Source organism: Marinilabilia salmonicolor JCM 21150, from assembly GCF_000259075.1.
Lineage (GTDB): Bacteria > Bacteroidota > Bacteroidia > Bacteroidales > Marinilabiliaceae > Marinilabilia > Marinilabilia salmonicolor.
This window is the reverse complement of record NZ_AJKI01000012.1, coordinates 1-115,343: the sequence shown is the minus strand read 5'-3', so window position 1 is coordinate 115,343 and position 115,343 is coordinate 1. Positions and strand designations below refer to the sequence as shown.

Below are 115,343 nucleotides of genomic sequence, written 5' to 3'. Positions count from 1 at the left end.
TGCTGAAATCCAGATCTTCGCCAAAGCGCATCCCGGAGAAACCACGGATTGAATGAAATATTTTGGTTCGTACGCCTAAATTGAAACTTCGGGGATAAAATTTATCCATTTTCTCCCGGCCGCCCCGGATGCCACCGGTGGTAAGGAAACTATTCATGGCATGTCCGATGGCTTTCTGTGTGGCATTAAAGTCTTCGTGTGCCCGGTCAGGTCCACCGAAACAGTCAAAGTGTGCTTCGTTCAGGGCTGATGACACTATTTCAATGTATTTTTCGGGTAACAGGCAGTCTGAGTCCAGGAAAATTACCCAATCGCTGTTGGCCTCCTTTGCTCCGGTGTTGCGTGCCGGTCCCGGGCCGGTATTTTCCTGCCACAGGTAACGCACCGGCAGTTGTTGTGACCAGTGTTCTACAATGTCCTGGGAATTGTGGGTGGAGCCGTCTTCCACGATGATGATTTCAAAATCTTTGCTGTGCTGGTGGGTAAATGACTCCAGCAATTCATCTATTTCCTGAGGGCGGTTATATACTGGGACAACGAATGATATCAATGACATGGGGGAATGTTTTTTTCAAATATATGTATTTTGGGGGAAACCTCATAGAAGGCGTTCAAATTGATATAATCTATGTTTTTTATGTATGGAATTTATAATGAGCCTAGCCCCCGGGTTTAGCCGGGGGATTAATGAAACGGCACACAGGTCAGAAGAGCCGGCTTTTGGGGAAATGTAGAAATCATTGGTGTTTATCAGAAGCCGGTTTGAAGCCGGCTGACAAGAAGGTGTTGTGGTATTCTGGAATCCGCGGCCTAAAGACCGGGGCTAATCTCATCCTCAGCCAGCACGCTCCCAAACAAAAAAAACGACCTCATATCTGAAGTCGTTTCTATGATTAAAATTTTGCACACCAAATCATTACCGCTGAAAAGGGTTGTCTTCGAAACTGCTTTTTTCGAAGGACTCATCAGTGGAGTCGGAAGTGGAGGTTGGGTTTTCAGAAGAGTTCCAAATATCATCATCAGGAATAGGAGGTCCATCTGAATTAACTTGCAAAACAATCATTTTGTCTAACTCCACTTCAACGAGTTCGGGACGAATATATTTTTTTTTATTAAACGGGTTTTTCATTCTAAACAAACAACAAGTTGTTTAGAAAACAGTTTTGAACTCAAGTTTTTCTTTTTCTGATTCCACAATCAGGATAACCATACCTTTTCTTGAGACTGCAATCCTGTTTTCTGATTCGGGATTTAATCTGCCACTATCAATGAGTTTTCCATTGGTGTCCAACAATCTGTATGAGGGATTGTTTAATTGGCCAATATACGCAATTATTCCAGAATTGTTTGTGTAGAAGCTGGCTTTTTTTGAATTGTTATTATCATTGGTATCGTTGATAGAAGTTACAATCTCCTTGGTTCCAGAGAAATGTATGACAAATCTGGAGGAGTTGGTGCCAGTTTCAGTGACTTCAAATTGATAGGAGCTTTCAGTATTAAGAGTTATAAAATCATTGATTTCCTTGTCTTCTAAAATTACCTGTGAATTGGGTGGTAAGGTCAGGTCTTTGATGTTGAAAGTTACAATTCCTGTTTTGGCAACTTTAAAAATCAATGGAACGGATATTTCGGTCTGTGAGGGCTGTAGTCCGTTGATTGCCAGATTGGTTGTGATGTTGCTTTCGTTGGTGAAAGAGGTAAATATCTGACAATAATCTATATTCGATGTCAGTTTCTTTTCTGTATCATATGGATCACTTAATGAGTTGCTTGCATTTTCTGCAAATACAATGGCGGTCTCATCCTTTTTTCCATTGAATACAGCTTCCATTTTGAAAGTGGGGTACAACAATCCGGAAGATGCTGATTTCAGATAAGAATAGCTGTTGGCTTGTAAAGAACTAATTGTGAAGGTAAGATTAGCTGTACTTACTCCCGGTGATACCCTAACCCAAAATGCCTGATGCGAGGGAATGCCTGACTGTCCGTTAGGAATTCCAATACCTACATTAGACTCAGCATTGTAAGTGTTGTATTTTTCTTCAAGATTGTCCCAAATCCAAAAAGAATTTGTTATTTCTGTTTTTTCAAACTGCAATTGATTGAAGTCAATCGTTGCAGAGAAAGGATTGCTAATCAGATTCCAGCCTAAACCTCCGGTATTGTTCCTTTGAACGGAAACCTGCTTGTTTGTAGTGACAGGAATTCCACTAAATATAAGTGAGTTGTCACTCCGGCATAAATAACCAATACCGGGAATTAATTCTGTGTCATCTTCTGCTCTTACGAATGTGTTGTTGTCATTGTTGTACGTAAATAGGCGATTGGTGATTTGTGCAGAATTCTTGGTTGCACCGCTAACAGAAGTGCCAATATAGTAATTCCTGTCATTGGCTTCAATGTGTTGATGGAACCGAACATTTTGCGGATCTACATTTAGAGTACCATCGGCAGGAATGAACGAAGCGTTGGATTCCAAACTGGATTGAAGGACAAAAAGGCCGTTAATGTTAAGAGTTCCTCCATTGAGGGTTAAAGAAGCCCCCGGTTCCACATAAAGATTGTTCACAGTGGCGGTTGTTCCTGTCTCAATAACAGGATAGTTTGCTAATCCAGCCGGTATATTAATGCTGTTTCCGGATGTATAACTGCCTTCCCAGTTTTCGGGGGTCTCCCAGTCACTATCAGCACCATTGCCTGTCCATTTATTTGCCAGCTCGGTGGTAAAGGAGAAACTGCCGGTTTTGGTTGACTGCTCATTACCGATAATGTCCTCAAATTTTTGAAGGAATGAAACTGTATAAGTGGTGTTTCCCTCAAGTATTTTAGAGGGGGTTAAGGTGATGGTTTTGTCATTGTTGGAAAATACTGCATTAAAAGGTACGATTTCGAAAGTGCTTTCGATTCTGAAATAAGTGGATGCATTATCTGAAGTTATTTCAGTTCCGTCGGTGCTGTATAATTTTTCATTGAAAGGTAACGTTATGGATGTTTCCAAAAGAACTCCGGTTGCATTATCCGCCGGAGTATAGTTGTTGGATAATGATGGTGCTTTCAGGTCGATTTCAATTTTAACTACGTCTTCTGCAAATTTAGTTCCGTTGTATGCCAGAATGTGGATGTAGTAACTTACTCCTGAATTTAAATCAGAGATGTCGATATTTTTGGTAAAAGTATTGTTTGCTGTGAGTGTCGCAGAACCACTCACGTCCATCAGATTTCCATTTTCATCTTTACCCTCTGTAATGAAGGTGTTGGAGGGCGAGGTTAAAGATTCGGTAACAACATAATAGCAGGTGCCATCCTGATCAGTACCTCCGGTAAGATCCACCGAGGTAGGGGATTCGTTAATTAGTGATGGTTGTACGGTCCAGTTTGGTGGACCGGCTTCGGTGGTAAAATTCCATGCGTCAGGATTGGAAATTCCTGAAAAGCCCTGGATAGCTCCATCGGGTATTATTACGTAGTAAGTGGAATTTATTTCAAAATCAAAATGGTTGATGGTTAGCGTATTTGAATTTGGAGGGATGTGAAGTTTTGGATTGTAACTAATGCCTCCAAATATAGGGAAACTTTCAAACTGACTTCCATCAGAATTTTTAATTTCAATATTGTAAAAAGTGGTAGTTCCAAAACTTATGTTTTCATCAAATGTCAAAGTCAATGTCTCATTAATAGGAACACTGTTTTCTCCTGGTGCGGGATTGAACCCCCCTTCAATTATGCTTGGAGTTTGAGCCGATAAAGAAAGAATAAACAGAGACATTCCCCCAATCAATCCAATTTTAAGTAGAAGTGTTTTCATAATCGTCAATTTAACCCTGTGTGTAACCATGTTCAAAAAGCCTTGTTCATTGTGGTAACATCAAAAAATGCAAACTTCTGCGTTGCTTCAAAATTTTTAAATCCTCATATACTTTAGTAAACACCGGTTTTAAAATTTCTTGTGCCTTGAATTTTTTTATTTTCAGATACCCGGGTATTCGTGTGTTTTAAAAGTAACGCGTAAATTTAACTGTTTGTACGCTATTGACATAGCAAAGGGTACGTGAATGAGGGGTTTAGTTGATGAAGGGAGGGAAAGCGATGATTAATTATCAATTATCAATGATCAATTGGAGGCCTCCCCTAACCCCTCCCAAGGAGGGGGATTGATTCTTTGAGTTGGGAGATTTTATTGTGATTGTCAGGCAGGGTTAACTTGAAAATCTTTACGAACGAAACGGGGATGGGAATGACTGCTGTAAAAGAATATAATATCCGCAGATGACGCAGAGAATCACAGAGGTTGCTTCGCAACTTTTTAGGATCCGCAGATGGTACTGATGGACGCAGATGAGTTTTATGATGAAACGAGCATGATATTTTTTAAGCATAAATATCACAAAAGAATATGTCTAAAAAATATTTAGCGAGAGCGAAGCGGTTCCATTCGTTCTCAAATTTTTAATTAGTTTTTTATCACGCAATTACAAAACAAATCCGCCCGAACGGGGGAATCACAGGGGTTGCTAAGCAACGTTTAAGAATACACAGATGGCACAGATTAGTTTTAATCCGTTTTCTCAAATTCAGGAGGTTATTGTTAATCTTGCCAGATAATCGAAATGCTCCCCTTCGGCGATGCGTTCAAACCGGAATCCGTTTTTTTCTGCATGGTATTGCAGCAGCTGGTCGTCGATGAAAAGCCAGGGGAAGCGTCGTCCTTTGCGCCCTTTGTAACTCATGCGGTATTCCACTTCACCGTAGTAGCTGTCGTTGAGATTGATGAGGATGCTGCCGTCGTCCTCCAGAAAGAGGTAGCGCAAATCGGAGCTGTCAACTAATATCTGGCCTCCGGGTTTCAGCAGTTTTCGTGCGACAGAGAAAAATTCTTTTAAACGATGGGTGGTGCCTGCGATTCCGATGCCGTTCATAAGCATCAGAAGTGTATCGTAGCGGACTCCTTCTGTCAGGTTGAAGAAGTCTTCCGACAGGATGTTCTTTACGCCCCGTTGCTGCATTACTTCACAGGCGCCCGGACTAATTTCGAGGGCTGTGACTTCCATGTTCTGTTCCTGTAGCCATAGCGCATGTGATCCGGCACCTGCTCCGATGTCCAGCACTTTACCCTTGCACAGAGTCAGGGCTTCCTGTTCCAACGAGGGCATTTCTTTATAGGGGCGGAAGAGATAGTGAACCGGAATGATGTCGGTCTCAGCGATGTTGCTCCAGACTTCAATGCTGAGATTTTTGTCGGGTTTTTGTAGGTAATCCCGGCAGGCTGTGCCAATGATGTCGAGCGCTTTTGGTTTGATGGAATCTTTTTTCAATGTGGGTGTTTTTTGCAAAGATAGAAAAAAAAGGGGGGCCTCCCCTAACCCCTCCAGGGAGAGGGATGGAAAGCCTCCCCTAACCCCTCCCAAGGAGGGGGATGGAATTTTTCAGGGGGAAGAATTCGTTTGAAAAGTTGTGGGGACCAGGTGATTTGTCCTTTTACCTGAAAAGAAATTCGCCCGGCGGGAGTTTTGTGTTGAGTGTTTTGGGTTTGTTTCTGAGTGATTCAGGTTTGAAAAAGTGTTACCCCTGCCGGGGATTAAATTATTTTTTGTGTTGTATATGTTCTACCAGATTGTTGCCTTACTCCTGGGGCTTTTCCTAGTGAAATATTTGGGATCTTGGGTTGCCATGGATCAGCCCCGGCGGGGCGGCAGTATGGTAGCATTGGCATTAAATTATATGGAAAAGCCCCGGCAGGGGTGACACCCTGTTATGATGATTGGCGGTCTTTGGATAGAATTCTCGTCAGGAGACGAGAGATGAAAAACCCCTCGTTCGGAAACGAGGGGTAGGGGGATATTCTTAACCTCAATTTTTTTCTCTTTCATCCTACGAAGCTTCAGCGGAGTAGGAAACCAATCTCTTTACTCTACAGCCACTTTATGCTGTTCCTTCCCATTTTCTGACAGGATGGTAACCACATAAATACCGCTGACGGGCGTATCGATGTAATGAGTGGAACCCGGATTTAGTTTGCCGGTTTCCAGGGTGCGTCCGCTCAGGTCGTTGAGATGATACCTTAGGTTTTGAACATTGGGTGTTTCCACTACGATTTGTGACTGATGCGTGTAAACGATACAATTGTCGGATTGTTTTTTCTCCGGAGTTTGTATGGCTGTGGCCACTGACTTTCTGACCATTTTCAGGGTAAATCGTGAAGAGTTGGTCCCTGAGGTGTTCACATCAAAAGTGTATGGGGAGTATTCACTCAGTGCCCAGTCTTTATTCTCCACATGATCGGTCAAAATTAACTGGTCGAGGTCGTGAATGGACTGTTCGGAAACTTCTATTTGGAAACTCCCTGCCTGGTTAGCATAAAATCCCAAAGGAATGGATTTTTCTTTCCAGTCGCTGTCAGGAATGGCATTGATTGCAATATTGGTTCCATCAACCGGGACAAACAACTCTATGGTGGCAGAGGCTCTGGACAAATATTTTTCCGAATCCAGATGATCCAGACCGTCAATGGCATCGGGGTGCATTACAATGGCAGTTTCATCTCTGACTTCTCCGTTGCTTCCTGCTAGTTTTAATGAAGCAGGCGTAAAACCGGCCGATTTCAGATAGGAGTTCTCGTTGTTTTGCACATCAGCCACTTCAAAGGTGACGGACGATTCCAGGTGACGCATTTCAGCAGGTACTTTGACGAAGAACGCATGATTGGAAGGAATCACCGATGAGGTCAGATTGACACCCGTTTCCAATTCCTGGTTATATACGCCGTAAAGATTCTGAGTATTGTCCCAAAGCCAGAAACCGTTTGCCACATTGTTTTGGGTGACGTTGTTCCAGTCAATGGATGCCGTAAATGGATTGCCTACCAGATTCCAGCCTTTACCTGCAGAGGACCATTGCACAGGAATGGTAATATCGGAAAGATTGATGCCTCCGGAGAAGGTGATTGTTCCCACTTCGCTTCTCAGAAGGTATCCATGACCGGGTTGAAGCGTTTCTGTCTCTCCCAGTTCTAAAAAGCTTCCGTCACCATTGCTCCATTCAAAGAGTTTATTGGTAACCCCCATGTCAGCCTTTGTTGCTCCATTGGTAGGGGATGATACATTATAGTTTCTATTATTGGCCGAAATGGCTTGTTCAATTTTTACACTGTCAGGCGTCACTGTGAGACTGCCTCCGGTATAAATATAGGAGGCATTAACCTGATCGGACGATTGCAGTCTGAACTCACCACTTACCGAAAGAATGCCTGATGAGTGTGTGAGAGATGCCCCCGGTTCAATGTTCAGGTTGTAGATGGTAATGTCGCCTGAAATTTCCGGATAGGATGTCACGGAATTTGGAATATGAACACTGCCATCGGTATAGCCTCCCTGAGGCTGGCCTTCCCAGTTATCCGGGTCTGTCCAAACAGTGGCATCTGTTCCTGCTCCTGTCCAGGTGTAAAGCTGGTCTGTGGTAAAGGTGGTAACTGTAGAAACTGTTTGTCCGTTGCCAATCTCGTCATATACCTGATTGACAGTTATGGTGTATCCGGTTCGGGGTTGTAAATCAGCCGAAGGAGTAACCGTTATTTCTCTTCCTGATGGGGCGATGCTGACCGAATGGTTGACAGAGGCGCCACCATCAGTAACGGTCAACCCAATCAGCCCGGTCAGGTTGGTGTTAGCATATTCGGTTCCTGAGTTGTCGAAGATTTTCTCATTGAAGGAAATTTTTATTTTTCCATCCTGTGGAAAATAATCGGTTCCATCGGCCGGAAAAATCGTAGTGACCGGTGCCACCTTGTCAATCAGTAGGGTGGTTGGTTTAGAATAGAGGTCTTTGTTGGTGTGTTTTGCCACCAGGTGCATGTAGTAATAGGAACCTGAAGGCAGATTCGATTCAGAGATGTCAATTCCGGTATGTGTAAAAATGGTATTGGCTGTTAGTGGGCCATCCCCGGCGACCATAGCATCAACTACTGCTGACAACTTGCCGGCAACGATTTGTTCCACTGTCGGCGCTGCCTCACTGTCAGAAATCACAAAATAGTAACGTGAATCGATATTGGTTTGCAAATCCAGATCAATGCTATTGGTAGTGATGTCGCTGAAAACCGGATATCCGGTTATCCAGGATGGTGGTTCCGGAAGGGTCGTGAATACCCAGTCGGTATTGTCAGAAATGCCATCAAAAGCAAAACCTGTATCGGCTGATTTTACAAAACCTGCATCCATGGTGACATAGAGGGTCTCTTCGTGTGGCATATTCAGATTGTAAAAGGTCAATGTGTTACCATTGATGGTGAGTTTGTTTTCTGATGTGGCACTTACAATTACGGCATCACCACCTCCATCCTGATAATGAATGACCATATTCCCTGTACCTCTGGCAATGGATTGGTCAAAAGTCAGAATCAGTTGTGCATCTACCGGTATGTCGAAGCTGTTGTTGGCCGGATCATAGGTGGATATGGCCGGCCCTGCAGGTGAGGTAAAGGTCCAGGTGGTGGTTTCTTCTAATCCGGGAAATGCCACTCCACTGGCTGTTGACCTTACAAACCCTGCATCCATGAGGACGTAAAAGCTTTCGGATGGAGGGAATTCCTGGTGAGAGATGGTAAGCACATCGTCTGTGATGCTGATGTTTTCAGTATCTTCAAAAGTGATGGACTGAAAAGTAGTATTATCGGTTTCGTATTTAATGCGGATTGCCCCTGATGTTCCCAATTCAATGTTTTCAGAAAAGGTAATGGTCAGGTTGCCGGTGGCTGATGTTAGCTCATTACCGCTGACGGGGTCAAAAGAGTTGGCCGTAGGGGGGGCTGCTGTGGTAAAGCGCCACTGGTTATTGTCAGCTATTCCACCAAAAGTCACATCAGTACCTTCAGACACAATTACTCCGGGTTCAATTTTTACAAAATAGGTTGTTTCTGCAGTTAGCAAGTCATGGTTTATGCTCAACGTGTTGTTTGAGAAAACCAGATCGGGATCATCGAAAGAGAAAGCCTTAAAGGCAACTCCGTTTTCGCTGCCATCGTCTCTGCGGATGTTTAGATAACCTGTGTTTCCGCGCTTAATGTTCTCGGAGAATGTGAGCGTTAATGGTTGGTTTACCGGAGCCGAAGTCTCCCCGTTTAATGGGTCATAACTTGATATGGTTGGTGCTCCGGCAGTGGTGAAACTCCAGCTTTCGTCACTGATGCCTTCCCAGGGAGTCCCTGTGGCATCCGATACCACCATGCTGTTTTCTACTTGAATGTGATAGGTGGTTTCAGGCGATAGAATTGAGTGACTGATGGTTAGGATATCATTGACAAAAGTAAGTTGTTCACTGTCAAAAGCGATGGTCTCCACTACTGTTTCGTCACTTTCACGAATGGTCAGGGAGCCTGATGTTCCCCGGACAATATTCTCATTGAAATCGATACTGAAAGGTGCTGTGATGGATATTCCGGTTGCGGCGGCAGCAGGAGTCAGAATCTCTGCAACCGGACCTCCGTTAGTGGTAAAAGTCCAGTATGATGTGCCGGAGATGGCATCTGCCTCCATTGCAGTATTGGCCGACTTTACCAGGCCTTTATCCGTAAGAATGTAGTAATCGGTATTGCCGGACAGAGGTGAGTGCGTTACGGTCAGAATTTTATCTGTGATGGAGAAATTAGCGCTGTTGTTGGTGGTGTTGATGGTTTCAATCAATTCGTTGGCCGTATTGTAGATGTACAGGTTTTTATTGTCTCCCGTTGTGATGTCTTCATTATATGTGAGTGTCAAAGCCTGATTTCCCGGCACCTTAGTAACCCCGTTGGGGGCAACTTCCTGCAGAACCGGAGCAGCGACAGTCATGAAATCCCATTCCTGGTTGAGTCCGTCAACCTTGGTGGAAGCGATTTTGTTATCATCCGCAGTAACAAGACCTTCGTCCACCACCACATAAATGGATGAATATGCCGGAAAAAGATTGTGATCGATGGTTAGCGTGTAGGTATTGGAATCGTACGTAAAAAATGCAGGGTTATCTGTTGTGTTGATGGTTTGAAAATGCTGTTGACCGTCAGAATAGATGGTCACATTTTTATCGGAGGCCAAAGTAACAGGCTTATCATACCTGAGAGTCAATGGCTCATCGGCATGGACGATTGCTTCCGGGGTATTGGCCGGACCATATTCGGCAACTATAGGCGCTGTGGCGGTGGTAAAAGCCCACGAAGATGTTCCGTCTATGGCAGCAGAACCCACTCCTGATGTATTTGAAACAACAAGCCCTTCATCTGCGTCAATGTAAAATCCCTGATCTCCGTTAAAGGCATTGTGGTTAATCTCCACGGTTTTGTTATCGGTGGTGTTGACAGATATTAAGGTACCATCGTTGGTATTGATGGTCTGAAATACAGTGCCGTCTGACTTTTTGATGGTGAGGTTTTTGTTAGCCGCTAAGGTTACCTCCTCGTTGTAGGTAACAGACAACTGCTGAAGTCCTGTGACGCCTGTGGCATTGTGGACGGGCGAAACCGTTGAAACAGCTGGGCGGGATACGGTGGTGAAACGCCATTGGGTATTCGTATCGTCGATACCGGAGAAAGAATTTCCTGCTGCATCTTCAAGAGCACCAGCATCGATTATTACAGAATATTGGGTCTCAGGTTCAAGAGTTGAAGAGGGTGTGAGAGTTATTGAGTTATTGTTAAGTTCAATGCTACCTGAGAAACTACCTGCTCTGCCATTAGCGATAAAAATATCAAGCAACCTATTTGAAGGATTGTTTGTTTCTTCAATTATAATGTACTTGGAAGTACTGGATGAATTGTATTGGATTGGCTCATTAAACGTCAACTCCAGCACCACGTCCAGGGATACACCCGTTGCATCCTCAGTAGGGTAGTAGGAGCTAACTTCAGGAGGAATTTCATCCTGTGCCTGAGCATGAAACGAATTGGCAAAAAATACCAATAAACCGATGAGTAAAGGGTAAATCTTCTTCATATTGTACTGCTTTGTGGAACAACACGGTTGGGAGCCGATGGTTGTTACCTGGTTACCTGGGTGTTATTCTGTGACGAAACAATTAAAAACTTTGACGAATGTACGAAAAATATTGATAAAAGGTTACGGGGGCCCCCTAAATCCCCCCAAGGGGGACTTGAGATACCATTAGACAGGGAAATCCGCAGATGGCGCAGATGGACGCAGATGAGAAACGGGCATGGAGCACAGTGCATGGGGCTTATGGAAAGATAAATTCGGATATTTCTATTTGTGGGGATATGGCTGTTTAAAAGCCCATATGGTTTTCCTATACATGGATTTTTATAATGAGTTTAGCCCCCGGGTTTAGCCGGGGGATTAATGATATCCCATATACATTGGATTAGCCGGCTTCGAGCCGGCTTTTCCCAAAATATGCCAGGTTTTTATTGTTGTTAGAAGCCGGCTGATATGGAATGTCCGGGGTGTAAGGGATCACCTGCCTAAAGACAGGTGCTAATCTTATGGGATGGGGCCTCCTAAATATGGCCCCTAAATCCCCCCAGTGGGGACTTTGAGATACTATGAGACAGGTAATCTGTTTTTTATAGGGAATAAGAGGTATTGAAAAGTAATGTTCGAAAATATCTGAAGCCATGGACCAGCCCCGGCGGGGCGACAGTATGGTAGAAAGAATGTTTATGATAAAAGTGGCTTACTCCCTCTCCTTGGGGGAGGGCCGGGGAAGGGCCTTTTTTTCTCGTCAGGAGACGAGGGATGGTGAACCCCTCGTGCGGAAACGAGGGGTAGGGGGAATCCGCAGGTGGATTAATGGGCTTTGAAGGGTAAACGTTCAAATTCTTTGTAGGAGATTATATTTGCAGAATGTATAGATTGGAGAATAAGAAGATCGTTATCTCCGGTAATCAGATAGTGTGCATTTGCATCTATGGCAAGAGAAAGAAGGTAGTTGTCTTTTGGGTCTCTACAAATATCCACATTTGATTTTACATCAATAACTTTAGCACAATCATCCAGTAATTCAAAAAACTCATTTATTTGGTACTGCGTAAATATCTTGCGGATTTTGGGCTTTTTGAAAACTTCTGATAGTTCAGAAATCTGTTCTTTACAGGTAATTATTTGTATTGTGCCGGAAGAGATGATCTTATGTAAGCCTTTTAAGTGCTTCCCAATCAAGAATGAAATCCATACATTGGTGTCAATAATTACTCTACTTGCCTTGTTTGCCTTCTTCATATCTTTGTTGCCTGACGTCTTCTACTTCCTTTGTTATTTCATCAAAAGAAATTTCATCGGATTGTGTCGATTTAAGAAGCTTTTCAAATCGCTTTGGAAACAAGGAGTGTTTCAATTCTTCATATATCGCCAATTTATCTTTTTCATCCATTTTACGAATGGATTTAAGAAATTGACTTCTGTTGAGCTGTATATTAATAGTTTGCATAATTGTCTTATTGTGTTTAATTCAAAAATACAAAAATGCAATGATTTTATCAATAGGAAGATCATTTTTGGAGGCCTTTGTTGCCTGTAACTAAGTGGATGGGGTGACAGAAAACCGGAACATGAGTGGGCCCCTAAATCCCCCCAGGAGGAGTGGCCCCTTAAATCCCCCCAAGGGGGACTTTGAGACACCATGAGGCTGTCAGTCTGTTTCTTATGGGAATAAGAGGTATTGAAAAGTAATGTTCGAAAATATCTGAAGCCATGGACCAGCCCCGGCGGGGCGGCAGTATGGTAGAAAGAATGTTTATGAAGAAAGTGGCTTACTCCCTCTCCTTGGGGGAGGGTTGGGGAGGGGCCCCTTCACTTCCGACAATATGCTTTCAAATAACTGCTCCACTGATTCATCTGCCGGTTGCGAGGAGGTATCGATGCGCATGAAGGGATCTTCCGGGACTTCAAAGGGGGAGCTGATTCCTGTGAAATTAGGAATCTTGCCGTTTCTGGCTTTGGCGTAGAGGCCTTTTACGTCTCGTTCCTCGCAAATATCCAGGGGGGTGCTGACATGTATTTCGATGAAATCTTCCTCTCCGATGATGCTGCGGGCCATATCGCGAATGTCGTTGGTGGGACTGATAAAAGCACACAGGGTGATGACACCGCTGTTGAGGTATAACTTGCACACTTCGGCAATGCGACGGATGTTCTCTTTGCGGTCGGCCTCAGTAAAGGAGAGGTTGTTGTTGATGCCCGAACGGATATTGTCACCATCGAGTACCTGGCAGAAATAGCCGTTGGCAAAGAACTTCTTCTCCAGACCGCTGGAAAGGGTGGTCTTTCCCGAGCCTGACAAGCCGGTGAACCATATGACTTTGGATCGCTGATTGAGAAATTCTTCTTTCTTGCTGCGGTCGTAGATTTTGTCGAAGGTGGTATGGATGTTGGTGGTCATTGGTTTTAGTGCTTAGTTGTTTTAAATTTTACAAGGATTCTTCGCAGGCTCAGAATGATACTAGCTGTTAGCTCGTAGTTGTTAGCTCTTAGGGGTTGGTTTCTGGAGGGTGCGTCGCTACTGGTTAACACTTCTGACTGATTTATTAGAGATTCTTCGCAGGCTCAGAATGACACTTAGCCTTAGTCTCACTTCGTCGGAGTGGATTTGTAATCCACTCCGTTTACCTTCCTTGGATTTGTAATCCAAATAAAGCGGATTCTTTGTTATCAAAGCGGCAGAGCCGAGCGGCAAATACGCAACTTATAACCGTGTGGATTACAAATTCACCCGGACAGAGGATTCTTCGCAAGCTATCAATGATAGATTTTTGTAAAAGCCAAAAAAATCAGCAAGTTGATAGTGGGTCCCCATTCGGTGACCCGGTCTCATTTGTTCAGCTTTTCCCCGGGTTATCGCCCCGGGGGTATTGACTATCGTCGATCTTCGATTCAAGTTTACCCCCTCTTGGGAATAGCCACATCTGTCATACCCAAATTGAGCGGTTCTCACTCAATCGATTAAGAAAATGTAAGGTTTTCACCAAAAAGATGGTGAAAAACCAACATTTTCTAAGTCGGGGTTAACGCTAAGTAATGCGCTACTTCGTTACCCTCGTACCGCTCAACTTAGGTAATATATGCATTATTCCCCAAACTTTTTAGGGTAACCACTTTGCTTGATACTTAACCTCAGCCTCAACCTAATCCTTTAGTTCCTCTGGGAGTATTTATGGGGCCTTTCCCCTCATTTCACCACAAAAAACGGATTGAGCAGGTTTTCCTTATTATAGATCAGTTCTTCATCTGCATCTACCTGCATCACTTTTTTCCCCGCAGCTTTCACCACCGCATGTCCGGCTCCGGTGTCCCATTCCATGGTAGGGCCAAAGCGGGGATACACATCAGCTTCGCCCAGGGCTACCAGGCATAGTTTTAGGGAACTGCCAATGCTGACAGTTTTTACGGGGCGATCGGATGATTGTTCCAGTTGTGCAATGTAATTTTTGGTCTCTTCATTGAGGTGCGACTTGCTGGCTACTACATTCAGGGTTTCCCGTTGCTGAGCAATAGGAAGTTTCTCAGTTCGGGGAGAGATGGTTTCCGGTGTTTCTGCCGGAGAGATGTGTTGAGCCAGAAAAGCACCATTTTCCAGATCACCAAAATATATTTGCTGCAAAACAGGGGCGTAAACCACTCCGAGTACCGGGGTCCCGTTCTCAATCAGTGCAACGTTGACGGTAAACTCTCCATTGCGCTTGATGAACTCTTTGGTGCCGTCGAGGGGATCGACCAGCCAGAAACGCGACCATCCTTTGCGTTCTTCATAAGGAATTTGAGCACCTTCTTCACTGAGAATGGGAATGCCTGTCTCTTCCAGATGTTTTTTGATGATGTTGTGTGCCCGCACATCTGCGATGGTCAGTGGGGAATTATCCTCTTTGGTCTGCACCTGGAAATCGTGGTTGTCATACACGTCCATGATTTCGGCAGCACCTGCCAATGCGGCTTCTATAGCGGTTTTTGTGAGTTGTAGCATAATATTTGTTGGTTTACTATGCGAAGATAATGAATTTTGGGGAGAAGGGGGGATGGAGCCCCCTAAATCCCCCCAAGGGGGACTTTGAGACTTGGAAATCCGTAGATGGCGCAGATGACCGCAGATGAGAAACGGCCATGGAGCACAGTGCATGAGGCTTATGGAAAGATAAATTCGGATATTTCTATTTGTGGGGATATGACTGTTTAAAAGCCCATGTGGTTTTCCGATGCATGGATTTTTATAATGAGTCTAGCCCCCGGGTTTAGCCGGGGGGGGTATTGATATGCCATACATGGTGGATGAGCCGGCTTCGAGCCGGCTTTTCCCAAAATATACCAGGTTTTTATTGTTGTTAGAAGCCGGCTTGAATCCGGCTGATATAGGATGTCCGGGGTGTAAGGGATCACCTGCCTAAAGACAGGTGCTAATCTCATGGGATGGGGCCTCCTTTTTAATAATAAGAGATTCTGACAAGAAATATCAAAAGTTTTCCGAAGCCATGGACCAGCCCCGGCGGGGCAACAGTATGGTAGAATGAATATGTGTGATAGAAGCGGCTTACTCCCTCTCCTTGGGGGAGGGATGGGGAGGGGCCTTTCATTGTTTTCTCGTCAGGAGAGGAGGGCTGTTGAACCTCTGGTGCGGAAACGAGTGGTACGGTGGTTGCATGGATTAATCCGTATAGGTCCCGGATTTAGCCGGGGCATTTAAATTCCCTCTCTTCACGCAACCTATCAGTATTATTGTCATCTGACGGATGACCATTTCATTTAACTGTAATGAGACGCAATGGTCCTGTTTTTTGCAAGTGCAGGAGCTGCAATTACTCTTGCAGTAGCGGAGTTTAATTAATAAAATAGAAGCAAATGAAGAACTTATTTATTTTAATGCTGGCAACTATTTCTCTGACGGCATTCAGTCAACCGGGAAACAAAAATTTTATCGATCAAAACTACATTGAAGTCACTGGTAAAGCTGAGATGGAAATCGTTCCCGACGAGATTTATCTGAAGATTCTGCTAAACGAAAAAGAGCTGAAAGGCAACCAGACCGTTGATGAGGTGGAGCAGAAAATGATAAGTAAACTTGAAGCCACCGGAATTGATGTTTCCAGAGCACTCTCTGTAAAGGATATGGTGAGCAATTTCAGACAGTACTGGATTCTTGGTGCCGATATCAATGCACAAAAAGAATACCAGTTGGTGGTGACAGCTGCAAAAACCGTGGGACGGGTATTTCAGACACTGCATTCGTTGGGAATTTCTAATATATCCATAGAGCGTGTGGATCATTCCCAACTGGAAAAGTTTAAAACAGAAGTAAAGATAAATGCCATAAAAGCTGCAAAAGAGAAAGCCGCTTCACTGACCCAGGCCATTGGTCAGTCAGCAGGGCAGGCACTTTATATTCAGGAATTAAATTCGCATATTTACGGGGCGTATAAGAGTGGTGAAAGCATGATGGCCAATATGGTTGTCAAAGCCCGGGGGGGCAATGAAAGCGCAGCTCCGCAAATAGAATTTGAGAAAATAAAACTGGAGTATTCAATTTTGGTGCGTTTTGAATTGCAGTGAATTGAATCTTTATGATGTTCTGTTATTTTTGTTTGACCGATATGAGAAAACAAGTTTTGTTACTGATGTGTACGGTTCTCAGTTTGGGGATAGCATGTAGCTTTCCAAAAAAGCAGAACAGGGGTACAGTTGATAGGTTAATGGGCTATAATCAATCTTTTGTGGGGGATGCCAGTGCTGTAGGAAATATATTGACTTTGTTGGATGTGGAGCGGGAGAAGCTTGCTTTGTCAACCGACAGCAGGCCATACATTATTCATGTATTTTGCATGGCGCAGAAGGATTCGATAAAGCAGAGTACGTTGAAAGAGATTTATATGGGGAGGTCAGCTGTTCTTTTTTCGCTGGTGAAAAATGTGGATGAAATAAAATTTTCTTTCCCTGTCGGCAAGGAATATGTCTTTACCCGTGATGAATTGGATCATCTTTATGGCGTGACTTTCGGTTTATCAGTCGATGACCGTGGTAAATGGATAAAGAAGGTGTTAGCAGGAATACCAATAGTTTAATATCAATAGCATATGATGGTTCACCAGGCAGTTATTTTTGATATGGATGGTGTTTTGATTGACACAGAGGAGCTTTGGGCACAGGCCGAAACTGAAGTTTTTTCATCGTTGGGGGTGGAGTTGACTGCCGAAGGTCTGGAGCGTACCAGAGCTATGACCACGGCAGATGTGACTGCATTCTGGTATTCCAGGTTTCCCTGGAAACACGAACCTCCTGAAGTTGCAGAACAGAAAGTGGTCTCCAGGGTTATTGAGCTAATCAGATGCACGGACTGCACCATTGATGGCGTTCTCCCTTTCATTGAACAGCTGAAATCCCGGAATTTCAAGATCGGACTGGCTACCAATTCGCCTGCGAGGGTGATTCCCTCGGTGCTTCAAAAAACAGGACTGGAGGATATGTTCGATGTTGTCTGTTCAGCCGAACATGAGGAAAAAGGGAAGCCCCATCCCGCCATATATCTGCAGGCTGCCCGAAGGCTGAAGACGCCTCCATCCGGGTGTGTGGTCGTTGAAGATTCATTGTACGGAATGCAGGCAGCCAAAAGCGCTGGCATGCGTGTTGTCGCATTCCTTCCTGATGCCGGGGAGCAGAATTGTGAGCTTGCCGACCATGTTATTACTACTTTCGAAAATGCGGATTCTTTACTTTTTTAAATTATGTGGCGTTCAAGCATTAGTCCGGACGAAGATGTGAGTCCGTGGATATTTTTTAGTAAGTTCAAAGAGAAAGCCTTTAATTTAAAAGAAACTTATCACAGAGAGAAGGTCGAAATCAGGGCCTCTGTGCGCCTTCCGGAGAATTTTGTTTTAAAGACCAACCTGGCCTATTTGCAGGAGATCATGTTACACCTTATCAGTAATGGGCTCAAATATACCGAAGCAGGTGTTGTAGAGTTTGGCTGTTACTTGGATTCTTCTGAAAGGCCGGTTTTTTTGTCAGAGACACAGGGGCCGGAATCTCATCGAAAAACCAGAAAATTGTTTTTGATGCCTTTGAGAAGGTAGAAACAGAAGGCGCCGTGAACCGGGCCTTGGCATCGGACTGACCCTTGTGGCTAAAACTGTTCAGGCTGCCGGAGGTCATATTTGGCTGGAATCGGAGCCGGGTAATGGGAGTTGCTTTTGCTTTTTCCTGGGAAATAATCAGCAGGTCTAAAGACAGAAGAACCCGGCAGAGGTGACATCTTTTTAATGATCAATTATCGGAGCCTGAGTGGCTTGTATGTTTATTTATAATAATAGGGAACCCGATCCCGAAGGTAACGTATGTTTATGGATGGATGAGAATTTGGTTCCTGTTGGCCCCTTTCAGGGACCTTGTGTGGTGGGTTTCTTTACCCCGGACTACATCCGGGGTTACTCAAATTTGCCCCTTTCAGGGACCGGGGTGACACCAAGTAGAATGTCATTCTGAGGAGGTACGACGAAGAATCTGTTTCTTAAAAAAAATAGGTTTAACTTATATATTATTCCATTTGTTGTGTTGTTTAGAGATTCTTCGCAAGCTCAGAATGACAAGTCACGCTCTTAGCCTCAACCTCTTTTTTCTTCTGCCTTCTGCCTTCTCTCTTCTGCCTTTTTCACACAGAGCATCACGGAGTGGTTGAGTTACTAGTTTGGCTCCTACTACTGGCTACTGACTAAATCCTGAGATTCTTCGCAGGCTCAGAATGACAAATGCTCTTAATATGAATTTTTATAATGAGATTAGCCCCCGGGTTTAGCCGGGGGATTATTGATGTACCATACATGGTGGATGAGCCGGCTTTTCAAAAAACATTCAAGGTGTTGGTTGTTGGTCAGAAGCCGGCTTGAAGCCGGCTGGCATGGAATATCCGGGATATAATGTATCACCTGCCTAAAGACAGGTGCTAATCTCATGGGATTCTTTTGCGCAGTGGTGTTACCATTCAAAACCGGAAACGTTACAGGGGGCCGCAGATGGACACAGGTGCTTGATACTACTGGCTACTGGCTACGCACTACTGACTAAATTCTGAGAGGTTCTTCGCAGGCTTAGCATGACAACATTCCCGGACTGGAATGGCTCCGGAGGCCACTCAGCCTCCTATATATATTCACTGATTCTTTCCCGCAAATATTTAGCAAGAGAAACAGGGGAGTAGAAACCTTCTCCACGCACCATTTTTACCAGGAATATGTTTGATATCAGGTTGATGGTGTTATTTCGGTCGCGTTGGTTGGGAATGAGGATGGTTTTGTTTTTGATGAGTTTGCTAAAAAGCTCCAGAAATTTCTCCTGACTGTCGAACCATTGTATTTTGGGGGTACTGTCGGTAACATCGATGGACTCTTTAATGGCATTTTTGATTTTTCTTTTGAGGTGGTCGTAAATGCAATAGGTATTGGTGTTCAGTTCGGAATTGGTGTAGTGTGGTTTTCCCAGTTTTCCATAAGCATATAAAGATGAATTTATTCTCTCCAGTTCCGGTAGTGGATTTTTGCTCTTTAGACATTCTGCAATAATTCTGCAAATGAAATTTTCGGTATTGTAAATGTTTAATATACCTGTATTTATGATCCTGTAAAATATGTTGAAAGAATTAAGAATTGACGAACTGTTTTGTAAATACAATTTTGCTTTTTTCAAATTTGAAAGCATGAGTTTTTCGTCGGAAAGATTGTGAGGTGGGAAAAGACCAAAATTGATTTCAAGCGTTTTAAGCATTTGGGTCAATCCCTGATCCTTATATTTTTCTGAGAATGAGGGCAGGGTAGAGATCATTGATTTCAGTGGATTCTGATGAGTTCGGATATCCCGGTGTATCAACTCTTCCAGGTGAGGGCATTGCGTTTTTATCTTTTGCAACGATTCCATATCAATCTTAGCATGTGTAAGATGGGATGGGGGCAGAATATTGTGGGGGAGTAAAGGGGACCATACTGTGGCAGCATTGTTTAGAAAATGCGATATTTTCAGATAGAAAGCCACGTCCATGTAGTAAGACTTTAATGACTTTTGAGGAACCTGATTTATTTGCCAGTCAAATTTGTCGTACTGACGTTTCATGTAAATGAAACTGTTAAAGGATTTTCTCAGTAGTTCTACTGTTTCTGTTTTTTGAGGATTGGTGTTTATCATCCTGATATGATTCACGATGGAATCAAAAATGGGAGAGAATTCTTTTTCCGGGTCATCAAGGTTACTTGGATCCACATTTTGCCATTGGGTTCTAACATGGTCGAGCACCATGAAATAACTCCGGGTTAAGGGAGTTTCGGTCATTTTAATTAGATTTTTAGGTTAATTGGTTTAAAGGATATCAAAATTAATATCCGTTTATTTTGGAAATGAAACTAAAAATATACTAAAATATATTAAAAAATCAAGTTCTTATGATTGGTGGTAAGGTTCAATTCATAAAGGCTGAAATGTTTAATATTTAGATAATGAGTGTGTTAATAAATTTAGATAAAACCGGAGAAGTGATGGATGAGGATGATATTTTCCAGGTTTTCTGCGTGTTTCAATGGAAACAGGATTGGGAAACCGGAATTTTGTATAATAAATTTTAATTTTCTGTTGGTATCCATCTTAGGTTTCATCCGGGAATGTAAGGTTAGGACCGGAACCAATAGCTCCGGTCCTGTTTATGATCTTAGAATCACGGAATTTCCACTGTCCCCAGATAATTACTGTTACTTACCTGGGTGCGTTCTCCGGTTCCGGCAAATGCCAGGTAGCAATGGAATATACTTCCTGAAGTACCCTGGGGTACTGTCAGGCTGGCCGCTGCATTACTACGGCTGACAGCCCCTATGGCCATTAGAGGTGCTGCGGTATCACTGACTGCCACCACCAGTGCATCGTCTTCTGCATGGGCGTCTCCTTCACCTGAATTGTCGTGCCAGGAGAAATTGATGGAGCTGTCTTCCAGGTTGGTCGAAGCATCGCGGGCTCCTGTGAGATTGCCTTTGGCAATTTTCAGACGCTCATAATTGATGGCAAAAGCCGGAGCTTCGCCTTCCATGGCATTGATCAGCAGGTCGGAAAGAGCTGCATTGATAGGTGTTTGCTTTTGTTGCTGGGTTCGGAAACCTATTCTCAGGACAGGCCCCAGCGGTTGTAGAAAGGCTGTTGCCTGCCTGAACTTCTCCCGTTGGTTCAGTTGCCTGTTTGTAGGCGGTTTACTGCTCGGATCGGGCAAGGAACGCATATATTTGATGCCTTTCCATTTACTTCCGATTACGGTTCCTACTTTTCCGTAGAAATTACCCAATATTCCTTTTTTGGTTGTTCCCATGATTTTTGTTTTTTGTGTCTGACCGGTTAGTTATGAGCATCCGGGCCCGATTCATCAGCATCAGGATCCATGGTGACGCGTCTTTGCTTGTGTGGCCCTGGAATTCCGCAGTACCCCTCATGGTGATTTTACCAGAGGGGAGCCGCACGGCGGTGCGGCTCTGTGTGCTGTTTTATTACTGATCAGACTGATTAAAAAATTGATTTAATTTGGGCCTGCTGAATAAGTCTGCAGCCCTGATTCTTATTTCTTTATTTTTGTTCTTTTTGGCATTGCCCCAAAAAGAACGAAAAAGGTCTAGTCGGTTTAAACCTATCTGCCCGCGTCAGGGTTAATTTCCGGCTGGCCCGCAAGGCCTTGAAGTCGCCCATTAACCCTTCCCGCCAGCCGCCGGCCCGGAAAACGGACAGGCCACCGCGCCTTTTGAACAGTGAATCTCTTTTTTTATAAAAGAGTTTTTTTATTCAGCAGAGTGTTTTAAAATTTTATTCATTTGTTCAGCAGGCTACGGTTATATCCGCCTATTCTTTTTTGTCGGATTTTTTGCGGAACAGTTTTGCGACCTGGTTGGTAAGGATACCGCCCAGCAAACTGATCAGGGTCTTGGTGAGGAGCATGACCAGCGTGCTGATCTCGTCTCCTCCGTCAGGGATAGGATCTACCATTTGCATGGTTCCGGCAGTTCCCAATGCGCCGGTGATGAAATTGAATGTTTTATTCATCATTATTCTGTTTTCTCAGGAACCTGGTTCCCGATTCTTTTTTTAATGATGCGGATCTTTAATTGTCCCGGCAGCTACCCCGAAACGGTTGTCCGCTTTCAATCGATTGATGGGTGCAAGATAGAGCGACCTTTTTTTATATAAAATGAAAAGAACGTTCTTGTAATGAGTTGTAATTAGGAGGAAATGGCCCCCTAAATCCCCCCAAGGGGGACTTTGAGATACTATGAGACAGGGAAGTCCGCTGATGGCGCAGATGGACGCAGATGAGAAATGGGCATGGAGGTGTTAGCTCATAGCTAGTACCTTTTAGCTGTTAGGGCAGGCAGCGGTTTGGATATTACCAGGTATTTTTCAATTAATCTCGGGGTAAGAATTGTTTGATTTCTGCCCCCGTTCGGGCGGATTTGCAATCCGACCGTTTTGACCACCTGGGATTTGCAATCCTCTTTTGCTATTCAATTCATAGGTGGAGATAATTATTGTTCGAATCCTGCTTTTTATGATGGATCAGACCCGGCGGGGCGGCAGTATGGTAAAAATGAATGTTTGTGATAGAAAAGATGAAGCCCCGTCAGGGGTGACACTTTTTAATGACCAATGACCAATGACCAATGACCAATGAGCAATGAGCAATGAGCAATGACCAATGAGCAATGACCAATGATCAATGACCAATGATCAATGATCAATGATCAATTATCTGGTGCTATTGCCAAAACCACTGAGGATATAGAGGAGGTTTTTAATTGTTTTCTCGTGCGGAAAATGAGGGGTATGGAGGATCGGAGCCTGAAGGGCTCGCATGTTTATAGTTTGGTCACCAGAGAAACCGACGCTGAAGGAGTCGTACGTTTATGGATGCGGATTTGTTGGCCCCTTTCAGGGACCTTATGTGCCGGGTTCCTTTTTTCCCCGGACTGCATCCGGGGTTACTCAAATTTGCCCCTTTCAGGGACTGGCTGTTACCATGGAAAATGTCTTTCATTGTTTTCTCGTCAGGAGACGAGGGATGGTAAACCCCTCGTTCGGAAACGAGGGGTAGAGGGGTTATCAGTTTTTTTTATGAGAATAGCACCTTGTTTTAGGGGGCTAACTTTTCATGAGTTTTTGAATGCCGGAATATACGGGCTGAAAGCCCAACTAAATATAGCCCGGTGGCAACGTCCCGGGGAAAAAACAGGTTTGGTTTTTACGCCCTGTAAGGGCAGGTAAAGAATGGGTGAAAAAATGTTCTGGCAGTTAGATCCACAAATTCCAGGTCATCATTTCAATACTAAAAATATTGGCACTGCAGTGGTGAACCTTTTTTTGATGTGCTTAACTCCGTAATCTGTTTATTGACAGTTTGTTATGTTGCTTTTGGAAAGTCTGTCTCTGCATGATTTTAATATTTTGTTAAATAGTAATTGCATTAAATGGTTGAATGACAGCGAGTTGGCTGGATGGCGTTTGACCCTTCTCCGAGGCTTGTTCGGGGCTTCTTCGGCCTTTGTTCGGCTTTTCTGCGACTCTTATAAGGTCGAAGAAGAGTCGCAGAACAGTCGAAGGAGAGTCGAAGCAGGTACGACGGAGGGTCGGAGGAGGGTCGAAGGAGAGAGAGGGCCTCCCCTAGCCCCTCCCAGAGAGGGGGATTAAAGCCTCCCCTAACCCCTCCCCGAGAGGGGGATGGATTCTTTTAGGGGGAAGATTTTTTTGTGATAGCCGGTTGTTGTGAGGGGGTGGCCCCCTAAATCCCGCCAGGGGGGACTTTGAGATACTATGAGACAGGTAATCTGTTTTTTATAGGGAATAAGAGGTGTTGAAAAGTAATGTTCGAAAATATCTGAAGCCATGGACCAGCCCCGGTGGGGCGAAAGTATGGTAGAAAGAATGTTTGTGATAGAAGTGGCTTGCTCCCTCCCCTTGGGTGGAGGGTTGGGGAGGGGCCTTTAATTGTTTTCTCGGCAGGAGACGAGGGATGGTAAACCCCTCGTGCGGAAACGAGGGGTAGGGGATTCATCTTGTTAAGACTCCACTACTGGCCACTGACTACTCACTACCGACTAACTCCTGAGAGATTCTTCGCAGGATCAGTATGTAAAACCGGACAAAAAAGGGATAAACTGCGGAAGTGACCGTTCTTCCGTGCTTATCCCTCATCAGCTCACCTTTTAATGGCTGTTTTGCTTACGGCTTAAAACCGCTCAAATGTTTATTCCAGTTGAAAAACGGCTGCTTCCATGGCCGGAACCGGAATGCGGTTCAGGTTTTTGATGGCATTGTCTGTCATTACATTCAGTGCTGAGGACGCTGCCTGTGTCCTTTCGGAAAAATCATCAGCATTGAGGAATATTTCCCGGTTATTGGAGTTGAACACCACCATGACAGTTTGATTGTCGGTGTAACGGAAATAGACATACACATTGTTGGTTGGGAAGTATTGCATCATTTTTCCTTTTTTCAGGGCATCGGAATTTTTGCGGTAACGGGCCAGGCGTTTTACGAAATTGTAAATTTCATTTTCCTGTTTGTTACGGCCTTTCCGGGTGAACTTGTTTTCTTTGTCACCGGGCCATCCTCCGGGGAAGTCGCTTCGTACCAGTCCGTCAGGGTTACAGAACCCGGTCATTCCTATTTCGGTGCCATAATATATCTGGGGAATTCGGTTGGTGGTAAGCAGCAGGGTGAGCGCGTTTTTGAGCTTTTGCACATCTTCTCCCAGAACGGTGGAGATTCGGCTCAGGTCATGATTGTCCAGAAAAGCCAGGTTGCAGGAGGGAGACTGATAGATGAAATCTCCCGCCAGGGTTGCATATACAGGGTTCATGGCCACATTGGGTGTGAGTTTGTTTCTCCATTGATCGGGTGACTGATTCAGCATTTTTATGATGGCTTCCCGCAACCGGAAGTCGGTGATTCCGTCGATGTGGGTGTCCAGTCCCCGGTTGACGGTGTTTCCTCCGCTGAACCAGGCCTGTTTTGTCATGCCGTTGACCCATGTTTCGGCAAGGATGGTTACTTCCGGAAACTCTTCTTTTACCCGGGAGGCCCAATGTACAAGATATTGGGGGTTGTTGTAAAAATAGGTGTCGAAACGTATCCCGTCAATACCAGCAAAGGCGAGCCACCAGATAGTGTTTTGAGTCAGGTATTTCTGAACAAACTCATTGTCGTTGTTCAGATCGGGCATGGAGTGGTGAATCCAGCCTTTCAGTGTGGTCTGCCGATCTTTTTGCGCGGCATAAGGATCCATTACCGGTTCGCAATTGTAGGTGCTTTTCGGGTATTTTACGGGATCGTTGAGCCAGTCATCCATCGGAAGATCTTTGAGCATCCAGTGTTCACTCCCGATGTGATTGAGCACCACATCCTTAATGACTTTGATTCCTTTTTGATGACAGAGGCTCACATACTGCTCATAGAGCCGGTTGGATCCCAGACGGGGATCGATCTGATAATGATCGGTAACGGAATAGCCGTGATACGAAGTTACAGGTTGATCATTTTCCACTTCCGGGGTACACCAAATGGTGGTGACCCCCAGCTCCTCAATGTAATCGAGATGATCGATGATGCCCTGAAGGTCGCCTCCATGCCGGTAATACATGGAATCCCGGCTAAGAACCATCTCCTGCATTGAGGGGATGAGGTCGTTTTCCGGATCTCCGTTGGCAAAACGGTCCGGCATGATGAGGTAAACCAGGTCTTCAGAATTTATTCCCCGGTTTCTTCCCTGCTTCCGGGGTTTGGGGTACAAGCGATAGTTAAAAGTATAGTCTCCGAAGTTGATGGGCAGCGTTCCTGCCGGTGTGCCGGGCCGGATGGTAATATCCAGGAAGAGGTAATTGGCATTATCCATGCGGTGCACTTGCTGTAAGGTGACTCCGGGGTAATCAACGGAAACGGAGCTGGCTGAAATGTTTTTTCCATACACCATCAGCTGAAGGTGGGGATTGGACATCCCGGTCCACCAGTATGGAGGATCTATGCGTTGAACGCTGCTGTTCTCGCTGTGGGCACAGGAAAGAGTCAGGAACATGAGTATAAGAGAAGTGATTGTTTTGTATTTCATGATGTTTTTTATTACTGAATGATCGGTATAAATGAACAGAGCACAAGCAAGTATGACTGTGAAATGAGTGGTGAGCCGTGCAACCGGAGGCAGGCATTATGATAAGGCAGCATTAAACCAGGTTGGCCTTCTCTTTTTACTTAACCTTCCCGTTTTTCGAGCTCAACCACTCATCGTTATATATGCTGTGACTCCTGATTCATCAGTTTAGTAGCCTTTGTTTTGGGTCAGGCCGGGATTGTTGGCCAGCGTAGTTTCGGCAATAGGAAACAGCTCGAAATGGTTGTGGCTTCCGGGCATGAAGTCGTGTGCAGTACCAAATTTGCCCAACCGGATCAGATCCTGGCGGCGCCATCCTTCCCAGCATAATTCACGTGCCCGCTCATCCAGAAGCTCCCCAGGGGTCAGCGTTCCCGAAAAGGGAGGCAGCCCGGCTCTCTGGCGCACCCTGTTCAGGTCTGACACCGCCTGTAACTCATCATTCAGGCGTAGTGCACATTCAGCCCTCATCAGCAATACATCGGCAAAACGAAAAACGGGGAAGTCATTGCCACCGCTGTTGCCGTTGTAGGGGGCCCGCTCGAAGGAAAATTTGAGATTGCGTGCCCCTTCGTAAGTTCCGGCATTTTCGAGGCTTGCGATGGAAGGTTGGTACACCAGATCTCCTCCGTTGCCGTTTTTCACGACCTGACCGTTTACCTCTACCGGTTCGCCGTAGATCCACTGATTTTTTCGGATGTCTCCATTGGCATATTTCCGGAGGAAATTTTCATGCACACAAGCCCCGTTCCAGGAGCTGATGCCATAAGCCTGACCATGTTCGTAGGCCAGTGTCCGGAATTCATAAATCATCTTGGGAGCCAGTACGGGATCAATGGGGATGGCCAGTATCACTTCGTCGGTAGGGCATTCATCCCCGAACAGAGCGAAGTAATCGTTATGGAGGTCATACCCCAGTTCTTCCACTTTGTTGCAGGCTTCCAGAGCATCGGCCCATCGATTAGTGCCGGTGTAAACCTCTGCATTCAAATAAAGTTTGGCCAGCAGGGAATATCCGGCCGCCTGGTTAAACCTGCCATAGAGGCTTTCTTTGGCATCGCCCAGCAGGGGAACATTTTCGCGGAGTTCTTTTTCGACAAAAGCAAAAACTTCGCTGCGTGTGCTTTGCGATGTTTCCGAAAGGGGAGTGGCGCGATCGGTGATTACCGGAACATTTCCCCAGCCATCGAGCAGCAGGAAATAGAAGAAGCTGCGCAGCACCCGGGCTTCTGCAATGTATTGTTCGCCGGACTGGCTGGCATTGAACACCTCGAGTGCCGTGTTACAATCGATAATGGCCTGGTAGAGCCACTCCCAGGTACCTCCCAGAAAGTTGTGTGAGGGTGTCCAGTTGTGGCGGTAGAGCTGCATCCAAACACCGCCATCCTGCCAGGAAGCGCCACGGGCGGGAATCATCAGTTCGTCGGTGGTGACTTCATTGAGGTCGTACCACCCCTTTTCGCCTGCATATCCCTGGTGGTTGGCTTCGCTGCGCAGCTGGGCATAAATTCGGGCCAGGGCATTGGTGATCTGCTCGTCGGTGGTGTAGAAGCGGTCGGCCTCTATCTGGTCGTAAACCTTTTCGTCCAGATTGCTACATGCCGGCAGCAGAAGGAATAACAGGCTGAAATATATCAGGAATTTATTCATGACTTTTATTTTTAATGGTTTTACAGTTGTGATTATAATTCTTGAACAGACACTTCTATTTAATGGTGAGGTTTACCCCAAAGGCAAAGCTTCGGGCCCTGGGGTAGAGATTGAAATCGTCGATGCCAAAACCGGAAGCCCCGTCGGACTGTATCTCCGGGTCGGTACCTTTATAGCCGGTGATAACAAAAAGATTGTTGGCTGTAAAGGAGAGCCGGAGGCGGGATATGGCCTCGTTTCTGACGGGGATATTGTATCCCAGGGTGAGGTTCGAGAGCCGGAAAAACGATCCGTCCTGTATCCAGAAATCGGAGAAGTCGGACATCACCTTAAAACCGTTATCCACTGCTTCGGGCGCCATGTTGAGAATGCCGATTTCTCCCAGCCTGTTGAGGCGGCTCCAGGTGCCGTTGTAGATTTCGTTGCCCTGTGATCCGGTGAATACCAGCATGGCATCGAAGTTTTTGTGGCGGAATGAGGTGTTGATGCCATAGGTAAAATCAGGTTGTGGATTTCCGGCATTGTACCTGTCGGGGGAGCGGTTGTCGATGGTAACGCTTCCGTCGTTGTTGAGGTCGGCAAGGATTTCATTGCCCTGATCGTCGATTCCTGCATGTTTGTAAACATAGAAGACACCTACCGGGTCGCCCACCTTTAGAAAAGAGACTGCCCTTCCATCGGCATATCCATAAGGCACCAGATCGGTGGAAAGTTCATTGCCGTTGAGGGTGCCATTGAGTGATTTTATTTTGTTCTCATTCGTGGAGAAGTTGATGCCCACCGACCATGAGGTGTTTTCGGTTTTTACGGGCAGGTATTCCAGTGAGCATTCGAAACCTTTGTTGGTCATCTCTCCAATGTTGGCCCAAAGCGTATTGGTATAGAAAGGGGGCACGGGAACGGCATATTCGTACAACATGTTGTCGGTATGACCATTGTAATAGTCGAAGGAGCCCATGAGCCGGTTTTTTAGCAGGTGAAAATCCAGACCGATGTTGACCATTTTTTTTACTTCCCATTTGAGATTTTCATTTTCGTTCTGGGAGGTACCGTAGAGGGTAACGGGCCGGCCGTTGAAAAGGGTGGAGCCCTGCGATGCCAGCAATCTCAGCGACTGGTAAGGAACCAGTCCGCCCTGGTTACCTGTTTCGCCATACCCCAGCCGCAGCTTCAGATCGTCGATGGTAGAGGAGTTGCTCAGAAATGGTTCCTGGGAGATGCGCCAGGCCACCGAAGCTGAAGGGAAGGTGCCCCATTTGTTGCTTTTTCCAAGCTTGGAAGAGCCGTCGTGACGAATATTCATGGTAAGCAGGTATTTGTCGCGATAGGCATAATTCAGGCGGGCCAGGTACGATATAAGGGTGCTTTCGTCCTTAAAGGAGGAGATGTCACCACTTTGTACGTCCCCGATGTTGCCATTTCCAAGGTTGTTGAAGTCATTGATGTCGGAGATGAAATCGCGGCCGATGGCTTTAAACCCTTCGTTGGCGGACTGCTGCCACTCATACACCCCGGTAAATGCAATGCGATGATTTTTCAGGGTTTTCCGGTAGTTGAGCGTCAGATCGAGCAGTCCCTCGTGGAGCGCAGTCTGGCTTTTTTGGGCATACCCATGGTAGGTATAACCATTGGTGCCAAAGAGATCGCCCGGCTGATAATAGCCATAGGTATTGTTGTGCTTACGTTTGGAAGCAAACACCCCCAGTTTCAAATCCTCCCAAAGGTTGTATTCCGATTTGATGCTTCCGAAATAACTGTCCATATTGCCCTGGTTGCGGGTCTCCTTCAGCAGTGCCACCGGATTGACATATCCCCAGATGCTGGAGTCGTAAAAAAAGCTGCCGTCGCTGTTGACCACCGGTTCTACCGGCCTGCGCTGATAAGCAGCCACCAGTGCCGTGTTGATGTCATCGTAATCGTCGGTAGCTACAAAGTCAGCTTTGGTGGTATTGACGTTGAGGTGAAGCGTGGTTTGCAGGCGGTCATTGAGGTTTTTCTGTTGAACCTTAAGAGATCCTGTAAGTCTGTCGGAGCCTGACTCCAGAAGAATACCTTCCTGGCTGATGTAGCTGAGAGAAGCTCTGTAGCTGAGCTGTTCGGTTCCTCCCGAAATGGCTATGTTGTTATTCATGATATGACCATTGCGTGTAATCTCATCGAACCAGTTGGTGTCGGCACCGTAATCAGAGGCGCTGATCCCGCTTTGATCCACATAGTGACGCCATTGAGCAGCATTCATCAAATCAGGCTTTCCTGCTACTGTCTCCAGTGAGCTTATGCTGTTGACTTCCAGCTGCATTTTGCCTGCTTTGCCACTTCTTGTGGTGACGATCACCACTCCTGCTGCTCCACGTGATCCGTAGATGGCCGATGAGGAGGCATCTTTGAGAACATCGAAGGAGGCAATATCGGAGGGAGACAATGTTTGCAACAGTTCCGGGCCACCCTGCACGCCATCCACTACCACCAGAGGGTCATTGCCTCCTGCCAGTGAATTGATGCCCCGTATGCGTATGGTGGGCGCCTGATTGGGATCTGATCCTGCCTGCGAGATGTTGACCCCTGTCATGCGGCCCTGAAGTTGCTGCAGGGGATTGGTGACAGGCCCGGGATTGAAATTGTCGCTCATCATACGGTTGACCGACCCGGTAACATCTTCTTTTTTGAGACTTCCGTACCCGACAGCCACCACCTCTTCCAGGCCAATAACGGCAGGCTGAAGGGTGACATCAATGCGGGAGCGGCCTGCCACAGCTATCTCCTGTGTTTGCATGCCAATGAAGGAGAATACCAGCAGGGCATCGTCGGGTACTTCGTGGAGGGTATAAATGCCGTTCATATCGGTAATGGTGCCCGATGTGGTTCCTTTGAGTGAGATGGTGACTCCGGGCATGGGATCACCCTGGGGATCGGTGACCCGGCCGGTGAGATTTTTCTCCTGAGCCATGAGGAAGTTGACAATGCCTGTGAGTATGAACAGGCAAAGAAGCATGGTTCCCCTGTGACGGATGTTCACCAGGAACCGGATTTTTTCTTTGGAATTTCTCATAAAACTTAAATTTTTGGTTGTTTGCATTGTTGTTTTTATGTTGTGTGTGAAAGGAAAATATCCGAAAGCAAGTCCGAAGACCTGCCCTCCGGATATTCCGGGTTTATGAAAAAACAGCTTCTGAATTTTTATTAAAATGCTTGTTTTTAGTGTGTTGAATGCATTTGGTTGCATTCACAAGAGCGCATAGCATACCCATTTCAGTAGCCGATGGGCTAACTGAAGAGGCCCCCTAAAATCCTCCCAGGGGGGGGCTGAAAAAGAGGGGACTTCGTGTTTTGAGTTCCGTGTTACTGGTTTATATGTTACACAGAGTTTCACGGAGGAGACACGGAGATCACAGAGGTGCACAGAACTGACGAGTTTTGTGTTTCTGGTTCCGTATTTCGTGTGACACAGAGGTGCACTGGCCTATGAGCCAAAAGCTAACAGCTAATCCCTTCCTGCTCCCTCCCTTTTGCCTTACGGAGCTTGACTTACAGGATACACGCTGCCTGTTCCGGCACTGTGGTGGTGTGGAAAAAAATGCATACTTTTGAAGAATTAATTAAACTTTTGATTAATAAGCCTGCTGCATGTCGCCAAACAGTTGTAGCGGGCTTTTTTTGTTTGCAATGGTAGTGTTAAGGTGTCATAAGCATGCTGCCTGTTAAGGTTTAACTGTAATACTGTTGCATAAAAGTACGCCCTTTGAGGGAGGTAGATCCGTAGTTGAGTGACCTGAAAAAGGATGCGCCGGAACAAAAAAAGAGGGCGCGGAACTCAACTTATCCGACTTGAGGCACTGGTATACCTAGTACACAGATAAGTGAGCCCACGCCCGGGTCGTGAGCCTTTCTACTTATCATCTCGTGTACTTTAAAAATTACCAGTTTTCAAGTCGAGATTCTAAGCGAATGCTTCTAATATTTTTATCTATCGAAGTATCGCAAAATTACATTACATGTTCAAACGATGAAACAAATATAGAAATAAATGTTGAATTGTTATAATATCTTATAACAAAATTTGAAAAAATATTTCCCCCCTTTGTATATAAATTCCTATTAAATGGATAAACAAAAGGAGCGAATATTACGGAAATTCGGGAAGCATGTTAAGGAATTAAGAATGCAAGCCGGTTTGAGTCAGGATGAAGTAGTGTTGAATAGTAACAACTTAATTAAAGCTACTATTAGTGACATTGAAAATGGGAAAAGGAATCTCTCTTTTACAACCCTGATTGATTTGGCGAAAGGACTTGGGATAACTCCTAAAGAATTGTTGGATTTAAATTTCTTAACAAAAGATGAGTAGTTATTTTATTAGAAACTGTTTTAATCTGTTCCTCTCTGCGTTGTTTTGTGATTTAGATTCTTCACTGGATGGAATTACTAAATATTCTTCCTGAAGTTTCATTGTGTGGTAAATGCATTGCCATGTGATGAATGATCCCAGAAAATTTGGGTAAGGAAGAATTTTTCTCTGCCACAGGCAGACTACTTTGCATTGTTTTTATTTAACAATTTCTTTAATGTATTGATTATCTTATTTTAGTTCTTCACGATGTTAAAAGCTTGGTGGCTAATTTTGTCAACGAAGAACTAACTGTAAGGGATTCCTGGCAGGCTCAAAAAGAGAATTTTACTCGTCCTATTCCCTAATTGCTACTTGCTTCTTGCCTACCAACTATCCACTAAATTACTACCTTTGCTCAACTATGCATAAGGAAAAGAAAAGAATACTGATTTTTATCGATTGGTTTTTACCGGGATATAAGGCTGGAGGCCCCGTGCGTTCCATGGCCAATATGATTGAGCAGTTTAGTGAGGAGTATCACTTTCTGGTGGTGACCAGGAATACGGATTATATGGAGACAAAGCCCTATGAACTAACAGCAGACCAGTGGGTGGAGGGACCATTTGATTCTGAAGTGTATTACTTTTCCAAGGAGGGTCTTTCTTTTAAAAATATGAAGCGACTGATTGCAGAGACCAATTTCGATGTGGCTTATGTGAATGGTATCTATTCCTGGAGGTTTTCTATTCTTCCGCTGTTTTTTCTTAAACGAAACAAAATAATTGTTGGGGTGAGAGGTATGCTGGCCCGTAGCGCTATAAATGTGAAAAGCACCAAAAAGAAGGTATTTCTCAATCTGGCCAAGGTATTTGGCTTGTACAAAAGCGTGGTTTTTCATGCTACCAACGAGCAGGAAAAGAGGGATACACGAGCTGTCTTTGGAGAGGTGCCTGTTGCTGTGGCTCCTAATCTGCCCCGCAAGGTATTACCGGCTCCAAAGGAGATAAGCAAGGAGAAAGGAACTTTACGCCTGGTATCCATGGCCCGCATTGCCCCTGAAAAGAATACATTGTTTGCGTTGGAGGCATTAAAGAAATATACCGGAGGCGGTGAGATTGTGTATGACCTTTACGGACAGATTTACAATGAAACTTATTGGCGCGATTGCAAAGCGGTTATTGATACCCTTCCGGCCAATATTCATGTTGAATACCACGGTTTGGTTGAGAGTGATAAGGTTGCAGAAGTCATTGGAGATTATCATTTTTTGTTTCTTCCCTCGAGAGGCGAGAATTTTGGGCATGTGATTCTGGAAAGTTTTACGGCCTGCCGGCCGGTGCTGATTAGTGATCAAACACCATGGCGAGAGTTGGAGAAAGAAAATTGTGGTTATGACCTTCCGTTGGAAGAATCGCTGTTTGCAGATAAAATTGGGAAGATGGCAGAACTGGACGAGGATGAATGGAGGAAGAGGTGTAATGCTGCAGGGGAAAAGGCGCAGGTGTTTTGTAATGATGAGCGCAATCTGGAGGCGTATGTTAGATTGTTGGGAGAGTAGAAAAATAAGCGAATAGAGTTGTCATTCTGAGCTTGCGAAGAATCTGTAACTTGATGAAGAAACATGAAATTGAACAACCCCCGGAATGAATTCCGGGTGAACAAGATTTGTCGTTCCTACGGAACTTTAGCTAGATTTGGAGCTCACTAATTCATCAACTCACCAGCTCAATACAATAAAAATATGTGTGGAATAAACGGAATAATTTCAGGAAATATAGAAGATAAAGGCACCAGGGTTAAAGCCATGAACGACCGGCTTTCGCATCGGGGGCCTGATGATGAGGGTGTCTGGCAGGATGGAGAGGTTGCTTTGGGACATCGGCGTTTATCAATTATTGACCTGTCGGATGCGGGTCACCAGCCGATGTTATCGGCATGTGGCCGTTATGTGATGGTTTTTAACGGGGAGGTCTATAATTTCAGGGAGTTGAGAAATCAGTTTGATTACCCCTATAAATCACATACTGATAGTGAAGTTATTCTGGCAGCATGGTTAAAAATGGGGCCTAAGTGCATTGAGTTGTTCAATGGAATGTTTGCGATTGCTGTATGGGACAAAAAAGAGGAGACCTTGTCGCTGGTAAGAGATCGCCTGGGGATAAAACCGCTTTACTGGAGTTTGAATGACAATGGTTTGTTTTTCTCATCGGAGGTGAGAGCTCTTTTGGCCTCCGGTAATGTTTCAAAAGAGCTGGACGACAATTCGGTGGTGGATTTTTTAAGATACCAGACGGTTCAGACACCCAACACCATTTTGAAAGAGGTTCAGATGCTACTGCCGGGAACCATTCTTAATTATAGTATTAAAAGTAATGAAGTTTCTCTTGATACTTATTGGAATCTAGCCGACAAGATGCAACAGCATAAACCGGGAAGCTATGATGAGGTAAAGAAACAGGTTCGTAACCTGTTTTTTGAATCGGTAGAAAGACGCCTGGTCGCTGATGTGCCTTTCGGCGCTTTTCTTTCAGGAGGCATTGATTCAAGTGCTATTGTGGGGGCCATGGCTAAAGTTTCCAGTAACCGGATTGATACTTTTAATATTTCCTTCGCCGAGGATGAGTTCTCGGAAGCGCCGTACGCCAGGTACATAGCTGAAATGCACAAAGCCAACCATCATGAGATTCACCTCAAACCTGATGATTTCCTTCATCTATTGCCGGATGCTTTATCGGCCATGGATCACCCCAGTGGCGACGGGCCTAATACCTGGGTGGTTTCTAAAATGACTAAAGAGGCCGGAATTACCATGGCACTCTCGGGACTTGGCGGTGATGAGGTGTTTGGAGGATATGCCATTTTTAACCGGATGGCGGCGTTGGAACAGCGAAAATGGCTGTGGCAGTTGCCCTTATTCTTACGAAAGATGGCCGGGAAGAGTCTTGCTTCTTTAAAGCCGGGAGTGGCTTCTTCAAAAATGAAACAGCTACTGGAGATGGCAGAGTACAATTTTGAGGAAGCTTTTGCCACTTCTCGCCAGGCACTTATGGATCCTCAGCTGGAGGGCATGCTTAACCGGGATAAACTGCCTGCGCACAATCCGGTGGAGTGGTTGAAAAAGCAAAATCTGAATGGAAAAGCGGGGGTGCTTTCGCTGGTTTCGGTGGCTGAGTTAAGCACCTACATGCAGAATGTTTTGCTCCGCGACAGTGATCAGATGAGTATGGCTCATGCCCTGGAGGTACGGGTGCCGTTTCTGGATCATAAACTGGTGGAGTATGTGTTGTCGCTTCCTGATAACATAAAGAGACCGGTTACACCCAAAAAGTTACTTGTGGATAGTATGCCGGATTTATTGCCTGACTACATCGTTAACCGCCCTAAAATGGGTTTTGTTTTTCCGTGGCGCGACTGGCTGAAAGGGGAGATGCACAGCTATGCCGATGAGCGCATCCGCTCAATTGCTCAGCGCGAAATGTTTAATGAAAAAGGAGTGCTGGATATCTGGAACAGATTCCTGAAAGGGGATGCGGGGGTGACTTTTTCACGGGTGTGGCCGCTGGTTGTGTTGGAGGAATATATTAGGTTGATAGGTTGATAGGTCAATAGGTTGATAGGTTGACAGGTTGTTAGGTCAATAGGTTTAAGGGTTTTTGCGGTTAAGTTGTTGTTTTTTTGTGTTTGTGTTAATTTTTCTACTAACCTGCCGACCTATTTGACCTACCGACCGATTAGAGGAATTTTCTTTTTTGAGAGATTAATGCGGAGATCATTTTAGAGATTTCCATTCCAATTGTTTCCAGTTCATCCAAGGTTTCTTTTGGTATGATATTTTTATGGTAAAATAGATTTAGAACAGTAATTGATTCATAAAGTGACCCTCTGGAAATATATAGATAATTAATATTTTCTTTGATACTTACACGGCCATCGCCTTCTGCGATATTTTGCGGTACAGATGCAGCTGCTGCTTCCAGTTGTTCAATAAGTCGGTAATGTCCTTTAATTGTTTCGGTGATATCAAGACATTTTTCAGCGAAAGTCATGGCTTTCTGCCAAACCAATAATTTCTTAAAACTAAAATTTTCCATGGATTAAAAGTTAAGTTTATTATTTTGCCTGCTAACCTACGGGCTTATTTGCCTACCGATCTGTTGACCTGTTGACCTACCGACCTATTAGCCTAACAACCTGTCTGGCCCACATCTCCGGATCATACCCAACTCCCAGCCTGTGGCTTTGCCCGGCCATTTCCCGTAGCTCTTCGTCACTGAGGCTCATGATTCGTTTCAGGGCTTTTTTAAGGCTTTCTTTGTCTTCATTATCAAAAAGAAAACCGTTCTTACCTTCTTCCAGAAAGCGGGTGGTGCCGCCTATGGCATTGGAGCAGACCATGGGGAAACCGGCTGCTGCCATTTCATGAACCACCACACCCCAGGGTTCAAAGCGACTGGGAAGGACAAATACTCCGGTTTCTTTTAATTTTTTCTTGAGTTCATCGGGTTGCAGGAAGCCCAGATGTTTGATTTTAGGATGGTCAGGACGCTGATCGAACAATTCTCCGGTGCCGGCACACCAGAGCTCCCACTCGTTGGAAGATTCTTTCTGAAGCTCTATAAAAGCCGGGAAGAGGAGGTCTAATCCTTTTTGTTGCACATATCGCCCTACATAAACCAGTTTTCGTGGGTATGAGTTTGACTCTGTTCTGTCGGTTGCTGATGAGGAAAAGAGTTTTACATCAGCAGCGTAGAAGCCTACTTCAATATTATCTTCTTTAAAACCCAGCTTGAGTGCATATTCCTTTTGGGGGGCTCCCGGTACCCATGCATGTGAATAGGAGCGGTGCAAAATCCATGGTGCAGCCAGTCGCATCAACTGCTGTCGTAAAGTGCCGTTCCACTGATTGTCCATACTCATTACGGTAGGTATGTCGTCTTTGAAATGACGGCAAACGCCCAGGTAATCTTTGTCCACCCATCCGCTGGAGATTATTACATCTGGCTGGATGCTTTTGGCAAGATCGATCAGTTCTTGCTTGTTGTAATCATTGCGTTCATAAATCGTCACACCTTCAGGAAAATCAAACAGAAAGGGAGCTTCTTTATTCACAGGCCAGCGCACGATGTGCACTGAATGCCCTTTTTGGGTAAGTTCTTTAACGCCTGCCAGGAAGTAGGAAGCGAGTTCTGTGTATAGGAAGAGTATGTTCATTGTTTTAGGCAAATAGGTCAGTAGGTTGTTAGGTCAATAGGTGATTAGTCCAGTAGGTGATTAGGCAAATAGGTGATTAGGTTGGTAGGGGTGTAGAAGGAGTAATTTAGTTATTCATCAGTATTTTCTAAACTTTACTGAACTTCTTATTCTCCAGACGTGGAAGAAAAAAACCTTTTATACAGTTGGGATTTCTAATACAAATTTGAATGTGATCTTTTTCCTTGAAACCGGCATTTGGATATAGTTCATTGCCTTCCCAGAATACTCCTTTAACTGAATCATAAGGAGGGTCATTGGCTTCTTTGCGAAGTTGGTGTATGGTTTCAAAGACGGCACAATCTAATTCACGAAGAAGGAGATCACCGGAATTTCCCATTGATTTGTTGGTAGGAAGTTTTCTGCCTGTCTTTTCCCAAATTGATTTAAAGACTTCATAGCCTGATTTTAAAATACCGAGCATCCCATAATCAAGCATATCAAAACAAAGGCCTAAATCAATAACTGCTCCAATGACTGCTGGTGTTTCTACTTTGGAATTGGCTTTACCCGGATTGGTTTTTAACCATGTGGCAAATTCGAAAGCGCGCTGCGGACTATTTTCCCAAAAATAAACACCATGACCTAACCAGTCATAATTATTTTCACTGTTTCTAAGATTTTTTTTGCCTGAAGCAACTGCCTTGGCAAGAGAAGAATCGCACCCATGGAATCCCAAAATCAGTCCCGAGCGTGTTGAGTACATAAGCTTTTGTAGGGTTTCTTAAGGTTGCCTTTTTTTGTGGTCACACCTATCTGATTCAGAAATGAGTCTGATTTTTCTTTGCTTGATGCAATCTTCTTCCCAAATTTTAGGAGTTTGTCGTTGTATTTTTTAATTTCTGTATCGCACATTGAAATAACAGATCAATTGTTGTTATGTAATATGTTAACGTGAAAAATCCGTGAGAGGTTCAAATTTAATGATTTTTATTGAAATCCCAGTTCGTCATGGATTTTTGTTGGTTTAAATTTGTGGTTTCTGTTAAAGATATATTGATTTTTTCTAATTGGCAAGCTTGTGGCTTTTGATTGTTGGGATGTTTTTTCAGTTTTCTCTAATCCCCTATTGACCTACTGACCTAATCTCCTACTCGCCTACTGACCTAACGACCTACTCGCCTATTTGACCTACTGACCTAATCCCCTACTCGCCTAATCTAATCCCGGGGATTGAAATCCCAGACAACAAAATCGGTTGTGCCTATGGCACTTGTATGGAATATTCTTTGCAAACTCAGAATGATAAGACTATTTATCTAATTCCCTACTAACCTACTGGCCTAATTTCCTAATCCCCTACTAACCTACTAACCTACTGACCTACTAACCTACTGACCTACTAACCTACTGGCCTACTTGCCTATTGACCTAATCACCCATTTCCCCTGCCGGCCTGTAAAAGGCCGGATTCCCCATCATACTCAATATAATCACCAGTACAATAGTAAACGGATTTAGTGAGGCTACCAGCCATGATTCTACACTAATGGAAAGCAGTAACCCAAAAAACACCGCCCACACAAGAGGGGAGAAGCGGGAGGCACGTATGAAGTTGGTCAACCAGCCGATAGAAAACAGGATCAGACCAACCAGACCGGTGTCCAGCCACATGGTGAGCCAGCTGTTGTGCACGTTACCCTGGTGACCATGTTTTTCGAAAAAGTCGGCATATTGGGAAAAAACCAATTCGTTGTAGGAGAAACCTTTGCTGAACCAGTAGTTTTTCTGAATGTTTTCCATAGCTACCTGGCGTGCAAAAACCCGGCCTGATCCGGATTCCAGGGTTTCGAGCCGGAAATAGTTTTCTAAACCCAGGGAAAGCACGATGTCTTCGAAGTTGGCTATAACATATTGGTAAGAAAGAAACACCAGTGACATTATGATGAAGCCTATGATGGGATCGCGCTTTAACAGGAACCAGGCGGCCAAAAACAGTGCTGTGGAAAACAGGCCTCCACGGGAACCGCCCATTATAAGAGAAACGAAAACCAGTGCATAAACAAATATAATCTGATTGCGCGTAAACAGATACCTTTGAAAATGGATGATAATGGTAAAAAGGGCGGTAAACATAAACCCATAGATTCCCAGTCCGTTGGGGTTGCCCAATAATCCGGAGAATCTTTCTTCTCCAAAAATGACAAATCCGGGGGAGATAAATCGCAAGGCCAGACCGGTGGCCAGTACAATGACTCCTACCATAATCAGATGATAGAGAAATCGCTCTTTTTCCCAGGTGAGCAGAAGGTTCACAGTGGGTGGGATTACGGTCAGGAGCAATACATAAGAAACGGTTTTCTGAAACCCTTGAAAGGCTACCGGACTGCCGATTAAGGCAATGAATGCCACCGCAAAAAAGGGAATGAAAGGTTTTACAAAGCGCAGTGCATCTTCTTCTTTTGGCATTACCAGAAAAAGATATCCCATGACCAGCATCATGGCGGTTTTCAGATTCACAGCAAAGCTGAAGACGGGCTGCCGGCTGTCGCTTAAGGTCAATACCAGCCATAACCCTAACAATATCCACAATATGGCTCCTTTTTTGTTAAGAATGAGCATGTGAACGGGCACCACTACATACACCAAAGGGCCCGCAAAGGCCCCGACCAGCACCCAGAACAGGAGGGTGAGGTAGTTGTTTTTTTCGTATAGGAGTTCGTTGAGCATAGTAAATAGACAATTAGGTCATTAGGTCATTAGGCTAGTAGGGGATTAGGCTAGTAGAGATGTCATTCTGAGCTTGCGAAGAATCTCTGATAATACCAGGTTAGGGGGTTAGGCAATAGGGGTTTAGGATGAAAAAACTACTTATGAGAAATAAATTGGAAAACTCGTCCTTGTGTGGTTTTAAAGCACTTGCCTGCGCGCTACCCCCTGGCCCCCATGATAAAAAATAACTTTTATATGGTAAACCTTTAAGGGGAACTCCACCGCACGGGTTCTGTTATATTGAGGGTCTCTTGTGTTCATGAGCATTGCGGCCCGGGGTGCTCCCTTTCAGGGGAGTAAGAGGGGTAGTGGGTGGGTGTTTGATATAATTGATTGCTTGAAAAGGTTTTTGTATTCTTCCTTACGCACTACCCCCTGGCCCCCTTTAAGGGGAACTCCACCGCACGGGTTCTGTCAAATTGAAGGTTTCTTGTGTTCAAGAGCATTGCGGGCCGGGGTACTCCCTTTTAGGGGAGTTAGAGGGGTCTGTGGTGGGTGTTTGATATAATTGATTGCTTGAAAAGGTTTTTATATTCTACCCTGCGCGCTACCCCCTGACCCCCTTTAAGGGGAAACCCACCGCACAGGTTCTGTCATATTGAAGGTCTCGTGCATTCAAACATATTGCGGGCCGAGGTACTCCCTTTCAGGGGAGTTAGAGGGGTAGTGGTGGGACGATAAAATTGATAGCTTGTAATTTCTTTTTGTATTCTTCCTTGCGCGCTACCCCCTGCCCCCCCTTTAAGGGGAAACCCACCGCACAGGTTCTATGATATTGTAACAGATTCTTCGCAAGCTCACACTGAAAATCAACTCGCCTAATCTCCTAATTCCCTACTTGCCTAAAGACTTATTTTCCTAATTTCCTGAATTGTTCGTTCTGCCACCTGTTCCCACAAAAACTTCCCTTTTATTCTATCTACTGACATTTTCTTCATTGCCAGTAGTTTATCTTCATCCATGTTGAGTACGGTTATCATGGCCTCTTTTAATTGTTTTTTGTTTCCCGGCTCTTTTAAAATGCCATTGTCACTGTCAACCTGCTCACTAACCGCCCCTACATCAGATGCGATAATTGCACACCCGCTTGCCATTGCTTCCAAAATTACTGTGGGCATGCCTTCACTCCAGGAGGGGCAGACGAGTACGTCGGCATCACGGAGGATTTGCTGTATTTTTTTTTCGTTTCGGATGGCACCGTGGTAAATTAGGTTAGTAGGCGAATAGGCAAGTAGGCGATTAGATGTTTTGGTTGCGGGTTGGTTTCCCCCTTCAGGGGGCCAGGGGGTAAGGGAAGGAGAGGTTAGGGGGTTAGGCAAGTAGGAGTTTAGGTTACTAGGTGAATAGGGGACTAGGTTATTAGGTCGATAGGTCAATAGGTCAATAGGTTGGTTGGATGGTGTTTGGTGGGGGGGCTGTTTACCCCCTTCATGGGGCCAGGGAGGAGGCGTAGGAGATTTTAGTCGTTTGGCTTCCGGGATGGGCCCAATAAAATGAAATTCGAATGGTTGTTTTTCTTTTATTAATTGCTGAAGAACTGAATGAAGCTCTTCGATGCCTTTACGTCTCTCGTATCGCCCAATGAAAGCAAATTTTCTGATTTTGCTTTTTTGCTCGGGAGCTTCATCAATCAGCCAATCTTTGGTAATACCAATTGGCATTTCGATAATTCTATTTTGTGCAGAAGAAAGCTGCTTTTGTATATGTGTTAACTTACCGCCTAGTGAAAAGATAATGTCTGAAAGGCGAAGATTCCATTTTACCCATGGGCGAAGTAACAGGTGTTCCAGTTTTACTTTTAAGGACGGGGCTTGCTGAAACATCTCAACCCCATGGAAATTTATTCCTGAAAATACTATATTTTTTTTTCTTTGCGCCTTTGTGTCTTTGCGTTTAAGATATGCCCATCCTGAAAACCCCTGAATATAGACAAAGTCAGGTTGTGGTTGCAGAATAAACTCCCTGTAAACCTTTTTTGAGTAAATATAGCTCTCACGGATATAATGCCCCGGATATTTTGCCGGTTTTGGAAAATGAACTGGGAAGAATTTCAGGTTTTGTAACTCCTCCTCTGTAAACCCTTCGGGGGTTGTTGGAAGGGGCTGACCCTCCGGTATGGCATGATAAACATCAACTTTTACTCCTGCTCGTGCCAGGTATTTGGCCAGGTAGTAGCTGTGTTTTTGCATGCCACCCATGATGTGGGGATAGATGCCGTCGGTGAGGAGGGCTATGCGCATATTAATTAAAAAATGAAATTGACAATATTAATGTTTGCGGTTTCTGCCATTACGGCTGAATTAGAGTTCCATAATCCACAGCTGATTTACTTAAATGCTTTTCTGCAAAATTTATGTTTCGTTGCTTATCAGGTACACTGGGTTTGGGTAAGCCGGGTACTTCATTTTTTTTGTCCCAAATGATTCCAAGATTATTTTCCTTTATCATTTTGGAATAATCTCCAACATTGGGACTGATGATTACTTTTAAACCTGCAAAAAGGTATTCAGCCACTTTAACGGGTGATGCAACCTTGTTGGTTATGTTTTGTTCTCGTAAAATAATTCCGTAGTCGCATTTTGCAAGAATGAGATGTACCTGATCGGGTTTAACAAGTGTATTATAAATTCTTTTTGGGAACTTTTTCTGTAATTTTTGAACATTATTATCAGGAGGGCATAAAAACAAAAAAACAGGAGATTCCTGCCTTTCAATAACCTTAGCAGCAAATTCACAGATTTTATCCAATTGCTGCCACTTTCCGTTACCGCCTGCAAAGACCGTTATTGAATAGTTTTGATGGTTTGCATTATCTATAAATGAGATTAAATCTTCCGGAATATTATGAACTGCTCCGGTTTTTGTGGTATTGAGTGTACAGGGAATTACTTTGGCTGTATCTCCGGCAACGTTGAAGTTTTTCTTCCAGTAATTTATTAATTCAGTAGTAACTGCAATTTGTCGATGACTTTTTGTTACTGCCTTTTTTTCAATTTCAAATAATTCATTTTCTATCCCGGAGCCATTGTATACTCCATACTCCTTTTGTTCTGCCCATACGGCACCTCTTCCGTCGTATATGATACGGGTGTTTTTTAGGTTATCTATGGCAAGGTTGGTTGCCAATGGCCCCCGGCAAATAACTACTTGATTTTTTGAGAAAAAAGGGAGAATCTTAAACCATATTTTGTTTAATTTCCAATACTTTAGTTTAGGAATTGAAGGAATCGCATGACTTTTTAAGAAATGATTTTTTAAAACTTTGCGGTTTTTAATAAAGTCCCTTAATGAAAAAAAAGCAATGATTTCTATATCAAGACCATCTTGCCTTAATTGTTGGGCTACTTCTATTACCTGGCTAATGTAAACCCCGTTAACGGGTTCGTTAAAGGTTATGTAGGTGGTTTTTTTGTTCATCAGGTAAAAGGGTATGATTTGTATGTGTTAATTTATTATAGATTGCGGGCCAGCCCGGTCCTCCCATTCAGGGGAGTTAGTGGGGTAGAGGGCGGGGTAGTGGAAGTTGTTAGCTCATAGGGGTGTCTTGAAACATTCGTTTGTATCTTCCTGTCGCTTACCCCCTGGCCCCCTAAAGGGGGTACGCTACCGCACGGTTTCTTTTATATTGTAACATTTGTATGTATTGATCTGCTGAGAACAGCGGGTTAGGCCGGTGCTCCCCTTTAGGGGAGTTAGTGGGGTGTGGGATGGGGGAGGTATTAGCATTTAACTTGTGGCTCTTAGGTTTTTTGAATTGAAACTTTCGTTCATCCTTTCCTTCGCTCACCCCCTGGCCCCCTGAAGGGGGTACCTCCACCGCCTAATTCCTTTTACATTTTAATTTTCGTATGTATTAACATGTTTTTCATTTCCTGACTCCGCAAAAATCAAGTTCAATTTTCTGTTCATCTTTGTTGATGATCGGAAATTCTTTGTGATTAACAAGCCAGGCGATAATATCGGCTTTTTCATAGGCTTGCATATATTGAGTAAGGGTAAAGCTTGGATGATCTTTTATGTTGGGCTCTACAATAAGAACCTCACCCCGGGCCTCGGCAACAACTTTAGAAGATATGTACTTGGCTGGTGATTCGCGTAAATCGTCAATGTTGGGCTTAAATGCCAATCCCATGCAAGCAATTATCGGTTGTCTTCCATGGTCTATTTCAAACTGACGGGCGGTACCCAGTATTTTTTCCACGCTCCATTCTGCTTTATAATCGTTGATCTCTCTTGCCTGACGAATGACATGAGCATGTTCGGGATAGTCGGATACCAAAAACCAGGGGTCAACAGCAATGCAATGGCCACCAACTCCACACCCCGGCTGTAGGATATTGACTCTGGGGTGTTTGTTGGCCAGTTCAATCAGTTCCCAAACGTTGATCCCTGCTTTATCGCATATTATGGATAGTTCGTTGGCAAAGGCTATCTGCACATCGCGGGAGCTGTTTTCCGTTAGTTTGCACATTTCGGCCGTGCGCGCGTTAGTGGGATGCAATTTCCCATTCACAAAAAACCGATAAAACTCAATCGCTTTTTGGGTGGATGTTTCGTCAATTCCACCAATTACACGATCGTTGTGTTGCAACTCATAGAGTACATTTCCCGGCAGAACTCTTTCAGGACAATAGGCTATAAAAAGCTCCTTCTGTAGTTCCGGTCGTTCTTTGAAAATTATCTCAGCCATCTTTTCTGTGGTCAAGACCGGTGAAGTGGATTCAATAATAAAAAGATCGCCCTTATTTAATATTGGAATTATGTTGCGTGTGGCAGCTTCTACGAAAGATGTGTCAGGCTGATGATTTTGATTAAATGGTGTGGGGACTACTATTAAATAAACATCAGCGGGTTGAGGTTTCCCGTAAACTTTAAGGTAACCTGCTTCCACACTGTTCTTTACAAGCTCATCGAGACCGGGTTCCACAATGTGAATATTTCCGGCATTTATGATTTCTACCACTTTGGGGTTCACATCGCATCCATTGACTCTAATTCCTTTGCCTGCCATAACGGCTGAAGTGGGAAGCCCGATGTAGCCCATTCCTATGATGGTAACTGTTGGTGTTGTCATGTATGTTGTTTTGTTTTTTTTGTTGGGGTGCTAAAGTATTGAAATTGGAGGGAAAAGATTTTACTTACACCTTCTTCCCTTCGTACATCCCCTGGTCCCCTAAAGGGGGTACCCTACCGCGCGATTTCTTTTATATTTATAACATTCGTTTGGATTAATCTGCTTTGTATTGCGGGTTAGGCTGGTTCTCCCCTTCAGGGGAGTTAGTGGGGTGCGGGGAGGGGTATAGGTTTTATTTTGAATAATTTGTTTGTATCCTCCTTCTCACACCCCTTGGCCCCCTAAAGGGGGAATGCCGCCGCACTATTTCTTTGGATTCTAACATTCGCTTGTCTTAATTTGTTATGTGTTGTGGGTTGGCTCGGTCCTCCCCTTTAGGGGAGTTAGTGGGGTGAAGGGATGGATAGTGGATAAAACTACCTCAATAAATCCTCGCAAATCTTTTTCAATTGTTCTACTACCTTCTCAATATTATCCATTATCTCATGATTATTAAAGCGGATTACTGTAATGCCTAATCGTTCAAGTTCAGCGGTTCGGTTTACATCGTATTCATGGTTTTCGTTGTTGTTATGTACTTCTCCATCCAACTCAATGACCAGTTTTATTTGATGACAGTAGAAATCTGCAATAAAGATATCAATGGGGTGTTGGCGGCGGAATCTTAATCCTAAAATCTGATTGTTTTTAATATATTTCCATAGCTTAAGTTCAGCGGGTGTCATGTTTTTTCTTAAATCTTTTGCTTTTTCGAAAATGTGCGGTTTGGCATTAAAAAACATGTTGACTTGGTTGTCTATAGGCATTGGTTGGGTGTTTTGGGTTGAAATAATCTTTTGTATCTTCTCGCGCTCACCCCCTGACCCCCTAAAGGGGGTACGCCGCCGCGCAAACTATTTTTTATAGTAACCATCGAATGTATCAAAATCTTATGAGTCGCGGGTTAGCCCGGTTCTCCCCTTTAGGGGAGTTAGAGGGGTAGAGAGAAGGTGGAGTTATAGATTTTATTATTAAAAATTTGTTTGTATCCTCTTTCGCTCACCCCCTAGCCCCCTAAAGGGGGAATGCTGTCGCACGATTCCTTTTGAATTGTTACATTCTTACGATTTAATGTTTGGCGAATTGCGTGTCAGCCTGGTTCTCACCTTTAGGGGAGTCAGAGGGGTGAAGGGAGGAGGGGGAATAGTTTATAGCTCATAGGGTTTTACATTGGTACATTTGTTTGTTTCTTTCCTTGGAGCACACCCCTAATCCCCTTTAAGGGGAACCTCCATCGCGCAATACCCATGATTCTGCAACATCCTATTGAATTATTTAAAGCTTCTACTCGCCTACTTGCCTACTCGCCTAATTTCTTATGCAAAAACTCCACAATCCTCTCCGCAGCTTTCCCATCACCATAAGGATTATTCGCTCGTGCCATTTGGATGTAATGCTCACTGTCGTTTAGGAGTCTTTCCACTTCTTCAATGATTACTTTTTTGTTGGTCCCTACGAGTTTTACTGTGCCAGCTTTTACTGCTTCCGGTCTTTCTGTGGTGTCTCGCATTACCAATACCGGTTTGCCAAGGCCCGGAGCTTCTTCCTGAATGCCTCCGCTGTCAGTGAGAACAATATTTGCATTCTGCATTAGAAAGACAAAGGGAAGATAATTCTGTGGTGGAATTAAAAAGATGTTATTTTGTTGGCCCAATATGTCGTTTACCGGTTCCTGAACATTGGGATTGAGGTGTACCGGGTAAATAAATGCTGTATCGGGATTGTTGGCGGCTATTTCTTTGATGGCACTGCAGATATTCAAGAAACCGTCACCAAAATTTTCGCGTCGGTGACCTGTTACCAGAATTATTTTTTTTGTTTTAATAATGGTTTTTAAGTCGGGGATATGCTTGTTTAAACTTGAGATTAGGGCTTCTTTTTTCTCTGAATCCTTTTGGATGAGCTCAACAGCCATATGTAAGGTGTCCACGACTGTGTTGCCGGTGGTAGTGATGGCCTCTTGATTAACGTTTTCATTCAAAAGATTATTGGCTGCCCAAGGGGTGGGGGCAAAGTGCCAGGTGGCAATTCTGCCGGTTAGCTGGCGGTTCATTTCTTCGGGCCAAGGACTGTAAATGTTGTTGGTTCTTAATCCGGCTTCTACATGACCAACTGGTATTTGTTGGTAATATGCAGCCAAAGCCGTTGCCGTTGATGTGGCTGTATCGCCGTGCACCAGAACAGCATCCGGACTGTATTCTGCAAGAATGCTTCTCATTCCTGTGAGTACCCTGGCAGTAACATCATAGAGATCCTGACCAGCTTGCATTAGATTGAGATCGTAATCGGGTTTTATAGTGAACAATTCCAATACCTGATCAAGCATTTCGCGATGCTGGGCGGTTACACATATTTTTGTTTCAAAAAGGTTCCGTTGCTTTTCAAATTCTTTTATTAATGGCACCATCTTTATGGCCTCGGGGCGCGTGCCGAAAACGAGAAGTGTTTTTATTTTTTGTGATTTAGTGGTCATGTGTTGGTTTTTGAATTGAAAAGTTTGTTTCTATTAATTGCTGTACATTAAGGGTTTAATGGCTCTTCCATTCAGAGAATTAAGATGGGGCGTGATATGGAGAGGACTAAACGGCTTGGTTCATAGCTCAAAACTTTTAGCCATTTTATATTGTAATACTCTTCTAAACCTTCTACACGCCCCCTGCTCCCCTTTCTGAGGAACACTCACGCAATATTTAAGCGTTTCTTTAAAGAAGCAATTTTTGACAATGCAGCATTAAAAATGTAAAATATAAAAACTCTAAAACTATTTTTTCTATCAGCTTTAGTAAAAACCTCGTTATTTAATAAATTTATCCAATTTTCAGTATTCGCAACATGGTTGTAATTTTCTACTTCTCGAATACCATTTTGTACTAATTTACAACGTAGTTCTTCATCGTTTTTCAGGGCTTTGATCATTGAAATTGTTTCTTCAAATGTGGTAGCTTCTAAATAGTTTTCATTTAAACTACCTATTTTTCGATAAGAATACTCATAACCTAAGATGCAAGGAACTTCTGCTAACCATGCATTTATTAGTTTTAGTGCAGGTTTAAATTTGTAATCATTTTTATCGAAACTTTTTATAGCAACAATGGCATCTAAATTTTCAAAATTGTTCCAATCTTTTCTGTCTGATATTATCCAATTTAAGTTTAATGCTTTTAATTCATTCACGAAAGTATCAGTTTGTAGTTCTTTTGCTAACTGGTTTTTATTTCCAATGAACCCAATATTTTCAAATTTCTTCCCTCTGCTTCTATTTCGCTTAATAATATTGATCTGTGGCCATGGTGGAATGTGATATACTTTGTGGTAAAATGATTCTGAGGTAAATCTGCTTTTAATATCAGTATGGCTAATGTATAGGTCAGCAAATTTATAAGAGAATCCTCTGTCAACCAATAATGCAATTATAAAACGATTTTTATTCGGAATAGTATCTTCAGGGATTAAATCGATATGAGTAATAACAATACCCTCATTAGGGAAATTATTAGTTAAACGGTATCCTCTCCCCCCTGCATGATTGTTGAGGTAAATATATGTTTGTAAAACCCAGTGAAAATGTCCCCATAAATTTGAAAGGTTATCCGTTTTTGTTTGCCAATCCCAATACTTCTCAATATCAATAGGAACTTCATCTAAGTGAATATTAGGCAGAAAGAATGATATTACTTGCACAATATTGTTTTTAGATAAGCATTTCTTCGTTCTATCGAAAACTTATTTTTGGCAATATCCATCGATTCAGAATGCATACTTTCGTTTAAATCTGATGAATTGAATAAACTAATGATCTTTTCTTTAATAAAATCGACTGTCTCATCTGATGTGAGATTATGCACATTACAGATGTATCCATTCTTTTTATCTTCAACAAATTCGGGAATAGCGCCAACATCGCTGGAAATAATAGCGGTTCCACATGCCATTGCCTCAAGTATTGTATTGTTAAATGGATCAGCCAATGTTGTTGCAACAAATACATGGGCCTTTTGCATATATTGAACAATCTGCTCATGTGGTATATTACTTTTAACAGTAATGCGATCGTCACCAGCGATTACTTTTTTTATCCAATTTATTTGAGCTTGCGAAGGAATTATTTTCCAATCAATTTCGAAAGATGAAATAATGGTAAGGCGAATATCTTTATTGTTAATTTGTTGAAATGCTTTTAAAAGTTCCATGCCACCTTTTCTGTAAAAACCATTGCCTGCAAACAAAATATTGAAAGTAGATTCTGGTTTGGAAAGATCGTTATGCATTTCCACTGCTCGATATAATACACTCATCTTATTTTGTGGTATTCCCCAGTTGAACATATGCTGTTCGTTGAGTTTTTTTGCCGATTTTGAGGTAAATAAGATCTTCTTACATGAATCAGATAATAGTCTTTTTATGGCCCATTGGTATCTTTTGTCAGTTTCATTCATTTTTCCGTAACGAGGGATCAATGATTCAACTTCAATAATCCATGGAATATTATATGGAATGATACTGTTATATGTATGAAGAAAATCAAGTCCTTGCAATGGTAATACCCATTTTGTGTTGAGTAAAAACTGATTGGTAGTATTCGTGAGGTGCCAGGGTATATCAACTGCTCTTTTATAAACCATTCCTTCAGGTGGATGGGCGAAGGCATATTTTTGCCAATAGCGTGTTGTGTTAAAATGACCAACTTTTAGCATAACTAAGGTGTGTTGTCAGAGTGAACAGGAGCCAGTAATATTCAACAAAACAATAGAGATTTGAGGATTGTATTCAATTGTTTGGGCTAATTAGAAGTGTTTGTATATAAATTACCACTTGCTTCGGACTTTAATTTTGAAACAGTCGTTTGTATCTCTTTTCTCGCGCTACCCCCTGCCCCCCTTTAAGGGGAACCAGCCGCTCGATTTTTCCATATTGTAACATTCGCATGTTTTTATCTGCTGAGAAATGCGGGTTTGGAGGTTCTCCCTTTCAGGGGAGTCAGGGGGGGAGTGGGATAGGGAAGTTGTTAGCATTTACCATATAGCTATAAGGTTTTCAAATTGAAACATTTTTTTTTTCCTCAAAACCTTTTTCTGCTTCCCTACTCGCCTAATCCCCTACTTGCCTAATAACCTTTTAGCTACTTCCGCCCCCCGAAAGCCAAACAATCGAAATAAAACTAAATACGGTTTGGTGGAATGGTCTTGATTGGGCGAGGGGCTGTAATGCCCTTTCAAGTATTGTTTATATAATAGATTAGCTGTTTTTAAGTCCTCTTCTGCCATTATTTTTAGGATGCCAAACAAGGCATCCTGGTAAAAACCCTTTTCGCTCATGTAATGTTCCGGCCTGTATTTTCTCAACCACTCCAAAATTTCGATGCGTTTATTAAAGAAACGTTGCCACTTTTCAGAATGATTCTGTTGCGATATTTGCCCCTCCGGCCGTTCCCTCACAATCGTCAACGCTTCATCATCATACATTACCTCATCTTTTACCTGCAACAGGCGAAACATTAAATCGGCCTCCTGACTGCTTTTAAGCGACTCGTCCCACCCGCCGATTTGTTCGATGGTTTGGCGGTTCCAGAGGTTGGAACTGGTAATGCCTAGACTGGTGGTGAAAAGACTTTTAAAAGGATTATCACGTTTTGGTTTGTGGATGTTTTCCTGTCCGGCTACGGAACGTTTGATGCAGGCAGCAGCAATAAAGGTGGCATGGGGGTGTTTATCAATAAGCTTCACCTGGTGTGCTATTTTCACGGGCATGAGCAAATCGTCGGCATCGAGAAACTGGAGCCACTTACCTTTGCTTAGCCTGAGCCCTTTGTTGCGGGCTGCCGGGGCACCGGGTTTCAATTCCTTGTCGATGATGAGTTGGGGGTATTGTTGCTTGAGCTGTTCCAGCTTCTGCCAAGTGTCGTCGGTGCTGTTGTTGTCGATGCAGATGACTTCGATGTGGGGGTAGGTTTGGGCAAAAGCGGGGTGGATGCATTCTTCGATGTAGGGGGAGACGTTGTAGGCGGGGATGATGATGGAGATGAACATTTTATTAAATCAATTTTGTTTTTAAGAAAATTGGCCATTTTGGTTGAGAACATTACGACATCTTCATGTTCAACATGATCGATGGTATCATAAAAAATGGAAACGGTTAATGTTTTTAGTTAATTAAAATAATAATAAAGCATATTCTACCATTAAGTCTTATTTGATAACTCATGCTAAATTGCCAAACCTGTTATTTTTTCCAATATTTTCGGTGTAGTCGTTATGTTACAATAGCGCCAGGCCTACCCGTAAAAATATAGTTTGAGATAATTAATAAGAGGTTTTGGTATTTGGTCTGATTTTTAAAAATCAAACCAGTACAGAAAAATCACTATTGGAAGGCGTAGGGCAAATTCGAAAGCGTTGAAGAGCATAAAATTACAGCAATATTTGTTTCTTTGCTTGAATTATTTTGAAATAATTAGTAATGAAAAGCAACAAATTAGTAATAACATTTAGTCTTAATTTTGTTTTAGTGCTAATGATTTCAAAGCAGTATTCGCGAACTATATATGCTGTTTTTTTTATCCAATGTTTATCGCCCCACCTTAAGTATAGTATTCTTTTGATATGATTGTGATGAATCTGCTTTAATGGAGAGCTATCTTTTATTAATAATTGAGGGCGGTCATGAAAGTATCTTGTATTGGATGTGATTCCTATTTTAAAGTTATTAGATAAGGTACGCTTACAGAAATCTACATCTTCTCCATAGTGAATAAAGATCTCGTCAAATCCACCAACAATTTTTATTGTTTTATTGGGCAATAACCAACCAGCTGCATTTATGAAATCTGTTTGGCAAATTGTTGTTTTATTGTATTTTATCGACTCCAACAGACAATTGGGAGCATAGAACTTTTTAAATTTTATATCAAGAACCCCCGATCTGTAAAATTCAACCGGACTCAGAATGCCATACCCTTGATGTTGTTGATGAACTTCCACAAGCTTCTCAATTGTATCTTCCTCCACCCATGCATCCTGATTCAACAAGAAAGCATAATTAGCATTTTCGCCAAGTACCCGTTTTAGTCCAATATTATTTGCTTTTCCAAACCCCAGGTTCTCGCCGGTTTCAATGACTTCAACCTGTGGGAATTTTTCTTTGATAATACCCGGAGTGCCATCAGTTGATGCATTGTCAATGGCTAGTATTTTCAAGGGAACGGTTGATTTTACAAGGCTGCTAAAGCATTTTTCAACCCATTTTACACCATTGTATGTTACTACTATTGCATATATTGTAATGTGTCCTATATTGTCTTTGTTTTCTGCCATAATTTTGGGAATTCATACAGGATAAAAATAATAATCTGTTTAATGTTTTTTGGAAATTGAAAGAATGAATGATATATATACCAAAATGAATGTTTTATCAATTTCCATTTCGTAATTGTTTTTGGGAATCGCGTGATGGTGTAATGTATAAAATGATAGTATTGGTGTTTGGGAAAGTTCGGTTGAATTTTTTTTATCCAAGGAACAATATTCAAATCCTTTTCCATTAACTCTGTTGTAACCCATGTAGAAATTCCAGTATTGTTTTTTCGATAGCAACACATGGCTTCATTGGAGTAGTGAATTTTTCCAAAGATAGCCACAAGCATGAATAGTGCCCTGTCGCCAGCTGTAATATTAGTGGGCAAGGTATTGTTTTTAAGGATTTCAGCTCTGAACATGAGAGATGCTGTATGGAATAATCTGTCTCCAAAAAGATCCTTCAGTTTTATTACGATTTTATTATGGTTTCTGAAAAGTGATGGTGCTTTATCGGAGTTCTCATGTTTCACTAAGGATTGGTGGGCTGTTCCGGAATATTCAGGATGAGATTCTAAAAAATCCACCTGTTTCTGCAATTTGTTGGGATCGGTCCAATAGTCGTCTCCTTCGCACATCGCGATGTATTTCCCTGTACATTTTTCAAGTGTTTTTATCATATTGGGAATCATACCCAAATTAGGATTATTATGTGCTGCCTTGATTATTTTTGGGTATCTCAATTTGAAATTGCGGATTATAGAAGCAGTATTATCAGTACTGTTATCATCTCCAATAACAAGTTGAAAAAGGAAATTAGTCTTTTGCATCAAAACACCTTCAATTGCCTTTGCAATATAGGATTCATGATTATAGGTAATCATCCATACACTTACTAGGGGTATAGCATTTTCCGATTCACGCATTATTATCAGAGCTTATAAAAAAATTCGCGAGTTCTATACATTTTTTTTGCCTGGGTTTAATTTTTTTTGCCGGTATCCCTGCATAAATGTGCCAGGCAATCAAATTCTTCCTTATAAAACTCATGGCCCCTACCGTGACCCCTTCTTCAATAGTAAGGCTTGGCATTATGATTGTTCCGGCACCGATCTGTGAAAATTTCTGTATAATTACTTTTCCACCGGTGACATTGGTATATTTTTCGGGAACCATAGGGCTAATCAAATAATCACCAGAAAAATCATCTGTGGCACTAAAGACTGTCGTTCTTGGTGAGATGCCGGTAAAATCTTCCATCTCAATTCCGAATTTACCATAAAGAGCAGAATAGGCACCAATGTGAACGTGATTTCCCAGAGTAATATTGCCAGATAAAATAGCAAAATCATCAATTCTTACATTATTTCCTATTGTCATTTTATCTATGCCATAAAATCTTGCAAACCGGCTAATTTGTAAATTCCTAGTTCCAATACTTTTAAATCCTAATTGTAATAATTCCTTTTTACTATAAAACGAAGTCTCTTGCATGTGGCAATTGCGTATTATTTAAATTTACTTTCTAATATTATATCTGATATCCTATATACATCCTCAATTTCGAGAGACGGGTAAATAGGCAAACACAAAACATGTTTTGCAATATTATTCGCATTTGGCAAATTATCTTTTTTTGCAGATGATAACCCTTTGTAAGTAGGGAAATTACTAATTAGCGGATAAAAGTATCGTCTGCTGTATATGTTATTTTCTTTGAGTTTTTCGTAAAGTTGGTCGCGACTCATGCCATATTTTTCCTGTTCAATTAGCACCGGAAAATAGGAGTAAGCATGTTTTATGTCGGGAAAATCATTTAAACAGGTGATTCCTTCCGTGCTTTTTAAAGTCTGACGATATGTTTTCGCAATTTTTTTACGTTTTTCCCTTGCTTCTTCAATGTATTTCAATTGTAATATACCAAAAGCAGCTTGCATTTCGTTCATTTTGGCATTGATCCCCGCAGCAACAACTGTGGTTTCGCCACGAAACCCAAAGTTTTTTAGGTCATCAATATGGCGCTTCATTTTCTCATCTTGACAAATAATCGCTCCACCTTCAAAAGTGTTGAAAACTTTAGTGGCATGGAAGCTGAGGATGCTAAGATCTCCAAAATTTAGAATTGAATTCCCATTGATTTCAACACCAAAAGCATGCGCTGCGTCGTAAATCAATTTTAGATTATAGGTTTCTGCTATTTGTTCAAATGCTTTCAGGTTGCAAGGGGTGCCGTATACATGTACCGGCATTATGGCAGTTGTTTTTGGTGTAATGGCAGCTTCTACTTTTGTGGGATCAAGATTGAATGTGTAAGGATCGATATCGACAAACACCGGTTTTATATTGTTCCACCAAAGCGAGTGGGTGGTAGCCACAAAACTGAAAGGGGTGGTGATAACTTCACCGGTAATGCCTAGAGCTTGTAAAGCTGTAATTAAGGCTAGGGTACCGTTGCTGAACAAACATACGTGTTTTACACCGAGGTAATCACATAGTTCCTTTTCAAGTTGTTGGTGGAACTGCCCGTTGTTGGTGAGCCATTTGGATTCCCATATTTCCTTGAGGTATGTTTGGAATTCCTCAAGAGGAGGAAGGAGTGGGGATGTGACAAAAATAGGTTTATTTTTACTCATTATAGTATTTTTTTTGCGAGACCCCAAAACTGCCTGCTAAATATTTTTTTAGGTGTTATTGTTAAAACCAGTTTAATATAGTAAAATTGGTTTTTGGATTTAAATGCTGCTGCTCCAATGGCCAAATTTCCAATTTTTTTATTTAATTCTTTTTTAGAAAATAAATGTGGGTATACCTTTTTTAAATAGATTAAAGTTTTGATTTTAGACGAGAGAGATAAAAAACTATAAGCAGTAGTGCTTTCGGTGTGATGGATATATTCATTGGTGTAAACATTAATCGGAATAAATGTAACAACTTCTGCGAGCCTTAACCATAATTCGTAATCTTCACCATAATTTAATTGTGGATTAAATTTATTTTCTTGAAGCAATTTAGTTGGAACGCAAATAGTATTTATTGCAAACTGGTCATTAAGTATTTTTGCTGTACCTTGGTAATTTTGATTGGCCAATGATTGCTTCTTTATTGTTCCATCTGGAAATCTGTGTACAGATAATGTATGGTATAAGACGTTTGTTCTCTTTTCGGTTTTTAGTCTTTCATAAAATACCTGTAAGTGATTTTTGTAATAAATATCATCGTCATCTAAAAAACAAACCCAGGCGCCTTTTGCCAAACTAATAGCAAAATTTCTTGCAATACTACGCTCTTCATTTTTCTTTTTTAAGTATTTTATTTTATCACCATATTTTTCACAGTACAATTCTACTTTGTCATAATTTATTGTAGATCCATCATTAATTATTATTAATTCAAAATTCTGAAAAGTTTGATTAATTACACTATTTATTGCCGAAATTATCTTTTCAGGTCTGTTGAAAGTTGTTATAATAATTGAAATTAAAGGCGTATTTTGTTGCATTTTGATTCCTTTATTTGAATTCCATAGTTTTTATTATGCTCTGGTGTGGTTGAAGTATTTTTCATTTTGGATTTTATTCTTTGTAAATTTATCTTTCCACGATCATTGATTAACTCGAAAGGAAATGAATCGATAAGTTTCTCTAAATCAATTTGCGGTTTTATCCATTGAGATGCAAATTCATTAATGATCTTTTCATCAAATAAATTTTCAATTTTTATAGGTTGCATGATTGGCTTATTTACAGACAAAAAGTAATCCCGAAATTTGAAGCCATTACCTATGACTTTATTGGAAAAATTTACCCAAATATTAGGAATATTATATGCATCGGCAATAATAAGCCCATGAAGTGAGCTTGAAATAATTATTTCGCAGGAACTGATTATGTTTATGAATTTTTTGTAATTCCGTCCAGTGTTAATATTTATTATCTTAACATCACTTCTGTGGGTTAATGTTTTTAAAATATCCGCATTGTTTTCAATGTAGTGGGGAATTACTCCATATTTATACTTCTTTATATTTCTGTTTGGTTTATACAAAAAAGGAAGTAATAATGCAGGATCTCCAAATACATTTGGACAGTTGATACCACATTTTATAAGTAAATCTCTAGTAAGAGGACCTCGGACAGCACAGACTTGTTTTGGTTTTTTTCCTGGCATATGCGCTTGAGATACGCAGCCAGCACCCCATACGTAAGTATAACTATCACATAAATGCAGGATGCTCCCAATTGCGAGTATTTTATTTTCACGAGTATCTGGGATGTTGTTTGTTTCGATTGTTTTCATCCCCACTAAATCTGTAAAAAAAGGAACATTTAATGCATCACCAAAATTTTTGCTCTCCGTTAGTCCTTGGACAAAAATTGCTTTTTCTTTATTGAAATAATAATTGTTAAGCGACTTGAAAATGTCTTTTATTTTTGCTTTTCTTAAAAGAAAAGCATCGAATAAGAATTTGAGAGATGGGAAAAATTTAATAAATACTTTGTGAAGAAAATGGACTCTTAAAGTCTTATTCGAGAATAATTTTGGAATTATATTGATGCCTTTTTTTGCATATTTCAATATAATATTTCTTGTTTTAGGTGTTTTTTCTTGTTTTAGTTTACTAATCCTTTTGTTGACCAGTGAAAATTCTTGCTTATTTAAAAGACCTTGTTTGTTTGCATGTGAAATATCTTTCTTGTATTGTTTGAAAATGTTCGAAACTTTAATTTTATGAATATTTTTCTTTGAGGTTATATTATTTGCATGTTTTCTATAGAGCACTAATTTTTTTTCAAGTTGTGCTACCTTTCCAATGATAAAACATCTTAATAAAAATGTTGTATCTTCGGTTGGACAGTTCTTATTTAGTGGTGGAAAATATTTTATTATTTCTCTTTTTAATATTCGACTAGGACCATTTATGTGTTTAAAATTAAGGGAACTATAAAACTTAAGGTCAAAAATCTGATTTTTTTTTACTGAAATTTGTTCCCCTTGTATAATGCTTTTATTGTTAATTACTTCTAAGCTAGAGCTTAGTGCGACAATATCTGGGTTTTGTCTGAAAAAAATGATTGAAGTATCTATTCTTTCTGGTAAAGAGATATCATCGCCTGCTGCCATGGCAAAATATTCACCTGTTGCAATTTTGTATAGTACTGTATTTACATGCTCTGCTAAACCTAAATTTTTTGGATTTTGTCTGACGATTAGTTTGTGAGGTCCTTTGTAATTAGCTACTTTTTTCTCAATTATCTGGAAAGTAGAATCTGTTGAACAATCATCTGATATTATAATTTCTAATGGTGAATAAGTTTGATCTAGAGCTCCTTCGATTGCTTCTTCGATGAATTCTTCTTGATTATAGCAAAACAAGCAAAAGGATACTAATGGATTTTTATTCATAATGGTTAATTATTTCGGTGATTTTTTGCACTTCCTCCAATTTTATCACCGGACTAATCGGCAAACTCAAAATCTCTTTATGAATTTGTTCCGTCAAAGGCCAATCTTGCCTGTTCCATTCTTTATAGGCATTTTGTTTATGAGGTGGAACAGGATAATGTATGAGCGTTTGAATGCCATTGGCGGCAAGGTGTTGTTGTAATTTATCGCGTTGTTGACATCGGATTGGGTAGATGTGCCAGACATGGGTATTAGGGGTTAAAGGTTGGATGGTGGCAGGGTTGGATGGTTTGAAAAAGTCTTTTGATACAGGTAAAGTGATATTTGGATTCACTATGTTTTCGGTATAATAGCGGGCAATTTCTGAGCGTTGTTTGTTGTCTTCATCCAGACCACTAAGCTTTGTGCGTAACACAGCAGCCTGAATTTCATCCAGCCGACTATTCAATCCTTTGTAATCGTTGATGTATTTTTTGGAAGACCCATAATTGGCAATGGCACGAATGGTGGCTGCTAATTGTTCATCGTCGGTTGTTACAGCTCCTGCGTCTCCCAAAGCACCAAGGTTTTTACCGGGATAGAAACTGTGACCGGCGGCATGGCCAAGACTACCCGTCCGTTTTTCTCCGTAAAAACAGCCCTGGGCCTGTGCATTGTCCTCAATGAGTTTCAGGTTATACTTACCCACCAAATGTTCAATTTCCGGATACATGGCATTTTGGCCGTATAAATGGACAATCATGATTCCTTTTGTTTTTGAAGTGATTTTTTCTTCAATTTTAGAAGGATCGATGTTGTAGGTATTGATATTTGGCTCTACCAGCAATGGTTTCAGGTTGTTATCACTAATGGACAATATAGAAGCAATGTAGGTATTGGCAGGAACAATAATTTCGTCTCCTGTCTTTAATTGCCCCATTTCTATATAAGCCCGCAAAATAAGGCGTAAAGCATCCAGACCGTTGGCTACACCAATGCAGTGATTGGTGCCGATAAATTGTGCATATTCTTTCTCAAAAGCATTTACCTCATTGCCCTGCAGGTACCAGCCACTTGTAAGAACGCGGTCGATGCCTTTTTCGATTTCAATTCTATGTGGAAGGTTTACCTGCTCGAGATTTAGGAAAGAAATGTTTTTTTCTTCCTGTTCTTCGATTTCTGAAATTGCTTCATCAACAGTGATTGCGAGGTTACTTTGTTGAAGGAACTTTTTGTCGCGGGTAATAATTTTACTGTTTTTGAGTGTTTGTGCTGATAATTCGATCAGGTAATCTTCAATATCGGATTCCAATAAAGGGTGTCCATCGTCCAGATAAGCCGGTGTTTTTACAATTTCAATTTTAGAGAAAAAATCATCCCAAATGTCTTTAGCTTGTTCTGTTGAAATAATGTCATGCAGCTTACATAACTTGAAAAACATGTACTGAATATTGTGCAGCTGGCTTGAAGAAACGAAAATGCTTACCTGGTTATCGATGAAAACATTAAAGAGTTTTAGTGCCAGTGGATTTACGGCCTTACGATTAAGCAGGAAGTCGAGGCAAATGTTGTTGTCCCAAATATACTTATGAATCATATTTTTCCTTTAGGGCTAAAAAAAGAGCATCATCATCGCTAAAATCACTCTCATCAGGATAAGGCGAATAGTATTTCAATTTTTTTTGCAAAAGTGTGTTTTCAGGATGTTTTGTAGCCATTGCTTTTAATTCCTGATAGGTGGCATCATTCATTTTGTCTGATTTTCGTCTTTCGGGTTCGTTAAGTTTAATGTAAAAACGTTCCGGCATATTCGCAGGAATTTTTTTTACAATGTAGTTGTTATCTTTTTTTTCAATTTCTATGATATGGTCTTTGGGATTTGCCTGCTTCGGACGTTTATAGAAAATATTGCCTCTTATTTTTTTTTTATGATAATGGGGAGTAGGTTCTTCTGCTGTTAATTTTTTATTTTCCTTCTCTTTTACGGGTAAAGATAAATCTTCCTCTTTTATGAGAATACCGATCGGAAGAGTCGTTTCCCATGAAGCAGGAGGGTTTTGAATAATATACCCGGTGGTGGTTTTTAAAAGAGTCAGTTGCATAACTTAATAAAGATAACCATATTATTTTTCTAACTCATATTTTGCTTTTAAAGCATCGTACAATAAGTCGTCATCAGTCTTGTCAGAAGCTTTGTATTGGTAGTGAGGAGGCGTACTTTCATGCAATGCTTTGATAAAGTCATCTTTGGGGTTTTGCTTATATAGCACTTGGGTCTTTTTAAATGCATTACTTTCCTGAGAATTTGACTCCTTTATTTTTTCTTCAGGTATAATATTTTCCCTGTCAATCTCAATGAAAAATTTGTCCGCAAGATCCTGTGGAGGATTGACTAAAACAAACTCATTGTTTTTTTTTATAATATGTAGTTGCATGGCCAATTTTTTACAATTCAGAAATGGTATTGTTCTGTAATTTATAACTCTTTTTACACTTTGTACAGTGTAATTCGGGGGAAAGTTTGTTGCCACATTTACAAACAAATCCATGTTGTTTTGCGGGGTTGCCGTAACATAAGGTATATGGAGGGATATCCTTTGTTACAACACTGCCGGCACCAATAAATGCATATTCAGAAATAGTGAGATTTCCCATTATTGTTGAATTAGCACCGATGGAAGCACCCTTTTTTATAGTGGCACCAATATGTTTTCCCGGATATTGTTTTGATCTTACATTTGAGTTGTTTATAAAGGTTGCATTAGGTCCAATGAAAACATCGTCTTCAATGGTGATGCCATCCCACAAATACACACCAGATTTTACCGTTACATTATTTCCCATAACAACATCATTTTCAATGAAAGTATGACAGTTAATATTACAATTTTCTCCGATCCTTGCATTTTTGAGAATAACAGAGAATTGCCAAACCTGGGTGTTTTTGCCAATGTTTTTACTTTGCACATCGGCCAATGCATGTATCATCTAATAAAGTTTAGATAAGTTTGATAATTACGGATATAATCCTCCTCATCATATCCATGTGATGTTAGTACAAGACAAATGGCTCCTGCTGAAAAATTAAGTTCATGTGCCCATATGCCAGGAGGTATATGTAATCCATAATAAGGCCGATTAAGGTTTACAATTTTTTTATGTGTACCGTCGTCTAACAGCACATCAAAACTACCGCTTGCAGCAATTAAAAATTGATGGCATTCTTTATGTGCATGAGCACCCCGATCCTCTCCGGCAGGAATATCATATAAGAAAAAGACTCTTTTTGTTTTAAAAGGTACTTCATGTTGGTTCTCAAAAATTGAAATATTTCCAGCTCGATTTTTTACAGTGGGCATTTCAATGACAGCACAGTCATATATTTTGGGATGTTTTTTCACTTTATTAAAGTTTGGAAAGATGAAAAATCTCTTATATAGTCTTCTTTAGAAAAATCTGTGCTGGCCAGGATTAGTGCCAGGGCATTAGTAGAAAAATTTTCAATACTTCTCCATATCATTTTAGGGACATATAGCCCATAATATGATCTGTTTAAACTATATTTCTTCTCTTCTTTCCCATCGTGAAGCACTACATCAAAACTGCCGGAAAGTGCTACTATTAATTCGTGGTTTTCTTTAAATGCATGGCCCCCTCTGTATTCCCCTCCTGGCACATCATATATCCAATACACCCGTTGTATACCAAAAGGTATATGTTGTTTTTCCTCAATGATGCTGAGGTTTCCTCTTTTGTCGAGGATTTTGGGGAGGTTGATGAGCTTAGGATTCATTCCCAATTTTTTTTAGAATTTTTGCCGGAATACCACCCGCAAGGACATTTTCTGGTATACTTTTCGTGACAATTGCCCCACTAGCAATAACGCTGTTTTCTCCTATGGTTACTCCTTTTAATATTTTAACATTCGAACCAATCCATACATTATCTTGAATTTTCACTTCTGCTTTTTCGTATTCATGCCCACCAAAGCGCAAAGCTGGATCAATATTATGAAAATCCGAATCATAAATTTCTACATTAGTCCCTATCAATATATTGTTCCCAAGTGTTATTTCTTTTTCAGCAATAGCGACAAAATTGTTGTTGAAATAAACTTTTTCCCCTATGGTTATCCTTGAATTTTTTGTCCTTGCTTCAAAATGGGCGTTGGTTGAATAGAAAAATGGAGAGGGATAATAACCAATTTGAACATTCTTAGAAAAATTGATTTGTCCCTGGCCTAAAAAAAGAGCAGGTTGAATAATATTGGGTTTCCCATTTATTTGGTTTGTGGAAAGTTTTTTAAATACAGCAATTCTTATTTGCTGCAAATTATGCACCCAAAAATTTAGTATAAATTGTTTCAAGTATTTCATGAATGAATGACCTCCCAGGTAATTTTGGGTCTTAAAATTCCCGGTACTTTATTTAAACTATGGCCTTTATTAAATGAAGTATCTTCGATTTCAAAGGTGAGGATGTTCTCATTTTTATATAGTACGTACTTTTGATTTTCAGCAACAACTAATTTTATTCTATATTTATCAGCATTTAAAAAGTAAGGCGGAATCGTTGCCAAAAGTTCATAAGTTCCCTTTTTTGAATCTTTATTTTGTGAAATAAAACATGGGGCTTCAAAAAGTTGAATGTCATCTGTTGTAAATATATTAATACTTGAAGTAATATTTGAATTCTCTAAGTGGTTTTTGAGCTTAATAAAAATTTTAACTCCTGATTCTACATCAATATTTTCTCCAATTAGCGGGGTTAGTTTTATTTCTTTGGGTTGTATCCCTTTATTATTCTGATCATTTTCCTCAATAAAAACTTGGTTTTGTGTAGTACCTGCGTTTCCTCTCTGATAAAAATCTACTGTTTTGTCAGCTGTATCTCCATAAATAATGTTTCCATTCTGTATTAAAACCCCTCTGTTACAAAGTTTTTTCACACTTGCCATATTATGACTCACAAACAACACCGTCCTCCCATCATTGGTACTCACATCCTGCATTTTCCCGATGGCCTTTTTCTGGAACTCCGCATCGCCTACCGCCAGTACTTCATCAACCACGAGAATTTCCGGTTCCAGGTGGGCCGCCACGGCAAAGCCCAGGCGTACCGTCATACCGCTGGAGTAACGCTTCACGGGGGTATCTAAGTATTTGGCCACGCCGGCAAATTCCACGATCTCGTCGAGCTTGCGGGAGATCTCCCACTTGCGCATGCCCATGATGGTGCCGTTCATGTAGATGTTTTCGCGGCCCGTCATCTCGGGGTGAAAGCCGGTGCCTACCTCTAAGAGTGAGGCCAGGCGGCCTTTCACGCTGATGCTCCCGGTGGTGGGGGAGGTAACGCGGCTAAGGACTTTCAGCAGGGTGCTTTTGCCTGCTCCGTTCTTGCCAATGATGCCGAGTACTTCGCCTTGTTTTACTTCGAGGTTGATGTCTTTCAAAGCGGCGATGTGCTCTCCTTTGGTGGCCTTGGCGGTGCGGTCGTTGACGCCGCCTACGAGGGCGTAGGGGTCGTCTTTTCCACGTATGTTCATGGCCCACCAGCGGTTTAGGTCGTGGGAGAGGGTACCGGTGCCTATTTCACCGAGGCGGTAAATCTTGGAGAGGTTTTCTATTTTGATAACTGTATTGCTCATTTTTTTCACTAATGTTTTTTGCACTGGGTGCGGGTTGCTTCGCAACTTTTTGTGTCACCGAATGACGTTAATTAACGCGAATTATGCACTGCGTGCGGGCGGTTGCTTCGCAACGTTTTTTGGTCCACGAATTATACGAATTACACGAATTATAAGAACTGCAAGCAGTTCTAAAATAATGTTGCTTTGCAACATAAAGGCCGAAGGCCCAAAATTCGTACAATTCGTGAAATTCGTGGACCCCAAAACAAAACGGCGTAAGCCGTTTAAATATTTTATTTGTGGACTCCCTTTAAGCTTCATTAAAGGTTGTATTTCTCTTTGAGAGCTGCGTAGAGCAAATCATCGTCCGATTGATCGGTTGGGGGATATGGACGATAGGTTTCCAGAAGGCATTGGAGAAATTCGTCCTCCGGAAACTTTTCAGCAAGCGTCTTTAATTTGTTGTATGTTGGGTTTATTGATAACTGGTCATTGCTCATTGCTAACTGGTCATTGCGTTTCCTCCATGCCTACGGCACGGTGAGTCACAGTAAGCCCACCGGAGAAAGATCGTTTTTTACTACGGTGCAAAAATAGAGAAGTTTCGGTGGAGATAGAAAAAAGCGTGAACAAAAAGCTGCTTGAATCATCTGTTCAATACATAAGAAAAGAACCATTCTGGAATATTTTCATCGTCGCATTTTATTTCCACATCCGAGCCATCCGTTATTTCAGCAAAGAAGAAACTTTCTTTGCCTGAATTATCGAAAAGGAAAGCTCTGTCTGAAACTTTGATAGTTTTATATAAAAGTGCCAAAGAACGCTTGTATCTTGCCCGGATTGTTGCTTCGGGTACCGAATGTCCTTTTTGGGTAACTCTTATATTGACACGATTAACATTTATATCAGCCGATTCAGTAGCGATGTAATACAAATAAATACGGTATCCGTTTTGTTTGGCCGTTGTAATAAAATCAATTTTTGAAGGGTGACTTAAAACTGTTTCAAAAGTGAAAGAATGACCAGCTTTAGCATGTTGAATTCTTAATAAAGCAGCAATGTCAGCAGCAATGTAAGAGTTCAATAATTTTTTAGGAATAAATACTTTTTGATTAGAGATGTAAAATTGGTCAATAAATCTGTTGACAGGTAGTTTTACAGATGATGCACCTTCATTTGAAATAAAATTTTGTAATTCGGAGGTGGTAAGTTTTAGTTGATGATTTTTTAGGTTGAAATAACCATTTTTTCGTAATTCTGCTTCAATATCATCGGCATTAATTAAGAAACCGAGATTGATGTTATCAGGAATTTTATTAATAATGGTTGTTTTACCAGACCCATTAGGGCCCGCGAAAAGCCTGAGACGTTTTTGGGCCATGGGTTATATTACAATAACTTAAATTTTTTTTCGAGATTACGATGCGTGTAATTTAATCGATGCTTAACAATTTTTTCACCATTAGGGCGCATTTCAACAATGTTTCTACCTTCTTTGAAGATGACTGATAATTTTTCCTTTATTGCATTTTTAAAGCTTTCTGATGTTGCTTTTCTTGCCACTATCGGAATTATTTTCATTTCATTTATTGACGTTAAATGTTTGTGCATCACAACGGGATTTAATTTTGGTTTTGTGTTGTAAATATAGGCATTTTTTTAAGCCATTTTCAAGATTATGTGTATCATGTTATCAATGTAAAATCATACTTTTATTAATCCATATTTCGTGGCTGAGGACTTTCATCCGAGTACTTCCCCCTGTTTTACTTCCAGGTTGATGTCTTTGAGGGCCGCTATGTGCTCGCCTTTGGTGGCCCTGGCGGTGCGGTCGTTAACGCCGCCTACGAGGGCGTAGGGGTCGTCTTTGCCGCGGTTGTTTATGGCCCACCAGCGGTTAAGGTCGTGGCTTAATGTGCCGGTGCCTATTTCGCCTAGGCGGTAAATCTTCGAAAGATTTTCTATTTTGATTACTGTATTGCTCATGTTTTCCACTAATGTATTATTGGCCCTTCGGGCGGTTGCTTCGCAACGTGATTTATCCGCAGATGACGCAGATAGACACAGATGATTGTTGCTTGCGCAACATTGGTTTTATCCGCAGATAAACGCAGATTGTTGTTGCTACGCAATTTTGTTTATCCATGTATGCTCCTGTTTGTCTTGTACTTTCGCTACTAACTAATATAAGCCTGGGTTTTGTTTTTAATATCTGCGTCCATCTGCGTCATCTGCGGACGGTAGCCTAATCGCGAAGCGATTTAAAATTCGCGTTCATTCGTTAAATTCGTGGACCCAAAACAAAACGGCGCAAGCCGTTAAAATATTTTTATTCGTGGACTTATGCTACTCGTAAAGAATCAGATCTAATTCTTCGATTTTTTTAAAACCTTTATCTGAGGTAATAAGCGGGGAATCGTAATAAATAGCTGTCGCAGCTATTATACAATCTGGTAATTTGATGGAATACTTTCTCCTGAGGGTTATTACCAGGGATTTTATTTTATCATTTATATCAATAATTGCAAAACTATCCAGCATAAGCTTTATGGTCTCAACTTCATCGTCAGAAATCATTTTATATCCTAACAATTCGAGTTGGGAGATGAAGGAGATAAAAATTCTTTTACCATTTAGAACTTCTGCAAGCGTCGTGTCACCATTTAACAAATAAATAGCTGTATTTGTATCTATAAATATTTTATTCCCATTCATCTCTCATCTTTTTTTGAAGGCTCAAGCCATCTTCTTTAAATTTTACAGCCCCACAAAATTTGTAAGCATCAAAACCTTTATCACGGGATTTATGTCTTTCTATCTTTTCGAGATGTTTTTTGATCTCTTCTTTTGAGTCTTTTTTACTGATTTTTGTAATCATGATGGTGGATTTATTTTAATTACTGTATTGCTCATTTTTTTACTAATTTTTTATTGGCCCTTCAGGCGGTTGCTTCGCAACGTGATTTATCCGCAGATGACGCAGATAGGCACAGATGATTGTTGCTTGCGCAACATTGGTTTTATCCGCAGATAAACGCAGATTGTTGTTGCTACGCATATATATGCTCCAGTCTGTCTTGGACTTTCGCTACTAACTAATATGAGCCTGGGTTTTGTTTTTAATATCTGCGTTCATCTGCGTCATCTGCGGATAACAAAAAATCGCGAAGCGATAATAAATTTTTGCGGATTACACTGTATCGATAAAGTTTCTCTCCGTTTTATGAAACACCACGATACCTGCCGTCAGCAATATGGTTGCAAAGGCGATGCTGTACCCAAGACTCATCCAGCTGAAGTGGCCGGCACCCAGGAAGGCATATTTGAATGTTTCCATGAGCGGGGTGATGGGGTTGGCCAGGATAAGCATTTTTAGTTTGCCATCGGGGATGGTGCTGAGCGGATAGATCACCGGGGTGGCATACATCAGCAGTTGTACCCCAAACTGTAACAGGAAGGTGAGGTCGCGGTACTTGGTGGTGAGACTGGTGAATATGAGGCCTGCACCCAGACCAAACATGGCCATGAGGAGTACCAGCAGGGGTAACAACAGGATGTGCATGTTGGGTTGTACGCTGGCTTCGCCCGATATCAGATAATAAGCATACACAGCCAGGAAAAAGACAAACTGTATCCCGAATTTTATGAGTCCCGATGTGACTTTGGCAAAGGGCATGATGAGCCGCGGGAAATAGACTTTTCCAAAGATGTCGGCATTCTCCTTAAATGTTTTGGAGGTGGTGTTGAAGCTTTCGGCAAAGTAGTTCCAGAGAACCACACCGGCCAGGTAGAAGAGGGTGCCGGGAACGCCATCGGTACTGATCTTGGCGATATTGCCGAACACCAGGATATATATGGCGGTGGTGAGGATAGGCTGCACCACAAACCAGATGGGACCCAGGACGGTTTGCTTGTAAATGGTGATGACATCCCGCTTGACGAACATATAGAGCAGGTCGCGGTACTGCCATATTTCTTTGAAATTGATGTCGAATGCATGCCGCTTGGGGCGGATGATGAGGTCGTAATTTTCAGTCATTGGTTATATGTGAGTGGGTTGCTTGCGCAACGGTTTTTTTGTCCACTGATGGCACAGATTTTATTAGTAATTGGTTATTGATAACTGATCATTGATTTATGCCCTGCGGGCGGCTGTTGCTTCGCAACCTTTTTTTGTTCACGAATTCATCGAATTTCACGAATTGTGCACTGCGTGCGGCTTGGTTGCTTGCGCAACTTTGGGTTGTCCGCAGATGTCGCAGATGGACGCAGATTAATGGTTATTGGTAATTTATTAAAAACTACTTTCTGGTTTTTTTGAGATTCTTCGCAGGCTCAGAATGACAGATCTGTTTGGGCTGAATGATTCTTTTGTCCGCAGATGAACACAGATTTATTGATCATTGATCATTGGTAATTGATCATTGACTTATGCCTTGCAGGCGGCTGTTGCTTCGCAACTTTTTTTTGTCCACGAATTTAACGAATTAAACGAATTTATGCACTGCGTGCGGCTTGTTGCTTGCGCAACTTTGGGTTGTCCGCAGATGGCACAGATGAATACAGATGATTGGTCATTGATTATTGATAATTGGTCATTGACCTATGCCCTGCGTGCGGATGTTGTTTCGCAACTGGGTTGTGTCCACGGATTAAAAGGTCATTGATAATTGATTATTGTTCATTGAACATTGATCATTGGTCTTTCTAAAACAGTAATTCAAAGTTTTTTCTTTTCAGTCCAACTTTAAGCGCTTTATCACCAGTCCAAAGAGGATGGTTGAGATAAATTGATAAAGCAACAAATGGAGTATCTTTTTCATCGATGTCTTTGCAAAGCATGTACGCTTTTTTCTTTGAGGTTTGATCGATTAAAGCAATTGGAACGAACTGAATACACTCCAGAAGATTGTTTAGAATAATATAGAACTCCTGTTCATTAAGCTTTGAATTCTTAAGCAACTTTTCTTTATGAGCATAAATCTCGTAAATAAGATAATTTGGAGCATAAAACAGGATATCACTTTCAAAAAACAGATCTCTGATTCTTGACTGATCAGGTATTAAGGCTGAGAAAATAATATTGGTATCGACAACCAGGGCTTTTTTGTTCATTTTTTCTTTGTACTCAAAAAGTCCTCCTTGTTTTTGTTCCACCAATCAAGATTTAGATCTTCGGCTATCTGGAGAATATTGTCGTTTATTTGCGATTTATAAATCAGATCCTCTGTTTGTAATCGTTTCACGAGTCTGATAAGGTAATCCTGATCTAATCCTTTCTTGTTAATGGTTAAAATAAGGCTGTTTTTTTTATTTTCAATTTGTATGTTTTGCATGGTATGGTCTTTTATCGGTTATAGGTAAAGTTAATCAGTTTGATTGATTTTATCAATTATAGTTTTTATTTCGCTCAGGTTGTGGGAGCGTTTTCCTATTTTGATTACTGCATTGCTCATTTTTTTCCACTAATTGTACTTGGCCCTGCGGGCGGCGGTTGCTTCGCAACTAAGGGTTGTCCGCAGATGGCACAGATGAATACAGATTATTGGTAATTGACCATTGGTAATTGATCATTGATCATTGCGTTTCCTCCACGCCTGCGGCGCGGTGGGTCACAGTTGGCCCACCTGGAAAAAACATATTGTACTACGTTACAAAAATAGGGAAGTTTCGGGGAAAGTGGATAAAAATGGAGGGGAATTTGGGGTTTACGGGGGTAGGGGCGGAAGTTCAGAGGGTTAGGAGGTGGCTTGCGACATTTTGTCCACGAATTAATGCACTGCGTGTGGCTTGTTGCTTCGCAACTTTTGGTCACCGAATGGCACGAAAAAACGCGAATTATTCCCTTCGAACATTTGTTGCTTCGCAACACTTTAGAATCGCTGCTTGCAGTTCTTTCCCATTCTTGTTCTTTGCGACATTCAGTGACACCTCAACAAACGGTGCAGCCGTTTAGTAGTCTATCTGTAAACATCTTTTTCCTTAAAATATGATTATTTTGGGTTTTAAGGTATTCTCCGGATTATGGTTGGTTTAAAAATGATAATTTATGAATATTTGGTGACTTATCTTTAGAATAGGTTATTGATGGTTCTTTTATGCTGTAATCTCGGTTTTCCAAGATTAATGAGTATTCCCAGTCTTTTATTTGTCGCTTTAAGGTAATTTAAAAGCTGTGACTGGTGTCCAGAATTCAGATCGCATAAAGCCTTTGTTTCCACGATTATTTTGTCGTAGCAGATGAAGTCTGCAGTGTATTTTTTCTTTAAAGTGTGGTTTTTGTAACTTATCTCTAGTGGTACTTCCCTTTTGTATGGGATGTTTTTGTTTTTGAATTCAATTTCGAGTGCTTCCTGGTAGACAGCTTCGAGGAAACCCGGGCCAAGTTCGCGGTGGACTTCCATTGCGGCACCAATAATTTTAAAGGATTCATCCTTGTAAAGGATTTGATTTTGGGCTAAGAGATCTGGCATGAATTATGAGTTTTTGGTTTTGAACTAATGGTTATGTGCTGCGTATAGCTGTTGCTTCGTAATGTTTTTGTCTCCAAATGATACGAAAGAACGCGAATGTATAGGCTACTGCCTTCATGTTGCGATGCAACATCTTTTAATTCGCGTTAATTCGTGCCATTCGGTGACTTTTAATAAAACGGCGAAGCCGTTAAAATAATCTAATTAAAAATCTTTATTATCGGAAAATTAGGTGATTGGATATTTAAGGTTTTGTGTTGTTTTGCTGAAAATAAATTATGAATATCTCTGATATGAGCTAATAGCTAACAAGTTTCTTCACGCGCTCATCCAGTGCTTTCTGGTCTTTGGTGAAAGCAGCCACGCCGGCCAGTGTGAGGAGCGTGTCGATGGCTGTTTCGCCCCGGGAAATCAGACTGGCCCAGCGGTCGTGACGGGGAATTTTGCCATCATCGGTGATGAAGAGTTCTTCGATGGGCGTGAGGTGTGGAAAAATATCTGTGATGCCTTCTTCGCGGAGGATATCCACCAGTTCCCATGCCGATTGGGGCGGATGGGTGCGGAACTCACGGAAGAGCCGTTTTTCGTTTTCTGAGACATTCCAAAGCTTGTCTATTTGGATCTCGGAGGTGGCGACGCCCGGTTCATAAACGATGTGGAAATCGTGGTCGGTCATGGGTGTGAAGGGGCCGGTGAGTTTTTCCAAACCTTCGGAAAGCACCTTAGCGGGGATGGTCATGACATCAATGCCGCACAGTGCCGGCAGTTGCGTGTAGTCGCGGATACTGGCGGCGATGAGTTTGGTTTTCAGGGATAGGTCATGCCTCAGGGTATGGAGACATTTCTGGGTGTGGTGAACGGTTTTTTCTCCGGGTCCGGAAGCCTCCCCCAGGTGGTTGTCTTTCATGTAGGCTCCGATGCGTCCCATAAAAACATTTGTATAGGCCGGTTTAGCCAGCAGGGAAGCCAGCATATTCTGGCGCACGCTGAACAGGAGGGTGAAGTTTACCGGTATTCCCATTTCGTGGAGCTTACGCGCTCCCAGCAGTCCGGATGGAGACATAGGGACTTTTATCAGAAAATTTTTGGGTGCGATATTGTGAAAACGCTGGCCATAATGAACGATGCCATCCACATCATGTGTGACATCGGTATGCAGTTCGACGCTAACCATACCGCCATAGCGTCTTACCAGTCGCAGGGCATGCAGTGCGTTGAGCAAAAATGCAATTTCCACAATGCGTTTCTGAGGTGGCAGCTCATCGAAACGTCCGGCATTTTCTTTGATGATCTTGTCGTATATGCCCTTTTGAACCTCCTTGTTGAGCAGCGTGTTGTTGGTGGTTACGGCACTCACTTCAGGGGTGATGAGTTGGTCGATGGCTTCGATATCTCCTGTGTCGAGCCATAATTCACTGCCCGTCTCTTTACAGGCTTTCATCAGGGGTTGTGAAGGATTGGCATTTACTTTTTGGTCATCAAACCGGTTAATCAATTCCGGTAATATTTGTTCGGGAATGGGTTGTGTACTCATAGTTCTATCGTTTTTAGCCTAAGATAGTTAAGATTTGGGAGAAATACAAGAGGCGGGGAGCGGGGGAGCATAGGGGGTGGAGCATGGGGCATGGAGCATGGGGCAAGGAGAGATGAGAGATGAGGGTTGAGATGTGAGCAAAGAAGGATGAGGGTTGAGGGCATGGGTTTATGAAATTGGAATCCTTCTTTTTATGGTGGACGAGCCCCTGCGGGGCGACAGTTTGGTAGCAATGATGTTGCTGTGAGAGGAAAAGCCCCGGCAGGGGTGACACCATAAATCAAGAGGATTATGGAAAATCTATGCCATCAGAATATTTCAATATAAATGTTCCAAGAGACTAGCCCATGTCTTTAGGCCGGGGATTCTTTGAGGCCATAACACTTCTTTGTCAGCCGGCTTTGAGCCGGCTTCTAAGAAAAAACTAATCTCTTGAATGTTTTTCGAAAAACAGGCTTGAAGCCGGCTCTCCTGATTTGTGTGGCGTTTCAAATATTCCCCCGGCTAAACCCGGGGGCTATACTCATTATAAATTCTATGGATCGAAATTATTGTTCTTTTTTTCCCTATCATGATGGATCAGACCCGGTATGTTCTTATTCATCAATACTCCCGGCTAAATCAGGGGGTTAGACTCATTGTATTTCGTTGGGCGCAAGCAGAAAAACATTGTAATTCACTTGAAAATATAACTATTGGTGAATAAAATCACGAAAAGTATTATCTTTGAATAAAAAAGAAAATGTATTCAAGGTACTTAAGAGAAAGAATTGAAAAAAGAATAGGTTCAGGTAAAGCGATAGTTGTTATTGGACCAAGGCAGGTAGGTAAAACAACTCTAATTGAATCAATACTTGAATCAAAAGACTATTTGCTACTTGATGGAGATGACCCCAAAACAAGGACATTATTAACAGAACCGAATACAGAACAAATACGAGCAATTTTAGGGAAATATAAATTTGTATTTATTGACGAAGCCCAAAGAATTGAAGGAGTTGGACTAACAATGAAAATTATTACAGATAGGTTCAAAGATGTTCAATTATTTACAAGTGGTTCATCTTCTTTTGATTTAACTAATAGGATAAATGAACCGTTGACTGGCAGAAAATGGGAATATCAATTATTTCCAATTTCGTGGGAAGAATTTGAAAACCATCATGGTTATTTGAATTCAGAACAACAGTTAGAAAATAGATTACTTTATGGATTCTATCCTGATGTTCTGAATAATGTTGGGGATGAAATTAGTGTTCTTCGAAATTTGGTAAATAGCTATTTGTACAAGGATATTTTATCATATTCTGATATTAGAAAGCCTGACGTGCTTGAAAAACTGGTTCAGGCATTAGCTCTTCAGGTAGGAAGTGAAGTAAACTATTCAGAATTGGCACAGATTGTTAATGTGGATAAAAATACGATTAGTAAGTACATTGATATTCTTCAAAAAGGATATATTATTTTCAAATTGGGGAGTTTTAGTAGAAATGTTCGAAATGAAATAAAAACGAACAAGAAAATTTATTTCTTTGATAATGGTGTTAGGAATATGGTTATAGGCAATTTTAATCCAATAGAATTAAGAACAGATAAAGGTGCCTTATGGGAAAACTTTTTAATATCCGAGAGAATAAAACAAATCGAGTATAAGCAGAGTCTTGCACGAACATATTTTTGGAGAACCAAACAACAACAAGAAGTTGATTTTGTGGAAGAAAACAGTGGCAAAATAACAGGATACGAATTTAAATGGAAAAAAAAGAAGACTTCTAAATTGCCTAAGACATTTATTGAATCATATGATGCAGCGAGCAATGTGATAGATAAAGATAATTTTAGAGAATTTGTAATAATGAAGTAAGGTCAACGCCCAACAAAATTATCATACACCAGCTGTGGCATCATAGCAAATGAATTCTATAAATCAAGAATAAAGATTATTTCAATATTAATAGTTCATGAGGTTAGCCCCCGTCTTCAGGCGGGGGATTCTTTAATAGGACAACTTCTCATTTTAGCCGGCTTCTGAAGATAACAAATGCTTTGTCTGTTTTTTGGAAAGCCGGCTTGAAGCCGGCTCATGCTCATTGGTTGGTACGTTCTTTATCCCCCGGCTAAACCCGGGGGCTATACTCATTATAAAACCCTTCCATCATTTTTCCCTTTTCATGTCGTGACTCCCGCAATTTCCGTTAAATTTGTAATTCAATTTTTTTGAAACAAGAATTTCAGGGATGATAAGAACCATATATTTACCGGGATTGCTGATGCTGATATTGGCAGTAAGTTGCGGTCCGTCGCAGGAGGAGTTGGCCGGGGAGAAGTTGCAGGAGGCAGAGATGCTGCGGGACAGCGGCAAGTTTAATCTGGCACGGCTTAAACTGGATACGCTGATGAGGGAGTATAAAAGCCTCACAGAGCAGGTGGCTGATGCCAAAAGATTGTTGGCAGACATCGACCGGAAGGAAAAAGAGCGAAATCTGGCTTACCTGGACAGTATGATTGCGGTGAAAGAGAAAGAGCTGGAACCCCTGATGAAAAACTTTATCCGGTCGGATGAATACGGTGCCAAACCGATACTGATTCATAAGCGGCAAAGACCAGAGAATAGTTACAATCGGACCTTTCTCCGGGCGCACTTAGATACCGAAGGTGAATTCTACATCTCCAGCAGGTATTTCGGGGATAAATGGATTCATCACAATCAGATAAAAGTATATAATGCAGGAGAGTCTGTGACGTCAGAGAAAGTCCCCGAAGATGGTTTTCACAACCGTCGATTTGAGGATGGCGGCAATAAATGGGAAATCGTCAATTATATGGATGGTGCTGACAACGGAGCCATCAATTTTATTGCCACCAATCCGGATCAGCCGCTGAAGGTACAGTTTATCGGTGAGGGATATTACTACATTGTCATGGAGAAATTCGACAAAGAGGCCATTCGTGATGGCTATGAGACCTCTTTTGTGTTGAAGGAACTTGCCGGGCTGAAGAAAGAGCGGGAGAAGGTGAGGAAGGAGTTGAGAGTTGAGGGTTGAGAGGTGAGAGATGAGGGTTTTGAGCTTTGAGTTGCTACGCAACTTTTGGGTGTCACCTAATTTGCACGAATGAACGCGAATTGCACTGCGTGCGGCTTGTTGCTACGCAACTTGTGGTTTCCGCAGATGAACGCAGATATTTGGTCATTGATAATTGATAATTGCACTGCGTGGGGCTTGTTGCTTCGCAACTTGGGGAGTCCGCAGATGACGCAGATGAACGCAGATTATATAGTTTTACCTGAATTCCCCCAAGGGTGACTTTGCGTAAGGTCCGCAGTACACCGGATGTGGAGCAAAGAGCATGGACTTGTTGGCAATCAGGCGTAATAGCGGAATGCTCAAAGCAGAAAAATCTACCAGATGTATAGCTATTCCGGATTCTAAAGTGAATCAATCCCCCTCCTTGGGAGGGGCTAGGGGAGGCCCCATTCTCACCCGTTCCGTTCCACCTCGTCCAGATTAAGAACGAGCATATAGCCAATATGACTGATGCGTAGATAAAGTTTCTTTTTACCCTGAATTTCTTCCACTTCGCCCTCAATTCCTTTGAGTGGTCCGCTGGTGATGGTTACTTTTTCTCCTTTTTTGAGGGTATTGGATTCCACCGAGAAAGCCAGTTTGTTTTCGACTGTGCGACGCATGGCTTCAATTTCCCTTTCGGGGATGGCGACTGCCTGTCCTTTGTGGGATACATAAGCTACCACTCCGCGGGCATTGAAGACATCGCGGTATTGCTGTGGTTTTATTTTTATGAAGATATAGGAACTGATGACCGGTACTTCCACCCATTTCTTGCGGTCGCTCCATTGACGTTGCTCACGCTTGAGCGGCAGATAGGTTTCAATACCAAGCATTTTTAATTCCTCGTATACTTTTTTTTCGGCCCTGGACTTTGTGTAAAGGGCATACCAGCTGGGTTCAGTGTTTTTTTCCAAAATTCCTTCCTTTTTTGACAGGACGAAAATAGAAAATTTAATGTGAAGGGGCAAGAGGAGGGGAGTTAGGGTTGAGGAATGAGGGTTGAGGAATGAGGAATGAGGAATGAGGGTTGTGGGGCTGTTAGCTCCTGGCTCTTAGCTGTTAGGATTAATAGTCGGCTTTTATGAAGCTGGTATTATGTCTTTTATAGTGGATTAGCCCTGTCGGGCAGTCTTATTATAAAACTTATGAGTGGTGTAGGTTGTTTTGTTATGAATGTGCCTCATGAGATTAGCCCCCGTCTTTAGGGGGGGATTCTTTGAAGCCACCACCCCTTAACGTCAGCCGGCTTCTAAAAAAATACCAATTCCCTGAACATTTCTCGAAAAGCCGGCTCGAAGCCGGCTCTAATGACCTGTGTGGCGTTTCATTATTTCCCCGGCTAAACCCCGGGGGCTAAACTCATTATAAAATTCTATGCATCTGGCACATAAAATTCTCAATCATTGGTGTCCGGTTAATAGATTGAGATTGCTTCACTACGTTCGCGATGATGGGCTTTTGTAAGAGAATTACTAAAATTAAAATCCTAACCTGAATAATTCACAAATTATCTATTACAATGCTCAACTACCTGCGAACTAAAATCGTCCTCAATAAAATTGATTTGAAAATAATTCATTATTCCCTTCAACAATTTTATCTGCGGTTGATTTTATTTCTTGCTATTTGAGCATCTCATTACGAAAATTAATGAATTAATCAGGCTAAAAATCGTTTCTTTTTGTTGGAAAAAGATATTTTTGTTGATGAGAAAAATATTTAAAAAATGGAAACAAACAAAAACGGACGAATACTTCCCCTTTTTATTCTCAGAATAGCGGTTGGCTGGCTCTTTCTTCACGAAGGACTGTATAAGCTTTTTACTCCGGGATGGACAGCTCAGTATTACCTGGCTCAATCGGAGGGACCGTTGCAGGGACTTTTTCAATGGATGATCTCCAATGAAGTTATTACCGAAATTGCCAATTACGGAGTGGTGATATTACTTATTGCTACCGGCTTATTGCTGATGACCGGCTTTTTAGAGCGCGTAGCTTCAGCTGCCGGAATGGTGCTGTTGGTGTTTTTCTATCTTTCTTACCCGCCCTTTGGTGAAATCAGCGATGTGATGGCTGAAGGCAATTACCTGATTGTGGATAAAAATATGATTATGTTTCTGGTCTTGTGGGTGATATGGAAAATGAGGCCCGGGAAGCAGTGGGGGCTTGACAGATTGATGCATGGCGCATGGGGCAAGGAGCAGAGAGCATAGCGCATGGAGCATGGAGCATGGGGCATGGAGCAGAGAGCAGAGAGCGTGGAGCGTGGAGCATTTTCGTAAATGAGTATTTTGGCGGCAAGCGTAACGCAGCAAGTGGTACTTTATGGACAGACACTAATTAACGAACGCAATAAACAGACAATATGAACAGACGAGATTTATTAAAAGGCCTTGCCGGTGTTCCTTTTATCGGGGCGTATGGCTATATGTTTGCAAGGAAGATGGTTGCTGAAAAGACTGAGGAAGCAGGTGCTTTTCAGAAATTTGTGAGGTCAAAAATATTGCCTTCCGGAGCGGAGCGGTCTGCGCAGACATCCGGAGGAAAAAAAGTGCGGATAGGACTTGTGGGATTTGGCATCAGGGGCAAACAGCTGATGAAATCACTGGGTTTTATGACGCCTGAAGATATTGACCGGATGAACGATCGACAAAGGAAACTTTTTCAGGATCAGCCCGATCTGAATATAGAAATTACCGGTGTGTGCGATTTGTACAAACCACGACTGGAGGAGGCGGCACGTGCGGGAGCCAATAATGACAGGGAAGGATCTGCTTCTTTTAACCGTAAACCGGTAAAGCAATATGGTCGATTTGAAGATTTGATTGGGGCTTCAGATGTGGATGCGGTGGTGATTGCCACCAGTGACCATTGGCACGGGCCCGTTGCGGTGATGGCGGCCAATGCCGGAAAGCATGTTTATTGCGAAAAAGCCCTGACACAAGCCCTGGAGGATGTTTTTAGCGTGAGGGAAGCGGTGAAGAACAATCGGGTGGTGTTTCAGCTGGGGCATCAAAACCGGCAGGCCGAAAGTAACAGGATGGCTGCGAAGGTGGTACAGGCCGGGCTGCTGGGGAGTGTCAACCTGGTGGAGACAACCACCAACCGGAATTCTCCCAATGGTGCCTGGGTTTATGATATCCCGGAGGATGCCGGTCCTCACAATGTTGATTGGCAGCGCTTTCTCAGAAATACCAATACCCCTTTCAATAAAGAGCATTTCTTTCGTTGGCGTTTGTTTTGGGATTATGGCACCGGACTCAACGGCGATTTGATGACGCACGAATACGACAGTATCAACCAGATGCTGAATATGGGAATTCCGGAAATTGTGACTACTACCGGAGGTGTTTATCACTGGAAAGATGGTCGTGAAGTGCCGGATGTGCAGCAGACAGTGCTTGATTACCCGTCCCGAAACTTCTCATTGCTCTATTCCGCATCGCTGGCCAGTAACTTCTATCGTCCTAAAAAAGTAATGGGTGATGAAGCTTCCATTGAAGTGGGTGCAACGCTCAAGATGTTTGTGGATTCTGAATCGAAAATGTACGAAGAGTACCTCAACAATGAGGACATTTTGCCCAATCAGCCTATTGCCCTGACACAGGATATGCAGGCACAACTGGATGCAGTGAGTTCCGCTACCGAGAAATATTTTGCCTCCCGCGGACTCCTCTATACCTCGCAGGGTGGACGTATGGTGGATACTGCTCACCTGCACCTGGCAGAGTGGTTGCACGGCATCCGAACTGGTGCAGCGGTCAGTTGTGGCATCGATGAAGCTTTTGAGGAGGGAATTACCGCAATGATGGCGACCATTGCATATCGTGAAGGTCGCGTGGTCCGTTGGGATGGAGAGAGAGTGTTGTGAAGGCATGGGGCAAGGGGCAGGGAGCCAGGTGAGAGCGTTTTTTAGCTGTTTGCTCGTGGCTCTTAGCTCAGAGCTGTTAGGGCAAACAACTATGAGATGAAATTGGCACCAGGCTTTTATGGTTAATCAGCCCCTGCGGGGCGGCAGTATGGTAGCAATGGGTCTTACAAGATGGGGAAAAGCCCCGGCAGGGGTGACACCTTTTAATAATCTATCGGTGAGGAGTCTGAAGGACTCTCATGTTTATAGAAGTTAGAAGTTAGGCTTCCAGGGAAACCGACGCTGAAGGTGTCGTATATTTGTGGAAGAGAATTAGTTTAACCTTGTTGGCCCCTTTCAGGGATTGGGGTGATAATATGGTAAAACAGAAGATGGTTTAATTGTTTTCTCGTCGGGAGACGAGGGATGGAACGCCCCTCGTTCGGAAACGAGGGGCAGGGGGAGTGGAATATAACCACAGAGGACTCGGAGAACCACAGAGGTTGCTGCGCAACGTTTTAGAATCCGCAGATGGGAATGACAGAAGCTCAACCTCTTTTTTCTTCTGCCTCCTGCCTTATTTACACAGAGCTTCACGGAGTGGTTGAGTTATTAGTTTCGCTCCTACTACTGGCTACTGGCTACGCACTACTGACTATTCCCTAAGAGATTCTTCGCAGGCTCAGAATGACACACGCTCAATCTCTCTTTTCTTCTGCCTTCTATCTTCTGCCTTCTCCCTAAAAAAACAACCACCATCTTTTACAGAAAATCCTCTGGTAATGTGTAACTTTATACCCGAAACCGATCATCAAATATGATCAATAGAAAAGAACCAGTGTATGTACCAGGTAAAACCGCAAATATATCAGGTGAAAGTTGTTCTTCAGGGGATTGAGCCCTCCATATGGCGAAGGTTACAGATCCCTGCAGACCTTTTTTTACATGATTTTCATAAAGTGCTGCAAACGGCAATGGGATGGGAAAATCAACATTTGCATATGTTTCGCAAGGGGCGGAAAATGTTTGGTCAGTCGGACGATGAGTTTGTCAGCAATCCCAACTTTCTGGATTATACCATTGTGCGGGTGAACGATCTGTTGCGTAATCCCGGAGATGAGATGGTATATCAATACGATATGGGAGATGACTGGCGGCATACGATAACCTTAGAGAAAGAAATCACCCCTGATCCTATGGAGTACTATCCGTTGTGTACCGGTGGAGCCCGCGAATGCCCCCCGGAGGATTGCGGTGGCCCGGGTGGATATGCAGAGATGGTCAAAGCCGTTAGAGATCCCTCCAATCCCCAACATAAATTTTTTAAGGCTCTTTTCCCGGAAGGGCTGGATCCGGAATATTTTGATCTGGAAGAGATCAATGATATTTTGTTGGAAGATGATTACGGATGCCTGCTTCCTTTTGATGAGGAGGAGGAAGATTAGTTAGTTATCAATTATCAGTTATCAATTACCAATTCTTATTGTGCATACTTGTTCATTGATAATTGCCCATTGATAATTGATAATTCTTCATTGATAATTGCTCATTCCTCAACCCTAAACGACACCACCACTGCCGCGTGGTCTGAAGGGAATTCGAATGCAGCGGAATCTATCACTGCCGCAACGGAGGGGGTCAGCATTTTTCCCTGGTAGTAAATGAAATCCATCCTTGCCTGCAGTCCTTCTTTGTAAACGGGTGACCAGGAGTGTCCGTGATCGATTGTTTCGTTGGGGAAAACAGACCGGTAGGCATCAGCAAATCCTGCTTCCTGCATGAATTTCGTTGCCGGGAAGTCAACCACGAGACCATTGTGTTTTTTCTGGTTCCTTTCTGTCCAGTCGAGGTGCGATCCACTGTTAAAATCACCTGCAATTACTACCGGTATTTGATTGGCATTGATGAGAAACGGGCGCATTTCGCTTAGGATAAAGTTAGCTTCCCGACCGCGGCTTTCCATTTCCCGTACCTCGATGGTATCGGTCTGCGCATCACTTTTGGCAACATAAGCTGCCAGATCGGGCTGCTGACTCAGCCATACAGGTGCAACCAAAATGCGCCTTGTGTTATTTATGGCCACCTGTAAGGCTCCTGCATGATTCGGACGAAAAACATTAAAACTTTTTACCGGGGGGAAGCGCGACAGAAGACTCAGGTTTTTACTTCGGCGGTAAAGATAATAATCCAGTTCTCCCGCGAGAATTTCTCCGGCATTCATGGTTTCCTGAATGGAGACAATATCGGCTCCCGAACTTCGGATAACCCCTGCAATTCTTTGAATCCCTACAAATTTTCCCTGTAATTCTCCACCATTGGCAATGTTCCAGGTCATCACAGTAAGAGAATCAGTATAAGTTTTTAGCGGTTTCAGCTTTTTTCCGGATACGGATTTATAACTACCGCTTACCTGTGAGTCATTCAAAACCCTCGACCAGATGCCTGTTTCGTCAATCAGTCCGTTAAAAGTTTCGGAAATAGGAGTTTCTGCCATCGGGTCGGAGCCGATGCTCAATGCTGTTCCGGGAAAAACAATATTTACAGTCTCAAGACTGAGAATTGCTTTCAGGTTCCCGTCGAAAAAGAGGCGTGCCTCCTGTTGTTGTTTGTCGATGGCAAACCCAAGCTGATGCCACTTATTATCATTCAGAGGTTGGTGGGTGGGGGGAGGTGTATAAGTAAGTTTTTGATTTCCGTCGGAAAACTCCCATTGCCATCCTCCGTTTCCTGTTTTGGTGATGTGCCAGCCCCGGTATTGATTATCGCCCAGGAAAACTCTTTGTCCGGCAATTACATAGTTCATAGGATCGTCAGGAGCCGCTTTAACCCACATCAGGAAGGTCAGTCCTTCATAATCCCCGAAACTGTTGGCAGGCCCTTTTTCTATAATGACAGGTTTACGATATTGGGCATTGATTGAAAGATTCAGGCTGGTGTCTTTAATGCCTCTGGCGAACGAAACATATTTTTCTCCCCTGAATTCCACTGGTAAAATGCCTGAGTTTTCAATTTTATTATTGAAATCAAGATAGATAAGAGAAGGCCCAGGATCGGAATATTCCCTGTTGTTGCATCCCCAGAGTAGGAGGGTTAAAAATATGATTGTCAGGTAGATGTGCTTCATGGTTTGTGGTTTGATTGCTGACAATATAGAAATTTTTTTTGAATGCACAGGGCAGAGGGCATGGAGCCAAGAGCTACGAGCTACGAGCTAACAGCTATCTCTTATTTCCGTAAAATTTTTCTACCTTTGCAATTCTGACCTATTGAGAAGAAAAACGATTATTGATTTAACTGTCATTGAGTTATGGAAAAAGCAGCAATTCACACGCCTAAAGGAGTTATGAAGATAGAGTTCTTTCATGATGATGCTCCGGGTACTGTAGAGAATTTTATTAAACTGATCAAAGATGGGTTTTATGATGGTTTAGCCTTTCACAGGGTAATCCCCGGTTTTGTTATTCAGGGAGGATGCCCCTATTCAAAAGATATGAGTGATCCTAAAGTGGGAACAGGTGGTCCGGGATATCACATCAAATGTGAACTGGATGGCGAAAAGCAATACCACGATCGCGGAGTGTTGAGTATGGCCCATGCCGGTCGTGACACCGGAGGTTCTCAGTTTTTCATCTGCCACAGCCGTGAAAATACCCAACATCTGGATCGTCAGCATACCGTATTCGGAAAAGTGTATGAGGGATTGGATGTAATCGACCAGATCAGAGAAGGTGATAAAATTGAAAAAATTGTAATTGAATAACTACACAAAATCATTTTATGAGTTTTGAGCTGACCGGCAAGCTAATTGTCAAAGAAGATACTGTAAATATTTCCGACCGATTTAAGAAGCGGGAATTTGTGATTGATGTTCCCAACGACAGAAATCCGGAGTGGAACGATACCATTAAATTTCAGACCACTCAGGATCGGACTGAGTTGATTGAACCCTATAACCTGGGAGATGAAATAAAAGTGGCTTTCAATATCCGGGGCAACAAGTGGGAACGTGATGGGAAAGTAAATTACTTTACCAACCTGGAAGCCTGGCGGATTGATAAAGTAGATGCCGGAGGGGGAAGTACTCCTTCTGCCGCGCCACTGCCCAACCAGCCCGATGCATTGCCTCCCGAGGAAGGAGAGGATGATTTTCCGTTTTAAGGAAAGCTTTCTGGAAGAAAAAATGTCTGTTAAGAAAGCTTTAGCGCAGAGAAGCGAGGACGCAAAGTTTTTTTTATCATAGGTCTGCAAACATACAGCCCTTGTATTTCAAATTATTTGTTGTCGCGCCTTTGCAATAGTTTGACGGAGTGTTTTTTAGAATTGTCACATATAATATGAGTAAAGTGTCCGGCTTTTGCCAGGGCAAAAAATTTAGCCGGCTTCCAGCCGGCTTTTTTGTGGAGTTTTGTGGAGTTTTGTGGCCTTGATTATTGTTAATCTGTGAAGGTTTTTGTTGAATTGGAAAGAAATGGTTTTTCGGTGACAATGGCATAATCTTGTCAATGATGATTTGTGTTATTTAAAAAGGAAAGTCCGAAAATACGGAGTTTACTTTTCGGACAAGCGTAACGCAGCAAGTGGTACTTTATGGACAGACACTAAATATCCTGTGATGAAAAAGCGTGATTAATTACAAAAGTTCATTCGAAAAAGTGTTGAACTGCTCAAATCTTCCCTTGAAAAAGTGTAATTTTAGATCGATATTTGTTTGGAAAACATTAATCAAATGCTGGCTATGGAAAGATTAGCAATGAAGGAGCTTATCAAGTGGAAGAATAAACCCCGAAGAAAACCTTTGATTTTAAGAGGAGCAAGGCAAGTCGGAAAAACATGGCTCATTAAAGAGTTTGGCAAGCGGGAATATGCGCAAATGGCTTATGTGAATTTTGAAAGGTCAAAGGGTTTACAGTCCATTTTTGAAGATAACTTTGATGTTCAACGGATTCTTACAGCAATACAGATAGAAACCGGAGCCAAAATAAATGCTTCTGATACGCTGATTGTGCTGGATGAAGTGCAGGAAGCCCCCGGGGCTCTTACTGCCTTGAAGTATTTTTATGAAAATCATCCTGAGTATCATGTGATTGCCGCCGGTTCTTTTTTAGGGGTTGCGTTGCATCGCGATACATCCTTTCCGGTAGGTAAGGTGGAGTTTTGTAATCTATATCCAATGAATTTTTCGGAGTTCTTGATGGCCTCTGATCATTCACAGTTGTTAGACTTGTTGCAAAAGCAAGATTGGGCACTGATAAAATCGTTTAAAGACAAATATGTTTATCTGCTGAAGCAATTTTATTTTGTAGGGGGGATGCCCGAAGTGGTGAGTTTGTATTTTGAAAGTAATGATTTTCAGGAAGTGAGGTCGCTTCAGAGGGACATACTGACAGCTTATGAATTTGATTTCTCAAAGCATACTCCAAATGAAATTGTACCGCGAATAAGAATGTTATGGAACTCAATTCCCGGACAACTTGCACGTGAAAATAAGAAATTTATTTACGGTGCTGTAAGGCAAGGGGCCAGGGCAAAGGATTATGAGTTGGCACTTTCCTGGCTTATTGATAGCGGTCTGGTTCATAAAGTTTGTCGTGTTGCAAAGCCGGGGATCCCATTGAAAGCTTATGCCGAAAATAACAATTTTAAGTTGTTTATTACGGATTTGGGTTTGTTGGGAGCGATGGTTGATATTGATTCTAAAACAATACTTGAAGGGAACAGGATTTTTGAAGAATTTAAGGGAGCATTGACTGAACAATATGTTTTACAGGAATTATTGACAAGTAAGGTTCAGTCTGTTTATTATTGGTCGGCAGAAAAATCCACAGCAGAGATTGATTTTCTTGTTCAACAGGAGGGGGAGATTGTTCCTATTGAAGTGAAAGCAGAAGAAAATCTCAGGGCAAAAAGTCTGAAATCCTTTTGTCAGAAATATAATCCTGATACTGCTTTGCGTTTTTCTATGTCTGATTACCGCAAGGAAGACTGGCTTACAAATGTACCGCTTTATGCAGTGAGGTATTATCAGGATGAAAAAAGTATGGAATTGTGATTGCCCTGGAAGAAGGAAGAAGGTTTCCAAAAAATCAGAAACTTGGTGTTATTTGTCATTCTGAACGCAACCAGGAGTCTCATTGTTAACTAACCTGGAGATTTAAAAATATACAGAATGACAAGGCTGAGGACTTTTTAGACACTCTTATTCCTCCTTAACCGCTTTTTCATACTTTAAGATCCGGATATTGCAAATCCGGATCATTCAGGAAAGGAATCTCAAATTTTTCTGGGTGTGTCATTTTTTTAATATATTTGTAAAAAAGTATAAAGTACTTTTAACTTTCTGGTTTTAAATTACAATGCAGTCGTGAATTATATCTTATTGGATATGAAAAAGAATCTACACTTGTCAGTCATTTCCCTGTTGTCAGTATTGCTATTTGCAGGATGCAATGAGGCGCCGAAAAACGCCCCTGATGTTGAATCGTTCCCACTCTCTGCTGTCCGGTTGCTGGACAGTCCTTTCAAACATGCTGAGCAGCTGAATGAAAAGTATGTTTTTGCGCATGATCCGGATCGTCTGCTGGCACCATTCCTGATTGATGCAGGATTGGAACCAAAAGCTCCCGGTTACGGAAACTGGGAGGGCAGCGGATTGAACGGTCACATTGGTGGTCATTATCTTACTTCACTGGCACTGATGGTGGCATCAACAGGAAATGAGGAAGCCCAGGAGAGACTTGATTATATGATCGAAGAACTGGCCCGCTGCCAGGAAGCAAATGGCAATGGTTATGTGGGCGGAATACCCGGTGGTCAGCCCATGTGGGCAGAAATAGCCAAAGGGAATATCGATGCCGGAGGTTTCTCACTCAATGGGAAGTGGGTGCCTCTCTATAATATTCACAAGTTGTTTGCCGGATTGCACGATGCCTGGAAATATGCGGGGAAAGAAAAAGCCCTGGAAATATTGATTCAACTTACCGATTGGTTTATCGATGTAAACAGCGGCCTTTCGGATGAGCAGATTCAGGAGATTCTGGTTTCCGAGCACGGGGGCCTCAACGAGGTATTTGCCGATGTTTATGACATTACAGGTGAGGATAAATACCTTACACTGGCCCGCCAATATTCGCATCGTTCCATTCTTGAGCCATTGTTGAATCATGAAGACAAACTCACAGGTTTGCATGCCAATACCCAGATTCCTAAGGTGGTTGGTTTTATGCGCGTGGGAGAGCTTGCCGGTGACAGTGCCTGGATAGACGCTTCTGACTTTTTCTGGAATACCGTGGTAAGCAATCGTACCATTACCATTGGCGGAAACTCCACACATGAGCATTTTCATCCGGTTGACGATTTTTCTTCTATGGTGGAATCCCGTCAGGGCCCCGAGACCTGCAATACCTATAACATGCTGAAGTTGTCGAAGCAGCTCTATCTGTATAAGAATGATCTCAGGTATGTGGATTACTACGAGCAGGCTTTGTACAATCATATCCTTTCGTCACAGCATCCGGAGCATGGCGGACTGGTCTATTTTACGCCCATGCGGCCTCAGCATTATCGCGTCTATTCCAATCCTGAAGAGACATTCTGGTGCTGCGTAGGATCAGGGATCGAGAATCATGAAAAATATGGAGAGCTGATTTATGCCCACAGTGACGATGATGTGTTTGTGAACCTGTTTATCCCTTCAGAACTGAATTGGGAGGAGAAAGGGTTGAAGTTGACACAAAAGACGAATTTTCCGGATAATGAACAGACCACATTGAAAGTGGAATTGCCGGAAGCCCGTAGTTTTACCATTGGGATTCGTTATCCTCAATGGATGAAAGAAGGCGAGATGAAAGTCACCGTTAACGGGAAACGTGCCCGGGGCGGCGGAGCTCCCGGGGCATATTATCAGGTGAAACGCGAATGGCAGGATGGTGATGAGATTACTGTCAATCTTAAGATGCATACTTCGGGTGAATATTTGCCCGACAACAGTCCGTTTCTTTCCATTAAACATGGTCCTTTTGTGCTGGCAGCCGTTACCGGCAAGGACGATCTTGAAGGACTTATTGCTGATGACAGTCGCATGGGGCATGTTGCGCATGGACCTCTTCGCGCGCTGGATGAGGCACCTATGTTACAGATTAATGATGAAAACTGGACCGAAAAGGTGGTTCCTGTTGAAGGGGAGTCCATGACTTTTAAAGCACCGGAACTGATTGTTCCTGATTCAGAAAAGGATCTCAGACTGATGCCTTTTTACCGGGTGCATGATGCCCGCTATATGGTTTACTGGCGTACCGGGACTACCCAGGAGATAGATTCAGCTCGTGCTGCCATTGAGCTGTCAGAGAAAGCTTTGATGGAACTGGAAAAGCAAACCATTGATGAAGTGGCCACCGGGGAACAACAGCCCGAATCGGAACATAACTTTAAGGGAAAAGGAACAGAGGCCGGTGTACATAATGATCGTCACTGGCGACATACCTCAGATTGGTTTTCTTATGATCTTAAAGATCCGCACCGGGAAGCCACTCGATTACGTGTTACTTATTTCGGCGGAGATGCAGGGCGTTCTTTCGATATCCTGATCAATGATGAGGTATTGGCTTCAGTAGAATTGAAAGGCGATGGTGGCGCTCAGTTTGTGGAGGTGGATTATCCGATTTCTGCTTCGATCATTGAAAAAGCAGCAGATGGTGTTTTGACAGTGAAATTCCGGGCAGCCGAAGGATCTCTGGCTGGTGGGATATACCATGTGCGGCTGATGAGGTGATTGTATAAAAACAAAAAAGACGGGATATCCCGTCTTTTTTGTTTTTATACGATTAATTTAAGTTCCTCCACAAAGGGCATCAGATGATCTACGTGCACATGTTCCATCAGCACAATTTTGTACCACTGGGGATTGTGGTTGTGAGAATCAGGTACCAGTCCGTATTTGTGCACCAGTTCTTTGGGGATATGCCTGGCGCGGATAGCTACAATATTGGAACTGGGGTGTCTGTAGAAATCGACCTTTAATTCTTTCAACTGGTTGCACAGCCAGTTGGTTCGGTAGTTCAATATATGGATTTTCTCAAACCAGTCGTGAGGCCCGTACGTTTGCAGAATCATCCAAACGGCAATGGCATTGGCCCCGGAGCGACTGCCGATGAGGGTGGCATCCAGTCCGCTGACATATTGGGCTTCATTGGTAAATACATTGTCAATAAGACCTTTGCGGGCAATAAAAATCCCTGTGCCAAATGGTGCCTGTACCATTTTGTGGGCATCCAGCGTTACAGAGCTGATATGCGGATTGCGGAAAGTCATCTCCTCATTGTCGGTGCTGAAAGGATAAACAAATCCGCCGTAAGCGCCATCTACATGAATCCGAAATTCAACTCCGGCGTCGGACAGTGCATGGGTGTAGGTTTCTACACAATCGACGGATCCAAACATGGTTGTCATCATATTGGCGACCACGATAAAATATTTCTTCCCTTTTGCTTTAGCACTATTAATGGCCTCCAATACACTGTCAGGGGTGATCTCTCTGGAGTCATCGGTCACTGTGACATATTCCAAATCCAGATTGAGGATATTTCCCGCTTTGGGCATAGAGTAGTGAGAGTCTTCCGAGCATAGCAGGCAGATTTCGTCATAACGGGCATTGAACTCTTTTTTGAAAAGATTTCGGTAAATCCAGATGGCCTGAATATTGGCTTCCGTTCCTCCGGAGGCCACATATCCGTCATATTGCTCAGGGCCACATAGTAAAATATCCTCAGCTACGATGCCAATGAGCTCTTTCTCCAGCTTTTGGGTTCCTGCAAAAAAAGGCTCCGATTCGCCCATGGTGTGGCATCCTATGTGGTTGGGGTTGTCCACCATCGTTTTCAGAAAGGGGGCATTGTTCAAATAGGCAGGATCCATGTTGAAGACATTCTCATCCAGATGAGATGCGGGGATTCCCAGGATACTACGCTCGTGATAATCCACGTTTTGTGCCAGAGCCTTGTTTACCTTCTCTTTTATTTCGCTGTTGGTGAGTTTTTTCCAGTATTGCATAACGGTGTTTTTTGCAAATTTACATTTTTTGTGAGGGATAAACATTGACAAATCATAGGATGGTCAATTCATGGCGGGCAGGTTTTTCAAAAGGCATAATGGGATTATGGCGGAATAGGTTCGTCCCCGCAGGGGGCAACGTCCCAGGCTATTGCTTAAAGATCTTCGGCCCTGAAAATTCAACCCTCAACAACCTGCAAAGGCCAGTCATGGCATACGTAGTGAAGCAATCTCCATTTGTTAACTCAAGTCAATCATAGTCTGACGGGTCAAACCTTGCTCTTTCTATCTTGTGCTTCTCAAAAAAAAGACTTACGTAGCTATGGCTATGCTTACTTTTTTATTGATTTGCACAAGGTGAAAAATAGCAGCGGCTTACCCGACATTCTTCACTTGACTTGACACTAATGATTTAAAAACAAATCGTTTTACACAATAGATCGTTAGATTTTTAGAAGTTAGAGGTTAGAAAAATCGTATAACATTGACATTCTGGATTTTATCAAAAGCATTCGTTTAAACTTAAAGATTTAATTTCCAGAATTTTGAAAAAGTTTAACGGACTATTGTGTACATACATTTTTATGAAATACAAAAACGAACATTTACCTGGTTTAGGTTTGTCCTAATCAGGGTTTCAAAACAAATATTTTGTATTCTTACGTTAATTTTTTTAATTTTCAGAAGAATTTCGTTAAGCAATGGCGGGTTCAGATCCGTTATTCATTGTTTGAAATACTCTTAATCACACAATTAATAAACTAAAAAATGGAAAACAGTAACAATTCAGGCGGATTGAGCAGACGCCGGTTTTTGCGTAATTCGGCTGCTATTGCAGCAGGGATGACCGTTATTCCCAATGTGGCCATGGGAGGCGCCCTGGGACGAAAAGCTCCCAGTGACAAATTGAATATTGCCGGAGTCGGTATTGGCGGCCGGGGCTTTGCAGTTCTAAAAGCTATGGAAAGCGAGAATATTGTCGCGCTCTGTGATGTGGACTGGAAATATTCCCAAAAAGCCTTTGATCATTTCCCAAAAGCAAAAAAATACTGGGATTGGCGTAAAATGTTTGATGAGTTGGGTGACTCTATTGATGCCGTGGTAGTGGCTACTGCCGACCACACTCATGCTATTATTGCTGCAACTGCCATCACTATGGGCAAACATGTTTATGTGGAGAAACCATTGACACATACGGTTTACGAATCACGGTTGCTGACCAAACTGGCCGAAAAATATAAGGTGGCCACACAGATGGGTAACCAGGGTGCCTCAGGTGAGGGTGTTGCCCTTGCTACCGAATGGCTCATGAACAACGAGATTGGTGAAGTTTCTAAAGTGGAGGCCTTTACCGATCGTCCTATCTGGCCACAGGGATTAAATGTCCCCAAACAGGGACAGTGGGTACCCGATACGCTGAACTGGGATCTCTTTATTGGTCCCGCTGAAATGCGCCCGTACAATGAAATCTATACTCCATGGAATTTCCGTGGATGGTGGGACTTTGGTACCGGGGCCTTAGGCGATATGGCCTGTCATATTCTTCACCCAGTTTTTAAGGGACTCGATTTGGGATATCCTACCAAAGCGCAGGGAAGTTCTACATTGTTGCTGACAGAGTCCGCACCTACAGCGCAGCGGGTTCGCATGACCTTCCCCGAAAGAGGGAAAAAAGGTAAGCTTGATCTTCCGGAAGTGGATGTGCACTGGTATGATGGTGGTTTGCAACCCATGAAACCCGATGGATGGCCTGCCGGGAAAAATATGAACGATGCCGGTGGTGGTTTGCTCTTCCATGGAACAAAAGACATGCTGGTAACCGGATGTTATGGAAAAGATCCATGGTTGCTCTCCGGCAGGGTGCCTAACGTTCCCAAAACCGAGCGACGGGTGAGTACCAGTCACGAAATGGATTGGGTGCGTGCCTGTAAAGAAAATGCGGCCAATCGTCAGGAGACCAATTCCCCCTTTAGTGAAGCGGGACCGTTCAACGAAATGGTTGTAATGGGTGTACTGGCTGTAAGATTGCAGGCGCTGAATAAGGAACTGGAGTGGAATGGTGAAAAGATGGAATTCACCAATATCAATGATGATGAGACCCTCCGCACCGTTATTGAAGATGGTTTTGAAATCCATGACGGGCATCCTACTTTTAATCAGACATGGACGGATCCGGTGAATGCCAAAGCGTTTGCTCAGGAATTGATTAAGCATAACTACCGGAATGGTTGGAGCCTGCCTCCAATGCCTTAATTGCAGGTAGCGGGCTCCTGATTGGAGTACGAATGATAAAATCCGGAGATATTCCGGGACAATTTAAAACTTAAAAAATTAATATATGAAGACAAAGAAAATTGGTATGGCCATCCTCGTAGGTGCCTTTATTGTTAGTTCCTGCGGAATGGGTGGACAAAAGAAATCGGAAGAACAAAGTGAAGAAACCAAATCGGCGAAAGTGGAAGAAAAAGCACCTTTGAACGGATTGACCGAAGAAGAGAAGGCAGAAGGATGGATGCTGCTTTTTAACGGAGAGAATTTTGATGGCTGGCGCGGTTACAACAAGGAATCGGTTCCCGGGGCATGGACCATCGATGACAATGCTATTAAAATTAATGGTTCGGGTGAAGGAGAAGCCGGAGCTGAAGATGGAGGAGACATTATTTACGATCAGAAATTCAAAAACTTTGAACTGAAATTTGATTGGAAAGTCTCTAAAGGCGGAAACAGTGGCGTTTTTTATATGGCCCGCGAATTCGAAGAGCTTCCCATATATCGTTCGTCACCCGAATATCAGATTCTGGACAATGAGAACCATCTGGATGCGCGTTTGGGTGTGGACGGCAACCGTAAGTCTGCGTCCCTGTATGACCTGATTCCTGCAAAACCGCAAAACAGCAAAGGTTTTGGCGAATGGAACACAGGAACCATCATTGTTTACAAGGGAACCGTTATTCACATGCAGAATGGGGAAGTTGTGCTGGAGTATCACCTGTGGACCCCCGAATGGGAAGAGATGATTGAAAACAGCAAGTTCAAAGGCTGGACTGAGATGATCAATGCCGGCGGAGAAGAGCGCATGGGCTATGTCGGACTGCAGGATCATGGTGACGATGTGTGGTTCAGGAATGTCAAGTTGAAAGTAATGGAGTAATCTGTCGCTGTGTAATAGAATAACCAGAGGCCCGCTGTTCGCTTTATCCGAACAGCGGGCTTCTTTTTTTAAATTGGATTTTTGTCAGATAATTTTAAAATATTAGGATTGAAGAAGCTGACTTTTCCTTAGAAAGGTTTACAGAAAACAAAACAAAAGATTATGAAACGAGGAGTCAATTATTATTAGGAAGAACTGAAAGCTCCTTTTTATAATGAGTGTAGCCCCCGGGTTTAGCCGGGGGAATTGATAAGTAGATATAATCCGTGATGAGCCGGCTTCAGCCGGCTTTTCCTGAAACACATGAGGTATTGGTGTTTTTTAGAAGCCGGCTTCAAGCCGGCTGGTATGGATATTATGCCGTATCGGTACCCCCGCCTAAAGACAGGGGCTAATCTTATCTCTCTTTTTAATGCCATTTCCACTAAGCTGTCCCTCGCTGAGACGGGTTCACCCTCAAAATCAGGTTGCTAATTTTATAAACCTCTGCTTTCTGTTCTAACAGCCAAGAGCTAAGAGCCAGGAGCTAACAGCCCTCTCATCACTCCTTACCCTCGCTTCTCAACCCTGTCTATAGCGTTACCCCCGTCTTAAAGATCGCGATTTCACGAAAGCCGTATTTCTCATTATTGATTTGTTTGCCGCTAACTATTTCTATCAGGTAAGGAATAAAGTTTTCCAACACTTCCTCAATTGGCTCTCCCTCGGCTATGGGACCCGCATTGAAGTCTATCCAGTGAGGCTTTTTCTCCGAAAGCGGCGTATTGGTGGAGATTTTCATGGTAGGAACAAAGCTGCCAAAGGGCGTTCCTCTGCCAGTGGTAAACAGAACCAGGTGACATCCTGCGGAGCCAAGAGCCGTGGAGGCCACCAGGTCATTACCCGGAGAACTCAACAGATTGAGTCCTTTGGTGCTGAGGCGCTGACCGTATTTCAGAACGTCTTTTACTTTATCAGTTCCGCATTTTTGGGTACAGCCCAGAGATTTCTCTTCCAATGTGGAGATTCCACCCGCTTTATTTCCGGGGGAAGGGTTCTCGTAGATGGGCTGCTTGTTCTCTATGAAGTAGTTTTTGAAATCATTGATCAGGTGCACTGTTTTTTCAAAAACTTCCCGGTTATCTGCCCGGTTCATCAGCAGGGTTTCAGCACCAAACATTTCCGGAACTTCCGTGAGGACAGTAGTTCCACCCTGAGCCACCAGGAAGTCAGAGAATGCTCCCAGCAACGGGTTGGCACTGATGCCTGAGAACCCGTCAGAACCACCGCATTTCAAACCTACCCTTAATTCTGAAAGAGGTATGTCCTCCCGCAGGTCTTCAGACATTTTCTCATACAGCTCTTTCAGGACTTTGAGTCCCTCCTCATGTTCATTTTGCACATCCTGAGTGACCATAAACTTTATGCGTTCCTCATCAAAGTCACCCAAAAATTCTCTGAAAGCACCGGGTTGATTGTTTTCACATCCGAGCCCGAGAATTAATACCCCGCCTGCATTGGGGTGAAGGGCAATGTCGCGGAGAATTTTCCGGGTGTTTTCATGATCATCCCCCAGCTGAGAGCACCCGTAATTGTGTTTGAAAATCTCAATCCCGTCAATACCTGATGTATCCGTTTCCCGTTTCAGGGCATTGAGCATTTGTTCTCCAATCCCGTTGACACAGCCCACGGTGGGAACAATCCATAGTTCATTGCGGATGCCCACATCTCCGTTTTTGCGCCGGAAACCTTTAAAAGTAAGATTACGGTTTCGGTATTGGTTGGGGGTGAACTCAGGTGAATAATTGTATTCCAGTACGCCCTCCAGATTTGTTTTGATATTGGTCTCATCCACTTTCCCTCCTTTGGCGATGGGAGAGGTAGCATGACCGATGGGTTGTCCGTATTTGATGATGTTTTCCCCTTTCGCAATATCACTGAGTGCTACTTTGTGCGCCCGGGACACATCTGTAAGGATTGTAACAGACAAATCTTCCTGATCAGTGGCAAAACCCGCTGACAAGTTATCCAGTGCTACGGCAACGTTGTCGCGGGCGTCTATTTTAAGTAGTTTACGCATGAATCTCTTTCTTTATAATTTCTGACACCACATTGATCATTCCGTTGGAGAGGATTCCTTCCAGTAGTTCAGCTGTTTTCTCTGTCAGTCCCTGCACTTTGTTGAGGTTCTGTCCCCAAAGGTCAGCGTTTGCCAGGGCATCTCCGATCAGGTCCAATGCAGTATATTCTCCAGCATCATATTGCTCCCACAATTTTTTGAAAAAGCTGATGTTTGCCTCGTCGTCTTTCAGCGGAATTGTTTTGTCTTCGTACTTACCCCGGTAAAAAGCAATCAGGGCAGCCAATGCCAGTACCAATCCGTTGGGGAGGTTACCCGTTTTTCTCTGATAGTCGAAGATGGTGGGCAACACTCTTGCGCGGAACTTGGAGATACTGTTGAGACTGATGCTCATTAATGCATGTTGCACAAACGGATTCAGGAAGCGATCCAGAATCCTGTCCATGTAGCGTTCCATCTCTTCCCGGTCAAGATCTATCGTTGGAAGGATCTCATTTTTCATGACGCTGCGTACAAATTCCCCCAGTACCGGATGTTCCAGGGTTTCGCGTACATACTCTTCTCCACTCAAAAAGGCAATGGGAGTCATTACGGTGTGGGGGCCGTTGAGCAGACGCACTTTCCGTGTTCGGTAGGGTTGCACGTCATCCACCACCCGAACGTTGAGTCCTGCTTTGGAGAAAGGAAGTTCCTCTTCCAATTCTTTGGGCCCCCTGATTACCCAAAGGTGGTATTGTTCGCCTTCCACTACCAGGTTGTCTTCATAACCTTTGGTTTCTTTCAGTTTAGCAATGTTGTCGGGGTTGAATCCGGGCACAATTCTGTCAACCAGCGTATTGCAAAACAGGTTTGCTTCGTTAATCCAGTTGGTGAAACCGGCTTCAAGCTCCCATTTTTCTGCATATTTCAGTACATATTTTTTGAGTTTGTCACCGTTCAGTTCGATCAGTTCGCAGGGGAGAAGTACCATGCCTTTGTCGGCAGCTCCGTTGAAAGTTTTGAACCTGTGATAAAGCAGTTGGGTTATTTTGGCAGGAAAAGATACCGGCGGCTGCATATCAATGGTATCATTGTCGTTAAAGGCAATGCCTGCCTCGGTAGTGTTGGAGACAATGAACCGGGTGTCCGGATTTTCTGCCAGTTTCAGGTATTCAGTGAAGTTCTGATAAGGATTGTAGCCTTTTGATATACTATCGATCAGGGTAACATCTTTCACCCCTTTTTTGTCTTTTATGCCTTTGAGCACCAGGGTGTAAAGACCGTCCTGCTCATTTAATTGGTCCACCATTCCAAACTCAATGGGCTGTACCACTGCCACATTTCCGTTAAACCCTGCTTTGTCGTTCATCTCCTGAACCATCCAGTCCACAAATGCACGCAAAAAATTTCCTTCTCCAAACTGAATGATTCTCACCGGTCTTTCTGCCGGCAGGTTCATGTTACTTCTGTTTAACTTCATTTTTTCTGATTTGATGTAATGTTATTTGATTCCACTAGTGTCCGGAAAAAAACTCAATTTTTTAACCGGACACCAATTATTTGATTCGTTAAATACTTCTTTATATGGGCAGAGACTATCAAATTCATCAATCTCCATCTTACCTTTATTCTTAACCTTAGCCTAAAGTGCTGATTTTACAGAAGATTCGCGTACCACAATATTAGCTTTCATGACGACTTGTCGTGGAACCTGATACAACCCGTTTTCTATCTGTTCGATGAGCATTTTCGCTGCTTCAAGTCCCATTTCTTCCGTGGGTTGAGCAACCGAAGTTAGTGGGGGCTCAACGACTGTGGCATGCATCTCGTTGGTAAAGCCTGAAAGCGCTATGTCCTGAGGGATGGAAAGCCCCGCCTTTCGGATGGCCCGCATGGCTCCAAAAGCCACAGTGTCATTAATACAAAGCAGAGCGTCAGGAGGCTCTGGTAGTTGTAATAATTGATTGGTGGCTTTTTCAGCTGAGTCGGCATCCAGTCTGGTATTGGCCATGTAGGCGTTGTTTACGGGTAGTCCACAATCAAGAAGAGCCGAAAGATAACCAGCTGTTCTTTCGCGTGATATGCTGAGATTTTTAGGTCCGGCGAGACAGGCGATTCTCTTTGCCCCATTGTCGTGAAAATGGCAGGTCAGTTCGCGGGCGATATTTGTATTGTCGATGCCCACTGAAGATATTCTGTCCGTTTCTGCTACCCGGTCAAAAAAGACCAATGGGATATTTTGGGTTGTCAGTCGGCTGAAATGACTGAAATTTTTTGTTTCTTGTGCAATGGAAGCAATGACACCGCAGGCACCGATTTCCAGAAGGTGGTTGATGCACTTTTCTTCCTGATCGCCCTGGTCGTGAGAATTGGTGATGACTACAAAGTAGCCTTTTTCTTTGGCGTAGTTTTCAATGCCGCTGATGACGGATGAAAAGAAATAGGTGACCATGTCCGGAACAATCAGTCCTATGGTTTTTGCGGAAATTTTATTATTTTTTGCGGAAGATTTTTTCTGTTTGTAGTCCCGTTCAAAAGCCATCTCCTGAATCTGCTTTTTAAGGGCGGGACTAATATCCGGATGATCTTTCAGAGCTCTGGATACAGTAGATACGGAAGTGTTGAGTGCTTCTGCAATATCTTTGAGAGATGTTCGTTTTTTAGTCATGGCGGGCGGCCTTTTGAATTGATTTACGACACAAAATTACCGCAAAAAAATAATTATATCATATTTTTTGCGTTAAAAATTGCGAAAAAAGTTGTTGTGGAAAGAGAAAAAGAAAATATATTAAGAACTTCCTTACCGTTGTTTTCTGCGTCATTTTTGGCTCAGGGCATAAATTTCTTTTTGGTTTTTCTTTTGCCATTTCTTTTTGATGCGAATGATATTGGTGTGTTTTTTGTTTTTTTTGCAGTTGCGCAAATCTTGATTCCTTTGATTTCACTTCAAAGTCATAATGCCATTGTTTTAAGCAGGAGTGATGTTGTGGCGGTTTCCAATTTTGTAATTTCTCTGGGGATTGGAGCTTTCTTTTCTTTTCTTTTCTTTTTTGTTGCACTTATCTTTTATCTGTGTCCTTGCTTTGGAATTCCGGAGAACTCAGGGTGGATTTTATTCCTGCCTGTTTATGTTTTGTCCGGTGCTGTTTTGTTGTCATTTGAACAGTACTTAACCTATTTGAGAAGCTTCCGCTTATTGGGAAGCCTGCGACTGTTGAGGGTGGTATTTGTGATGGTGTTCATCGTTTTAGGTGGCTTTATTTTACCGGGTGTTGAGGTATTGGTTTTAGGATATTTTGCTGGCCAGATTGCCGGAATACTTTTTTTATTGTGGAGATTGAAGGCATTCTTTGCAAAAGTAGTTGTCTCCAAAAAGGTAGTGCGATTATTTGTTCTGCGGCACAGAAGGATTCTTACATATAATACTTTTATAACCGGAATTTTGATGTTGATAAACCATTCCCCGACATTACTTTTGTCCATTTATTTTGGCGACAAGGTGGTGGCTTTATACGGCATTGTGCAACGAATTTTTTCTGCAGTTCCCGGGGCTTTAGGACAAAGTGTTGCACAGGTTTTTTTTAGAAAGTGTTCAGACTGTTATAATAGCCAAAGACCTGTCTATGAGATTGCAAGAAGGACTCTTAAACAAATGGGGGGATGGTATCTGGCATATGGGCTAATCTCGTTTCTCGTCGCACCGGTTGTTTTTTATGAATTGATGGAGCCGGGATGGGAAAACGCGGTAATAATCACCAAAATTCTACTACCATTGATTTTAATTCAGTCAATTTCTATTCCTTTTACTACATTGTTTACTATTTTTAAAAAACAAAGAAGAGTAATGTGGTTTTATCTTGGTGGTTTTTTTGTGCGTATCGTACTCGGGTTTATTGTGCCCGTTGGATTAATCGAAACCGGTTATAAGGAGGGATTATTGGTCTATTCAGTCACAGGGGTTATTTATTACTTTTTTTATCTTAGAGAGTTGGTTTTGCAGGCAAAAAGAAATGATACTAATCTAATAGTTGTCAAATGATGAAGTTGCTTTGCAGTAATTTCAATGGAGTGGCGGATGGTCTAATAGGAGTAAGACAACTTCGATCTGGTTTTCCGGATGGGAACACAACTTTTTTGTCCGGGAAGTTAGAAAGCTTATGTTTACACTCTTCAAGGAGATGCTCCTTTTCTTCTTTTGAAAGTTTTGAGAATGCCAGAGTATTAAAAGTTAATTTGCCAGCCAGTCGTTATGGCCCTCTGCCCGGTTCCCAATGGAAAACCAATTTTAAACCGGTAAACAACGCGATTCTTGAGTATAAATTGTTTATTCCTGCTGATTTTGATTTTGTGAAAGGCGGTAAATTGCCGGGACTTGGCGGAGGTAGAGGAAATACAGGAGGCAAGGTGCCCAATGGGAAGGATGGCTGGAGTGTTCGCTTTATGTTTATGGAGCACGGAGAGATTTGTGCTTATCTTTATTATCCTGCGATGAAAGGCAGGTTTGGGGAACAATTTTATTTAAAATCCGGATCCGCCAGATTTGTTTTGCCCAGAGATAAATGGATTAAAATCGGTTTAGAAGTCCAGATGAATGAATTGGGAAAAGAAAACGGATGGATAAGTTGTTATATCGATGATGAATTGAAGTTGGAAAAAAGCGGACTTTTGTTTCGCCGCACGGAGAATCTGAAGATTGATCATCTTTTGTTTTCAACTTTCTTTGGAGGTGCCGATTCTTCATATGCGCCATTAAAAGATTGTTTTCTGCTCTTTAAAGATTTTGAGGTTAATGGTTTTTAATTTTTTCGCATGTTTCTAAAAAAACTTTTTGTTTCCCTGTTTGATTTCTTTGATCAGAATCTTTTTCGTTGGCTGGTTAAACTGTTTTATCCGCAATACAAACGACCCCGCAAGGGTTATATGAAGCATTACAGGGTGTTGTACGATTTTTTCTTCATGCAAAAAATTATGGGTTTTAATCGAATGGTCCCCTGGCCGGTTGATTTTCGCAGCAAAGTTCGCGGGTGGCAGTTTATTCAAAAAGGGATTATGTGCGACCCGGGAGACAGTCCCGGTGTTTATATCAATGCATTTGGCGGATTAAAGCTGGGGGATAATGTGGAAATTGGTCCGAATGTGATCATTGTAACGACCAATCACAACAAGTATGATCAGAGAAAAACGTCTCCGAAAAAAGGCGTTGAGATAGGTAATAATGTGTGGGTTGGAGCAAACAGCGTCATTCTTCCGGGCTCTAAAATAGGGGATGAAGTCACCATTGGTGCCGGATGTGTTATTTCCGGGGAAATACCCTCAAAGTCAACCGTTACAAGAGGTGATGGAGCCATTAAAATCATTCCCAAAACTAAAGATTACGAGTGGGATATCTATCAGGAAAAACTTACCTGATGTCAGGGTAGGGCAGATGGGGGGCTACCCGTGCCGATGAATTTTTGCATTCTGAATACTTACCTCTCCGGATTGTAACTTATCAGGTGATGTGCAATCTGACCTGACATCTCCGCCAGTCCTCTTTCTCTGAGTTCCCGTGAACTGGTGATTTTCTGGCGATTTTCAAAAAGTGAATGGAGCTCATTGACCGAATTCCGGTCGTCATAGATTTTATCCATGTCGCTGTCACGTGTTGCAGAATACCATGTTCCAGGAATAAGGTTTTCGAAATTGCCGTCAAATTCCGCGAACATAATCCGGTCTTCCAGATTTTTGTGGATGACATCCGACAGGATTACCGAGTTGTTTGTCATACTTCTCAGGGAATACGAAATGCTCATTTTGAATACACTGGTGCGTAAATACTCATAGTAATACACTTTGTGGTATTCGGTAACCTTTTCTTTGGTGCCATCTTCTCTGGTGATGGTAGCGGTTTCCCGTAACCATGCTTTTCTTCTTGTCTTTTGAAGGGGAGTGGTAAGGGAGGCGTATTCGTTAATCTTTCCGGAAAGAATGGCATCGATGTCGGTGGGAAGTTCAAGGATTTTATCCTGATTTTTCGTCAGGATGCCCCGAATGATTGCTTCGGTAATATCGGTCTGACTAAGAATTGGTGATTCAACGATTTCATAAAAAGGTGAATTTTGTCTGCTGATATCAGAAGTCAGGTAGGTGCGAAGTTCCTGAGCAATATCCCTTTGCGAAAGATCTATTCCGTTAAACGGAAGGATGCCGATTTTCATTAATGCTTTTTCACGTGCTTCATTGCGTAAAGAAGAGGCGTTCCGGTAGGTGCCCTGGTTCCGGAGAATTTCATCAAAAGCATAATAGGCAGTTCGGTTTTTCCCTGATCTAAGGAGGTTAATTCCATCGCGATACACCGGCTCGTACCTGGCAGTTACCCAATGTTGGGAGGCATCACGGAAGTTTGGATCTATTTTCAGGATTTCATCCAAAAGGGATAACGCGTTGGAGAAATTTTCTGCATGAAGGGCATCCATTCCTTTTTGATATTGTCTGTCCAGGTAAATCTCTTTGGCTTTGTTGTATTGGGCAAAAGTACTTTGAGGCACCCCTATATTTATACCATACCGGCTGGCCTGTGACCGAAAATTGTCGATGTCCAAAAAAGTATAAACAGCTTCTTTATATTGATTGCTTCTGTAAAATGCTTGAAATTCATTGCTTTTTCTGTCAATTACGGTTTGTCCCGTTCTTTTGAGCCCAAGTTTTGAGTCAATATTGTCATCATTGGCCTGAAGTGAACGCAGATATAAATCGGCTGCTTCGGTGACCAATCCTGCATTTTCCAGTTCCAATGCCTTGTTCATAAAGCGTTTGGATGCACAACCAGAAATGAGAAGTACGAAAATTATCGAGAGGAGTAGGGGGAATTTGATAGAGTATTTGCCAGCCATTGAATTTTGTTTAAAACGATGTTACGTAAAAAAGTGAAATTGGTTTGCGCTTTTTTTGTTTCTTCCTTGAAAAAAATCATGGTTTAGCTGGGGGATTTTTTGCTTATTTGGAAATTAGGATGATGTGTGCGTATGGGATAGCTAATAACACAGAAATTTAATTATATGAGAAAAGAAGCATTGTTATTTTTATTGGTTTTTTCCTTCGGAATGTTTAATCATGTTGTAGCTCAGGATGATAAAAAGGAAGGTTACAAGTTTGAAACGATTGTTGATTTGGAAACTACTGTAGTGAAGGATCAAAACCGGTCGGGTACCTGCTGGAGTTTCTCCGGGGTTTCGTTTCTGGAGTCTGAAATGATGCGGATGGGCAAAGATCCTGTTGATTTTTCAGAAATGTTTATTGTTCGCCATTGTTATGCCGATAAAGCTGATAAGTATGTCCGGCTTCACGGTCATTTGAATTTTGGAGCGGGAGGTGCATTTCATGACGTGTTGTACGTACTGAAAAACTATGGTGCTGTTCCCGAGGAGGCCTATGCTGGTCTTGAATATGGAGAAGACAATCATGTGCATGGTGAGATGGATGAGGTTCTGAAAAATTATGTGGACGGGGTTATTGAAAACCGGAATAAGCGTGTGAGTACTGCCTGGAATGAAGGACTTGATGGAATTTTGGATGCCTATCTCGGGGATCTGCCGGAAGAGTTTGATTACAATGGTAAAGAATATACGCCCCGTGGATTTGCTGATGAGGTTATCGGACTGGATGCCGATGATTACATTCAGGTAACTTCTTTTACGCATCATCCGTTTTATGAACCATTCATTATCGAAGTTCCAGATAACTGGCTGTGGGGCGAGGTTTACAATGTTAAGCTGGATGAAATGATGGAAATTATAAATAACTCATTGGAACAGGGCTATACAGTTGGCTGGGCGACTGATGTGAGTGAGAAAGGGTTTTCGCATCGCAACGGGGTAGCTGTTGTGCCTGAAGAAGATGTAAAAGAGTTGGATGACACTGAGCGTTCGCGCTGGGAGAAATTAACTCCGGAGGAGCGTCAAAAGCAATTGTACTCTTTTGATGAGCCGGTGAAAGAGAAGATTGTTACCCAGGAGATTCGCCAGGATGGTTTTAACAATTATCAGACTACCGACGATCACGGAATGCACATCGTAGGAATGGTGGAAGATCAAAACGGAACTGTTTATTACAAGGTGAAAAATTCGTGGAATACCAACAATAAATTTGACGGATATCTCTATGCTTCTGAAAGCTTTGTAAGATTGAAGACCATTTCTATCATGATTAATAAAGAGGTGGTTGCTAAAGATTTAAGCAAGAAGATGGGGTTGTAGTAAATCTTTACAAAACCAAATTCGTGCCAAAAAAAGTTAAAATGACTTTTTTTAGACAAAACACTGAAACCTTTACATCAACAACCCGTTATAAAGGGTGAAGTTTTCTTCATAAGTAAGGGTTTAGGTTAGGTAAATTGTAAAGAAAGAGATAAAAGTTTCTCTTTATAGAGTTTTTCAAAAAATAAAAAATTTTTATCTCTTTCTTTAAACCATCAGACAGATTACTTGTTTAAGTATATAGATTTTCATAATTTTGGGTTAGGGTTAAGGTTAGAAACGGGAGTTACCAAACGAGGTAACGCCCGTTTCTGTTTTATAATATTTTAGAATTATAAAAAAACGGAGGGATCAAAAAAACGGATGGTTCCGGAGAAGTGATATTCTTCTATTCGTAAAAACAGTTGCTGAAAGGTAGATTTTCTGATATAAAGACAATAGGATCCTAAATATTTTTCCAAAAGGAATTCCATCACTTAAACTCTGAATTACTTTTTTGTCTTAGTACAAAAAAGTAAAAAAAATCATTGGTGTTCGTTTACAAATTGAGATTGCTTCACTACGTTACCAATGAAAAATTTTTGTAATAAACAAAAAATCAGACAATTAATAGTTGGCCCCCTTCCGGGGACCTGGTTCATTTTGCCCAACCTACCCCGGGTCGATAACCCGGGGTTATTGACTATCGTCGATCTTCGATTCAAGTTTGCCCCCAACGGGGACGAGCCAGGTCTGTCATAGACCCACTATTTCTCAAATATCTTTGAGGTAGGCACTTCTAAAGCTTTTAGGACGGAGTCAGCTTTCGCTTTAAAAACTACGGTTCTTTTATCAAACAGTAATTATCTATCATCTACTACCTATTCCACTATTCTCTACTGTCTCTCTACTAACTATAATCTACTGCCTATTCTCTACAAACTATTCTCTAATCCCCTACCTGAGTTTTGCTCCCAGTTCCTGCTCAAACACTCTTGTGAGGTTACTCATGGTCTTATCAATCTGCTTGTCTTTTAGTGTTTTTGTGGTGTCTTGCAGTGTAAATGAAACAGCATACGATTTCTTTCCTGCGCCGAGTTTTTCTCCTTCGTACACGTCAAACAAAGAGACCTCTTTCAGGAGTTTTTTCTCTGCTTTCAGGGCCAGTTCTTTGATCTGACTGAACATTACATCTTTGTTAATCAATAGTGCCAGGTCGCGTTTCACTTCCGGAAATTTGGAAATCTCTTTAAACATCACCGACTTTTTGGCCGAAGCCTTTACCAGTGTTTGCCAGTTCAGTTCAGCAAAATAGACCGGTTCGTCGATATCAAATTTTTTAAGCAGTGTGGGATGAGCCATTCCCATATAGAACAACTCTTTTCCATCGGCCGCAGTGATTTTGAGACCTTCTGAAATAAGATCATTTTCGTTGGGCTGTTCTTTGCAACTCTGCATGTCAATTCCCAGACGTTCCAGAATATTGTAACACCATGTTTTCAGATCGAAGAATGAAATTTTCTGGTCTTCACTGTTCCAGATCCCTGAAATCTTATTTCCTGTAACAATCAGGGCCAGTTTCTCTTCTTCCCTGTAACCTTTTACTTCACTCGCCGGTTTAGCCGGATTGAGGCTGTAGCAATTGCCGAATTCGAACAGGCGTAAGTCCGCGTTTTGACGGTTACGATTATGACGAACGGCTTCCAGTGCGTTAAAAATTAATGTCTGACGCATCCCATTCAGGTCGGAACTTAGGGGGTTGGCCAGTTTTACTACCTGTTTTTCGGGGAAAGTTTCCGAATTTTCGTAATAAGCCGCTTTAGTGAGCGAGTTGCTCATAATCTCATCAAATCCCGCACCAACGAGTTGAGAGGCTATAGTATTGCGAAGTTTTCCGATGTTTGGTTTATCCGCATAAACAATGGTGGAGTTCAACTTGTGAGGAGCTTCCACATTATTGTATCCGTAAACTCTGAGAATTTCCTCAATTACATCGGCCTCACGTTGCACATCCACCCGGTATGGGGGAACAGCCAAACGCCACAACCCTTCTGTTTCAGCAACGATGTCAATATCCAGCGCTTTTAATATTTTACGGATTTGCGATGACTCAATTTTTTTACCGATAAGTCGGTCCACATGTGCCAGAGAGAGTTCCACATCGTGATGTTTCACAGGTTCCGGATAGATGTCCACTATTTCGGAAGAGATATTTCCCCCCGCAACTTCCTTAATCAGCAGAGCGGCTCTTTTGAGTGCATAAAGAGTGATATTGGGATCGGTACCTCTTTCAAACCGGAATGAGGCATCGGTGTTGAGGGTGTGGCGACGTGCCGTTTTTCTGACAAAAACAGGGTTAAAGCAGGCACTTTCGAGAAAAATCCGGGAGGTTTTTTCTGTTACACCACTGTCAATGCCACCAAAAACCCCGGCAATACACATTCCCTCATTGGCATTGCAAATCATCAGATCCTGATCGTCTAGCTCGCGTTCTTTCTCATCAAGGGTGGTAAATTTGGTTCCTTTGCTGAGGGTTTTAACCAGTACTTTATCTCCGGTAATTTTGTCGCCATCGAAAGCATGGAGCGGTTGTCCCATTTCATGCAGTATGAAATTGGTGATGTCCACCACATTGTTGATGGGTGTCATTCCAATAGCCAGCAACTTGTTCTTCAGCCAGTCTGGCGATTCTTTTACGCTGATTCCGCTGATGGTTAGTCCGCTGTATCGGGTACAGGCTTCAGGGTTTTCAACCTTCACCTGCACGGGCCAGTCGTGGTTGTCTATTTTGAACTCATCGACCGAAGGCCATCTTACTTCAATGGAATTATCCTTTTGTTTTAAATATGCTGCGAGGTCCCTGGCAACACCAATATGAGAGGCTCCATCAATGCGGTTGGGGGTAAGGTCAACTTCAATGCGGATGTCCGACTCAATATTGAAATACTCTGCAGCAGGGGTTCCGGGTTTGGTGTCAGGCTCCAGCACCATAATGCCGTCGTGTCCGGTTCCCAGGCCAATCTCATCTTCAGCACAAATCATACCTTCCGATTTCTCACCTCTGATTTTGGCTTTTTTGATTTGGAAACCCTCCTCGTCGGGGTAAAGTGTGGCACCTACGGTTGCTACTACTACTTTTTGGCCTGCGGCTACATTTGGTGCCCCGCAAACAATGGGAAGAGGGTCTCCGGATCCCACATTCACGGTGGTTACACTAAGTTTATCGGCATTCGGGTGCTTTTCGCAGGTAAGTACTTCACCAATTACCAGTCCGCGAAGGCCTCCTTTTACGGTGTCAATGGTTTCAATGGAACCAACTTCCAGCCCCAGATCAGTGAGGGTTTTTGCAATTTCGGTTGCCGGTAAATCTGCATTGATGTAATCTTTGAGCCAATTGTATGAGATATCCATGAGTATGTTGTGTTTTTTAATTTTTGAATCGAAAGGTACGTTAGCAATTAGAAACTGAAACGAAACGACCAGCAAAAATAAGAAATATGTTTCAACGTGCTAAAAAATAGAGGATATCTTTTTTTTGAGTTCCGAGAGTTGGGTTTAGAGTTTCGGGTTTAGAGTTGAAGTACCTCTTTTTGAAATGGGCCAGTATCGGAGAGGAAACACCGTGGTTTTGAAAGTATTTATTGCATTTTTTTATGAGATCGTTGCCCCAGGCTATTGCTTAAAGACCTTTGGCTTTCTAAAAACACAACAATTCATGAATCGAAGATCGACGAAGTCAATAAAGCAGGCTACGGCCATTCGTCTTTTCAAATCCCGATTGTTTTGCTCCACTCAACTCAATTACGGCCTACTGGCTTTTCACTACTGACTACTCACTAAAAATATTGTTGTTTCCTCTTATTTCAATATCTTTGGGACTTAAAGCATAAAACCGGAAATTTTTTCGGTTTCGGAGCAGAAAACGTGAATAATTATGATAAATTTTGAAGAGAATCATCGTCCTTTGATCCTAGTAACCAATGACGATGGTGTGGATGCGTTGGGAATTCGGACGTTAAGAGAGGTGGCCCGTGAGTTTGGAAATGTTGTGGTGGTTGCACCTGACTCGGCACAATCGGGAATGTCGAATGCCATCACAGTAAAAGTTCCCCTTTTTTTAAAAAAGGTACACAGCGAAAAAGGGTTATACATATATAAAAGCAATGGAACACCGGTTGATTGTGTTAAATTGTCACTCAACTCATTGTTGCCCCGAACCCCTGATTTGGTTTTATCTGGAGTTAACCACGGAAGCAACAGTTCCTCTAGTGTGCATTACAGCGGCACCCTTGGTGGAGCCAGAGAGGGAGTGATGAATGAGATTCCCTCCGTTGGTTTTTCGTTACTGGATTACAGTCCTGATGCAGATTTCTCTGCCGCTATTCCTTTTATCCGGCAGGTAATACAGCAGGTAATACAGTTTTGTCTGCCGGCGGGTACATTTCTGAATGTGAATATTCCCAAAGGCAATACGCTGAAAGGAATAAAAGTGGTTCGTCAGGCCCGGGGCAAATGGGTGGAGGAATTTGTGGAAAGAGAAGATCCCCGCAAACAAAAATATTATTGGCTTACAGGTTTTTTTCAGAATCTGGAGCCCAACGCCACTGATACCGATGAGTATGTACTGGAGCATGGATTTGTTTCAGTGGTTCCCTGCACATTGGACATCACAGATCACGGAGCGATGGAACAGCTGAAGGCACAGTCGTATGAAATGAGTATTAACGGGGTTGTGTAGCCCTCCTTTTTGAAGAGAGATGATTTGCAAATGTAACAAACAGATTGTCGGCATTTTAATCGGACTGGTTGTGCCGGTTGTTTTTGGACTCCTTCTTTTTCAAGGCCGGTATCACGGAGATCTTGAATTTTGGGAATTCGTGAAGACCATGTTTTTATTGCAAAGTCTGGGGAAGTTGGTTAGTGTGAGTGTGTTGCCCAATCTGCTGATTTTCTTCCTGGCCATTTGGACTGAGCGTCTGCTGGCAGCGAGGGGCATTGTGATTGCTACACTTCTTTACACCCTTGCAACAGTAATTTTGTATTTTTTGAGATGATTTTTTTGAAGGGGCCAGATATGAATTTTTTCTTATTGAATGCTGTCTTTAATCAGGCAGAATCAATAAGTCATTAATTGCCAGAAAACTAATATTGATGAAGTATTATATCATAGCAGGTGAGGCTTCCGGAGATTTACACGCTTCCAACCTGATGCGGGAACTGAAAAAGCTGGATGCTGATGCCGATTTTCGCTTTTGGGGTGGAGACCTAATGGCCCGACAGGGAGGAATGCTGGTCCGACATTATCGCGATACAGCTTATATGGGGGTTTGGGAAGTAATCACTCATTTACCATCCATCTTTAAAAACCTAAACGATTGTAAGGAAGATATTCTTCGTTATCACCCTGATGTGGTGATTTTGGTGGATTATCCGGGTTTTAACTTGCGGATTGCCAATTTTGCTCATAGCAACGGATTAAAAGTATTTTATTACATATCTCCTAAAATTTGGGCCTGGAATAAGGGACGGGTAAAGCGTATTCAGAAATGGGTGGATAAAATGTTTACCATTTTGCCTTTTGAAACCGACTTTTATGCAGATTATGGAGTTCCGGTTGCCTATTCGGGAAATCCATTGCTTGATGCTATTGATACCAGGGAATTTAAAGATGAATCGCGCGAAGCCTTTTTGGAGCGTCATCAGCTGCCGGACAAACCCATTGTGGCAGTTCTTGCAGGCAGCCGTCTTCAGGAAATTGATCGAAACATTCCTTATATGTTGAAGATGGTGCGAAAATTTTCCGATCATCAGTTTGTTGTCGCCGGAGCCCCTTCATTCTCCGAGGCTGATTATCAGCAATATGTTCCTGGTGAGGGAGGTGTGAAAGTTATTTTTGGTGAAACCTATGCCTTATTGCAACAGGCCAAAGCGGCGATGGTGACTTCCGGAACGGCCACGCTCGAAGCAGCTTTGCTCAAATGTCCGCAGGTGGTATGTTACAAAATGTGGGGTGGGGCATTCACTGATTTTATGGCAAAAAAAGTGATTATTCAGGTGCCTTTTATTTCACTGGTTAACCTGATTATGAACAGGGAAGTGGTGACAGAGTTGTTTCAGAATGATATGACAGAAGAGAATCTGACGGCTGAATTGCGAAATTTACTTTGTGACGAGGGCATTCGAAATAAAATGTTTGCCGATTATACCGAGTTGCAGGAAATAATGGGAGGCCCCGGAAGCAGTGGCAAAACTGCCCGATTGATGTGGGATACCCTCAATAGTTAAAAATACCGGCAGTCTCTCTTTTTTCTATTGACTACAAACTAAATACTAATAACTTCTTTATGCTGGCATTGTGGAAAAAAGAGCTTTTTACTTTTTTCAGTTCACTGACGGGTTCACTGGTTATTGCAGTGTTTCTGGTGCTCAATGGATTGTTTCTTTGGATTATTCCCGGGAACTTTAACATTTTGTTTGGCGGATATGCCAACCTGGACGGACTGTTTTATATGGCCCCCTGGCTGTATCTTTTTCTGGTTCCTGCCATTACGATGCGTTTGTTTGCCGATGAGAAAAAATCGGGAACCATTGAGTTGCTTTTAACGCGTCCTTTGGCCGATTGGCAGATAGTAACCGGTAAATACATGGCCGGGTTTTCTCTGGTTGTATTGAGTCTGTTGCCTACATTGGTTTATTTTTATTCCGTAACGCAGCTGGCTCAGCCTACAGGGAATGTGGATGACGGGGCAATATGGGGCAGTTACATCGGTCTGCTTATGCTGGCAGGCGCTTATGTGGCTATGGGGATCTTTACTTCTGCTATTACCGACAATCAAATTGTGGCGTTTGTTTTAGCAGCCATACTGGCATTTGCTTTCTACAGCGGTTTTGATGCGCTGGCTTCTACACCTTTTTTCGATTCTTTTAAGGTTATTCTGATAAATCTGGGGATTGATTCTCATTACCAGTCACTTAGTCGGGGGGTGATTGACGTTCGGGATGTGTTGTACTTTCTTGGATTGATTGTGGTGTTTCTTGGACTCTCCAGGCTGGTGCTGAGTAGCAGGAGATGGTGAGGGGAGTTGAGAGTAGAGAGTAGAAGGCAGAAGGCAGAAGACAGAAGACAAAAAAAATGACTTAAAAATATGTCCGGAAAATTGAACAAACAGAGAGATCTTTTGAGTTTCGGCCTTCTTTTGGCTGTGGTTCTTGCTGTCAATATGTTGGTTTCATCAGTTGTTCTGCGCCTAGATCTGACGGCAGAGAAAAGATATACCCTGGCCGATATTACCAAAGAGTTTCTTTCCGGGATGGACCAACCCGTCTTCGCGCGTGTTTATCTGTCGGGCGATTTGAATGTTGGGTTCAGCCGGTTGTCTCAGTCAGTGGAGGACAAACTAGATGAGTTTGGTGTTTATGCTGGTTCTAATCTGGATTATCGGTTTATTGATCCCAACGACTCCTCTGATGAGTCGCAAAGGGCCACTGAAAAGTTGAAAGAACAGGGTCTTGAGCCGGTTCCTGTTTACGAAGCAAAAGAGGATGGATCTCGCAGCAGGACGCTGGTTTATCCATATCTGATTTTGCAGTCGGGTGATGCCGAGATAGCAGTGAATTTGCTGGAAAATATGCCCGGGCAATCAGGGGCCGAAAATCTGAACTCTTCTGTTGAAGTGCTGGAGTTTAAACTGATGGATGCTGCCCGGAGATTGTTAATGGAAGAAATGCCCCGTATTGCCTTTTTGGAGGGACATGGAGAATATGACGAGATTGATGTGGTGGATATTACCGATGCCCTTTCGCGATATTATCAGGTGGACAGGGGGAATCCGGGCAGTTCGCCTGAAATGCTTGCCCCTTATGAAGCTTTGATCATTGCCGGACCCAAAAGAGAATTTTCGGAAGATGAGAAGTATGCCATTGATCAGTACATAATGCATGGCGGAAGGGTACTGTGGCTGATAGATGCACTTGGAGTAACGATGGATAGTCTGCAGCATTCCATGCAAACCGTTGGATTACCATTGGATATTAATCTGAACGATCAGTTGTTTCGTTATGGTTTTCGTATCAATCCGGTGGTGGTGCAGGATGTCCAGTCAGGTATGATTCCTGTAAATGTGGCGCCTGCCGGGCAGGCATCACAGTTTGTTCCCATGCCCTGGACTTATAGTCCTCTGCTTAACACCAACAGTGGACATCCTGTAACACGCAATGTAAATGTGGTGAAGGGAACCTTTGTCAGTAGTATTGATACGGTGGGAGGAGACCGGAAGACTGTAAAAACTCCATTGCTGCGTACCAGTCGTTATTCGCGTGAAATGGAGAGTCCGGTCTATATATCCCTGGGGCAGGTAGAGGAGCAACCGGCCAGAGAGAATTTTCCCCAATCGCATATTCCGGTAGCCTATTTGTCGGAGGGAGCGTTTACTTCTGCTTTTCTGAACAGGCCCGTTCCGCCGGGGGTGAATGGTTCAGACATGGAGCGTCGTGACCTGAGTGTACCCACACGGATGATTGTGGTCGCAGATGGAGAAATTATCAGGAATGAAGTACACAGAAGAGAATCTGCTAATCCCGGTATTGTTCCTTTGGGCTATGATGAGGTTACCCGGCAGACATTCGGAAATAAGCAGTTTATTCTTAACGCGGTTAATTATCTCACAGATGAAGAGGGGTGGATGAATCTGCGGACAAGAAACTACAGGTTGCGTTTGCTTGACAGAGATAAAGTAGCCAATGAAGCCGGATTCTGGAAAAGCATTAATTTGGGAATTCCTGTTGTGTTTGTTCTTTTTGCCGGGCTATTGGTGCCTTTTTGGAGAAAAAGACGTTACGGGAAGGAAACGAAGTAGAAAATCCCATTGCCGAGCTTTTTTGTGGCGTCAAAATTTATTATTTTCGGCACACTTTTTCGCTACATAATCTTTATATTTGAAGATGTTTGCAGAAAAGCTTATATTGAGGTGCAATTTGTTGTTCCTGAATGAGTTTTGATTGTTATGATGGTCGTTATTCCGACCATAGAAAAAATAATATTTTGTTTATCAGATAATAATTATAAAAAATAGAAAACAATGAAGTTTGTTGTCTCCAGTTCAGGGCTGTTGTCGCATTTGCAAGCCATCAGCCGGGCTATTGCTTCCAAAAGCCCTATGCCTATTCTTGATAATTTTTTGTTTAGCCTTGAAGGACAAAAATTAACAATTACTGCCTCCGATACCGAGGTTACGATGATTACTTCGATGGATCTGGAAACCACTGATGGTGAGGGTGTAATTGCAATGCCTTCAAAAATCCTATTGGAGACACTGAAGAAGTTTCCCGAACAACCTCTGAACTTTGAGATTAATGAGGAAACCATGGCGGTGGATATTGTCACTGAGAAGGGTAAGTTTAGCGTCGTTGGTCAGAACGGAGATGATTTCCCGGCTCTGCCTCAAATCAATGAGGAGAAGGCGAGTAATCTTCAGATATCTGCCGATACGTTGCTGACAGGAATTGTGAAGACGTTGTTCGCTACTGCCGATGATGAGCTTAGACCTGTGATGAATGGTATTCTGTTTGAATTTACCCCTGATAATATGACTTTTGTGGCATCCGACTCACACAAATTGGTTCGTTATCAGCGGTTAGATGTAAAAACCGATTATGAAGCCTCATTTATCCTGCCCAAGAAACCTGCAGGCCTGTTAAAGAATGTTTTGCCCAAGGAAGACGGGGATGTGGCAGTGGCATTCGATGACCAAAATGCCTATTTCACCATGCAAAACTATCGTTTGGTGTGCCGTCTGGTGGAAGGAAATTATCCCAGTTACAATGCGGTTATCCCTCAGGACAATCCTAATAAGGTGGTAGTTGATCGGGTAGATTTGTTTAATACCCTGGGACGTGTTTCATTGTTTGCCAGTCAGTCCAGCAACCTTGTGAAGCTTCATCTCGGAGCAAATGAGATGGTTATCTCTGCACAGGATCTTGACTTTTCCATATCTGCCCATGAAAAGCTTGGGTGTCAGTACGAAGGTGATGAAATGGAGATTGGGTTTAAATCAGGATTTCTGGCTGATATTCTGGAGAATATTTCCTCTTCGGATATAGTGTTGGAGTTGTCTGATCCTGCCCGTGCCGGAATATTTGTTCCTTTTGATAAGTCGGAAAACGAGGACGAACTTATGCTGCTTATGCCTATGATGATTAATGCCTGATAGTTCGGGCTAACCTCTATATTTAAACGTCCTGCTGAATTATTCAGCGGGACGTTTTTTATAAAAAAAGTCTGCCCGCAAAGGACAGACTTTAAAAACAGGACAATTAACAGAACCGGATTTTTAACCGGACCAGCCATCGTTATGGCATTTCTTTTTTCTGATGCCGGCCGGCATCAGGTTTGTGTTTATCTCCTTTCGGGTTGTCTTGCTTTTACGGTTATTAAGGTAAATTGTAAGAAACGTCTTTTTCCGTTAATCCTGTTTTCGGGAAAACTCCCGAAAACAGGCGGTTGTTTATTATGTCAGATTGTCGTAGGCAGTTTCACCATGTTCGTAAATGTCGAGCCCTTCTTCTTCTACTCGTTTGGGAACCCTCAGACCTACGGTTGATTTAATGGTTCGGAACAGGATGAATCCCATGGCCAATGCCCAGGCAGCAACTGAAAATACGCCCAATGCCTGAACGCCAAGCAGGCTTGCTCCGCCACCATAAAAGAGTCCTCCGTCAGTAGCAAGCAGACCCACCATTATGGTTCCTACTGCGCCGCTAAATCCGTGCACCGTTACAGCACCAACAGGGTCGTCAATACGCAGCTTGTCCAGTATTTCCACTCCAAATATCAGGACTATGCCGGCAATAACTCCAATGATTACAGCTCCTCCGGGACTAACAATATCGCAACCCGCCGTGATGGCTACCAATCCTGCCAGGGCACCGTTGAGTGAAAGACCCAGAGATGGTCGTTTGTAACGCATCCACGAGATAATCATGGCTGTAACTGTTCCGGCAGCAGCCGAAAGGTTGGTGGTCACAAAAATGGAGGCTACCGCTGAAATATTGTCCAGTCCGCTTGCTGCAAGCTGGGAACCAGGGTTAAAGCCGAACCATCCGAACCAAAGTATAAAGACTCCTAAAGCGCCAATTGTTAAACTGTGGCCGGGAATCGCTTTTCGTTTTCCGTTGTATTTCCCCAGACGAGGACCAACTGTAGCGGCTCCTACCAAACCAAGCCATCCTCCTACAGAGTGAACTACGGTGGATCCGGCAAAGTCGTGAAAGCCCAATTCGCTGAGCCATCCACCGCCCCATACCCAGTGTCCGGATATTGGGTAGATGACTGCTGTAATAAAGAAGCTGGCAAGGATATAAGCTTTGAATTCTGTTCGTTCTGCAACAGCTCCGGAAACAATAGTGGCAGCAGTTGCTGCAAAAACAGTCTGGAATATCAGAATGGCATAATCCACATCATTGCCATAACTTCCTGAGAAAAAGAGGTCGGGCATTCCAATGAATCCTCCCAAGTCGGTTCCAAACATAATGCTGAAGCCTATCAGCCAGAACATTAGTGACCCTACGGAGAAGTCAAGGAAGTTCTTCATCAATATATTGGCAGTGTTCTTGGCACGTGAAAAACCGGCTTCAACCATTGCAAACCCCGGCTGCATAAACATTACCATGGCCGCTGCAATTAAAACCCATAACATGTCTAAAGAGACGGTTATCTCGGATACTTGTTTTGTAATTTCTTCCATAATCGTATGATTTTAATAGATTTAACCTGAGAGGATTCTTCTTATTCCTCTTCTCCTTTGATGTAGAGAGATTCATCACCTTTTTCGCCTGTGCGTATCCGGTAGGATTCTTCGATGTCCACCACGAAGATTTTTCCGTCTCCGATGGCTCCGGTTTTTCCCGATTCCAGAATGGCGTTAATGGTGTTTTTCAGGTTTTTATCGCGTACCACAATGGATAATTTGATGCGTTCAATGGCACTGGTATCGTAAACAATACCCCGGAAGGCACGCTCTTCCCGTGATCTTCCGATTCCACGGACTTCCCAGTAGGAAAAGAAGTCAATTCCTACTTTGCTGAGGGCTTCTTTTACATCATCGAACTTTGTTTTGCGTATGATGGCTTCAATTTTTTTCATAATATTTTTTTTAGGTTTTTGACTACTTGGCAGTATGGCCGGTTATTTCCGGCAGGCTTCTGCTGAGCTGCGGGGCTCAGAATGAAACGCCTACCACCATGAATAAACTTTCGCTTTCGGGGTTGAGTATCACAGCACCGGAAAGAGGGAGTGAGAAATAATCCGTTAGTTTGATTTCTTTGGATGCTCCGATGCCAATATTTACAATTCCAAAATCACCATCAGTGGTATAGACTTCATCGCCGGCTCCAATAAATGCATTGACCAGGCCGAAATCGTATCCTGCCTCGAGATAGAGTGACTTGTCGTCGGCTCCGGCAAAAAACTTTCCTGCAAGAAGACTGAATTTTTCCAGTGTAAGTGTTCCGCTTATTTCGATTGAATGATTGTTGTCGAAATCAAAATAGTCATCAGACATGTCATCCATCGGGAAGTAGTAATCGGTAACTGTCAGTGAAAATGCATCCCCGAATGAATATCCTGCATAGAGGTCGGCTTCCTGAGCTCCGGGAAGATTGGTGGTATAGGCACCCCAGGCACCTAAGACAAAATCACCGGCACTCATTTCCAGATATGGCTGAATGCTCGGAGATCCTCCGAAGTCGGTTCCCCGCCAAACATAGCGACTCATAAGGTCGGCGCCGACGCTTACTTCAACTTGTGATCTGGCATTGAAGCCGGTTGCGAAAAGACTTGCGAAGGTCAAGGCCAAAAAAAGTTTTCCAAAGTTTCTCATAGCGGTAAGTTTTTAAAATAAGTGGTTAATAAACTTGTCCCTCAAAATAAAGGGGGGTGTTTGGTTATTTTGTTTGGTTTTTTGGAGATTACCCCCTTTTTTGATTGGGTTGACAATGCAAATATATATACTTTTTAATTTTAACCCCTAATTTAAGAGGGGTAAAATTTCAATTTTTGCATTTTTTATGAAATTACCCCTTTTGGAAGAGGGGGGTATTTAAAATATTTGGAGAAAATCTGTTGCTGTTTCCGGATTTAAGCACTACATCTGTAAACATTTGATGTGCTTCGGAGCCATCTCTTTGATATTTGAGGAAAACAGAGCCTGAGCAGCTCCCATGGTTATACTTGCAAGGAGAATATAAAACACATCGACGCTGAAGGTTTTATATGCTTAAGTGGTTGTTAGGAACGTCTTTTTTGAATGAGTAATATCAGGAATAGATACCCCTGTTTGTGATGAGTCGTTTTTTTTTAATAATCTTTCAAAGTAGAATTAGCCTACCTTATACATAAAACAATATAGCAGGCAATAAGGAAACAGGCTGAAAGCATGAAAGCAATAGCCCAGGGCAACGTCCTGGGGTTGCAGTTTCCCACCCAACCCCGCGGTTTATTGGTCGAGACGCGACCAATAA

94 protein-coding genes and 1 pseudogene (1 of these 95 running past the window's edge) are annotated in these 115,343 nt (G+C 42.6%); 31 read left to right on the top strand and 64 right to left on the bottom strand.

Annotation, left to right across the window (positions count from 1 at the left end; all coding sequences use genetic code 11):
* The 9 genes from W7W_RS0109255 to cysQ form a co-directional block, all read right to left on the bottom strand.
* Positions 1 to 556, bottom strand: partial view of a glycosyltransferase gene (locus tag W7W_RS0109255; protein WP_010663503.1) — the 5' portion only. Its footprint begins 437 nt before the window's first position; only the first 556 of its 993 coding nucleotides appear in the window; it begins with the start codon at positions 554 to 556; its stop codon lies off the left edge, out of view.
* A gap of 360 nt (positions 557 to 916) precedes the next feature.
* Positions 917 to 1,138 carry a hypothetical protein gene (locus tag W7W_RS0109250; protein ID WP_157202461.1) on the bottom strand — a complete coding sequence of 74 codons (222 nt, stop codon included), beginning with the start codon at positions 1,136 to 1,138 and terminating at the stop codon, positions 917 to 919.
* Positions 1,139 to 1,150: 12 nt separating this feature from the next.
* On the bottom strand, positions 1,151 to 3,805 hold the full coding sequence (locus W7W_RS0109245; protein ID WP_010663501.1) for an Ig-like domain-containing protein: 2,655 nt from the start codon (positions 3,803 to 3,805) through the stop codon (positions 1,151 to 1,153).
* Positions 3,806 to 4,571: 766 nt separating this feature from the next.
* Positions 4,572 to 5,312, bottom strand: a complete 741-nt coding sequence (locus tag W7W_RS0109240) for a class I SAM-dependent methyltransferase (RefSeq protein ID WP_010663500.1) — start codon at positions 5,310 to 5,312, stop codon at positions 4,572 to 4,574.
* 591 nt (positions 5,313 to 5,903) lie between these two features.
* Positions 5,904 to 10,958, bottom strand: coding sequence for an Ig-like domain-containing protein (locus W7W_RS0109225; RefSeq protein ID WP_010663499.1), 5,055 nt, complete (start codon positions 10,956 to 10,958; stop codon positions 5,904 to 5,906).
* Positions 10,959 to 11,768: 810 nt separating this feature from the next.
* Complete coding sequence (locus tag W7W_RS0109215) at positions 11,769 to 12,200, bottom strand: putative toxin-antitoxin system toxin component, PIN family (RefSeq protein WP_010663497.1); 432 nt, start codon at positions 12,198 to 12,200, stop codon at positions 11,769 to 11,771.
* A complete protein-coding gene (locus W7W_RS0109210; protein ID WP_234408955.1) occupies positions 12,175 to 12,351 on the bottom strand; it encodes a hypothetical protein in 177 nt (58 codons plus the stop codon). The genes W7W_RS0109215 and W7W_RS0109210 overlap by 26 nt, the downstream gene beginning before the upstream one ends.
* Before the next feature lie 363 nt (positions 12,352 to 12,714).
* Positions 12,715 to 13,359, bottom strand: coding sequence for an adenylyl-sulfate kinase (cysC, locus tag W7W_RS0109205; RefSeq protein ID WP_010663495.1), 645 nt, complete (start codon positions 13,357 to 13,359; stop codon positions 12,715 to 12,717).
* Positions 13,360 to 14,145: 786 nt separating this feature from the next.
* Entirely contained in the window at positions 14,146 to 14,937 is a 792-nt protein-coding gene (gene cysQ, locus W7W_RS0109200) for a 3'(2'),5'-bisphosphate nucleotidase CysQ (protein WP_010663494.1), read from the bottom strand.
* Between the two features lie 869 nt (positions 14,938 to 15,806).
* Between cysQ and W7W_RS0109195 the strand changes: the two genes are divergently transcribed.
* The 5 genes and pseudogenes from W7W_RS0109195 to W7W_RS24050 all read left to right on the top strand — a co-directional run.
* Positions 15,807 to 16,514: an SIMPL domain-containing protein gene (locus W7W_RS0109195; RefSeq protein ID WP_010663493.1), complete on the top strand. Its 708-nt coding sequence runs from the start codon at positions 15,807 to 15,809 to the stop codon at positions 16,512 to 16,514.
* Between the two features lie 140 nt (positions 16,515 to 16,654).
* Positions 16,655 to 17,023, top strand: a complete 369-nt coding sequence (locus W7W_RS21960) for a DUF4825 domain-containing protein (protein WP_010663492.1) — start codon at positions 16,655 to 16,657, stop codon at positions 17,021 to 17,023.
* A gap of 12 nt (positions 17,024 to 17,035) precedes the next feature.
* A complete protein-coding gene (hxpB, locus tag W7W_RS0109185; protein WP_010663491.1) occupies positions 17,036 to 17,680 on the top strand; it encodes a hexitol phosphatase HxpB in 645 nt (214 codons plus the stop codon).
* A 3-nt stretch (positions 17,681 to 17,683) separates the two neighbouring features.
* Positions 17,684 to 18,031, top strand: coding sequence for an ATP-binding protein (locus tag W7W_RS22860; protein WP_010663490.1), 348 nt, complete (start codon positions 17,684 to 17,686; stop codon positions 18,029 to 18,031).
* A 13-nt stretch (positions 18,032 to 18,044) separates the two neighbouring features.
* Positions 18,045 to 18,182, top strand: a pseudogene (locus tag W7W_RS24050) (ATP-binding protein); the annotation flags it as partial.
* Between the two features lie 912 nt (positions 18,183 to 19,094).
* On the opposite strand, the gene W7W_RS0109165 reads toward W7W_RS24050, so the two are convergent.
* A complete protein-coding gene (locus W7W_RS0109165) occupies positions 19,095 to 20,273 on the bottom strand; it encodes a hypothetical protein (RefSeq protein ID WP_010663489.1) in 1,179 nt (392 codons plus the stop codon).
* A gap of 164 nt (positions 20,274 to 20,437) precedes the next feature.
* On the opposite strand from W7W_RS0109165, the gene W7W_RS23980 reads away from it, so the two are divergent.
* Positions 20,438 to 20,563 carry a hypothetical protein gene (locus W7W_RS23980; RefSeq protein WP_262492827.1) on the top strand — a complete coding sequence of 42 codons (126 nt, stop codon included), beginning with the start codon at positions 20,438 to 20,440 and terminating at the stop codon, positions 20,561 to 20,563.
* 89 nt (positions 20,564 to 20,652) lie between these two features.
* Here the strand turns inward: W7W_RS23980 and W7W_RS21950 are convergent, their stop codons facing one another.
* The 5 genes from W7W_RS21950 to W7W_RS21945 all read right to left on the bottom strand — a co-directional run bounded on the left by W7W_RS21950 (position 20,653) and on the right by W7W_RS21945 (position 30,805).
* Positions 20,653 to 21,291 (bottom strand): DUF6266 family protein, encoded by a 639-nt coding sequence (locus W7W_RS21950; RefSeq protein ID WP_010663488.1) that lies wholly within the window; start codon positions 21,289 to 21,291, stop codon positions 20,653 to 20,655.
* 521 nt (positions 21,292 to 21,812) lie between these two features.
* Positions 21,813 to 22,016, bottom strand: coding sequence for a hypothetical protein (locus W7W_RS0109150; RefSeq protein WP_148660932.1), 204 nt, complete (start codon positions 22,014 to 22,016; stop codon positions 21,813 to 21,815).
* 2,191 nt (positions 22,017 to 24,207) lie between these two features.
* On the bottom strand, positions 24,208 to 26,067 hold the full coding sequence (locus W7W_RS0109135; RefSeq protein ID WP_010663485.1) for an alpha-amylase family glycosyl hydrolase: 1,860 nt from the start codon (positions 26,065 to 26,067) through the stop codon (positions 24,208 to 24,210).
* A gap of 207 nt (positions 26,068 to 26,274) precedes the next feature.
* Positions 26,275 to 27,756, bottom strand: a complete 1,482-nt coding sequence (locus W7W_RS0109130; protein ID WP_010663484.1) for a RagB/SusD family nutrient uptake outer membrane protein — start codon at positions 27,754 to 27,756, stop codon at positions 26,275 to 26,277.
* Positions 27,757 to 27,811: 55 nt separating this feature from the next.
* The gene (locus W7W_RS21945) at positions 27,812 to 30,805 is read right to left on the bottom strand and encodes a SusC/RagA family TonB-linked outer membrane protein (protein WP_157202459.1); all 2,994 of its coding nucleotides are present in this window, start codon (positions 30,803 to 30,805) and stop codon (positions 27,812 to 27,814) included.
* A gap of 1,050 nt (positions 30,806 to 31,855) precedes the next feature.
* On the opposite strand from W7W_RS21945, the gene W7W_RS0109120 reads away from it, so the two are divergent.
* The 3 genes from W7W_RS0109120 (at position 31,856) to asnB (ending at position 35,681) form a co-directional block, all read left to right on the top strand.
* Positions 31,856 to 32,101, top strand: a complete 246-nt coding sequence (locus W7W_RS0109120) for a helix-turn-helix domain-containing protein (protein WP_010663482.1) — start codon at positions 31,856 to 31,858, stop codon at positions 32,099 to 32,101.
* 403 nt (positions 32,102 to 32,504) lie between these two features.
* Positions 32,505 to 33,641: a glycosyltransferase family 4 protein gene (locus W7W_RS21940; protein ID WP_010663481.1), complete on the top strand. Its 1,137-nt coding sequence runs from the start codon at positions 32,505 to 32,507 to the stop codon at positions 33,639 to 33,641.
* Positions 33,642 to 33,824: 183 nt separating this feature from the next.
* Entirely contained in the window at positions 33,825 to 35,681 is a 1,857-nt protein-coding gene (gene asnB / locus W7W_RS0109110; RefSeq protein WP_010663480.1) for an asparagine synthase (glutamine-hydrolyzing), read from the top strand.
* A 133-nt stretch (positions 35,682 to 35,814) separates the two neighbouring features.
* On the opposite strand, the gene W7W_RS0109105 is transcribed toward asnB, so the two are convergent.
* From W7W_RS0109105 to W7W_RS0108910, 37 genes are all read right to left on the bottom strand, one after another.
* Entirely contained in the window at positions 35,815 to 36,174 is a 360-nt protein-coding gene (locus W7W_RS0109105) for a four helix bundle protein (protein ID WP_010663479.1), read from the bottom strand.
* A 76-nt stretch (positions 36,175 to 36,250) separates the two neighbouring features.
* Positions 36,251 to 37,294: a glycosyltransferase family 4 protein gene (locus tag W7W_RS0109100; RefSeq protein WP_010663478.1), complete on the bottom strand. Its 1,044-nt coding sequence runs from the start codon at positions 37,292 to 37,294 to the stop codon at positions 36,251 to 36,253.
* Between the two features lie 127 nt (positions 37,295 to 37,421).
* Positions 37,422 to 38,039, bottom strand: coding sequence for a hypothetical protein (locus W7W_RS0109095; protein WP_010663477.1), 618 nt, complete (start codon positions 38,037 to 38,039; stop codon positions 37,422 to 37,424).
* 665 nt (positions 38,040 to 38,704) lie between these two features.
* A complete protein-coding gene (locus tag W7W_RS0109090; RefSeq protein ID WP_010663476.1) occupies positions 38,705 to 40,003 on the bottom strand; it encodes an O-antigen ligase family protein in 1,299 nt (432 codons plus the stop codon).
* Between the two features lie 884 nt (positions 40,004 to 40,887).
* On the bottom strand, positions 40,888 to 42,285 hold the full coding sequence (locus W7W_RS0109085) for a glycosyltransferase family 4 protein (protein WP_010663475.1): 1,398 nt from the start codon (positions 42,283 to 42,285) through the stop codon (positions 40,888 to 40,890).
* Positions 42,286 to 42,334: 49 nt separating this feature from the next.
* On the bottom strand, positions 42,335 to 43,462 hold the full coding sequence (locus W7W_RS0109080) for a glycosyltransferase family protein (protein WP_010663474.1): 1,128 nt from the start codon (positions 43,460 to 43,462) through the stop codon (positions 42,335 to 42,337).
* A 448-nt stretch (positions 43,463 to 43,910) separates the two neighbouring features.
* Positions 43,911 to 45,119 (bottom strand): UDP-N-acetyl-D-mannosamine dehydrogenase, encoded by a 1,209-nt coding sequence (gene wecC, locus W7W_RS0109075; protein ID WP_010663473.1) that lies wholly within the window; start codon positions 45,117 to 45,119, stop codon positions 43,911 to 43,913.
* A gap of 416 nt (positions 45,120 to 45,535) precedes the next feature.
* A complete protein-coding gene (locus W7W_RS0109070) occupies positions 45,536 to 45,925 on the bottom strand; it encodes an endonuclease domain-containing protein (protein ID WP_010663472.1) in 390 nt (129 codons plus the stop codon).
* 533 nt (positions 45,926 to 46,458) lie between these two features.
* On the bottom strand, positions 46,459 to 47,631 hold the full coding sequence (gene wecB, locus W7W_RS0109065; protein WP_010663471.1) for a non-hydrolyzing UDP-N-acetylglucosamine 2-epimerase: 1,173 nt from the start codon (positions 47,629 to 47,631) through the stop codon (positions 46,459 to 46,461).
* A 206-nt stretch (positions 47,632 to 47,837) separates the two neighbouring features.
* Positions 47,838 to 48,839, bottom strand: coding sequence for a hypothetical protein (locus W7W_RS0109060; protein WP_010663470.1), 1,002 nt, complete (start codon positions 48,837 to 48,839; stop codon positions 47,838 to 47,840).
* Positions 48,830 to 49,852 (bottom strand): glycosyltransferase, encoded by a 1,023-nt coding sequence (locus W7W_RS0109055; protein ID WP_010663469.1) that lies wholly within the window; start codon positions 49,850 to 49,852, stop codon positions 48,830 to 48,832. The genes W7W_RS0109060 and W7W_RS0109055 overlap by 10 nt, the downstream gene beginning before the upstream one ends.
* A gap of 402 nt (positions 49,853 to 50,254) precedes the next feature.
* On the bottom strand, positions 50,255 to 51,184 hold the full coding sequence (locus W7W_RS0109045; protein ID WP_010663468.1) for a glycosyltransferase family 2 protein: 930 nt from the start codon (positions 51,182 to 51,184) through the stop codon (positions 50,255 to 50,257).
* 381 nt (positions 51,185 to 51,565) lie between these two features.
* Positions 51,566 to 52,468 carry a glycosyltransferase family 2 protein gene (locus W7W_RS21935; protein WP_010663467.1) on the bottom strand — a complete coding sequence of 301 codons (903 nt, stop codon included), beginning with the start codon at positions 52,466 to 52,468 and terminating at the stop codon, positions 51,566 to 51,568.
* Positions 52,444 to 53,373 (bottom strand): glycosyltransferase family 2 protein, encoded by a 930-nt coding sequence (locus tag W7W_RS21930; protein ID WP_010663466.1) that lies wholly within the window; start codon positions 53,371 to 53,373, stop codon positions 52,444 to 52,446. Before W7W_RS21930 ends, W7W_RS21935 begins: the two co-directional genes overlap by 25 nt.
* Entirely contained in the window at positions 53,366 to 53,941 is a 576-nt protein-coding gene (locus W7W_RS0109030) for an acyltransferase (protein WP_010663465.1), read from the bottom strand. Before W7W_RS0109030 ends, W7W_RS21930 begins: the two co-directional genes overlap by 8 nt.
* 14 nt (positions 53,942 to 53,955) lie before the next feature.
* Positions 53,956 to 55,080 (bottom strand): DegT/DnrJ/EryC1/StrS family aminotransferase, encoded by a 1,125-nt coding sequence (locus W7W_RS0109025; RefSeq protein ID WP_010663464.1) that lies wholly within the window; start codon positions 55,078 to 55,080, stop codon positions 53,956 to 53,958.
* Positions 55,080 to 55,946 (bottom strand): glycosyltransferase family 2 protein, encoded by an 867-nt coding sequence (locus W7W_RS22855; RefSeq protein ID WP_010663463.1) that lies wholly within the window; start codon positions 55,944 to 55,946, stop codon positions 55,080 to 55,082. Before W7W_RS22855 ends, W7W_RS0109025 begins: the two co-directional genes overlap by 1 nt.
* The gene (locus W7W_RS22850) at positions 55,925 to 57,850 is read right to left on the bottom strand and encodes a glycosyltransferase (protein WP_010663462.1); all 1,926 of its coding nucleotides are present in this window, start codon (positions 57,848 to 57,850) and stop codon (positions 55,925 to 55,927) included. The genes W7W_RS22855 and W7W_RS22850 overlap by 22 nt, the downstream gene beginning before the upstream one ends.
* Positions 57,843 to 59,426 carry a DegT/DnrJ/EryC1/StrS aminotransferase family protein gene (locus W7W_RS0109010; protein WP_010663461.1) on the bottom strand — a complete coding sequence of 528 codons (1,584 nt, stop codon included), beginning with the start codon at positions 59,424 to 59,426 and terminating at the stop codon, positions 57,843 to 57,845. The genes W7W_RS22850 and W7W_RS0109010 overlap by 8 nt, the downstream gene beginning before the upstream one ends.
* Positions 59,416 to 59,931: a hypothetical protein gene (locus W7W_RS0109005; RefSeq protein WP_010663460.1), complete on the bottom strand. Its 516-nt coding sequence runs from the start codon at positions 59,929 to 59,931 to the stop codon at positions 59,416 to 59,418. Before W7W_RS0109005 ends, W7W_RS0109010 begins: the two co-directional genes overlap by 11 nt.
* A 21-nt stretch (positions 59,932 to 59,952) precedes the next feature.
* Positions 59,953 to 60,264 carry a hypothetical protein gene (locus tag W7W_RS0109000; protein ID WP_010663459.1) on the bottom strand — a complete coding sequence of 104 codons (312 nt, stop codon included), beginning with the start codon at positions 60,262 to 60,264 and terminating at the stop codon, positions 59,953 to 59,955.
* Between the two features lie 10 nt (positions 60,265 to 60,274).
* The gene (locus W7W_RS0108995; protein ID WP_010663458.1) at positions 60,275 to 60,817 is read right to left on the bottom strand and encodes an acyltransferase; all 543 of its coding nucleotides are present in this window, start codon (positions 60,815 to 60,817) and stop codon (positions 60,275 to 60,277) included.
* Positions 60,814 to 61,230, bottom strand: a complete 417-nt coding sequence (locus W7W_RS0108990) for a sugar 3,4-ketoisomerase (protein WP_010663457.1) — start codon at positions 61,228 to 61,230, stop codon at positions 60,814 to 60,816. The genes W7W_RS0108995 and W7W_RS0108990 overlap by 4 nt, the downstream gene beginning before the upstream one ends.
* A complete protein-coding gene (locus tag W7W_RS0108985) occupies positions 61,227 to 61,622 on the bottom strand; it encodes a sugar 3,4-ketoisomerase (RefSeq protein ID WP_010663456.1) in 396 nt (131 codons plus the stop codon). The genes W7W_RS0108990 and W7W_RS0108985 overlap by 4 nt, the downstream gene beginning before the upstream one ends.
* Complete coding sequence (locus W7W_RS0108980; RefSeq protein ID WP_010663455.1) at positions 61,612 to 62,205, bottom strand: DapH/DapD/GlmU-related protein; 594 nt, start codon at positions 62,203 to 62,205, stop codon at positions 61,612 to 61,614. The genes W7W_RS0108985 and W7W_RS0108980 overlap by 11 nt, the downstream gene beginning before the upstream one ends.
* Positions 62,202 to 63,476: an ABC transporter ATP-binding protein gene (locus W7W_RS0108975; protein WP_010663454.1), complete on the bottom strand. Its 1,275-nt coding sequence runs from the start codon at positions 63,474 to 63,476 to the stop codon at positions 62,202 to 62,204. Before W7W_RS0108975 ends, W7W_RS0108980 begins: the two co-directional genes overlap by 4 nt.
* Before the next feature lie 302 nt (positions 63,477 to 63,778).
* Entirely contained in the window at positions 63,779 to 63,958 is a 180-nt protein-coding gene (locus W7W_RS0108965) for a hypothetical protein (RefSeq protein ID WP_025007059.1), read from the bottom strand.
* 146 nt (positions 63,959 to 64,104) lie between these two features.
* Positions 64,105 to 64,839 carry a zeta toxin family protein gene (locus W7W_RS0108960; protein ID WP_010663452.1) on the bottom strand — a complete coding sequence of 245 codons (735 nt, stop codon included), beginning with the start codon at positions 64,837 to 64,839 and terminating at the stop codon, positions 64,105 to 64,107.
* Between the two features lie 8 nt (positions 64,840 to 64,847).
* Positions 64,848 to 65,069, bottom strand: a complete 222-nt coding sequence (locus W7W_RS0108955) for a hypothetical protein (RefSeq protein WP_010663451.1) — start codon at positions 65,067 to 65,069, stop codon at positions 64,848 to 64,850.
* A 132-nt stretch (positions 65,070 to 65,201) separates the two neighbouring features.
* Positions 65,202 to 65,444 (bottom strand): polysaccharide/polyol phosphate ABC transporter ATPase, encoded by a 243-nt coding sequence (locus W7W_RS0108950; protein WP_010663450.1) that lies wholly within the window; start codon positions 65,442 to 65,444, stop codon positions 65,202 to 65,204.
* A 360-nt stretch (positions 65,445 to 65,804) separates the two neighbouring features.
* The gene (locus tag W7W_RS0108945; RefSeq protein ID WP_010663449.1) at positions 65,805 to 66,173 is read right to left on the bottom strand and encodes a type II toxin-antitoxin system VapC family toxin; all 369 of its coding nucleotides are present in this window, start codon (positions 66,171 to 66,173) and stop codon (positions 65,805 to 65,807) included.
* Positions 66,160 to 66,336, bottom strand: coding sequence for a hypothetical protein (locus tag W7W_RS23700; protein WP_010663448.1), 177 nt, complete (start codon positions 66,334 to 66,336; stop codon positions 66,160 to 66,162). The genes W7W_RS0108945 and W7W_RS23700 overlap by 14 nt, the downstream gene beginning before the upstream one ends.
* 312 nt (positions 66,337 to 66,648) lie before the next feature.
* Positions 66,649 to 67,404 carry an ABC transporter permease gene (locus tag W7W_RS0108935; protein ID WP_234408800.1) on the bottom strand — a complete coding sequence of 252 codons (756 nt, stop codon included), beginning with the start codon at positions 67,402 to 67,404 and terminating at the stop codon, positions 66,649 to 66,651.
* A 761-nt stretch (positions 67,405 to 68,165) separates the two neighbouring features.
* Positions 68,166 to 68,573, bottom strand: coding sequence for a PIN domain-containing protein (locus W7W_RS0108930; RefSeq protein WP_010663446.1), 408 nt, complete (start codon positions 68,571 to 68,573; stop codon positions 68,166 to 68,168).
* Positions 68,570 to 68,794 carry a hypothetical protein gene (locus W7W_RS0108925; protein WP_010663445.1) on the bottom strand — a complete coding sequence of 75 codons (225 nt, stop codon included), beginning with the start codon at positions 68,792 to 68,794 and terminating at the stop codon, positions 68,570 to 68,572. Before W7W_RS0108925 ends, W7W_RS0108930 begins: the two co-directional genes overlap by 4 nt.
* A 735-nt stretch (positions 68,795 to 69,529) precedes the next feature.
* Complete coding sequence (locus W7W_RS0108915) at positions 69,530 to 69,931, bottom strand: GxxExxY protein (RefSeq protein WP_010663444.1); 402 nt, start codon at positions 69,929 to 69,931, stop codon at positions 69,530 to 69,532.
* Positions 69,932 to 70,229: 298 nt separating this feature from the next.
* Positions 70,230 to 71,465 carry a transaldolase family protein gene (locus tag W7W_RS0108910; protein ID WP_010663443.1) on the bottom strand — a complete coding sequence of 412 codons (1,236 nt, stop codon included), beginning with the start codon at positions 71,463 to 71,465 and terminating at the stop codon, positions 70,230 to 70,232.
* 742 nt (positions 71,466 to 72,207) lie between these two features.
* Here W7W_RS0108910 and W7W_RS0108905 point away from each other — a divergent pair.
* Both W7W_RS0108905 and W7W_RS0108890 read left to right on the top strand, forming a co-directional pair.
* Complete coding sequence (locus W7W_RS0108905; protein WP_010663442.1) at positions 72,208 to 73,329, top strand: ATP-binding protein; 1,122 nt, start codon at positions 72,208 to 72,210, stop codon at positions 73,327 to 73,329.
* Between the two features lie 373 nt (positions 73,330 to 73,702).
* Positions 73,703 to 74,509 (top strand): outer membrane protein assembly factor BamD, encoded by an 807-nt coding sequence (locus tag W7W_RS0108890; protein ID WP_010663441.1) that lies wholly within the window; start codon positions 73,703 to 73,705, stop codon positions 74,507 to 74,509.
* 434 nt (positions 74,510 to 74,943) lie between these two features.
* Here W7W_RS0108890 and W7W_RS0108885 read toward each other — a convergent pair whose 3' ends face one another.
* Positions 74,944 to 75,447: a UpxY family transcription antiterminator gene (locus W7W_RS0108885; protein ID WP_010663440.1), complete on the bottom strand. Its 504-nt coding sequence runs from the start codon at positions 75,445 to 75,447 to the stop codon at positions 74,944 to 74,946.
* 812 nt (positions 75,448 to 76,259) lie between these two features.
* Between W7W_RS0108885 and W7W_RS0108880 the strand changes: the two genes are divergently transcribed.
* The 4 genes from W7W_RS0108880 (at position 76,260) to W7W_RS0108870 (ending at position 79,827) form a co-directional block, all read left to right on the top strand.
* On the top strand, positions 76,260 to 76,745 hold the full coding sequence (locus W7W_RS0108880) for a DoxX family protein (protein ID WP_010663439.1): 486 nt from the start codon (positions 76,260 to 76,262) through the stop codon (positions 76,743 to 76,745).
* Positions 76,721 to 76,876 carry a hypothetical protein gene (locus W7W_RS23480; protein WP_157202458.1) on the top strand — a complete coding sequence of 52 codons (156 nt, stop codon included), beginning with the start codon at positions 76,721 to 76,723 and terminating at the stop codon, positions 76,874 to 76,876. Before W7W_RS0108880 ends, W7W_RS23480 begins: the two co-directional genes overlap by 25 nt.
* A 21-nt stretch (positions 76,877 to 76,897) precedes the next feature.
* The gene (locus tag W7W_RS0108875; RefSeq protein WP_010663438.1) at positions 76,898 to 78,403 is read left to right on the top strand and encodes a Gfo/Idh/MocA family oxidoreductase; all 1,506 of its coding nucleotides are present in this window, start codon (positions 76,898 to 76,900) and stop codon (positions 78,401 to 78,403) included.
* A gap of 821 nt (positions 78,404 to 79,224) precedes the next feature.
* Positions 79,225 to 79,827, top strand: a complete 603-nt coding sequence (locus tag W7W_RS0108870; protein WP_010663437.1) for a plasmid pRiA4b ORF-3 family protein — start codon at positions 79,225 to 79,227, stop codon at positions 79,825 to 79,827.
* A 101-nt stretch (positions 79,828 to 79,928) separates the two neighbouring features.
* On the opposite strand, the gene W7W_RS0108865 is transcribed toward W7W_RS0108870, so the two are convergent.
* Entirely contained in the window at positions 79,929 to 81,506 is a 1,578-nt protein-coding gene (locus tag W7W_RS0108865) for a LamG-like jellyroll fold domain-containing protein (RefSeq protein ID WP_025007062.1), read from the bottom strand.
* A gap of 183 nt (positions 81,507 to 81,689) precedes the next feature.
* Here W7W_RS0108865 and W7W_RS0108860 point away from each other — a divergent pair, with 183 nt between their 5' ends.
* From W7W_RS0108860 to W7W_RS0108840, 4 genes are all read left to right on the top strand, one after another.
* Positions 81,690 to 82,142, top strand: coding sequence for a peptidylprolyl isomerase (locus W7W_RS0108860; RefSeq protein ID WP_010663435.1), 453 nt, complete (start codon positions 81,690 to 81,692; stop codon positions 82,140 to 82,142).
* Between the two features lie 17 nt (positions 82,143 to 82,159).
* Positions 82,160 to 82,540, top strand: coding sequence for a DUF3127 domain-containing protein (locus W7W_RS0108855; RefSeq protein WP_010663434.1), 381 nt, complete (start codon positions 82,160 to 82,162; stop codon positions 82,538 to 82,540).
* Between the two features lie 577 nt (positions 82,541 to 83,117).
* Positions 83,118 to 84,431: an ATP-binding protein gene (locus W7W_RS0108845; protein WP_025007063.1), complete on the top strand. Its 1,314-nt coding sequence runs from the start codon at positions 83,118 to 83,120 to the stop codon at positions 84,429 to 84,431.
* Positions 84,432 to 84,764: 333 nt separating this feature from the next.
* Positions 84,765 to 87,149: a glycoside hydrolase family 127 protein gene (locus tag W7W_RS0108840; protein WP_029510514.1), complete on the top strand. Its 2,385-nt coding sequence runs from the start codon at positions 84,765 to 84,767 to the stop codon at positions 87,147 to 87,149.
* A 44-nt stretch (positions 87,150 to 87,193) separates the two neighbouring features.
* Here W7W_RS0108840 and W7W_RS0108835 read toward each other — a convergent pair whose 3' ends face one another.
* Positions 87,194 to 88,426 carry a pyridoxal phosphate-dependent decarboxylase family protein gene (locus W7W_RS0108835; RefSeq protein ID WP_010663430.1) on the bottom strand — a complete coding sequence of 411 codons (1,233 nt, stop codon included), beginning with the start codon at positions 88,424 to 88,426 and terminating at the stop codon, positions 87,194 to 87,196.
* A gap of 768 nt (positions 88,427 to 89,194) precedes the next feature.
* On the opposite strand from W7W_RS0108835, the gene W7W_RS0108830 reads away from it, so the two are divergent.
* Complete coding sequence (locus tag W7W_RS0108830) at positions 89,195 to 90,679, top strand: Gfo/Idh/MocA family oxidoreductase (RefSeq protein WP_010663429.1); 1,485 nt, start codon at positions 89,195 to 89,197, stop codon at positions 90,677 to 90,679.
* Between the two features lie 85 nt (positions 90,680 to 90,764).
* Positions 90,765 to 91,577, top strand: a complete 813-nt coding sequence (locus W7W_RS0108825; RefSeq protein ID WP_010663428.1) for a 3-keto-disaccharide hydrolase — start codon at positions 90,765 to 90,767, stop codon at positions 91,575 to 91,577.
* A 571-nt stretch (positions 91,578 to 92,148) separates the two neighbouring features.
* Here the strand turns inward: W7W_RS0108825 and W7W_RS0108815 are convergent.
* The 4 genes from W7W_RS0108815 to W7W_RS23660 all read right to left on the bottom strand — a co-directional run bounded on the left by W7W_RS0108815 (position 92,149) and on the right by W7W_RS23660 (position 96,674).
* Complete coding sequence (locus tag W7W_RS0108815; protein WP_010663427.1) at positions 92,149 to 93,636, bottom strand: UxaA family hydrolase; 1,488 nt, start codon at positions 93,634 to 93,636, stop codon at positions 92,149 to 92,151.
* Positions 93,629 to 95,095, bottom strand: a complete 1,467-nt coding sequence (locus W7W_RS0108810; RefSeq protein WP_029510512.1) for a tagaturonate reductase — start codon at positions 95,093 to 95,095, stop codon at positions 93,629 to 93,631. Before W7W_RS0108810 ends, W7W_RS0108815 begins: the two co-directional genes overlap by 8 nt.
* 162 nt (positions 95,096 to 95,257) lie before the next feature.
* Positions 95,258 to 96,283 (bottom strand): LacI family DNA-binding transcriptional regulator, encoded by a 1,026-nt coding sequence (locus tag W7W_RS0108805; RefSeq protein ID WP_010663425.1) that lies wholly within the window; start codon positions 96,281 to 96,283, stop codon positions 95,258 to 95,260.
* A gap of 58 nt (positions 96,284 to 96,341) precedes the next feature.
* Positions 96,342 to 96,674: a hypothetical protein gene (locus tag W7W_RS23660; RefSeq protein ID WP_159102780.1), complete on the bottom strand. Its 333-nt coding sequence runs from the start codon at positions 96,672 to 96,674 to the stop codon at positions 96,342 to 96,344.
* A 173-nt stretch (positions 96,675 to 96,847) separates the two neighbouring features.
* Here W7W_RS23660 and W7W_RS23655 point away from each other — a divergent pair, with 173 nt between their 5' ends.
* Genes W7W_RS23655 through W7W_RS0108790 form a run of 3 tightly spaced genes read left to right on the top strand, consistent with a single transcriptional unit; the run spans position 96,848 to position 99,024 of the window.
* On the top strand, positions 96,848 to 97,654 hold the full coding sequence (locus W7W_RS23655) for a lipopolysaccharide biosynthesis protein (RefSeq protein WP_238532132.1): 807 nt from the start codon (positions 96,848 to 96,850) through the stop codon (positions 97,652 to 97,654).
* Positions 97,651 to 98,415 carry a polysaccharide lyase gene (locus W7W_RS21915; RefSeq protein ID WP_010663423.1) on the top strand — a complete coding sequence of 255 codons (765 nt, stop codon included), beginning with the start codon at positions 97,651 to 97,653 and terminating at the stop codon, positions 98,413 to 98,415. Before W7W_RS23655 ends, W7W_RS21915 begins: the two co-directional genes overlap by 4 nt.
* A 9-nt stretch (positions 98,416 to 98,424) precedes the next feature.
* Complete coding sequence (locus W7W_RS0108790) at positions 98,425 to 99,024, top strand: acyltransferase (RefSeq protein WP_010663422.1); 600 nt, start codon at positions 98,425 to 98,427, stop codon at positions 99,022 to 99,024.
* A 59-nt stretch (positions 99,025 to 99,083) separates the two neighbouring features.
* On the opposite strand, the gene W7W_RS0108785 is transcribed toward W7W_RS0108790, so the two are convergent.
* Complete coding sequence (locus W7W_RS0108785; protein ID WP_010663421.1) at positions 99,084 to 100,400, bottom strand: hypothetical protein; 1,317 nt, start codon at positions 100,398 to 100,400, stop codon at positions 99,084 to 99,086.
* Positions 100,401 to 100,652: 252 nt separating this feature from the next.
* Here W7W_RS0108785 and W7W_RS0108775 point away from each other — a divergent pair, with 252 nt between their 5' ends.
* Positions 100,653 to 101,849 (top strand): C1 family peptidase, encoded by a 1,197-nt coding sequence (locus W7W_RS0108775; protein ID WP_010663420.1) that lies wholly within the window; start codon positions 100,653 to 100,655, stop codon positions 101,847 to 101,849.
* Positions 101,850 to 102,785: 936 nt separating this feature from the next.
* Here the strand turns inward: W7W_RS0108775 and pheT are convergent.
* A complete protein-coding gene (pheT, locus tag W7W_RS0108765; RefSeq protein WP_010663419.1) occupies positions 102,786 to 105,239 on the bottom strand; it encodes a phenylalanine--tRNA ligase subunit beta in 2,454 nt (817 codons plus the stop codon).
* A 523-nt stretch (positions 105,240 to 105,762) separates the two neighbouring features.
* On the opposite strand from pheT, the gene surE reads away from it, so the two are divergent.
* The 6 genes from surE (at position 105,763) to dnaN (ending at position 112,033) form a co-directional block, all read left to right on the top strand.
* The gene (gene surE, locus W7W_RS0108760; RefSeq protein WP_010663418.1) at positions 105,763 to 106,566 is read left to right on the top strand and encodes a 5'/3'-nucleotidase SurE; all 804 of its coding nucleotides are present in this window, start codon (positions 105,763 to 105,765) and stop codon (positions 106,564 to 106,566) included.
* 19 nt (positions 106,567 to 106,585) lie between these two features.
* Complete coding sequence (locus W7W_RS0108755) at positions 106,586 to 106,882, top strand: hypothetical protein (protein ID WP_010663417.1); 297 nt, start codon at positions 106,586 to 106,588, stop codon at positions 106,880 to 106,882.
* 97 nt (positions 106,883 to 106,979) lie between these two features.
* A complete protein-coding gene (gene lpxB / locus W7W_RS0108750; RefSeq protein ID WP_010663416.1) occupies positions 106,980 to 108,113 on the top strand; it encodes a lipid-A-disaccharide synthase in 1,134 nt (377 codons plus the stop codon).
* Positions 108,114 to 108,172: 59 nt separating this feature from the next.
* A complete protein-coding gene (gene gldF / locus W7W_RS23865) occupies positions 108,173 to 108,904 on the top strand; it encodes a gliding motility-associated ABC transporter permease subunit GldF (protein WP_010663415.1) in 732 nt (243 codons plus the stop codon).
* Between the two features lie 69 nt (positions 108,905 to 108,973).
* Entirely contained in the window at positions 108,974 to 110,683 is a 1,710-nt protein-coding gene (gene gldG / locus W7W_RS0108740) for a gliding motility-associated ABC transporter substrate-binding protein GldG (protein ID WP_010663414.1), read from the top strand.
* A gap of 222 nt (positions 110,684 to 110,905) precedes the next feature.
* Positions 110,906 to 112,033 carry a DNA polymerase III subunit beta gene (gene dnaN, locus W7W_RS0108735; RefSeq protein ID WP_010663413.1) on the top strand — a complete coding sequence of 376 codons (1,128 nt, stop codon included), beginning with the start codon at positions 110,906 to 110,908 and terminating at the stop codon, positions 112,031 to 112,033.
* Positions 112,034 to 112,333: 300 nt separating this feature from the next.
* On the opposite strand, the gene W7W_RS0108730 is transcribed toward dnaN, so the two are convergent.
* The 3 genes from W7W_RS0108730 to W7W_RS0108720 form a co-directional block, all read right to left on the bottom strand.
* Entirely contained in the window at positions 112,334 to 113,569 is a 1,236-nt protein-coding gene (locus tag W7W_RS0108730) for an ammonium transporter (protein WP_010663412.1), read from the bottom strand.
* A 41-nt stretch (positions 113,570 to 113,610) separates the two neighbouring features.
* A complete protein-coding gene (locus W7W_RS0108725) occupies positions 113,611 to 113,967 on the bottom strand; it encodes a P-II family nitrogen regulator (protein WP_010663411.1) in 357 nt (118 codons plus the stop codon).
* A 76-nt stretch (positions 113,968 to 114,043) separates the two neighbouring features.
* Positions 114,044 to 114,703 (bottom strand): TorF family putative porin, encoded by a 660-nt coding sequence (locus W7W_RS0108720; RefSeq protein ID WP_010663410.1) that lies wholly within the window; start codon positions 114,701 to 114,703, stop codon positions 114,044 to 114,046.
* Positions 114,704 to 115,343: the final 640 nt, after the last annotated feature.

Excerpts from the sequence above, each read along its gene's own strand:
- W7W_RS0109245 (WP_010663501.1), bottom strand. The coding sequence starts at position 3,805 with ATGAAAACACTTCTACTTAAAATTGGATTGATTGGGGGAATGTCTCTG.
- W7W_RS0109225 (WP_010663499.1), bottom strand. The coding sequence starts at position 10,958 with ATGAAGAAGATTTACCCTTTACTCATCGGTTTATTGGTATTTTTTGCC.
- W7W_RS0109215 (WP_010663497.1), bottom strand. The coding sequence starts at position 12,200 with ATGAAGAAGGCAAACAAGGCAAGTAGAGTAATTATTGACACCAATGTA.
- W7W_RS0109210 (WP_234408955.1), bottom strand. The coding sequence starts at position 12,351 with ATGGATGAAAAAGATAAATTGGCGATATATGAAGAATTGAAACACTCC.
- cysC (WP_010663495.1), bottom strand. The coding sequence starts at position 13,359 with ATGACCACCAACATCCATACCACCTTCGACAAAATCTACGACCGCAGC.
- cysQ (WP_010663494.1), bottom strand. The coding sequence starts at position 14,937 with ATGCTACAACTCACAAAAACCGCTATAGAAGCCGCATTGGCAGGTGCT.
- W7W_RS0109195 (WP_010663493.1), top strand. The coding sequence starts at position 15,807 with ATGAAGAACTTATTTATTTTAATGCTGGCAACTATTTCTCTGACGGCA.
- W7W_RS21960 (WP_010663492.1), top strand. The coding sequence starts at position 16,655 with ATGGGCTATAATCAATCTTTTGTGGGGGATGCCAGTGCTGTAGGAAAT.
- hxpB (WP_010663491.1), top strand. The coding sequence starts at position 17,036 with ATGATGGTTCACCAGGCAGTTATTTTTGATATGGATGGTGTTTTGATT.
- W7W_RS22860 (WP_010663490.1), top strand. The coding sequence starts at position 17,684 with ATGTGGCGTTCAAGCATTAGTCCGGACGAAGATGTGAGTCCGTGGATA.
- W7W_RS0109165 (WP_010663489.1), bottom strand. The coding sequence starts at position 20,273 with ATGACCGAAACTCCCTTAACCCGGAGTTATTTCATGGTGCTCGACCAT.
- W7W_RS23980 (WP_262492827.1), top strand. The coding sequence starts at position 20,438 with ATGAGTGTGTTAATAAATTTAGATAAAACCGGAGAAGTGATGGATGAG.
- W7W_RS21950 (WP_010663488.1), bottom strand. The coding sequence starts at position 21,291 with ATGGGAACAACCAAAAAAGGAATATTGGGTAATTTCTACGGAAAAGTA.
- W7W_RS0109150 (WP_148660932.1), bottom strand. The coding sequence starts at position 22,016 with ATGATGAATAAAACATTCAATTTCATCACCGGCGCATTGGGAACTGCC.
- W7W_RS0109135 (WP_010663485.1), bottom strand. The coding sequence starts at position 26,067 with ATGAAATACAAAACAATCACTTCTCTTATACTCATGTTCCTGACTCTT.
- W7W_RS0109130 (WP_010663484.1), bottom strand. The coding sequence starts at position 27,756 with ATGAATAAATTCCTGATATATTTCAGCCTGTTATTCCTTCTGCTGCCG.
- W7W_RS21945 (WP_157202459.1), bottom strand. The coding sequence starts at position 30,805 with ATGAGAAATTCCAAAGAAAAAATCCGGTTCCTGGTGAACATCCGTCAC.
- W7W_RS0109120 (WP_010663482.1), top strand. The coding sequence starts at position 31,856 with ATGGATAAACAAAAGGAGCGAATATTACGGAAATTCGGGAAGCATGTT.
- W7W_RS21940 (WP_010663481.1), top strand. The coding sequence starts at position 32,505 with ATGCATAAGGAAAAGAAAAGAATACTGATTTTTATCGATTGGTTTTTA.
- asnB (WP_010663480.1), top strand. The coding sequence starts at position 33,825 with ATGTGTGGAATAAACGGAATAATTTCAGGAAATATAGAAGATAAAGGC.
- W7W_RS0109105 (WP_010663479.1), bottom strand. The coding sequence starts at position 36,174 with ATGGAAAATTTTAGTTTTAAGAAATTATTGGTTTGGCAGAAAGCCATG.
- W7W_RS0109100 (WP_010663478.1), bottom strand. The coding sequence starts at position 37,294 with ATGAACATACTCTTCCTATACACAGAACTCGCTTCCTACTTCCTGGCA.
- W7W_RS0109095 (WP_010663477.1), bottom strand. The coding sequence starts at position 38,039 with ATGTACTCAACACGCTCGGGACTGATTTTGGGATTCCATGGGTGCGAT.
- W7W_RS0109090 (WP_010663476.1), bottom strand. The coding sequence starts at position 40,003 with ATGCTCAACGAACTCCTATACGAAAAAAACAACTACCTCACCCTCCTG.
- W7W_RS0109085 (WP_010663475.1), bottom strand. The coding sequence starts at position 42,285 with ATGCGCATAGCCCTCCTCACCGACGGCATCTATCCCCACATCATGGGT.
- W7W_RS0109080 (WP_010663474.1), bottom strand. The coding sequence starts at position 43,462 with ATGAACAAAAAAACCACCTACATAACCTTTAACGAACCCGTTAACGGG.
- wecC (WP_010663473.1), bottom strand. The coding sequence starts at position 45,119 with ATGACAACACCAACAGTTACCATCATAGGAATGGGCTACATCGGGCTT.
- W7W_RS0109070 (WP_010663472.1), bottom strand. The coding sequence starts at position 45,925 with ATGCCTATAGACAACCAAGTCAACATGTTTTTTAATGCCAAACCGCAC.
- wecB (WP_010663471.1), bottom strand. The coding sequence starts at position 47,631 with ATGACCACTAAATCACAAAAAATAAAAACACTTCTCGTTTTCGGCACG.
- W7W_RS0109055 (WP_010663469.1), bottom strand. The coding sequence starts at position 49,852 with ATGCTAAAAGTTGGTCATTTTAACACAACACGCTATTGGCAAAAATAT.
- W7W_RS0109045 (WP_010663468.1), bottom strand. The coding sequence starts at position 51,184 with ATGTTCATCTCCATCATCATCCCCGCCTACAACGTCTCCCCCTACATC.
- W7W_RS21935 (WP_010663467.1), bottom strand. The coding sequence starts at position 52,468 with ATGGCAGAAAACAAAGACAATATAGGACACATTACAATATATGCAATA.
- W7W_RS21930 (WP_010663466.1), bottom strand. The coding sequence starts at position 53,373 with ATGCGTGAATCGGAAAATGCTATACCCCTAGTAAGTGTATGGATGATT.
- W7W_RS0109030 (WP_010663465.1), bottom strand. The coding sequence starts at position 53,941 with ATGCAAGAGACTTCGTTTTATAGTAAAAAGGAATTATTACAATTAGGA.
- W7W_RS0109025 (WP_010663464.1), bottom strand. The coding sequence starts at position 55,080 with ATGAGTAAAAATAAACCTATTTTTGTCACATCCCCACTCCTTCCTCCT.
- W7W_RS22855 (WP_010663463.1), bottom strand. The coding sequence starts at position 55,946 with ATGCAACAAAATACGCCTTTAATTTCAATTATTATAACAACTTTCAAC.
- W7W_RS22850 (WP_010663462.1), bottom strand. The coding sequence starts at position 57,850 with ATGAATAAAAATCCATTAGTATCCTTTTGCTTGTTTTGCTATAATCAA.
- W7W_RS0109010 (WP_010663461.1), bottom strand. The coding sequence starts at position 59,426 with ATGATTCATAAGTATATTTGGGACAACAACATTTGCCTCGACTTCCTG.
- W7W_RS0109005 (WP_010663460.1), bottom strand. The coding sequence starts at position 59,931 with ATGCAACTGACTCTTTTAAAAACCACCACCGGGTATATTATTCAAAAC.
- W7W_RS0109000 (WP_010663459.1), bottom strand. The coding sequence starts at position 60,264 with ATGCAACTACATATTATAAAAAAAAACAATGAGTTTGTTTTAGTCAAT.
- W7W_RS0108995 (WP_010663458.1), bottom strand. The coding sequence starts at position 60,817 with ATGATACATGCATTGGCCGATGTGCAAAGTAAAAACATTGGCAAAAAC.
- W7W_RS0108985 (WP_010663456.1), bottom strand. The coding sequence starts at position 61,622 with ATGAATCCTAAGCTCATCAACCTCCCCAAAATCCTCGACAAAAGAGGA.
- W7W_RS0108980 (WP_010663455.1), bottom strand. The coding sequence starts at position 62,205 with ATGAAATACTTGAAACAATTTATACTAAATTTTTGGGTGCATAATTTG.
- W7W_RS0108975 (WP_010663454.1), bottom strand. The coding sequence starts at position 63,476 with ATGAGCAATACAGTTATCAAAATAGAAAACCTCTCCAAGATTTACCGC.
- W7W_RS0108965 (WP_025007059.1), bottom strand. The coding sequence starts at position 63,958 with ATGAGCAATGACCAGTTATCAATAAACCCAACATACAACAAATTAAAG.
- W7W_RS0108960 (WP_010663452.1), bottom strand. The coding sequence starts at position 64,839 with ATGGCCCAAAAACGTCTCAGGCTTTTCGCGGGCCCTAATGGGTCTGGT.
- W7W_RS0108955 (WP_010663451.1), bottom strand. The coding sequence starts at position 65,069 with ATGCACAAACATTTAACGTCAATAAATGAAATGAAAATAATTCCGATA.
- W7W_RS0108950 (WP_010663450.1), bottom strand. The coding sequence starts at position 65,444 with ATGAGCAATACAGTAATCAAAATAGAAAATCTTTCGAAGATTTACCGC.
- W7W_RS0108945 (WP_010663449.1), bottom strand. The coding sequence starts at position 66,173 with ATGAATGGGAATAAAATATTTATAGATACAAATACAGCTATTTATTTG.
- W7W_RS23700 (WP_010663448.1), bottom strand. The coding sequence starts at position 66,336 with ATGATTACAAAAATCAGTAAAAAAGACTCAAAAGAAGAGATCAAAAAA.
- W7W_RS0108935 (WP_234408800.1), bottom strand. The coding sequence starts at position 67,404 with ATGTTCGTCAAGCGGGATGTCATCACCATTTACAAGCAAACCGTCCTG.
- W7W_RS0108930 (WP_010663446.1), bottom strand. The coding sequence starts at position 68,573 with ATGAACAAAAAAGCCCTGGTTGTCGATACCAATATTATTTTCTCAGCC.
- W7W_RS0108925 (WP_010663445.1), bottom strand. The coding sequence starts at position 68,794 with ATGCAAAACATACAAATTGAAAATAAAAAAAACAGCCTTATTTTAACC.
- W7W_RS0108915 (WP_010663444.1), bottom strand. The coding sequence starts at position 69,931 with ATGCCAGATCTCTTAGCCCAAAATCAAATCCTTTACAAGGATGAATCC.
- W7W_RS0108910 (WP_010663443.1), bottom strand. The coding sequence starts at position 71,465 with ATGAGTACACAACCCATTCCCGAACAAATATTACCGGAATTGATTAAC.
- W7W_RS0108905 (WP_010663442.1), top strand. The coding sequence starts at position 72,208 with ATGTATTCAAGGTACTTAAGAGAAAGAATTGAAAAAAGAATAGGTTCA.
- W7W_RS0108890 (WP_010663441.1), top strand. The coding sequence starts at position 73,703 with ATGATAAGAACCATATATTTACCGGGATTGCTGATGCTGATATTGGCA.
- W7W_RS0108880 (WP_010663439.1), top strand. The coding sequence starts at position 76,260 with ATGGAAACAAACAAAAACGGACGAATACTTCCCCTTTTTATTCTCAGA.
- W7W_RS23480 (WP_157202458.1), top strand. The coding sequence starts at position 76,721 with ATGGGGCAAGGAGCAGAGAGCATAGCGCATGGAGCATGGAGCATGGGG.
- W7W_RS0108875 (WP_010663438.1), top strand. The coding sequence starts at position 76,898 with ATGAACAGACGAGATTTATTAAAAGGCCTTGCCGGTGTTCCTTTTATC.
- W7W_RS0108870 (WP_010663437.1), top strand. The coding sequence starts at position 79,225 with ATGTACCAGGTAAAACCGCAAATATATCAGGTGAAAGTTGTTCTTCAG.
- W7W_RS0108865 (WP_025007062.1), bottom strand. The coding sequence starts at position 81,506 with ATGAAGCACATCTACCTGACAATCATATTTTTAACCCTCCTACTCTGG.
- W7W_RS0108860 (WP_010663435.1), top strand. The coding sequence starts at position 81,690 with ATGGAAAAAGCAGCAATTCACACGCCTAAAGGAGTTATGAAGATAGAG.
- W7W_RS0108855 (WP_010663434.1), top strand. The coding sequence starts at position 82,160 with ATGAGTTTTGAGCTGACCGGCAAGCTAATTGTCAAAGAAGATACTGTA.
- W7W_RS0108845 (WP_025007063.1), top strand. The coding sequence starts at position 83,118 with ATGGAAAGATTAGCAATGAAGGAGCTTATCAAGTGGAAGAATAAACCC.
- W7W_RS0108840 (WP_029510514.1), top strand. The coding sequence starts at position 84,765 with ATGAAAAAGAATCTACACTTGTCAGTCATTTCCCTGTTGTCAGTATTG.
- W7W_RS0108835 (WP_010663430.1), bottom strand. The coding sequence starts at position 88,426 with ATGCAATACTGGAAAAAACTCACCAACAGCGAAATAAAAGAGAAGGTA.
- W7W_RS0108830 (WP_010663429.1), top strand. The coding sequence starts at position 89,195 with ATGGAAAACAGTAACAATTCAGGCGGATTGAGCAGACGCCGGTTTTTG.
- W7W_RS0108825 (WP_010663428.1), top strand. The coding sequence starts at position 90,765 with ATGAAGACAAAGAAAATTGGTATGGCCATCCTCGTAGGTGCCTTTATT.
- W7W_RS0108815 (WP_010663427.1), bottom strand. The coding sequence starts at position 93,636 with ATGCGTAAACTACTTAAAATAGACGCCCGCGACAACGTTGCCGTAGCA.
- W7W_RS0108810 (WP_029510512.1), bottom strand. The coding sequence starts at position 95,095 with ATGAAGTTAAACAGAAGTAACATGAACCTGCCGGCAGAAAGACCGGTG.
- W7W_RS0108805 (WP_010663425.1), bottom strand. The coding sequence starts at position 96,283 with ATGACTAAAAAACGAACATCTCTCAAAGATATTGCAGAAGCACTCAAC.
- W7W_RS23655 (WP_238532132.1), top strand. The coding sequence starts at position 96,848 with ATGGTGTTCATCGTTTTAGGTGGCTTTATTTTACCGGGTGTTGAGGTA.
- W7W_RS21915 (WP_010663423.1), top strand. The coding sequence starts at position 97,651 with ATGATGAAGTTGCTTTGCAGTAATTTCAATGGAGTGGCGGATGGTCTA.
- W7W_RS0108790 (WP_010663422.1), top strand. The coding sequence starts at position 98,425 with ATGTTTCTAAAAAAACTTTTTGTTTCCCTGTTTGATTTCTTTGATCAG.
- W7W_RS0108785 (WP_010663421.1), bottom strand. The coding sequence starts at position 100,400 with ATGAACAAGGCATTGGAACTGGAAAATGCAGGATTGGTCACCGAAGCA.
- W7W_RS0108775 (WP_010663420.1), top strand. The coding sequence starts at position 100,653 with ATGAGAAAAGAAGCATTGTTATTTTTATTGGTTTTTTCCTTCGGAATG.
- pheT (WP_010663419.1), bottom strand. The coding sequence starts at position 105,239 with ATGGATATCTCATACAATTGGCTCAAAGATTACATCAATGCAGATTTA.
- surE (WP_010663418.1), top strand. The coding sequence starts at position 105,763 with ATGATAAATTTTGAAGAGAATCATCGTCCTTTGATCCTAGTAACCAAT.
- W7W_RS0108755 (WP_010663417.1), top strand. The coding sequence starts at position 106,586 with ATGATTTGCAAATGTAACAAACAGATTGTCGGCATTTTAATCGGACTG.
- lpxB (WP_010663416.1), top strand. The coding sequence starts at position 106,980 with ATGAAGTATTATATCATAGCAGGTGAGGCTTCCGGAGATTTACACGCT.
- gldF (WP_010663415.1), top strand. The coding sequence starts at position 108,173 with ATGCTGGCATTGTGGAAAAAAGAGCTTTTTACTTTTTTCAGTTCACTG.
- gldG (WP_010663414.1), top strand. The coding sequence starts at position 108,974 with ATGTCCGGAAAATTGAACAAACAGAGAGATCTTTTGAGTTTCGGCCTT.
- dnaN (WP_010663413.1), top strand. The coding sequence starts at position 110,906 with ATGAAGTTTGTTGTCTCCAGTTCAGGGCTGTTGTCGCATTTGCAAGCC.
- W7W_RS0108730 (WP_010663412.1), bottom strand. The coding sequence starts at position 113,569 with ATGGAAGAAATTACAAAACAAGTATCCGAGATAACCGTCTCTTTAGAC.
- W7W_RS0108725 (WP_010663411.1), bottom strand. The coding sequence starts at position 113,967 with ATGAAAAAAATTGAAGCCATCATACGCAAAACAAAGTTCGATGATGTA.
- W7W_RS0108720 (WP_010663410.1), bottom strand. The coding sequence starts at position 114,703 with ATGAGAAACTTTGGAAAACTTTTTTTGGCCTTGACCTTCGCAAGTCTT.